The organism is Streptomyces sp. NPDC048254 (assembly GCF_043201895.1).
GTDB lineage: Bacteria > Actinomycetota > Actinomycetes > Streptomycetales > Streptomycetaceae > Streptomyces.
The window spans coordinates 383,325-495,985 of sequence record NZ_JBICZJ010000002.1 but is presented as its reverse complement, the minus strand read 5'-3'; the positions used below and the strand labels follow the sequence as shown (position 1 = coordinate 495,985).

At 70.3% G+C, this 112,661-nt stretch carries 100 protein-coding genes and 3 pseudogenes (2 of these 103 cut by a window edge); 53 read left to right on the top strand and 50 right to left on the bottom strand.

Annotation, left to right across the window (positions count from 1 at the left end):
* From ACGFZQ_RS07575 to ACGFZQ_RS07565, 3 genes are all read left to right on the top strand, one after another.
* Positions 1-428, top strand: partial view of an ABC transporter substrate-binding protein gene (locus ACGFZQ_RS07575; protein ID WP_393839557.1) — the final stretch only. It extends 649 nt beyond the left edge of the window; only the last 428 of its 1,077 coding nucleotides appear in the window; the start codon falls outside the window, past its left edge; the stop codon is at positions 426-428.
* Positions 429-1,421 (top strand): FecCD family ABC transporter permease, encoded by a 993-nt coding sequence (locus tag ACGFZQ_RS07570; protein ID WP_393839556.1) that lies wholly within the window; start codon positions 429-431, stop codon positions 1,419-1,421.
* A 143-nt stretch (positions 1,422-1,564) separates the two neighbouring features.
* Entirely contained in the window at positions 1,565-2,575 is a 1,011-nt protein-coding gene (locus ACGFZQ_RS07565; protein ID WP_393839555.1) for a FecCD family ABC transporter permease, read from the top strand.
* Positions 2,576-2,585: 10 nt separating this feature from the next.
* Here the strand turns inward: ACGFZQ_RS07565 and ACGFZQ_RS07560 are convergent, their stop codons facing one another.
* Positions 2,586-3,629 (bottom strand): NAD(P)-dependent alcohol dehydrogenase, encoded by a 1,044-nt coding sequence (locus ACGFZQ_RS07560; RefSeq protein WP_351741435.1) that lies wholly within the window; start codon positions 3,627-3,629, stop codon positions 2,586-2,588.
* Positions 3,630-3,798: 169 nt separating this feature from the next.
* Between ACGFZQ_RS07560 and ACGFZQ_RS07555 the strand changes: the two genes are divergently transcribed.
* Complete coding sequence (locus ACGFZQ_RS07555) at positions 3,799-4,692, top strand: helix-turn-helix domain-containing protein (RefSeq protein ID WP_393839554.1); 894 nt, start codon at positions 3,799-3,801, stop codon at positions 4,690-4,692.
* Between the two features lie 84 nt (positions 4,693-4,776).
* On the opposite strand, the gene ACGFZQ_RS07550 is transcribed toward ACGFZQ_RS07555, so the two are convergent.
* The 5 genes from ACGFZQ_RS07550 to ACGFZQ_RS07530 form a co-directional block, all read right to left on the bottom strand.
* The gene (locus tag ACGFZQ_RS07550; protein ID WP_393839553.1) at positions 4,777-8,079 is read right to left on the bottom strand and encodes a S8 family serine peptidase; all 3,303 of its coding nucleotides are present in this window, start codon (positions 8,077-8,079) and stop codon (positions 4,777-4,779) included.
* Between the two features lie 258 nt (positions 8,080-8,337).
* Positions 8,338-9,021 (bottom strand): ABC transporter ATP-binding protein, encoded by a 684-nt coding sequence (locus ACGFZQ_RS07545; protein WP_351741430.1) that lies wholly within the window; start codon positions 9,019-9,021, stop codon positions 8,338-8,340.
* A 236-nt stretch (positions 9,022-9,257) separates the two neighbouring features.
* The gene (locus ACGFZQ_RS07540) at positions 9,258-10,760 is read right to left on the bottom strand and encodes an ABC transporter permease (protein WP_393839552.1); all 1,503 of its coding nucleotides are present in this window, start codon (positions 10,758-10,760) and stop codon (positions 9,258-9,260) included.
* 126 nt (positions 10,761-10,886) lie between these two features.
* A complete protein-coding gene (locus tag ACGFZQ_RS07535; protein WP_393839551.1) occupies positions 10,887-12,332 on the bottom strand; it encodes a hypothetical protein in 1,446 nt (481 codons plus the stop codon).
* Complete coding sequence (locus ACGFZQ_RS07530; protein WP_393839550.1) at positions 12,332-16,066, bottom strand: CHAT domain-containing protein; 3,735 nt, start codon at positions 16,064-16,066, stop codon at positions 12,332-12,334. Before ACGFZQ_RS07530 ends, ACGFZQ_RS07535 begins: the two co-directional genes overlap by 1 nt.
* Positions 16,067-16,162: 96 nt before the next feature.
* Here ACGFZQ_RS07530 and ACGFZQ_RS07525 point away from each other — a divergent pair, with 96 nt between their 5' ends.
* Entirely contained in the window at positions 16,163-16,555 is a 393-nt protein-coding gene (locus tag ACGFZQ_RS07525; RefSeq protein ID WP_393839549.1) for a hypothetical protein, read from the top strand.
* Entirely contained in the window at positions 16,552-17,460 is a 909-nt protein-coding gene (locus ACGFZQ_RS07520) for a hypothetical protein (RefSeq protein ID WP_393839548.1), read from the top strand. Before ACGFZQ_RS07525 ends, ACGFZQ_RS07520 begins: the two co-directional genes overlap by 4 nt.
* A gap of 52 nt (positions 17,461-17,512) precedes the next feature.
* Here ACGFZQ_RS07520 and ACGFZQ_RS07515 read toward each other — a convergent pair whose 3' ends face one another.
* Positions 17,513-18,757, bottom strand: coding sequence for an Ig-like domain-containing protein (locus ACGFZQ_RS07515; protein ID WP_393839547.1), 1,245 nt, complete (start codon positions 18,755-18,757; stop codon positions 17,513-17,515).
* Positions 18,758-18,989: 232 nt separating this feature from the next.
* Positions 18,990-19,334, bottom strand: coding sequence for a hypothetical protein (locus tag ACGFZQ_RS07510; RefSeq protein WP_351741417.1), 345 nt, complete (start codon positions 19,332-19,334; stop codon positions 18,990-18,992).
* Between the two features lie 109 nt (positions 19,335-19,443).
* Here ACGFZQ_RS07510 and ACGFZQ_RS07505 point away from each other — a divergent pair, with 109 nt between their 5' ends.
* Both ACGFZQ_RS07505 and ACGFZQ_RS07500 read left to right on the top strand, forming a co-directional pair.
* Entirely contained in the window at positions 19,444-19,761 is a 318-nt protein-coding gene (locus ACGFZQ_RS07505; protein WP_351741414.1) for a hypothetical protein, read from the top strand.
* 41 nt (positions 19,762-19,802) lie between these two features.
* Complete coding sequence (locus ACGFZQ_RS07500; protein ID WP_351741412.1) at positions 19,803-20,585, top strand: hypothetical protein; 783 nt, start codon at positions 19,803-19,805, stop codon at positions 20,583-20,585.
* A gap of 156 nt (positions 20,586-20,741) precedes the next feature.
* On the opposite strand, the gene hutH is transcribed toward ACGFZQ_RS07500, so the two are convergent.
* The 3 genes from hutH to ACGFZQ_RS07485 all read right to left on the bottom strand — a co-directional run bounded on the left by hutH (position 20,742) and on the right by ACGFZQ_RS07485 (position 24,458).
* Positions 20,742-22,310 (bottom strand): histidine ammonia-lyase, encoded by a 1,569-nt coding sequence (gene hutH, locus ACGFZQ_RS07495; RefSeq protein ID WP_393839869.1) that lies wholly within the window; start codon positions 22,308-22,310, stop codon positions 20,742-20,744.
* Between the two features lie 91 nt (positions 22,311-22,401).
* Complete coding sequence (locus ACGFZQ_RS07490; protein ID WP_393839546.1) at positions 22,402-23,544, bottom strand: diguanylate cyclase domain-containing protein; 1,143 nt, start codon at positions 23,542-23,544, stop codon at positions 22,402-22,404.
* A 119-nt stretch (positions 23,545-23,663) separates the two neighbouring features.
* Entirely contained in the window at positions 23,664-24,458 is a 795-nt protein-coding gene (locus ACGFZQ_RS07485; protein WP_393839545.1) for an enoyl-CoA hydratase/isomerase family protein, read from the bottom strand.
* A 215-nt stretch (positions 24,459-24,673) separates the two neighbouring features.
* Between ACGFZQ_RS07485 and ACGFZQ_RS07480 the strand changes: the two genes are divergently transcribed.
* A complete protein-coding gene (locus ACGFZQ_RS07480) occupies positions 24,674-25,372 on the top strand; it encodes a hypothetical protein (protein WP_393839544.1) in 699 nt (232 codons plus the stop codon).
* 37 nt (positions 25,373-25,409) lie between these two features.
* On the opposite strand, the gene ACGFZQ_RS07475 is transcribed toward ACGFZQ_RS07480, so the two are convergent.
* Both ACGFZQ_RS07475 and ACGFZQ_RS07470 read right to left on the bottom strand, forming a co-directional pair.
* Positions 25,410-26,525 carry an adenylate/guanylate cyclase domain-containing protein gene (locus tag ACGFZQ_RS07475; protein ID WP_351693007.1) on the bottom strand — a complete coding sequence of 372 codons (1,116 nt, stop codon included), beginning with the start codon at positions 26,523-26,525 and terminating at the stop codon, positions 25,410-25,412.
* Positions 26,526-26,690: 165 nt separating this feature from the next.
* On the bottom strand, positions 26,691-27,566 hold the full coding sequence (locus ACGFZQ_RS07470; protein ID WP_393839543.1) for a biotin--[acetyl-CoA-carboxylase] ligase: 876 nt from the start codon (positions 27,564-27,566) through the stop codon (positions 26,691-26,693).
* 110 nt (positions 27,567-27,676) lie between these two features.
* On the opposite strand from ACGFZQ_RS07470, the gene ACGFZQ_RS07465 reads away from it, so the two are divergent.
* The 4 genes from ACGFZQ_RS07465 to ACGFZQ_RS07450 all read left to right on the top strand — a co-directional run bounded on the left by ACGFZQ_RS07465 (position 27,677) and on the right by ACGFZQ_RS07450 (position 30,362).
* A complete protein-coding gene (locus ACGFZQ_RS07465; protein WP_393839542.1) occupies positions 27,677-29,281 on the top strand; it encodes an acyl-CoA carboxylase subunit beta in 1,605 nt (534 codons plus the stop codon).
* Between the two features lie 9 nt (positions 29,282-29,290).
* Positions 29,291-29,500 carry an acyl-CoA carboxylase epsilon subunit gene (locus ACGFZQ_RS07460; RefSeq protein WP_393839541.1) on the top strand — a complete coding sequence of 70 codons (210 nt, stop codon included), beginning with the start codon at positions 29,291-29,293 and terminating at the stop codon, positions 29,498-29,500.
* Between the two features lie 110 nt (positions 29,501-29,610).
* Positions 29,611-29,739: a morphogenic membrane protein MmpB gene (gene mmpB / locus ACGFZQ_RS07455; RefSeq protein ID WP_351741395.1), complete on the top strand. Its 129-nt coding sequence runs from the start codon at positions 29,611-29,613 to the stop codon at positions 29,737-29,739.
* A gap of 20 nt (positions 29,740-29,759) precedes the next feature.
* Positions 29,760-30,362: a nucleoside triphosphate pyrophosphatase gene (locus ACGFZQ_RS07450; RefSeq protein ID WP_351741392.1), complete on the top strand. Its 603-nt coding sequence runs from the start codon at positions 29,760-29,762 to the stop codon at positions 30,360-30,362.
* Here ACGFZQ_RS07450 and ACGFZQ_RS07445 read toward each other — a convergent pair.
* Positions 30,334-30,855 carry a hypothetical protein gene (locus ACGFZQ_RS07445; protein WP_393839540.1) on the bottom strand — a complete coding sequence of 174 codons (522 nt, stop codon included), beginning with the start codon at positions 30,853-30,855 and terminating at the stop codon, positions 30,334-30,336. The two genes, ACGFZQ_RS07450 and ACGFZQ_RS07445, sit on opposite strands and share 29 nt — an antisense overlap.
* Positions 30,856-31,230: 375 nt before the next feature.
* On the opposite strand from ACGFZQ_RS07445, the gene ACGFZQ_RS07440 reads away from it, so the two are divergent.
* Positions 31,231-33,003 carry an acetyl/propionyl/methylcrotonyl-CoA carboxylase subunit alpha gene (locus ACGFZQ_RS07440; RefSeq protein ID WP_393839539.1) on the top strand — a complete coding sequence of 591 codons (1,773 nt, stop codon included), beginning with the start codon at positions 31,231-31,233 and terminating at the stop codon, positions 33,001-33,003.
* Positions 33,000-33,623, top strand: a complete 624-nt coding sequence (locus tag ACGFZQ_RS07435; RefSeq protein ID WP_393839868.1) for a TetR/AcrR family transcriptional regulator — start codon at positions 33,000-33,002, stop codon at positions 33,621-33,623. Before ACGFZQ_RS07440 ends, ACGFZQ_RS07435 begins: the two co-directional genes overlap by 4 nt.
* A gap of 100 nt (positions 33,624-33,723) precedes the next feature.
* Here ACGFZQ_RS07435 and ACGFZQ_RS07430 read toward each other — a convergent pair whose 3' ends face one another.
* Together ACGFZQ_RS07430 and ACGFZQ_RS07425 are read right to left on the bottom strand one after the other, a co-directional pair.
* A complete protein-coding gene (locus ACGFZQ_RS07430; RefSeq protein WP_382533308.1) occupies positions 33,724-34,656 on the bottom strand; it encodes a DeoR/GlpR family DNA-binding transcription regulator in 933 nt (310 codons plus the stop codon).
* A 202-nt stretch (positions 34,657-34,858) separates the two neighbouring features.
* Positions 34,859-36,307, bottom strand: coding sequence for an NAD(P)H-quinone dehydrogenase (locus tag ACGFZQ_RS07425; protein ID WP_393839538.1), 1,449 nt, complete (start codon positions 36,305-36,307; stop codon positions 34,859-34,861).
* A 97-nt stretch (positions 36,308-36,404) separates the two neighbouring features.
* Here ACGFZQ_RS07425 and ACGFZQ_RS07420 point away from each other — a divergent pair, with 97 nt between their 5' ends.
* The 4 genes from ACGFZQ_RS07420 (at position 36,405) to ACGFZQ_RS07405 (ending at position 41,552) form a co-directional block, all read left to right on the top strand.
* Positions 36,405-36,845 (top strand): gamma-glutamylcyclotransferase, encoded by a 441-nt coding sequence (locus ACGFZQ_RS07420; RefSeq protein ID WP_351741379.1) that lies wholly within the window; start codon positions 36,405-36,407, stop codon positions 36,843-36,845.
* Between the two features lie 143 nt (positions 36,846-36,988).
* Positions 36,989-37,813, top strand: coding sequence for a purine-nucleoside phosphorylase (locus ACGFZQ_RS07415; protein WP_351741376.1), 825 nt, complete (start codon positions 36,989-36,991; stop codon positions 37,811-37,813).
* A 716-nt stretch (positions 37,814-38,529) separates the two neighbouring features.
* Positions 38,530-40,161, top strand: a complete 1,632-nt coding sequence (locus ACGFZQ_RS07410) for a phospho-sugar mutase (protein ID WP_393839537.1) — start codon at positions 38,530-38,532, stop codon at positions 40,159-40,161.
* A 206-nt stretch (positions 40,162-40,367) separates the two neighbouring features.
* The gene (locus ACGFZQ_RS07405) at positions 40,368-41,552 is read left to right on the top strand and encodes a hypothetical protein (RefSeq protein WP_393839536.1); all 1,185 of its coding nucleotides are present in this window, start codon (positions 40,368-40,370) and stop codon (positions 41,550-41,552) included.
* A gap of 254 nt (positions 41,553-41,806) precedes the next feature.
* Here the strand turns inward: ACGFZQ_RS07405 and ACGFZQ_RS07400 are convergent, their stop codons facing one another.
* Both ACGFZQ_RS07400 and ACGFZQ_RS07395 read right to left on the bottom strand, forming a co-directional pair.
* Positions 41,807-41,953, bottom strand: a complete 147-nt coding sequence (locus tag ACGFZQ_RS07400; RefSeq protein ID WP_393839535.1) for a hypothetical protein — start codon at positions 41,951-41,953, stop codon at positions 41,807-41,809.
* A 634-nt stretch (positions 41,954-42,587) separates the two neighbouring features.
* On the bottom strand, positions 42,588-43,229 hold the full coding sequence (locus tag ACGFZQ_RS07395; protein ID WP_393839534.1) for a PH domain-containing protein: 642 nt from the start codon (positions 43,227-43,229) through the stop codon (positions 42,588-42,590).
* 220 nt (positions 43,230-43,449) lie between these two features.
* Here ACGFZQ_RS07395 and deoC point away from each other — a divergent pair, with 220 nt between their 5' ends.
* Genes deoC through ACGFZQ_RS07380 form a run of 3 tightly spaced genes read left to right on the top strand, consistent with a single transcriptional unit; the run spans position 43,450 to position 46,759 of the window.
* On the top strand, positions 43,450-44,400 hold the full coding sequence (deoC, locus tag ACGFZQ_RS07390) for a deoxyribose-phosphate aldolase (protein WP_393839867.1): 951 nt from the start codon (positions 43,450-43,452) through the stop codon (positions 44,398-44,400).
* A 21-nt stretch (positions 44,401-44,421) separates the two neighbouring features.
* On the top strand, positions 44,422-45,858 hold the full coding sequence (locus ACGFZQ_RS07385; RefSeq protein WP_351741335.1) for an aldehyde dehydrogenase family protein: 1,437 nt from the start codon (positions 44,422-44,424) through the stop codon (positions 45,856-45,858).
* On the top strand, positions 45,851-46,759 hold the full coding sequence (locus ACGFZQ_RS07380; protein WP_393839533.1) for an aldehyde dehydrogenase family protein: 909 nt from the start codon (positions 45,851-45,853) through the stop codon (positions 46,757-46,759). Before ACGFZQ_RS07385 ends, ACGFZQ_RS07380 begins: the two co-directional genes overlap by 8 nt.
* A gap of 74 nt (positions 46,760-46,833) precedes the next feature.
* Here the strand turns inward: ACGFZQ_RS07380 and ACGFZQ_RS07375 are convergent, their stop codons facing one another.
* Positions 46,834-47,241, bottom strand: coding sequence for a hypothetical protein (locus ACGFZQ_RS07375; RefSeq protein ID WP_351741330.1), 408 nt, complete (start codon positions 47,239-47,241; stop codon positions 46,834-46,836).
* 127 nt (positions 47,242-47,368) lie between these two features.
* Here ACGFZQ_RS07375 and ACGFZQ_RS07370 point away from each other — a divergent pair, with 127 nt between their 5' ends.
* Positions 47,369-48,004: a uridine kinase gene (locus ACGFZQ_RS07370; RefSeq protein WP_393839532.1), complete on the top strand. Its 636-nt coding sequence runs from the start codon at positions 47,369-47,371 to the stop codon at positions 48,002-48,004.
* Between the two features lie 231 nt (positions 48,005-48,235).
* Here the strand turns inward: ACGFZQ_RS07370 and ACGFZQ_RS07365 are convergent, their stop codons facing one another.
* Positions 48,236-48,973, bottom strand: coding sequence for a SigE family RNA polymerase sigma factor (locus tag ACGFZQ_RS07365; RefSeq protein ID WP_382533187.1), 738 nt, complete (start codon positions 48,971-48,973; stop codon positions 48,236-48,238).
* A 240-nt stretch (positions 48,974-49,213) separates the two neighbouring features.
* On the opposite strand from ACGFZQ_RS07365, the gene afsQ1 reads away from it, so the two are divergent.
* The 5 genes from afsQ1 (at position 49,214) to ACGFZQ_RS07340 (ending at position 53,019) form a co-directional block, all read left to right on the top strand.
* The gene (gene afsQ1 / locus ACGFZQ_RS07360; protein ID WP_174855921.1) at positions 49,214-49,891 is read left to right on the top strand and encodes a two-component system response regulator AfsQ1; all 678 of its coding nucleotides are present in this window, start codon (positions 49,214-49,216) and stop codon (positions 49,889-49,891) included.
* Positions 49,888-51,453 (top strand): ATP-binding protein, encoded by a 1,566-nt coding sequence (locus ACGFZQ_RS07355; RefSeq protein WP_393839531.1) that lies wholly within the window; start codon positions 49,888-49,890, stop codon positions 51,451-51,453. Before afsQ1 ends, ACGFZQ_RS07355 begins: the two co-directional genes overlap by 4 nt.
* Complete coding sequence (locus tag ACGFZQ_RS07350; protein ID WP_393839530.1) at positions 51,453-52,055, top strand: hypothetical protein; 603 nt, start codon at positions 51,453-51,455, stop codon at positions 52,053-52,055. Before ACGFZQ_RS07355 ends, ACGFZQ_RS07350 begins: the two co-directional genes overlap by 1 nt.
* A gap of 103 nt (positions 52,056-52,158) precedes the next feature.
* Positions 52,159-52,710, top strand: coding sequence for a VanZ family protein (locus ACGFZQ_RS07345; RefSeq protein ID WP_393839529.1), 552 nt, complete (start codon positions 52,159-52,161; stop codon positions 52,708-52,710).
* Between the two features lie 111 nt (positions 52,711-52,821).
* Entirely contained in the window at positions 52,822-53,019 is a 198-nt protein-coding gene (locus tag ACGFZQ_RS07340) for a PspC domain-containing protein (RefSeq protein ID WP_351693125.1), read from the top strand.
* Between the two features lie 82 nt (positions 53,020-53,101).
* On the opposite strand, the gene ACGFZQ_RS07335 is transcribed toward ACGFZQ_RS07340, so the two are convergent.
* Positions 53,102-53,455: an ATP-binding protein gene (locus ACGFZQ_RS07335; RefSeq protein WP_393839528.1), complete on the bottom strand. Its 354-nt coding sequence runs from the start codon at positions 53,453-53,455 to the stop codon at positions 53,102-53,104.
* 155 nt (positions 53,456-53,610) lie between these two features.
* Positions 53,611-54,768, bottom strand: coding sequence for an adenosine deaminase (locus ACGFZQ_RS07330; protein ID WP_393839527.1), 1,158 nt, complete (start codon positions 54,766-54,768; stop codon positions 53,611-53,613).
* Positions 54,769-54,902: 134 nt separating this feature from the next.
* Here ACGFZQ_RS07330 and ACGFZQ_RS07325 point away from each other — a divergent pair, with 134 nt between their 5' ends.
* On the top strand, positions 54,903-55,667 hold the full coding sequence (locus tag ACGFZQ_RS07325) for a prolyl oligopeptidase family serine peptidase (RefSeq protein ID WP_351748724.1): 765 nt from the start codon (positions 54,903-54,905) through the stop codon (positions 55,665-55,667).
* Positions 55,668-55,767: 100 nt separating this feature from the next.
* On the opposite strand, the gene ACGFZQ_RS07320 is transcribed toward ACGFZQ_RS07325, so the two are convergent.
* Positions 55,768-56,721 (bottom strand): LysR family transcriptional regulator, encoded by a 954-nt coding sequence (locus ACGFZQ_RS07320; protein WP_351748723.1) that lies wholly within the window; start codon positions 56,719-56,721, stop codon positions 55,768-55,770.
* A gap of 62 nt (positions 56,722-56,783) precedes the next feature.
* On the opposite strand from ACGFZQ_RS07320, the gene ACGFZQ_RS07315 reads away from it, so the two are divergent.
* From ACGFZQ_RS07315 to ACGFZQ_RS07300, 4 genes are all read left to right on the top strand, one after another.
* Complete coding sequence (locus ACGFZQ_RS07315) at positions 56,784-58,061, top strand: MFS transporter (RefSeq protein WP_393839526.1); 1,278 nt, start codon at positions 56,784-56,786, stop codon at positions 58,059-58,061.
* Positions 58,062-58,143: 82 nt separating this feature from the next.
* On the top strand, positions 58,144-58,701 hold the full coding sequence (locus ACGFZQ_RS07310) for a hypothetical protein (protein WP_393839525.1): 558 nt from the start codon (positions 58,144-58,146) through the stop codon (positions 58,699-58,701).
* A gap of 113 nt (positions 58,702-58,814) precedes the next feature.
* Positions 58,815-59,912, top strand: a complete 1,098-nt coding sequence (dnaN, locus tag ACGFZQ_RS07305) for a DNA polymerase III subunit beta (protein WP_393839524.1) — start codon at positions 58,815-58,817, stop codon at positions 59,910-59,912.
* A 111-nt stretch (positions 59,913-60,023) separates the two neighbouring features.
* Positions 60,024-61,037 (top strand): sigma-70 family RNA polymerase sigma factor, encoded by a 1,014-nt coding sequence (locus tag ACGFZQ_RS07300; RefSeq protein ID WP_351748716.1) that lies wholly within the window; start codon positions 60,024-60,026, stop codon positions 61,035-61,037.
* Here the strand turns inward: ACGFZQ_RS07300 and ACGFZQ_RS07295 are convergent.
* A complete protein-coding gene (locus ACGFZQ_RS07295; RefSeq protein ID WP_393839523.1) occupies positions 60,921-61,265 on the bottom strand; it encodes an STAS domain-containing protein in 345 nt (114 codons plus the stop codon). The genes ACGFZQ_RS07300 and ACGFZQ_RS07295 overlap by 117 nt on opposite strands.
* Before the next feature lie 196 nt (positions 61,266-61,461).
* On the opposite strand from ACGFZQ_RS07295, the gene ACGFZQ_RS07290 reads away from it, so the two are divergent.
* Complete coding sequence (locus ACGFZQ_RS07290) at positions 61,462-62,382, top strand: AEC family transporter (RefSeq protein WP_393839522.1); 921 nt, start codon at positions 61,462-61,464, stop codon at positions 62,380-62,382.
* Positions 62,383-62,389: 7 nt separating this feature from the next.
* On the opposite strand, the gene ACGFZQ_RS07285 is transcribed toward ACGFZQ_RS07290, so the two are convergent.
* The 9 genes from ACGFZQ_RS07285 to ACGFZQ_RS07245 all read right to left on the bottom strand — a co-directional run bounded on the left by ACGFZQ_RS07285 (position 62,390) and on the right by ACGFZQ_RS07245 (position 73,058).
* The gene (locus tag ACGFZQ_RS07285) at positions 62,390-62,974 is read right to left on the bottom strand and encodes a Uma2 family endonuclease (protein WP_393839521.1); all 585 of its coding nucleotides are present in this window, start codon (positions 62,972-62,974) and stop codon (positions 62,390-62,392) included.
* A gap of 95 nt (positions 62,975-63,069) precedes the next feature.
* Positions 63,070-64,353, bottom strand: coding sequence for a thymidine phosphorylase (locus ACGFZQ_RS07280; RefSeq protein WP_393839520.1), 1,284 nt, complete (start codon positions 64,351-64,353; stop codon positions 63,070-63,072).
* 64 nt (positions 64,354-64,417) lie between these two features.
* The gene (locus ACGFZQ_RS07275) at positions 64,418-64,822 is read right to left on the bottom strand and encodes a cytidine deaminase (RefSeq protein ID WP_382533160.1); all 405 of its coding nucleotides are present in this window, start codon (positions 64,820-64,822) and stop codon (positions 64,418-64,420) included.
* A complete protein-coding gene (locus ACGFZQ_RS07270; RefSeq protein WP_393839519.1) occupies positions 64,819-66,081 on the bottom strand; it encodes an ABC transporter permease in 1,263 nt (420 codons plus the stop codon). The genes ACGFZQ_RS07275 and ACGFZQ_RS07270 overlap by 4 nt, the downstream gene beginning before the upstream one ends.
* Positions 66,081-67,202: an ABC transporter permease gene (locus ACGFZQ_RS07265; protein ID WP_351748706.1), complete on the bottom strand. Its 1,122-nt coding sequence runs from the start codon at positions 67,200-67,202 to the stop codon at positions 66,081-66,083. The genes ACGFZQ_RS07270 and ACGFZQ_RS07265 overlap by 1 nt, the downstream gene beginning before the upstream one ends.
* On the bottom strand, positions 67,199-68,914 hold the full coding sequence (locus tag ACGFZQ_RS07260; RefSeq protein WP_351748735.1) for an ABC transporter ATP-binding protein: 1,716 nt from the start codon (positions 68,912-68,914) through the stop codon (positions 67,199-67,201). The genes ACGFZQ_RS07265 and ACGFZQ_RS07260 overlap by 4 nt, the downstream gene beginning before the upstream one ends.
* Positions 68,915-69,182: 268 nt before the next feature.
* Positions 69,183-70,229 carry a BMP family ABC transporter substrate-binding protein gene (locus ACGFZQ_RS07255; RefSeq protein WP_351748705.1) on the bottom strand — a complete coding sequence of 349 codons (1,047 nt, stop codon included), beginning with the start codon at positions 70,227-70,229 and terminating at the stop codon, positions 69,183-69,185.
* A gap of 247 nt (positions 70,230-70,476) precedes the next feature.
* Positions 70,477-71,508 carry a BMP family protein gene (locus ACGFZQ_RS07250; RefSeq protein ID WP_393839518.1) on the bottom strand — a complete coding sequence of 344 codons (1,032 nt, stop codon included), beginning with the start codon at positions 71,506-71,508 and terminating at the stop codon, positions 70,477-70,479.
* A 332-nt stretch (positions 71,509-71,840) separates the two neighbouring features.
* Positions 71,841-73,058: an amidohydrolase gene (locus ACGFZQ_RS07245; RefSeq protein ID WP_351748701.1), complete on the bottom strand. Its 1,218-nt coding sequence runs from the start codon at positions 73,056-73,058 to the stop codon at positions 71,841-71,843.
* A gap of 260 nt (positions 73,059-73,318) precedes the next feature.
* On the opposite strand from ACGFZQ_RS07245, the gene ACGFZQ_RS07240 reads away from it, so the two are divergent.
* The gene (locus ACGFZQ_RS07240) at positions 73,319-73,972 is read left to right on the top strand and encodes a class I SAM-dependent methyltransferase (protein WP_351748699.1); all 654 of its coding nucleotides are present in this window, start codon (positions 73,319-73,321) and stop codon (positions 73,970-73,972) included.
* A gap of 30 nt (positions 73,973-74,002) precedes the next feature.
* Here the strand turns inward: ACGFZQ_RS07240 and ACGFZQ_RS07235 are convergent, their stop codons facing one another.
* From ACGFZQ_RS07235 to ACGFZQ_RS07225, 3 genes are all read right to left on the bottom strand, one after another.
* Positions 74,003-75,100, bottom strand: a complete 1,098-nt coding sequence (locus tag ACGFZQ_RS07235; RefSeq protein ID WP_351748697.1) for a glutamate--cysteine ligase — start codon at positions 75,098-75,100, stop codon at positions 74,003-74,005.
* 496 nt (positions 75,101-75,596) lie between these two features.
* The gene (locus ACGFZQ_RS07230; RefSeq protein WP_393839517.1) at positions 75,597-76,493 is read right to left on the bottom strand and encodes a hypothetical protein; all 897 of its coding nucleotides are present in this window, start codon (positions 76,491-76,493) and stop codon (positions 75,597-75,599) included.
* Complete coding sequence (locus ACGFZQ_RS07225; RefSeq protein ID WP_393839516.1) at positions 76,493-76,900, bottom strand: ATP-binding protein; 408 nt, start codon at positions 76,898-76,900, stop codon at positions 76,493-76,495. The genes ACGFZQ_RS07230 and ACGFZQ_RS07225 overlap by 1 nt, the downstream gene beginning before the upstream one ends.
* A gap of 189 nt (positions 76,901-77,089) precedes the next feature.
* Here ACGFZQ_RS07225 and ACGFZQ_RS07220 point away from each other — a divergent pair, with 189 nt between their 5' ends.
* The 3 genes and pseudogenes from ACGFZQ_RS07220 to ACGFZQ_RS07210 form a co-directional block, all read left to right on the top strand.
* A complete protein-coding gene (locus tag ACGFZQ_RS07220; protein WP_393839515.1) occupies positions 77,090-77,932 on the top strand; it encodes a helix-turn-helix domain-containing protein in 843 nt (280 codons plus the stop codon).
* 8 nt (positions 77,933-77,940) lie between these two features.
* Positions 77,941-78,129, top strand: a complete 189-nt coding sequence (locus tag ACGFZQ_RS07215) for a DUF397 domain-containing protein (RefSeq protein ID WP_393839514.1) — start codon at positions 77,941-77,943, stop codon at positions 78,127-78,129.
* Positions 78,130-78,206: 77 nt separating this feature from the next.
* Positions 78,207-78,896: pseudogene (locus ACGFZQ_RS07210) on the top strand (NAD(P)-dependent alcohol dehydrogenase); the annotation flags it as partial.
* On the opposite strand, the gene ACGFZQ_RS07205 reads toward ACGFZQ_RS07210, so the two are convergent.
* Complete coding sequence (locus tag ACGFZQ_RS07205; protein ID WP_393839513.1) at positions 78,862-80,142, bottom strand: prolyl oligopeptidase family serine peptidase; 1,281 nt, start codon at positions 80,140-80,142, stop codon at positions 78,862-78,864. The pseudogene ACGFZQ_RS07210 and the gene ACGFZQ_RS07205 sit on opposite strands and share 35 nt — an antisense overlap.
* Positions 80,143-80,313: 171 nt before the next feature.
* On the opposite strand from ACGFZQ_RS07205, the gene ACGFZQ_RS07200 reads away from it, so the two are divergent.
* Positions 80,314-81,006, top strand: a complete 693-nt coding sequence (locus tag ACGFZQ_RS07200; RefSeq protein ID WP_393839512.1) for a TetR/AcrR family transcriptional regulator — start codon at positions 80,314-80,316, stop codon at positions 81,004-81,006.
* Positions 81,007-81,041: 35 nt separating this feature from the next.
* Here the strand turns inward: ACGFZQ_RS07200 and ACGFZQ_RS07195 are convergent, their stop codons facing one another.
* Genes ACGFZQ_RS07195 through ACGFZQ_RS07180 form a run of 4 tightly spaced genes read right to left on the bottom strand, consistent with a single transcriptional unit; the run spans position 81,042 to position 85,849 of the window.
* Entirely contained in the window at positions 81,042-82,187 is a 1,146-nt protein-coding gene (locus ACGFZQ_RS07195; RefSeq protein WP_393839511.1) for a hypothetical protein, read from the bottom strand.
* A 60-nt stretch (positions 82,188-82,247) separates the two neighbouring features.
* A complete protein-coding gene (locus ACGFZQ_RS07190; RefSeq protein ID WP_393839510.1) occupies positions 82,248-83,183 on the bottom strand; it encodes an N-acetylneuraminate synthase family protein in 936 nt (311 codons plus the stop codon).
* A gap of 15 nt (positions 83,184-83,198) precedes the next feature.
* Entirely contained in the window at positions 83,199-84,446 is a 1,248-nt protein-coding gene (locus tag ACGFZQ_RS07185) for a cytidylyltransferase domain-containing protein (protein WP_393839509.1), read from the bottom strand.
* 56 nt (positions 84,447-84,502) lie between these two features.
* Positions 84,503-85,849, bottom strand: a complete 1,347-nt coding sequence (locus ACGFZQ_RS07180; RefSeq protein WP_393839508.1) for a DUF6716 putative glycosyltransferase — start codon at positions 85,847-85,849, stop codon at positions 84,503-84,505.
* 198 nt (positions 85,850-86,047) lie between these two features.
* Between ACGFZQ_RS07180 and ACGFZQ_RS07175 the strand changes: the two genes are divergently transcribed.
* On the top strand, positions 86,048-87,025 hold the full coding sequence (locus ACGFZQ_RS07175) for a glycosyltransferase family 2 protein (protein WP_351742250.1): 978 nt from the start codon (positions 86,048-86,050) through the stop codon (positions 87,023-87,025).
* The gene (locus ACGFZQ_RS07170) at positions 87,022-88,356 is read left to right on the top strand and encodes an alpha-2,8-polysialyltransferase family protein (RefSeq protein WP_393839507.1); all 1,335 of its coding nucleotides are present in this window, start codon (positions 87,022-87,024) and stop codon (positions 88,354-88,356) included. Before ACGFZQ_RS07175 ends, ACGFZQ_RS07170 begins: the two co-directional genes overlap by 4 nt.
* A gap of 145 nt (positions 88,357-88,501) precedes the next feature.
* Here the strand turns inward: ACGFZQ_RS07170 and ACGFZQ_RS07165 are convergent, their stop codons facing one another.
* Together ACGFZQ_RS07165 and ACGFZQ_RS07160 are read right to left on the bottom strand one after the other, a co-directional pair.
* A complete protein-coding gene (locus ACGFZQ_RS07165) occupies positions 88,502-90,820 on the bottom strand; it encodes a glycosyltransferase (RefSeq protein WP_393839506.1) in 2,319 nt (772 codons plus the stop codon).
* A complete protein-coding gene (locus ACGFZQ_RS07160; RefSeq protein WP_393839505.1) occupies positions 90,817-92,277 on the bottom strand; it encodes a glycosyltransferase family 29 protein in 1,461 nt (486 codons plus the stop codon). Before ACGFZQ_RS07160 ends, ACGFZQ_RS07165 begins: the two co-directional genes overlap by 4 nt.
* A gap of 260 nt (positions 92,278-92,537) precedes the next feature.
* Between ACGFZQ_RS07160 and ACGFZQ_RS07155 the strand changes: the two genes are divergently transcribed.
* Together ACGFZQ_RS07155 and ACGFZQ_RS07150 are read left to right on the top strand one after the other, a co-directional pair.
* Positions 92,538-93,647 carry an acyltransferase family protein gene (locus tag ACGFZQ_RS07155; RefSeq protein ID WP_393839504.1) on the top strand — a complete coding sequence of 370 codons (1,110 nt, stop codon included), beginning with the start codon at positions 92,538-92,540 and terminating at the stop codon, positions 93,645-93,647.
* Positions 93,648-93,821: 174 nt separating this feature from the next.
* Positions 93,822-94,718 (top strand): class I SAM-dependent methyltransferase, encoded by an 897-nt coding sequence (locus ACGFZQ_RS07150; protein ID WP_393839503.1) that lies wholly within the window; start codon positions 93,822-93,824, stop codon positions 94,716-94,718.
* 111 nt (positions 94,719-94,829) lie between these two features.
* Here the strand turns inward: ACGFZQ_RS07150 and ACGFZQ_RS07145 are convergent, their stop codons facing one another.
* Positions 94,830-95,480, bottom strand: a complete 651-nt coding sequence (locus ACGFZQ_RS07145; RefSeq protein ID WP_393839502.1) for a TetR/AcrR family transcriptional regulator C-terminal domain-containing protein — start codon at positions 95,478-95,480, stop codon at positions 94,830-94,832.
* 71 nt (positions 95,481-95,551) lie between these two features.
* Between ACGFZQ_RS07145 and ACGFZQ_RS07140 the strand changes: the two genes are divergently transcribed.
* Complete coding sequence (locus tag ACGFZQ_RS07140; RefSeq protein ID WP_393839501.1) at positions 95,552-96,943, top strand: FAD-dependent monooxygenase; 1,392 nt, start codon at positions 95,552-95,554, stop codon at positions 96,941-96,943.
* A 17-nt stretch (positions 96,944-96,960) separates the two neighbouring features.
* On the opposite strand, the pseudogene ACGFZQ_RS07135 reads toward ACGFZQ_RS07140, so the two are convergent.
* A pseudogene (locus ACGFZQ_RS07135) lies at positions 96,961-97,197 on the bottom strand (LysE family transporter); the annotation flags it as partial.
* A 28-nt stretch (positions 97,198-97,225) separates the two neighbouring features.
* Between ACGFZQ_RS07135 and ACGFZQ_RS07130 the strand changes: the two are divergent.
* The 3 genes from ACGFZQ_RS07130 to ACGFZQ_RS07120 all read left to right on the top strand — a co-directional run bounded on the left by ACGFZQ_RS07130 (position 97,226) and on the right by ACGFZQ_RS07120 (position 99,913).
* Positions 97,226-98,803, top strand: a complete 1,578-nt coding sequence (locus ACGFZQ_RS07130; protein ID WP_393839500.1) for a recombinase family protein — start codon at positions 97,226-97,228, stop codon at positions 98,801-98,803.
* 334 nt (positions 98,804-99,137) lie between these two features.
* Entirely contained in the window at positions 99,138-99,398 is a 261-nt protein-coding gene (locus ACGFZQ_RS07125; RefSeq protein WP_393839499.1) for a hypothetical protein, read from the top strand.
* 77 nt (positions 99,399-99,475) lie between these two features.
* Positions 99,476-99,913, top strand: a complete 438-nt coding sequence (locus ACGFZQ_RS07120) for a hypothetical protein (RefSeq protein ID WP_393839498.1) — start codon at positions 99,476-99,478, stop codon at positions 99,911-99,913.
* A 368-nt stretch (positions 99,914-100,281) separates the two neighbouring features.
* Here ACGFZQ_RS07120 and ACGFZQ_RS07115 read toward each other — a convergent pair whose 3' ends face one another.
* Positions 100,282-101,031 carry a hypothetical protein gene (locus tag ACGFZQ_RS07115; protein ID WP_393839497.1) on the bottom strand — a complete coding sequence of 250 codons (750 nt, stop codon included), beginning with the start codon at positions 101,029-101,031 and terminating at the stop codon, positions 100,282-100,284.
* A gap of 303 nt (positions 101,032-101,334) precedes the next feature.
* On the opposite strand from ACGFZQ_RS07115, the gene ACGFZQ_RS07110 reads away from it, so the two are divergent.
* The 4 genes from ACGFZQ_RS07110 (at position 101,335) to ACGFZQ_RS07095 (ending at position 104,597) form a co-directional block, all read left to right on the top strand.
* Positions 101,335-101,796, top strand: a complete 462-nt coding sequence (locus tag ACGFZQ_RS07110) for a phage terminase small subunit P27 family (protein ID WP_393839496.1) — start codon at positions 101,335-101,337, stop codon at positions 101,794-101,796.
* A 548-nt stretch (positions 101,797-102,344) separates the two neighbouring features.
* Positions 102,345-103,577 (top strand): phage major capsid protein, encoded by a 1,233-nt coding sequence (locus tag ACGFZQ_RS07105; protein ID WP_393839495.1) that lies wholly within the window; start codon positions 102,345-102,347, stop codon positions 103,575-103,577.
* Positions 103,578-103,711: 134 nt separating this feature from the next.
* Entirely contained in the window at positions 103,712-104,119 is a 408-nt protein-coding gene (locus ACGFZQ_RS07100) for an HNH endonuclease signature motif containing protein (RefSeq protein ID WP_393839494.1), read from the top strand.
* Positions 104,120-104,270: 151 nt separating this feature from the next.
* Positions 104,271-104,597 carry a hypothetical protein gene (locus ACGFZQ_RS07095; protein WP_393839493.1) on the top strand — a complete coding sequence of 109 codons (327 nt, stop codon included), beginning with the start codon at positions 104,271-104,273 and terminating at the stop codon, positions 104,595-104,597.
* 914 nt (positions 104,598-105,511) lie between these two features.
* On the opposite strand, the pseudogene leuE reads toward ACGFZQ_RS07095, so the two are convergent.
* Together leuE and ACGFZQ_RS07085 are read right to left on the bottom strand one after the other, a co-directional pair.
* Positions 105,512-106,139: pseudogene (leuE, locus tag ACGFZQ_RS07090) on the bottom strand (leucine efflux protein LeuE).
* Between the two features lie 71 nt (positions 106,140-106,210).
* Positions 106,211-107,791, bottom strand: coding sequence for a methylmalonyl-CoA mutase (locus ACGFZQ_RS07085; RefSeq protein ID WP_393839492.1), 1,581 nt, complete (start codon positions 107,789-107,791; stop codon positions 106,211-106,213).
* Positions 107,792-107,890: 99 nt separating this feature from the next.
* Here ACGFZQ_RS07085 and ACGFZQ_RS07080 point away from each other — a divergent pair, with 99 nt between their 5' ends.
* On the top strand, positions 107,891-108,799 hold the full coding sequence (locus tag ACGFZQ_RS07080; RefSeq protein ID WP_393839491.1) for a L,D-transpeptidase family protein: 909 nt from the start codon (positions 107,891-107,893) through the stop codon (positions 108,797-108,799).
* Positions 108,800-109,019: 220 nt separating this feature from the next.
* Here ACGFZQ_RS07080 and ACGFZQ_RS07075 read toward each other — a convergent pair whose 3' ends face one another.
* Entirely contained in the window at positions 109,020-110,069 is a 1,050-nt protein-coding gene (locus tag ACGFZQ_RS07075; protein ID WP_393839490.1) for a hypothetical protein, read from the bottom strand.
* Positions 110,069-110,734, bottom strand: a complete 666-nt coding sequence (locus ACGFZQ_RS07070) for an RNA polymerase sigma factor (RefSeq protein ID WP_351693236.1) — start codon at positions 110,732-110,734, stop codon at positions 110,069-110,071. The genes ACGFZQ_RS07075 and ACGFZQ_RS07070 overlap by 1 nt, the downstream gene beginning before the upstream one ends.
* Before the next feature lie 602 nt (positions 110,735-111,336).
* Here ACGFZQ_RS07070 and ACGFZQ_RS07065 point away from each other — a divergent pair.
* Positions 111,337-112,661 carry the 5' portion of a peptidoglycan recognition protein gene (locus ACGFZQ_RS07065; RefSeq protein WP_393839489.1) on the top strand. The gene runs 949 nt beyond the window's last position, so the window shows 1,325 of its 2,274 coding nt (coding positions 1-1,325); its start codon is at positions 111,337-111,339; the stop codon falls past the right edge of the window.

The following is a 112,661-nucleotide window of genomic DNA, read 5'->3' as shown; positions in this document are numbered from 1 at the left end:
TCGTCGGCAACGCGAAGAAGAGCGGCACCGCTCTCGACCCGTCCACCACCGTGTCCATGGTCCGCTTCACGCCCGACCGCACCCGGATGTTCGGCGTCTCCTCCTTCACCGGCTCGATAGCCGTCGACATGGGGCTCTCCCGCCCCAAGTCCCAGCAGTTCAACGCCATTTCGCAGGACATCAGCGCCGAGAAGGTCGATGTCGCCGACGGTGACTGGATCTTCTACTCCGTGCAGGGCGACGCCGCCAGGACCGACGCGGGTGGGGGCACCCCCTCTGGGGGAACGCTGGCCGGGCCGCTGTGGAAGTCCATGAAGGCGGTCAAGGCCGGTCACACCGTGCAGGTCGACGACGACCCCTGGTACCTCAACGCCGGTCCCACGGCCGCGCGTCTGGTCGTACGACAGCTCGCCGAACGCCTCCGGTAAGTGCGCCGCGCCCTCGTCTGGCCGACGGCCGCCCTCGTGGTGGCCGTCGTCGCCGTACTCAGCCTCGCCGTCGGCACCCGTGCGGTACCGCCGGCGACGGTGTTCGACGCCCTGCTGCACGGCGGGAACTCACCCGACGCGCTCGTGGTGCGCTCCCTCCGGCTGCCCCGCACCGAGATCGGCCTCACCGCGGGCGCCGCGCTCGGTCTCGCCGGCGCCGCGCTCCAGGCGGTCACCCGCAACCCGCTCGCCGACCCCGGGATCCTCGGGCTGAGCCAGGGCGCGGCGGCGGGGGTCGTGCTCGCCATCGTCCTCGGCGGCTCCGCGTACGGCTTCGGGGCGTACGTCTGGTACGCCTTCACCGGCGCCGTCCTCGCCGCGTGCCTGGTGTACGGGATCGCCTCGCGCGGGCGGGGCGGGGCGTCGCCGGTGAAGCTGGCGCTGGCCGGTACGGCGCTGTCCGCGATGACCGCGGGGGCCACGACGGTCGTCCTCACCTCCAGCTCCGCCACGCTGGACGAGTTCCGGTTCTGGCAGGTGGGGGCGCTCAGCGGGCGGGACCCGGGGTCGGTCGTACGGATGCTGCCGTTCCTGGCGGTGGGGGCGGGGCTGGTGCTGGCCTGTGCCAGGGGGCTCGACGCGCTGGCGCTGGGCGACGAGACGGCTCGGGCGCTGGGGCATCGGGTGCATGTCGTACGGGGGTGTGCGGCGCTGGGGGCCACGCTGCTGACCGCCTCCGCGGTGGCGGCGGCCGGGCCGATCGCGTTCGTGGGGCTGGTGGTGCCGCATCTGGCACGGCGGGTGGTGCGGTCCGGGGGTTATGCGCGCGTGCTGCCGCTGTCGGGGCTGCTGGGGGCGGGGTTGTTGCTCGCCGCGGACGTCCTGGGCCGGGTGGTCCGTGCTCCGGCGGAGGTGCCGGCCGGGGTGATGACGGCGCTGGTGGGGGTGCCGGTGCTGGTGGGGCTGGTACGGAGGAAAGGGGCCGTGGCGTGAAGTGGGCCCGGGGGCGGGGGGTTTCGCTTACCGGCGCTGGCAGGGTGCCGCCCGCGGCTATGACGGGCCCCGTAAGGGGCGCGGGGCTGTGCCGAATTGCGGCTCCGCCGCGGGGCGCGACGAGCCCCCACCGGCCCGCGGTCATGGTGCTACGGCCGGACCCCCGTTTTTCCCTTCTCTTCCATCGGCGGTCAATGATCGTCGCCCTCGCCCTGCTCCTGGGCCTCCTCCTCGCCATGGCCGCCTCCGCCTCCCTCGGCCGGACCTACATCCCCCCGGCCGACGTCTGGCACACCATCCGCGGTGACCGGACCCCCTACGACCTGGTCGTAGGCGAGCTGCGGGTCCCCCGGATCGTGCTCGGCGCCCTCGTCGGTGTCTGCCTTGGGCTCGCCGGGGCGCTCGTGCAGACCGTCACCCGGAACCCGCTCGCCAGCCCGGACGTCATCGGCGTCGGGCACGGCGCCGCCGCCGCGACCGTGCTCGCGCTGGCCACCGGAGCCGTCGCCGCGCCCGGCGCGATGCCGCTCGTGGCCGTCGGCGGCGGACTGGCCGCCGCCGCTCTCGTGTACGCCCTCGCCTGGCGGCACGGCATGCAGCCCAGCCGCTTCGTGCTCACCGGTGTGGGCATCGGCGTCGCGCTGTCCGCCGTCGTCCAGCTGTATCTCACCGACAGCGAGCTGGACGCGGCCGAGCAGGTCAAGCTGTGGCTGACGGGCAGTCTGAACGGGCGCGGGTGGGACCAGGCCGGCCCACTCGCCGTCGTACTCGTCCTCGCCCTGCCGGGGCTGGTGTGGGCGGCGCGGGCCGCGCGGCCCCTCGGTCTCGACCCCGACACCGCCGCCGCCCTCGGCCTGCCCGTCGACCGGGCCCGCCTCGGCCTCACGCTCCTCGGCGTGGTGCTCGCCGCCACCGCCACCGGGGCCGCCGGGCCGATCGGGTTCGTCGCGCTGACCGCGCCGCAGCTGGCCCGGCGGCTCACCCGCACACCTCAGCTGCCGCTGGTCTGCTCGGCGCTGACGGGCGGCCTGGTGCTGGTGACCGCCGACCTGGTGGCCCGCACCCTGGTACCTCCGCTGGAGATCCCGGTGGGGGCGCTCACCTCCCTGGTCGGCGGTCCCTACCTGCTCTATCTCCTCGGCAGACGGAAGTGACCCGCAGGAGTCAGATCGTCGCCGTGTCGATCACGAAGCGGTAGCGGACGTCGCTGTTGACGACCCGCTCGTATGCCTCGTTGACCTGGTCCGCGTTGATCAGTTCGATCTCGGCGCCCAGGCTGTGCTCGGCGCAGAAGTCCAGCATCTCCTGGGTCTCCTGGATACCGCCGATGCCGGAGCTGCTGAGGGTGCGACGGTTGCCGAAGACGGAGGAGAGCAGGATGTGCACCGGCTCCTCCGGGATGCCGACGTTCACCATCGCGCCGTCGGTGCGCAGCAGCGACAGGTACGCGTCGAAGTCGAGCGGCGCCGACACCGTGTTGAGGATGATGTCGAACGTGCCCTTGAGGTCCTCGAAGGTCTTCGGGTCGCTGGTCGCCCGGTAGTCCGTGGCGCCCAGCTTCAGGCCGTCGTCCTTCTTGCGGAGCGACTGGGACAGGACGGTGACCTCCGCGCCGAGGGCGGCGGCGATCTTGACGCCCATGTGCCCCAGGCCGCCCAGCCCGACCACGGCGACCTTCTTGCCGGGACCCGCGTTCCAGTGCTTCAGGGGCGAGTACGTGGTGATGCCGGCGCACAGCAGCGGGGCGGCGACGTCGAGGGAGAGGCCGTCGGGGATGCGGACGACGTAGTTCTCGTCGACGACGATCTTCTGCGAGTAGCCGCCGTAGGTCGGCTGCCCGTCCTTGCCGACGGCGTTGTACGTCCAGGTGGGACCGCCGCCGGTGCAGTACTGCTGGAGACCGGCCTTGCAGTTGTCGCACTCGCGGCAGGAGTCGACCATGCAGCCGACGCCCACCCGGTCCCCCACCGCGTACTTGGTGACACCCGGGCCGACCTCGGAGACGACGCCCGCGATCTCGTGACCGGGCACCATCGGGAAGATCGCCGTACCCCAGCCCTCGCGGGCCTGGTGGATGTCGGAGTGACAGATACCGGCGAACTCGATGTCGATGAGGACGTCGAATTCGCCGACCGCGCGCCGCTCGATCGTGGTCCGCTCCAGCGGGGCCTTCGCGGCGGGCGCGGCGTAAGCAGCAACAGTGGTCATGAGGGGGGTTCTCCTAGGGGTGTATGCGTGCCCGGTCGCCTTCTCCCGGGTACCCGTCCAGGCTCCTCCACGCTACGTCCGCCACCCAGCCCTCGCCTCTGCGTACGTCTGGCGTGCCTACCACTGGCGGGGTCAGCTTCCCGTGCGTACGACCGGGAATACTGGAGGCATGGAAGAGCAGCCCCCGACCTCCCCCTCCCCGCCCCTGGACCGGCGTGCCGAACTCAGCGAGTTCCTGCGCACCCGGCGGGCCCGGCTGCTCCCCGGCGACGTGGGGCTGCCGGACTTCGGGCGGCACCGCAGGGTGCCGGGGCTGCGGCGCGAGGAGCTGGCCCAGCTGGCCGGGGTGTCGGTGGCGTACTACACGCGCCTCGAACAGGGCAACGGGCGGAACGTGTCGGCGGAGGTGCTGGACGCGATCGCCCGTGCGCTGCGGCTCTCCGACGCCGAGCACGCGCATCTCATGCACCTCGCCAAGGGCAAGCAGCACAAGAAGAAGGCGTCGGCGCGGCCGCAGCAGGTGCGTCCGGCGCTGGGTCAGCTGCTGGAGGCGATGGACGGGGTGCCCGCGTACATCGGGGGGCGCCGCTCGGACATCCTGGCGTGGAACGGGATGGCGGCGGCGGTCTTCGGTGACTGGTCGGAGCTGCCGGTCACGGAGCGCAACTGGGCGCGGCTGGTGTTCCTGCGGCCCGAGTACCGCGACCTCTTCGTCGAGTGGGAGCAGAAGGCGATCGACATCGTCTGCCTGTTGCGCATGGACGCGGGCTGCTTTCCCGACGACACCCGGCTGTCCGCGCTGGTCGGCGAGCTCTCGGTGAAGAGCGAGGAGTTCCGCCGACTGTGGGCGACGCACGACGTCAAGGAGAAGAGCCACGGGGTGAAGCGGCTGCACCACCCTCTGGTGGGCGAGCTGTACCTCAGCTACGAGTCGTTCCGGATGCCGGACGACCCGGACCAGTCCCTGGTCACGTATCACGCGGAGCCGGGCTCGGCGTCGGCGGAGGCGCTGCGGCTGCTGGCCAGCTGGGGCACGGACGCGACCCGGGTCGCCGCCCCCTGATCCGACCCCGGGCATGGGGAACGGCCCGCCGGAAGCCGCGCTTCCGACGGGCCGCTCGCTGTGGATCCACTCAGCGGCTACGGCTCACTTGGCGTAGTACGCGTTGTAGATCGAGACCGTCGACTTGTTGCCCTTCTTGTCGGCGATCTTGGCGTGGAACGAGATGGCCTTGCCCTTGGCCGGGTTCTTGACGGTGATCTTGCCGTGGCTGACCGTCAGCTTCTTCCAGGTCTTGCCGTAGTCGTACGACACGTAGACCGAGAGGGACTTCAGGTTGCGGCCGGCGGCCGAGCCCTCGACGGTGACCGGGAAGGTGACCTTCTTGCCCGCCTCGACGCGGCTGTCCGACCCGGTGTTGGCGCCGAAGTGGACGGTGGAGGCCGGGAGCTTGACCGGGACGCCACCGGTCGGCTTCTTCGAGCGGAAGGTCCAGCTCGCGTCGATCCGCGTGGAGGCGGCGGCGACCTTGACCGAGCGGATGACCGAGGTGGTCAGCTTGTACTCGGCGTCGGCGGACGGCACGGTGAAGGCTTCGCCGCCGAACAGCGGGTCCGTGTTGGAGCCCACCTTGGTGCCGTTGCGGTACAGGGTGGTGTTCACCGACCGGAAGTCGGAGGACCCGGCGTGCTTGGCGCTGTCGGAGAACAGCGGGACGAAGCCGGAGATCTGGTTGGCCTCGCGGTACAGACCGAAGTCGCTGGTCAGATGCGGGCCGAAGACCGCCCTGTTGAAGGTGTTCTGATAGCTCTTGCCCGCCTTGTAGGACTGCGGGTCGCTCGTGTAGAAGGCGTCGGCGATCGGCAGGCCCTGGGCGTCATGGCCGCTGAACTGGGTGAAGTCGAAGCCCCACAGGGCGCCGTCCACGGTGGAGACGTGGACGGTGCGGCTGCTGGGCAGCTTCTGCTCCACGGCACCGCCCATCACCATGTCCTCGCCGACGATGCCCCACGGGCTGACCGAGCCGGTCTTGCCGGGAGCGGAGCCGCCGAGGCTGTTCTTGACCGTGGCGAACTCGCCGGTCTTGAAGTGCCGGACCTTGTCGCCCTGGATCTTCTTGACCTGGGCGCTGGTGGCGACGTCGTACTCCTCGCCCGCGCCCTTGGTGAACTGGCCGCTCCAGGTCTGGGTCAGACCGCTCGCGACCTCGCCGCCCAGCGGGGCCATCCGGATCTTGTCGAAGGTGTCGAAGCCGACCCCGAACCCGATGCCCGCCGGGTCGTACATGTAGTCGATGGTCGCGAAGCCCGGCTTCGCCTGCGCGTCCGGCACGGTGATGTCGGCCGCCTTGGTGGTGCGGGCGTCGACGGTGACCGTGAGGTCATGGGTGACGCTCAGCTTGGGCTGGACCAGCCAGTCGAGACCCCCGTCGAAGGTGGTGAAGTCCTTCGCGATCCAGGCGTCGAGCAGGTACGTGCCCTTCGGCACCCGGATCGTGGTGGTCCCGGAGTCGGCCGGCACCGCGTAGGCGCGGCCGTCGCCGAGGCCCGAGTAGCCCACCAGGGCGGTGTCGTGGACACCGGTCGGATTGCCGTCGCGCCCGATGTGCTTGACGGTGACGCTGTACGACTGCACCTCACGCTGCACCGCGGCCGCCGTACGGACGGTCTGGCCGTCGCCGGTCGCCGTGACGTACGCCGAGTAGGCGCCGTCCAGGGTGCCGCCCAGCTTGGTGTTCACGGTGACGTCGACGGCGGCCGTGCCGCCCGCCGGGACGGTCACCTTGGTCGCGCCCAGCTTGAAGAAGCCGGCCGGGGCCGCCGCGCCCTTGGGGTCGGTGCCGCTCGCCGAGAGGCTGAGGGTGACGTCCTTGGTGCCGAGGTTGCGGTAGGTGAGCTGCTTGGTGACCGGGGTGTCGTCGGTGTGCGGCCACTGCTGCACACCGAAGCTCACCGACACCGGGTCGGCGACCACGGTCTGCTTGATGGCCTTGTCGACGGCGATCCGGCCCGAACCCTGCTCGAACGGCGTGTACTTGCCGCCCTTGGCGGAGCCGGTCAGCGCGGCCTTCAGCTGCTGGTAGCCCCAGTCGGGGTGCTCCTGCTTGAGGATCGCGGCGGCGCCGGCGACATGCGGGGTCGCCATCGACGTACCCGAGATGGTCAGGTAGCCGGGCGGGTTCTCGCCGACCTCCTGGTCGATGAGACTGCCCTTGGCCGCCGCCGCGGTGATGTCGACGCCGGGCGCGGTGACGTCCGGCTTGATGGTGCCCTCGGCGCTGGGGCCGGTGGAGGAGAAGTCGGCGAGCTTGTCGTTGCCGTCGACGGCGCCGACGGTGAGCGCGGCGTCCGCGCTGCCCGGCGAGCCGATGGACTCGGGACCCTCGTTGCCCGCGGCGATCGCGAACAGGATGCCCTTCTCGTTGGAGAGCTTGTTGACCTCGGCTTCGAGCGGGTCGATCTCCGGGGTGTCGTAGCCGCCCAGGCTGAGGTTGACGACATCGGCGCCCTCGGCCGCCGCCCACTCCATGCCGGCCAGGATGCCGGAGTCGTCACCGGAGCCGGTGTCGTCCAGGACCTTGCCGTTGAGGATCTTCGCACCGGGCGCGACACCGGTGTACTTGCCGTGCGACTTGGCGCCGGTGCCCGCCGCGATGGACGCGACGTGCGTGCCGTGGCCGAAGTGGTCCGAGGCGTCGGCGGCCGTGGTGAAGTTCTTGGACTCGACCACCTGGTCCTTGAGGTCCGGGTGGGTCGCGTCGACACCGGTGTCCAGGACGGCGATCTTGACGCCCTTGCCGTTGTAGCCGGCCGCCCACGCCTTGGGGGCGCCGATCTGCGGCACGGACTTGTCGAGGCTGGCCTTGCGGACGCCGTCGAGCCAGACGTGCGCGATGCCGGCGGCGGCCTTGTCCCCGTTGGTGACCGCGTCCCACAGCTCCGGCGTGTCCTTGACCGGGGTCTGCACGGCGTCGGCGTTGAGCGTCTTGAGGCTGTGCCGCAGGGTGCCCGCGTCACGGACGTCGGCCTTGGCGGCGCCGGCGGCACCCTGGTACCCGACGATGACCTTCAGGCCGTTCTTCTGGGCCTTGCGGGTCGCGGCCTTGTTCAACTCGGTGACGTCGAAGAGCCGTTGGTCCAGCTTGCCGGAGGAGACCAGCCGGACGGCGTCACCGGGGACGACGAGGGTGTGCCCGTCGACCTTGCGGATCTGGAAGGGTATGTGCTCGCGTCCCGCGGCCCGCTCCAGGCCGACGACCCGGCCCTTGGCGTCGAGGGCGACCCGGTCACCGGTGATCAGGGTGACGTGGTTCCGGCCGGCGACCGATGAAGCGGCCGCGGCGGCCGCGACGGTGCGCTGCTCCGGCTTCGCCGACGCCGGGCTGGTCATGCCTGCGGCGAGGGCGACGGCTGCCACCGTGGCCACCGTGGCCGCGGCAGCTCTTTTCACTTGTCTGCGCAAGACTCCCCCTGGGAGACGGTGTACCGGGCGAATTCCCCATTCACCCGGCCGGGGGCAGTCCCGTACGCATATACGTCAACCCCCCGGAATACGGAGTATGCCGGGGGGTGATCAGCGGGCTCAATAGATGAGAGACCGGTAAGAGATGTACAGGAGAACTGTTACGCGCCGGGGCAGACACTGTTACCCAACTGCGCGGTTGTGCGCGGGAGTTCGGTGCTAGGTGCCGTCAGCCCGTGACGCACCTCACGCGCCCGCGTTCTCCTTGACGGTGATTTTGCCCTTGCGGATGGTCGCCAGCCGGGGGGCCTTCTTCGCGATCGCGGAGTCGTGGGTGACCATGATGAAGGTCAGCCCGTGCTCCTTCCACATGCGCTCCAGTACGTCCATGATCTCGTCGCGCATGCCCTCGTCGAGGTTGCCGGTGGGCTCGTCGGCGAGCAGCACCTTGGGCTGCTTGACGAGGGCCCGGGCGATGGCGACGCGCTGCTGCTGGCCGCCGGACATCTCGCCGGGCAGGTGCCCGAGGCGTTCGCCGAGACCGACGGAGGTCAGTGCCTCGGCGGCACGCTCCCGGCGGTCCTTGGCCTTGACGCCGAGCGGGACGAGGGCGGTCTCGACGTTCTCCTGGGCGGTGAGCGTCGGGATGAGGTTGAAGGACTGGAAGACGAAGCCGATGTTCTCGCTGCGGACCCGGGTCAGCTTGGTCTCGGAGAGCTTGGCCAGGTCGGTGCCGTCCAGGACGACTTCGCCGGAGGTCGGCCGGTCCAGGCCGCCGAGCATCTGCAGGAGGGTGGACTTGCCGCCGCCGGTGGGGCCCTGGATGACCAGGCGGTCGCCGTCGGAGATGGTGAGATCGATGCCGTCGAGGGCGCGGACGGTGTCCTTGCCGCGGGAGTAGAGCTTGGTGACGTTTCTGAGTTCGTACATGGTGACTCCTGGGAGGGTTCGGGGTGGTGCGGCTTCGTCATTGGCTGCGGGTGGGTGGGGGCTGATCGCGCAGTTCCCCGCGCCCCTTACGGGGCTTACTCAGCCGCGGGCAGTCGTGCCGCTGGGGCGGCACGGGTGGGCGATGGGGGTCCCCCCGCTCGAGCGAAGCCGAGAGTGGGGGAGGCACCCTGCCGGCGCCGGAAAGCGAAACCCCGGCCCACCCCAGCCCACGTCAGCTACTCCACGCGCCGCAGCGCATCCGCAGGCCGCAGCCTCGACGCGCGCCAGCCGCCGAACGCGCCCGCGATCAGGCCGCCGGCCACCGCCAGCCCCACCGCCACCGCGATCGTCGTCACGCTGACCGGTGCCGTCAGGGCGACCTCCAGCGTCTTCGCGGCCTGCCGGCCGCCGCCGAAGCCACCGCCACCGCCGCCACCGCCGAAGCCGCCCCCGCCGCCGGGACCACCGGCGGCGTTGCCGCCACCGCCACCGCTGCCGAGGGAGGCGTCCAGGGTCGGGCTGATCTCGGTGACGACGTACGCGCCCGCCAGACCGATCGCAATACCGAGCGCGCCGCCGACCAGTCCGTTGACCATGGCCTCGCCGATGACCTGCCCGGTGACCCGGCGGGACTTCCAGCCCAGCGCCTTCAGCGTGCCGAACTCGCGGACCCGGCGGGAGACCGCCGAGGAGGTCAGCAGTCCGGCGACCAGGAACGCGGCCACGAGCACCGCGATGGACAGCCACTTGCCGACGTTGGTGGCGAGCGAGGACGCCGTGGACAGGGAGCCGGAGACGGTGTCCGCGAGGTCGGCGGAGGTGGTGACCGTCGTACCCGAGACGTTCTTCTGGATGGTCGACTTGACGGCCGAGATCTGCTTGGAGTCGGTCGCCTTGACGTAGATCGTGGTGACCTTGTTCTTCTCGTCGGCCAGCGTCTGCGCCTGCTTCAGCGGCATGTACAGGTTGGCCGCCGCGTCACCGCTGTCGGCCGTCGCGATGCCGATGATGGTGTACTTGACCTTGTTGATGGTCACGGTCGAACCGACCTTGTACTTCTTCTCCTTGGCGTACGCCGAGTCGGCGACCAGCACCTTGGCGTTCGTCTCGGTCGTCTTGAAGGTACGGCCGCTGGTGATCTTCGACGAGGTCAGCGGGCCGATCCCGGTCTGGGTGACGTCGGTGCCGTAGACCGTGTACGAGTTGACGTCGAAGTTGGCACCGCCGCCCTGGACCTCACCCTGCGGCGCGCCGTTGCCGCCGCCGTTGCCCTGGCCCTGGCCGCCCTGCTGGTTGCCGCCGGAGCCCTGGTTCTGCTGGAACTGACCCCGGGTGAACTGGCCGCTGATCTTGACCACGTTGAGGTTCAGCCCGCCGACCGCGGTAGCGACGCCCTTCTGGCCGCCGACCTTGGTGACGGTGGTGGAGGCGAGGGTGGTGAAGCCCTGCACCATGACGCGGTCACTGCTCTGCGTGCTCGACGAGCCGTTGTTCTGCGCGTCGAAGTTGAAGCGGGGCCGCTGGGAGGCGCTCGTGGTCGCCGACGCGGCCTTGGTGACGGTCATGTCCGTACCCAGGCCGTACAGCGACTGGAGGACCTTGTCCTGCGCCTTCCCCATGCCGTTGGACACGGAGTTGACCACGATGACCAGTGCGATACCCAGCGCGAGGCCGGAGGCGACGACGAGAGCCGCCTTTCTGCGGCGGCGCAGTTCGCGCCTCAGGTAGGTGAAGAACATGACCGCAAGGTAGGGACACACCGTGATGGCTCGATAAGGCCCATATAAGAGATGCATGAGAAGGCTGTCCGCGAGCGAGGAGTCGGCTCGCACTGGGCTGTCACCTGATCGGTTCCGGACGGCTTTTCAACGGCCTTCAACGCCCTGCCGTATGTCGTCCATCCTGCGGAAGTCCTCCGGACGACGGTAGGCCCGAAAGCGCACGCCGAGGTGCATGACCAGCTGGGGGAGCAGTTCGGCCCGCTTGGGATGGTGCCGGGGCACCAGTTCGAGGGCCTGGTCCAGCAGGGCGACGGCCTCGTCGATGTCCTCGGGGCGCCGGCCTGTGCGAAAGCGCGAGTCCAGCATCTGGGCGAGGTTGGCGATCCGGGTGGCCTTCCGGACGTCTCGCACGCCCCGGTCGGGCGAGAGCGCGACGGCCTCACGGGCGAGGACGATCGCCTTGTCGAGATCACGGAACTGCCAGGCGATGCTCAGGTCGTTGAGGGCGGCGGGACGTTCGGGATGGCCGACCGGCGCGGCGTCCACGGCCTCCTGGCCGAATCGGAGAGCCTCCGAGAGGTCGGTGGCACTCCTGGTGCGATAGGTGCGGTGGGTGAGCATGGAGCAGAGGTTGTGCAGCATCCCCGGTTCCGGTTCCGGCGCACGGGCCACCGCTTGACCGCCCGCCGCGACGGCCGCGTCGAGATCCTTCAGGTCGTCGCCGGCCCGATAGCGCATCAGCAACTCGATGGCCAGCCCTTCGAAGAGGGTGGCCATGTGCCGCGATTCGACGCCCTTCGCGGTGCCTACGCCGATGGCTTCGTGGTGGACCGCGATGGCGTCGTCGAGGTCGCCGGCGGCGCCTTTCAGCAAGCCGCGGTGCGCGAGAGCCAGACCCAGGTGGTGCAGGCAGGAGAAGAGGTGATCGTCCGCTTCCTCGGCGGCGCTTCGGGCGCGCGTCCCGAGCTCGACCGCCTCCCCCGCATCGGCCTCCGAGCCCGTGGCCTCGGATCGGGTCCGCAGCGTGGCGCTGAGGAAGTCGAGGTCCCTGGCGTAGGACACGGTTCCCGGTTCGCCCTCCTCGACCGCCCTGCGGCCCGCCACGATGGCCCGGTCGAGGACGTCGAGCCGTCCGGACTCCTCCCAGACCTGGTACGACGCGTGGGCCACTCCGCTGAAGGCGTCCGCACGGCTCGGCCGCGCGTTGCCGGTCGCTCCGTCGCCGTCCGCTTCGTCAGAGCCGTCGGCGGCTTCCTGCGGCCGGGAGCCCGAATCCTCGGGCAGGCGTCCCGAGGTGAACAGTGCCTTCGCCGTCCGAATGGCCTCGTCGGCTTCTTCCTCGGGCAGCAGCCAGGCGCGCATCCGGTGGAACCACGCCACCAGCAGCACGGCCGAATGACGGAACTCGCGGTCCGCCACGGACCTTCCGGTGTCCACGTGCGCGCGCGAGGCGAGTTCGAGGAGCAGCGAGGCGTCCGCCGACGCCGCCGGGTCGAGGAGCAGCCGGGGCTGCGCGTACAGCACGAACGCGTCCAGCCTGTCGTGCATACGGCGCAGAACGTCGTCGCGCTCATCGGTGAGGTCGGTCATCAGGGCCCCAGATGGACGTACGAGCACCAGTTGACGGACGCCATGGGAAACAGGCGCCGCTGCTCGAGGACGGCCCGGTGCAGGGACCGGGCGGCATCCGCGGCGTCCATCTCCCCCGTCGGCCGGGCCAGCGCGGTGTACACGGTGTCGGCGACCGCGGGTGCCATGGGGTCGTCGATGGCCCACAGGGTCCCGATGACATGGCGGTAGCCGGCCAGTTGCATCATCGTGGCGAGGTTCAGGGACTCGTCGCTCAGCCCGCGCACGGTCCGGGCGGTGCTGCACGCGGACAGAAAGGCGAGCTCGGCGTTCCTGGCAGGAGAGGTACGGGACACCGCCGCCATCCGCAGCTCTTCGTCGTACAGCAGCAGCCGCGCCTCGTCGTCCGATGCGCCGCGCACGGATCCGTGGCAGGCGAAGTGCACCCACCCGGCCGTCGGCAGGTGGCCGCGGACGGCCGCCCCGGTGGCGTCCGGTCCGATCAGCGCGTGCGCGGTGGGGAAGGAGCGCAGAAAGACCTGTGCCTCGTCCTCAGCGGTGCGCAACAGGTGCTGTCCGCCACTGACTTGGGTCTCCGGTACGGCGACCAGCAGAGGGCGGCCCGGTGATGCGGCCGGCGCCGATCTGACCTCGATCAGCTGACGCAGGGTCGGTGTGTACGAGGAGATCACCCGGTCCAGCACCGACTGGGCGTCACCGCGCTGCCGGTCATGGAGGCCGGCGGCGTGCAGCGGCAGGGCGGCGAAGGCGCCGGTGGGGCACCACCACACCCGCTCGGCCTCGTCCGCGGACTTCGCCTGCGTGTGCCCCAGTTCGGTGAGGATCGGCGCGCAGACCTGGTGCCACAGCCACTCCAGGGTGGTCATCACCAGGTGACGTCCGCTCGCCAGCTGCGACCGGGCGGGGGCGTCGCCCTCCAGAATGCCCAGACCCAGGGAGAAGCGGCGGGCGTAGGACCGTACGAGATCGTCGGAGACGTCGTCCAGCGGAACGCAGCGCACATCCCGGTCCGCCCGCACGATCAGGGCGTCACATCGGGAGCGGCTCGCGTTGACGATGACGACGGGCCCGTCCGCGGCGGCTTCGCGCAGCGCGGGGTACGACGGCCTGCGCAGGAAGTCGGCCAGTCCCTCCTGCTTCCTGATCTCCTCGATGAGTTCGCTTCTGCGCCGGGCGGCGGCGAGCCGCTCGCCGGTGGAGAGGACGCCCCCGTAACCGTCTTCGTCCGGTACGGGGAGAGCCTCGGCCTGGGCATGGGCGTTCGCGAACCGCTCCGCCAGCTCCGGGGAGACCCGGGCGACGCGGTGGACGGCCGCCTGACCGCCGAGGGCTCGGCCGAGCAGGACGCCGCGACCGTGTTCGAGTACTTCGACGGCACGTTCGTACTCGCGTCTGCCGACGGCCTGGGCCGCGGCGTCCCGGGCCAGCCCGTCGGCCCTGCGCAGGAGAGCCTCCTGCCCCTCCTGGTCGATCCCGGACCAGGAGGCGAGCTCCAACAGGTCCAGGGCGGTGTCATACGCCCGCGGTGCCTGCTCGGAGTAGCCCAGCGCCTCTGCGGACTCCGCCCAGTTGCAGGCGGCGTTGAGGCGCACCCGGATTCCCGCCGTCGGTGTGGTGGCCGCGCTTCGGAACAGGTCGGCGGCCTCGGCGAGGGCGCCGCGGCCGGACGTGTCCCGGTGCAGGTCGCGCAGGTGCGACGCGAGCGTGGTCTCGACGAGGGCCGCTTCCTCCGTCCCCTCGTCGGCGAGCCGGCGCGCTTCCCTGCACAGGCTGACCGACTCGTGCAGCAGACCGATGTCGTCGTCGTGGAGATATCGGCGGTGCAACGCCGAGGACAGCTCGTGGAGATGCCCCGACTGCCACTCCCCCGTGTCGCCTTCGGGGGGCCGGGTGGCGCGCAGCAGGGCTATCGCCCGGTCCAGTTCTCCGGCGTCGCCCATGCCCAGCATGAGCGGACGGCCGTCGGACGCCGGAGGCGGTGGTACCGGACGGTCGCGCAGGGGATAGCCGTCCTCCACCGCCTGAAGCGCCGCCCCGATCGCCGCGGCCTGCAGAGTCCGCATTTCGTCGTCCCGTACGGCCTCGAACCTGCCGCGCAGCAGCCGCGCCAGGATGACGGTCGCCGACCGAACGTCGCTCAGGAGCGCCCACCCTCCCTCGACGACGTCCCGGAGCAGTTCCTCGGCCTCGGACCACGCGTCGTCGTCCACCGGGTCCTGCCAGGTGAGCGCCTGGGCCAGCGCGACCATCCCGGTGGCACGGTCCCGGCCGGGGACACGTGCCATGCGGCGCAGCAGTTCGACGTGCTGCCGCCAGCTGGCCGCGTCGCCGAGTTCGAGATGCCGGCCGACCACGGCGCCCGCGAGGTTCAGCAGACCCGAGGCCCGGTCGGGGTGATCCTCGGGGAGCGCGTCCACGGCCTCCCGGTGAAGGTCGACGGGGTCCTGGCGCCCGGTGCTCGCGCCGGACGGCCGCGCCCCCCGCAGCTGCCGGACGGCCCCCAGGGCGGAGAGGGCATAGGCCCGGTGCTCGTCCCCGACCAGTGCCTCCAGCCCCCCGGCCAGCTGCTCCTCGGCCTCGCGCAGCAGGTCGGGGGCGTTCCTCCGGACATGCGCGAGTGCCAACAGCGCGATGCCGAGATTCACGCGGCACGTCGGGTACTGCTCGTCCCGCTCGTCGCTGATGTCCAGGGCCCGCCGGGAGACCTCGAGGGATTCCTCCAGGAGTGCCACCCGTCCCGTGCGCTCGTACTGCGTCTCCAGCAGGCTGCCCAGGTTGGAGAGTGCCTTCGCCTGGTCCCGGGGAGACAGGCATCCCGAGTCGACGGCCGCACGCGTCATCGACTCGGCCTCATCGAGCAGCGCGTGATCCGCCGAACGCACCATGGCGTGCTGCTCCTGCAGCACGTTCGCGTACGTGATCTGGGTCATGGCGTACTCGGAGGTGCCGACCGGGGTCGTCTCGAGCGACTCGCGGACGGCTGCCGCGGCCCGGGCGAGGAGGTCCGCGTCGCCACGGCGGTGTGCCGCGCGTCGAAGGTAGATGCTCAGGTCGTTGAGCGCGGTGTCGCGCAGCGGATGGCCGACGGACATGGCGTTCAGCGCCTGTTCCGTCAGGTCGACCGCCTGGGAGAGCCAGTTGTCGTCGTTGGTGCGGCAGAAGTAGCTGAACGCGACGAACCCGAGGGCGGCCTGGAGGTCCAGTTGCAGCGGATGCGCCGGCGGGATGAGGGCCAGCGCCTGCGCCACCAGCTGTCCCAGCGTCGTCCCCAGAGGGCTGTCGTCCGGGTGCTGTCGGCCTTCCTCGGCCATGAACGCCTGGGCCATCAGCGTCACGCGCTCCACGCATGTCCATGGCGCGGCCCCCATGACGTCGACCATCTCCGGATGGTCGTCCATCGCCCGGCGGTGCTGCTGCGGCACCAGGTCGGGCCGCTGGCGGTAGAGGAGGCAGTGGTAGTAGACGGCTCTGTAGAAGTCGAGGTGAGTGTCGGCGCCGTCAGGGGGGTCCTTGCGCGCCTCATGGAACTGGGCCAGCGCGGACCATGCGGGCACGAGGTCGGCCGGGTCCGTCCCGGCGTCCTCCTCGGCCCGGGCGAGGGCACAGTGCAACCGTTCCGCGTCCTTGAAGGCCGCGTCCGCCCATAACGCTTCGGCGTCCCCGTCGACGCGCCACGCGGCGAGCCGAGGCTCCAACCGGTGCAGGAGGGCCTGCACCCCGCTTCCGTCCGGCACTGCGTTCCCCCGTTTTCTGCCCGGACCGGCACGTCAGCCGAGCAGTACACCAACCCATCGACCGTAGACCATAGTTGGAAGGGAAGGAAGGTGAGCATGACCGAGCCCTCGCCGCCGAGGCTGGCGGACCTGTGCACCGAACTGCCGCAGCTGAAGCGGACTGCCGCACGCCATGGCCGGCACGCACAACTACGGCAGTTCCTGCAGTCCTTGCACGACATCCTCGACCAGGCGGACCCGGCCGACCGGACGGTGGCCCTCGACGAGGCCGTCACGCGGATCTGGCGGGCCTACGGGCTGCCGGTCGCGCCCCGCTCCTGGCGCCCCGAGACCCAGCTGCCCGGCCGGCAGGCGGCCGCGCCGGTCACGGGCCTGTACGTCTGCCCCCGAGGGCATTGCGGCCGCGCGGAAAAGCGGTCCCCCGGCGGGCCGTTGCCCCTGTGCGCTCTGCACGACAACGAACCACTCACGTTCGAAGGACAACCTTGAAGGGGTTCCTCGACGAGATAGGCAAACAGCTCGCCGGGCGGTGGGTGGCTCTACTCACCGTCCCCGGCCTGCTCTTCCTCGTCACGGCGGCGGTCGCCCGGAGCCTTGGGCACACCATGGACTTCTCGCGTGCCGCGGACCGGCTGCGTCACCTCACCCCGGATCATGGCGAACCCCCGGCCGCCCTCGTCCTCGCGGCTCTTGTCGTGCTGGCCGTAGCCACCTTCGCTGGATTGCTGGTGCACTGGTCGTCCGTCGCGATCGAGGAGTTCTGGCTCACCCCGTGGCAGCTGTGGCCCGCCGGCCCACTGCTGCGCAACCGGCGGCGCCGGTGGGCACGCGCGCACTGGCGTTACCTGGGGGCCGGCCAACAGCGGGAGCAGGCGGAGCTCGCCGGGCTCACGCAGACGGCAGCGGCGCATGCCCGCGGGGCGGTCCGGCAGGCCGCGCGCCGCAACCGGATCGCCCTCACGCGTCCGTGCCACGCCGGCTGGATGGCCGACCGGCTGAACAGCTGCGGTTTGCGGGTCATGGGGCAGTACGGGCTCGACGTGGACATGGTCTGGCCCCGCATGTGGCTGTTGCTGCCCGAACCGGCGCGTACCGAGGTCCGGGCCGCGCGCGACCGGCTCGCCCAGGCGTGCGGGCTGGCCTCGTGGGGTGTGCTCTATGTCGTCGTCGGATGCGTCTGGTGCTACCCGGTGGCGCTGGGCGGACTGACCGCCGGCTTCCTGGCGTGGACGCGGGCCCGCCGTGCGGTGGGGAACCTCGCGGATCTGGTGGAGTCGAGCATGGACGTGTACTCCCCCTTGCTCGCCGAGCACCTCGGCGTCCCGTTGTCCGACGGCCGTGTCACCCCTGCCATCGGCGCGTCGCTGCGCGAGAGGATCCGCAAGGGGGCATAGCGAAGGCGGCCGCCCGAGCGAGCGACCGCCTTCACAGCAGACCGGAATCGGGTCAGACGGCCGAACCGGCCTTCCAGTCGGCCCAGTTCAGGTTCCAGCCGTTGAGGCCGTTGTCGGGGGCCACGGTCTTGTCACCGGTGTTGGAGATGACCACCACGTCACCGACGATGGAGTGGCTGTACATCCAGTAGGCGGGCGTGCTGGTGTCGTTGGCGCCCTTGGTGTCGGACAGGCCGACACAGCCGTGGCTGGTGTTCACGGCACCGAAGATGGACTTGGCGCCCCAGTAGTTGCCGTGCAGGAAGGTGCCGGAACTGGTGAGGCGGATGGCGTGCGGCACGTCCTTGATGTCGTACTCGCCCTTGCCGTCGCTGTCGGTGAAGCCCACGGTCGCGCCGTTCATGCGCGTCTCCTTGAACTTCTCGGACATCACCATGATGCCGTTGTACGTCTTGTTCTCGGGCGAACCCGCCGAGATCGGGATGGTCTTGACGGTCTTCCCGTCCTGGGTGATCTTCATTTCCTTCGTCTTGGCGTCGACGTAGGAGACCTGGTTGCGGCCGATGTGGAAGGTGACCGTCTTCTGCTGGACGCCGTAGACACCGGAGGCGCCCTGCACACCGTCGAGCGCCAGCTTCAGCGTGACGGTGGAGTTCTCCTTCCAGTAGTCCTCGGGACGGCAGTCCATGCGCTGGGTGGAGAACCAGTGGCAGGCGACCTCCTGCCCGCTGCTGGAGGTGACCGTGATGCCCTTCTGGACGGCGGCCTTGTCGGTGATCTGCTTGTCGAAGTTGATCGACACGGGCATGCCGACGCCGACGGTCGAGCCGTCCTCCGGCGTGAAGGTGCCTATGAAGCTGTTGGCCGGGGAGACCGTGGTGAAGGACGCGTTCTCGTGGGCGACCAGGCCGGCGGAGTCCTTGGCCTCGGCGGCGACCTTGTAGGTGGTGGACCGTTCCAGCTGGGCGGAGGGCTTCCAGGTCGTCTTGTCGGCGGACAGGGCGCCGGTGACCGCGGTGCCGTCGGCGGTGGTCATGGTCACGCTGGTGAGCGTGCCCTTGCTGACGGTGACGGCGGCGGAGTTGTTGATGGAGGCGTTGCTGGAGCCGTCCTTGGGCGTGATCACGATGTCGGCCTGGGACGACTTCTTCGCCGCCGCCTGGTCCGACTGGGCCTGCGAGCTCTCACCGCTGCCGGACGCCTTGTCGTCGCTTCCGGAACACGCCGTGAGCACCAGCACACCGCCGAGCAGTGCGGACGCGGCCACCAGGCCCTTGCGCCGCTTACTGTCCGTCATCACACGCTTCTCCATCGTTGCCGAGTCCGCGAACACACCGAGAGCCCCCGTCAAGAACCTTCAACGCTACGGCCGCCGCGTCCCGTTCCACATTCCAGGGAGGTGTGGGGCACACCACGTCCGCCGGGGCGGCCGGTGCGGCAAGGGCGGCAGAGGTCGGTCCGTGCGCTGTCCGAGACGACGAAACCCCGGACGGCGGTTGCCGTCCGGGGTCACTGGTTCCCCGGATCGTTCAGCCGATGCCGTCCTCTTCTTCGTCGCCTTCGCCATCATCCTCGTCGAGATCCCACTCCGGCGAATCCGGATCGTAGGAAACGTGCTCGCTGGACCAGGAGGCCTGCTGGAGTTCGACCCCGGGCACCTCACTGACCAGGTCGAACGGGTCGACCAGATAGGCGAGGGCCTCGGCGGTGTCTTCCGTCACAGCGGTCTCGGCGTGCGCACGCTCCTCGCCGGGCAGCTCGGGATCCTCGGCGATCCGCTGCAGCGCGGCCTTGGTGACCTCGCCGGCGTCCTCGACTTCGAGGACCAGCTCCACCCGAAGCCGTACAAAACGTGATGTCTCTGGAGTGCTCATGCCCGGAGCGTACGACCGAAACCTCCCGTGACTTTCCCGTGACCCGCGATTTTCACTAACATCGCCCCACACGGCCAATTCGCCAGCGTCACAAGGGGATCGATATTCCGTGTCATCCGTTCGCCGCCCGCTGCTGACCGCCACCGCCGCAGGCACGCTCCTGTGTGCGCTGTGGTTCGTCCCGTCCGCCAACGCGTCACAGGACGCCCCGGCGAGAACCGGCACGTCGGAGAGTACGGCGACGCAGGTCACCCAGCAGGCCAAGGCGCTGTCCGAGGCCACCTCCGAGGCCACCGGGGACACCACCCAACTCGCCGACACCGGAAGCCCGGACACCACGCCGTACGTCATCGGCGGCACCCTTTTCCTCGCCGTCGGCGCGGGGTTCGTGGTGTATTCGGTACGCCGGGAACGGCTGGAATTTTAAATAACTTGACCGATCCTTGACCGAGGACTCAGAGTCCTCTCATGAAGAGATCATCGGGCGTGCGGATGTGCACCCTCGCCGCCGGCGGCGCACTGTCCCTCGCCCTCATCACGGGCTGCTCCGACGGGAGTTCCACGGACGCGGCCGCCACCACGGACTCCGCCTCCACCGTCAAGGCGCTGAGCACCGCGCAGTTGAAGCAGCGGATTCTCGCGCAGGGCGAGGTGGACGGCTACAAGGTCAACGCGATCGGCGCGGCCGCGCCGGTCCGGAGCAAGATCAAGTCGAGCGACGAGAAGTGCCGCCCGCTGGCCTACGTCCTCACCGGCCTCGCGCCGGCCGACGCGCCCGCGGAGATCGGCCGCACGGTCCGCGAGGACAAGAAGGACCCGACCGACGACGCGACCTCCCTCGACGACATGGCCGACGGAAAGTTCGAGGACGCGCTCAAGGACTCCCTGAACCTGAACGTCACGTCCCTCGACCTGTCGTCGTACGACGGGAACGGCGCACAGCAGGCGCTGAAGGCCCTCTCGGCGGCGGTCGAGGACTGCGCGACCGGCTTCACGGGCGGCGCGGCCGGCGACGAGCAGAAGGTCACGAAGGTCACCGCGACCAAGCCCTCGGGCACCGGCGACGAGTCGGTGGCCTTCACGGCGGTCACGGAGATGGACGGCGACAAGGGCCCGCTGCACGCGGAGGTCGTACGCCACGGCAACACGCTCGCGACGTACTACACGATGAACATCGGCGCGATGATGTCCGGAAAGACGTACACGGTACCGACCCCGGTGATCAAGGCCCAGTCGGCGAAGCTGAAGTAACCCACAACTCCCCGCGGCCCCTTGAGAAGGGCCGCGGGGAGAAACCCAAGGGGCGCGGGGAACTCCGCATCTTGGGGGCGCGGGGCTGAATCGACATGCGGCTACCGCCGCGTGGGCGCGACCAGCCCCCACGCACCCGCACCCGCACCCGACGAGCTACCGCAGCGCCCCGGTCACCTTCTCGGCGGCCTCTACCAGCGCTCCGGTCCGCACGAACTCCTCCGCCGCCGCAAGGTCGGGCGCGAGGTACCGGTCGGGGCCAACCCCCCGCACCCCCGCGGAGCGCGCCGCCTCGATCACCGCCAGCGAGGCCGGCGCCGCCATCAGGCCCTCCCGCAGCTCGATCGCCCGGGTCGCCGCATACAGCTCGACGGCGATGATCCGCGCCAGATTGCCCACGGCCGTCCGCAACTTGCGCGCCGCCGACCACCCCATGGACACATGGTCCTCCTGCATCGCCGAGGAGGGGATCGAGTCGGCCGACGCCGGCACGGCGAGCCGCTTCAGCTCGCTCACCAGCGCCGCCTGGGTGTACTGGGCGATCATCAGGCCCGAGTCGACGCCCGCGTCGTCCGCCAGGAACGGCGGCAGCCCGTGGCTGCGGTTCTTGTCCAGCAGCCGGTCGGTCCGCCGCTCGGCGATGGACCCGAGGTCGGCCACCGCGATGGCGAGGAAGTCGAGGACGTAGGCGACCGGCGCGCCATGGAAGTTGCCGTTGGACTCGACCCGCCCTCCCCCAGAGCCAAAAGCCTGGGAGGTGCCCCCAGGCAGGACCACGGGGTTGTCGACGGCGGAGGCCAGCTCCCGCTCGGCGACGAGGCGCGCGTGCGCGAGCGTGTCCCGCCCGGCCCCGGCGACCTGCGGAGCACACCGCACCGAGTACGCGTCCTGGACGCGCGGCGCGTCGTCCTGGTGGTGCCCGGTGAGCTCGGAGCCCTGGAGCACGGCGAGCATGTTGGCGGCGCTGTCGCCCTGCCCGGGGTGCGGGCGGATCGCGTGCAGCTCGGGCGCGAGCACCCTGTCCGTGCCGAGGAGCGCCTCCAGGCTCAACGCGGCGGTGACATCGGCGGACTTGTAGAGCATGTCCAGGTCGGCGAGGGCCATGACCAGCATGCCGAGCATGCCGTCGGTGCCGTTGAGGAGCGCGAGCCCCTCCTTCTCGCGGAGTTCGACGGGCGCGATGCCGTGCTCGGCGAGCAGCTCGCCGGCGGGACGGACGACGCCGTCCGGTCCCTCCGCATCCCCCTCGCCCATCAACGTCAGGGCGCAGTGGGAGAGCGGGGCCAGGTCACCGGAGCAGCCGAGGGAGCCGTACTCGTGCACGACCGGGGTGATACCGGCGTTCAGCACGTCGGCCATGGTCTGGGCGACCTCGGGGCGCACACCGGTGTGTCCGGAGCAGACGGTCTTCAGCCGCAGGAACATCAGGGCCCGTACGACCTCGCGCTCCACCCGCGGCCCCATGCCGGCCGCGTGCGAGCGCACGATGTTGCGCTGCAACTGGGCCCGCAGCTCCGGGCTGATGTGCCGGGTCGCGAGGGCGCCGAAGCCGGTGCTGACGCCGTAGACCGGCTCCGGCTTGGCCGCCAGCGCGTCCACGATCTCCCGGGCCGCCGCGAGCGCCGCGACCGCCTCCGCCGACAGTTCGACGCGGGCGCCGCCGCGCGCCACGGCGAGGACGTCGGACGCGGTGACCCCGGACGTCCCCACCACCACAGTGTGCATATCCATATTCAGGAGCGTACGCAGTGAATGCGGCTGCTGTCACTAGTGGGGCGCAGGGTTGCCCCTTACTCGTACGTCACAGCCGTACGGGTCATGACCGCCGGCCCCGGAAGCTGCGCCGCTCGGCCCGCTCCGGCGGGGGCGCGTCGGCCAGTCGTACGACGGGATCGTCCGGCCCCTCCCGTCCGGCCACCACCGGCCGGTCCGCGCGCAGCGCCTTGGCACGGTACTGCGCGGCGTCGGCGAGCCGGAACAGGCGGCGGGCCGAGCGCACCGGCCCTATCGGGTCCGCGGTCGAGGCCAGCCCGCACGCGACCCCCTCCCCCAGCTCCAACTCCCCGGCCCGGCGGCAGAGTTCCTCGGCGGCCTTGACCACGTCGTCGGCCGGCGGCCCGACCGCGAGCAGACAGAACTCGTCCCCGCCGAGCCGCGCGGCCAGGGCGCCCGGGAGCATCGCCCCGCACAGGGAGAGGACCGAGCCGAAACGTTCGAGGAGACGGTCGCCGACGGCATGCCCCTGGCTGTCGTTGACCCGCTTGAGCCCGTTGAGGTCGCAGACGACGAGACTGACCACGGCGCCGTCCGCGCGGTGCAGGTCGATCGCCTCGTCCAGGCGTACGTCGACGGCACGGCGGTTGGCGAGCCCGGTGAGCGCGTCGGTGTACGCCAGCCGGCGGGCCTCCTCGAGCCGCTCGGTCTGGGCGATCCCGGCGGCGACGACGGAGGCCAGGACGGTGGCGAAGTCGGCGTCGCCGCCGCCGAAGACGGGGGCGCGGACGGCGCGGGCGACATACAGCTCGCCCCAGGCCCTGCCGTGCAGCAGGATCGGTGCGACCAGGCAGCAGCCGCGGCCCCTGCGGCGCAGGGCGTCGACCCGCTGGTGCGAGTAGCCGGGGCGGCCGGCCGCGGGACCCTCGGCCGTCTCCACCCAGGCGTTGGGGCCGCCGCCGCCCGCCCAGCGCTCGTGCAGGAACTCGGTGATCTCCGGGAACTGGTGCACCGGGTAGGCCTCGGCCTCCGGGAACTCCTCCTCGTCCGGGGCGCGCTCTCCGACGTTCACGAGGACCCGCAGCCGACCGAGGTCGCGCTCCCAGACGGAGAGCGCGGCGAAGCTGCCGTCCAGGGCACGGCAGGCGCCGGCCGCGGCGGCGTGCCAGCACTCACGTGGGGTGTGAGCCGCGGCCATGCCCTGAGCCAGCGCCACGACGGCGGCGAGCCGGATGTCCTCACCCATTACTCCAGGTTAGGGAGGATTGGGTTCATTCGGGACATGAGTGCGGCGAACAGGTGTTGCGACAATCCGTTTCGTCGCGGACCGCGGCCCGGTGGGGGCCGATCGCGCCCGCCCCCACCTCACTCCCCCGGCCACTCCGGCTTGCGCTTCTCGTTGAACGCCGCGACGCCCTCCGCGCGGTCCCCCGAGAAGGCCACCGTCCGCCATGCCGCGTCCTCGACCTCCAGTCCCGCCCGCAGGTCCAGCCCGTGCCCGAGCCGCAGCGCCCGCTTCGCCGCCCGCAGCCCCACCGGCGAGTTCCCCGCCATCCGCGCCGCCAGCGCCAGCGCCGCGTCCCGGTCCTGTCCCGTCTCCACCAGCTGGTCGACGAGGCCCAGCTCATGCGCCTCCGCCGCCTCCACCCGGCGCGCCGTGAAGATCAGCTCGGCCGCACGGGCCGCCCCGACCCGGCGGGGCAGCAGCTGCGTACCGCCGCCGCCCGGAATCACCCCCACCGACACCTCCGGCAACCCCACCACGGCCGTACCGTCGGCCACGATCACATCGCAGGACAGCGCCAGCTCGAAGCCCCCGCCGAGCGCGTAGCCGTGCACGGCGGCGATCGTCGGCATCGGCAGCTCCAGGACGCCGGTGTACGCCCCGCGCGACAGCGGCCGCGCCCGGACCAGCTCCGCGTCGGTCATGGAGTTGCGCTCCTTGAGGTCGGCGCCGACGCAGAACGCCCGTTCGTGCGAGGAGGTCAGCACCACCACCCGGGCCTCCCGGTCGGCGCTCAGCGCGGCGCACGCGGCCACGATCGAACGCGCCATCTCCGCCGACACCGCGTTCATGGCCTTGGGCCGGTCCAGCACCAGCTCCGCGACCTGGCCGTGCCGCCGTACCAGCACGAACTCCCCGAACCGCTCCTCGCTCACGACACGCCCTCCGGTTAACGTGGGTTAACAGCCTGGACCCGATCATCGCAGTCGAGTCGTGAACGGGAAAGGGCAGCCGTCCGGTTCCCGCACCGACGCCCGGCAACCCGTTCGAGTGACATCCCGCCCAACTCCCACCGCACCGCCCAGGGGAGCGCATAACGTGCGCTCGCCACGGCGCATCGGGGGCGCGAGCGCATCGGGGAGGGATCGTGATGACCGAGACGTCGACGCAGCCGGCGCGAGACACCAACCTCACGGCCGCGGAGCCGGCACAGCCGAAACCGGAGCCGCCGGCCACCCACACCGCGCAGCCGACGGCACGGACCGGCCCGGCGCCCACGGCCCGGCCCCGCACGGACACCACCCCAGCCGGCCCGCTCCGCTTCACCCCCCGGCCCCGAGGCCGGCATCGCCGCCCCCGCCCCCGCAGGGTCCTCCTCGTCGCAGGCGGTATCGCGCTGGCCGCCGGGGCCCTGAGCCTCGTCCGAGTGGGCGTCGATCCGGGCGCCGGCGGCCCCGGCGCCGCCGAGGCCGAACCCCGGCTGGATCCGGGCACCGGGCCGGACCGGTCGACCCCCGCCGCCGCCACGGTCGCCACCGCCACCACCATCCCCCGGGTCAGCCCCTCGTCGGCCTCGGTGACGGGCGGGGTGGACACGACACCGACGACGGCCTCCACCCGCGTACCCCTGCCGGCCACGCCCCCGGCCACCGCACAAGCCGCCCCGGGTACGACCACCATCCCCGAGTCCCCCAACACACCGGCCCCCTCGGCCACCCCACGGCCGACCTCGACACCACCGGGAACCACACCCCCCGCCACACCCCAGCCCTCCGCCCCCGCCCGCCCCGGCCTCTGCGCCCCGCTCATCGGCCTGTGCGTCGACCTGCCGGGAACGCCCGTCGGCTAGCCCTCGCCCCTCCCCCACCCACACGACCACGCGGAGGTCACGGGGCGGCCGGCGGAGCCTCCCGGCGCGTGAGCAGCCACGGCTCCACGACGCCCAGGCCACGCACCGGGCGCTGCCACATCGGCTGGAGGGCGAAGCGGTACGTCGGGGGTTCCTCGCCCTCCTTCTCGGCGGTGGCCGCGGCCTCGGCGGCCTCCGCCTCCGAGGCGGGGGCCTCGCCGGAGCGGATCAGTTCCTCGGCGAACGCCGAGTCGACGAGCACGGCGTCCCGGGGGGCTATGGAGGTCAGCCGGGAGGCCAGGTTCACGGTCGTACCGAAGACATCGCCCATTCGGGTGGTCACCGTGCCGAAGGCCATGCCGACCCGCAGCTCCGGCATCGTCTCGTCGTGCGCCATCGTCTCGACCAGGCGCAGGGCGATGTCGGCGGCCGTGCCGGCGTCGTCGGCGGCGTACAGGACCTCGTCACCGAGGGTCTTGATGAGCCGGCCGCCGCGGGCCGCCACCAGGTCGGCGGCGGTGGTCTCGAACGCCTCGACCAGCTCGCCGAGCTCCTCCTCCTCCATCCGGCGGGTCAGCCGGGTGAACCCGACGAGGTCGGCGAAGCCGACGGCCAGCCGCCGGTCGACCATCTCCTCGTCGTCGGCCGACTGCACGACGCGGCCGGCCGAGGCGGCGAGCTGGCGGCGCCAGACGTAGACGAGGAACTCCTCCAGCTCGGGCAGGAGCAGCTCGACGATCGGGTACGTGACCTCGGTGCGGGTCATGCCCGGCTCGGGGGGCTCGGTCAGGCCCTCCAGGAAGGAATCCATCTGCCATTCGGCCAGACGGGCGGTGGTCTGCCCGGTCGACCGGGCCACCTGCACCGCCATGGCCTCGCTGAGCAGGCCCGCCTCGACGAGACCGGCGAGCCGGCGCAGGGCCAGCACGTCGGCCTCGGTGAGCGCCTTGGCCTGCCCGATGTCCGCGAAGCCCATGGCCCGCCAGAACCTCGACGCCAGTTCCATGGAGACGCCGGCGCTGCGGGCCGCCTGGAACGGGGTGTAGCGGCGCTCGGCACCGAGGATCAGGCCTTCGAGGCGCAGGGCGAGCGGGTCCTCGCCGGAGTCGGCGGCGTCCGCGCCCTCGCCGGAGCCCGTGTCGTCGACGGTCACGCCTGCTGCCCTTCCGATCTGCCGCGGTCGCATACTGACCGGCCTCAACTCTACGGCAGCTGTGCGGTAGCTCACTTCGTGAGGTGGGCCGGCATCAGGGTTCACGGGGTGGTGAAAGAGGCCGGTCGCCACGGCCGGCACCTCCTGGCGGCTGCCGCCCCGCCCTCACGCCGGTCGCAGGTGCACGATGTCGCCCGCACCCACCGGCTCCTGCACCCCCGCCTCCGTGGCGATCACCAGTCGTCCGTCCCCGTCCACGGCCACCGCCTCCCCCACCAGCGACCGGCCTCCCGGCAGCTCGGCCCGGACCGTCCGCCCCAACGTCGCGCACCCCGCCGCATACGCCTCCTGGAGCCCGCTGCGCGCCGGATCGCCCTCCGCCGCGCGCCAGCGCCCGTACCAGTCCTCCAGCGACCGCAGCACCGCCCGCAGCAGCGGATCCCGGTCCGTGGTCACCGCGCCGGCCAGCGCCAGCGACCCCGCCTGCGGCACCGGCAGCTCCTCCGCACGGAGCGTGACGTTGATGCCGACGCCGACCACGACGGCGTCCTCGCCGGCCCGCTCCGCCAGGATGCCGCCGGCCTTGCGCTCCTCGTCACCGACGGTGAGCAGCAGGTCGTTCGGCCACTTGAGTGCCGTGTCGACACCGGCCACCCGGGCCAGCGCCGTCGCCACCGCCACCCCGGTCAGCAGCGGCAGCCAGCCCCAGCGGGCCACCGGCACCTCGGCCGGCTTCAGCAGCACCGAGAAGAACAGGCCCGAGCGGGCCGGTGCCGTCCACTGGCGGTCCAGGCGCCCCCGCCCGGCCGTCTGCTCCTCGGCGACGAGGACGGCGCCCTCGTCCGCGCCCCCCGAAAGGGCCCGCGCCACCAGGTCCGAGTTGGTGGAGCCGGTGCGCTGCACGATCTCGAGGTCGCAGTAGAGGCCGCCATGACCGCCGTCCCGCACCAGGGCCCTGCGCAGGCCCGCCGCCCCGAGCGGTGGACGGTCCAGGTCGGACCAGCGATTGTTGTTCTCGTCTGCTGCATCTCGCGGCGTCATGCAAGCCACCCTAGATGTGGTGTACGCCGCACTGCCGTTTGGTAGGTGCCCCACTACGCTACGGATGAGTAACCGTCCCCCCTTTTGAGCAGGCAGGGAGCCGCATCCCGATGTCCGAGCCGGAAGAGATCGACATTCACACGACCGCGGGGAAGCTCGCGGATCTCCAGCGCCGTGTCCACGAAGCGACACACGCCGGTTCGGAGCGCGCGGTCGAAAAGCAGCACGCCAAGGGCAAGTTGACGGCCCGTGAGCGGATCGAGCTGCTCCTCGACGAGGGCTCCTTCGTCGAACTGGACGAGTTCACCCGCCACCGCTCCACCGACTTCGGCCTGGAGAAGAACCGCCCGTACGGCGACGGCGTCGTCACCGGGTACGGCACGGTGGACGGCCGCCCGATCGCCGTCTTCTCCCAGGACTTCACCGTCTTCGGCGGCGCCCTCGGCGAGGTCTACGGCCAGAAGATCGTCAAGGTGATGGACTTCGCCCTGAAGACCGGCTGCCCGGTCATCGGCATCAACGACTCCGGCGGCGCGCGGATCCAGGAGGGCGTCGCCTCCCTCGGCGCCTACGGCGAGATCTTCCGCCGCAACACGCACGCGAGCGGTGTGATCCCGCAGATCAGCCTGGTCGTCGGGCCCTGCGCCGGCGGCGCCGTGTACTCCCCGGCCATCACCGACTTCACGGTCATGGTCGACCAGACGTCCCACATGTTCATCACCGGCCCGGACGTCATCAAGACGGTCACCGGCGAGGACGTCGGCTTCGAGGAGCTGGGCGGCGCCCGCACCCACAACTCGGTCTCCGGCGTGGCCCATCACATGGCCGGCGACGAGAAGGACGCCGTCGAGTACATCAAGCAGCTGCTGTCGTACCTGCCGTCCAACAACCTCTCCGAGGCCCCGGTCTTCCCGGAGGAGGCCGACCTGGCCGTCACCGACGAGGACCGCGAGCTGGACACCCTGGTCCCGGACAGCGCGAACCAGCCGTACGACATCCACACGGTGCTCGAACACCTCCTGGACGACGGCGAGTTCTTCGAGACGCAGGCCCTGTTCGCGCCGAACATCGTCACCGGCTTCGGCCGGGTCGAGGGCCACCCCGTCGGCATCGTCGCCAACCAGCCGATGCAGTTCGCCGGCTGTCTGGACATCAAGGCGAGCGAGAAGGCGGCCCGCTTCGTCCGCACCTGCGACGCCTTCAACGTCCCGGTGCTCACCTTCGTCGACGTCCCGGGCTTCCTCCCCGGCGTCGACCAGGAGCACGACGGCATCATCCGCCGCGGCGCCAAGCTGATCTACGCCTACGCCGAGGCGACGGTCCCCCTGATCACCGTCATCACCCGCAAGGCCTTCGGCGGCGCCTACGACGTCATGGGCTCCAAGCACCTGGGTGCCGACCTCAACCTCGCCTGGCCGACCGCCCAGATCGCCGTCATGGGCGCCCAGGGTGCCGTCAACATCCTGCACCGCCGCACGATCGCCGAGGCGGAGGCCGGCGGCGGGGACGCCGAAAGCACTGAGGCCGTGCGCGCCCGCCTGATCCAGGAGTACGAGGACCACCTCCTCAACCCCTACACCGCCGCCGAACGCGGCTACATCGACGCGGTGATCATGCCCTCGGACACCCGCCGCCACGTCGTACGGGGCCTGCGCCAGCTCCGCACCAAGCGCGAGTCCCTGCCGCCGAAGAAGCACGGCAACATCCCCCTCTAAGGAGCCGCTGTGACTATCAAGGTCATACGGGGCAACCCGACCCCGGAGGAACTGGCCGCCGCACTGGCGGTGATGAGGGCGAGGGCGGCGGCCATGGCAGCCGCCCCGTCCGGCGCCCCGACGGCACGGGCCGCCTGGTCCGACCCGTCCCGCATCGCCCAGCAGCGGCTCCCCCAGCCGAGCCCGAGCGCATGGACCCGCACCTACTGGCCGAGCTAGCGGCAAAAGAGCAGGGGCGCGGGGAACCGCGCACCTAAGAGAAACGCACGGCTCCAATTTGAGTACGGCTACTCAGGCGCCCCAACCCGGCCAAGCCGCACGCTGGTGCCATGCTCTGGTCGGACCCTGACGACGAGCCGCCGAAGGACCTGCAAGACGTGCAGAACGCCCTCCGGCGGCTCGGCATCCTCCTGGCCCTGGTCATGCTGCTGCTGATGATCGTGCTGGGCGTGAGATAGGCAGCCACTAGGCTGGATCCATGCGCAGACTCGTCCTCGCCTCCCAGTCCCCCGCCCGGCTGAACCTCCTGCGCCAGGCGGGTCTCGCCCCCGAGGTGATCGTCAGCGGCGTCGACGAGGACGCCGTCACCGCCCCCACCCCGGCCGAACTGGCCCTCGCCCTCGCGGAGGCCAAGGCTTCCGTCGTCGCCGCCCGCCCCGACGTGCGGGGCGCGATCGTGATCGGCTGCGACTCGGTGCTGGACCTCGACGGCCAGGCGCTCGGCAAGCCGGCGGACGCCGAGGAGGCGACCGCCCGCTGGAAGTCGATGCGCGGCCGGGCCGGCACCCTGCAGACCGGGCACTGCGTCTGGGACACGGCGAACAACCGGCACGTGTCGGCGACCGCGTCCACCGTCGTCCGGTTCGGCGAGCCCACCGACGCGGAGGTCGCCGCGTACGTCGCCTCCCGCGAACCCCTCTACGTGGCGGGCGCGTTCACCCTGGACGGCCGCAGCGCGCCGTTCATCGACGGCATCGAGGGCGACCACGGCAACGTGATCGGCATCAGCCTGCCCCTGGTCCGCCGGCTGCTCGCGGAGCTGGGCATCGGCATCACGGAGTTGTGGGCGCCGGCGGAGTGACCGGCCCGGCGGCCGGCCTGTCCTTCCGCGGTTCCGGTTCCGGGTCACCGCCCGCCGAACCCGGACCGGAATCGTCGGCGTCCGCGCCGGCACCGACGCCCTCCGTACGGTCGTACGTCATCAACAGCAGTACGACGAGGGCGAGGACCACCACCATGGACAGGAACGCGGTCCAGCCGATCAGGCCCCACGCCACGGCGCCCAGCAGGCCGTGTACGACCGCGACGCTGATCAGCAGGATGCGGCCGAGGCCGGCGGGCGCCCGGTTGCGTATCGCCACCAGCAGGGCCACCAGGGCGCACAGCGCGAAGTAGAGGCCGAAGACCACGGCGCCGATCTTCGCGGTGATCGACATGTTGTCGGGGTCGAGCCCGGCCAGGGACATGTCCTGACGGTCGACGACCACTCCCATGAACCAGTTGAGCGCGGCGACGCCGAGTGCCTCCGCGAGGAGTATGACCGCCACGACCCAAGCCACCGGTCTGCGCACCACCGGCCCCCACCCACTTTCGGTCACGGCCCCGGAAGAGCCGCTGTTACTTGAAGTACGTTCAAGACATCGCGAACGCTACTAACGGGTAAACCCGGGGACAAGGGGCCGGGCATCGGCAAAGATTCGTTGGGCCATTCGTAGGGACTCCACAAAGAAACGTTGTGGGGCGCGGCACGCTCTCACAGAGACCTTGAGCACATCGCGGGGCTAGGGTTTTCCGAAGGAGTCCTGCGTACCTTGGTGCGACAAGGGCTTTCGCGGGTCGGGCGAGCCTCGCATCACGCTCCGTGTGGGCAAGCTCACCATTGGGGACGGGTCGAAGTGCCGTGTCGGCCTTCCCTAAACTCGGCTTGTTTCAAGGAGGGAGCCTCAATCGTGCGCAAGGTGCTCATCGCCAACCGTGGCGAAATCGCTGTCCGCGTGGCCCGGGCCTGCCGGGACGCAGGGATCGCGAGCGTGGCCGTCTACGCGGATCCGGACCGGGACGCTCTGCATGTCCGCGCCGCGGATGAGGCGTTCGCCCTGGGCGGTGACACCCCGGCCACCAGCTACCTGGACATCGACAAGGTCCTGAACGCGGCACGCGAGGCGGGGGCCGACGCCGTCCATCCGGGCTACGGCTTTCTCTCCGAGAACGCGGAGTTCGCCCAGGCCGTTCTGGACGCGGGCCTGACCTGGATCGGTCCGCCGCCGCAGGCCATCCGCGACCTCGGAGACAAGGTGGCCGCCCGGCACATCGCCCAGCGGGCCGGCGCCCCGCTGGTCGCCGGTACCCCGGACCCGGTCTCGGGCGCCGACGAGGTGGTGGCGTTCGCCGAGGAACACGGCCTGCCGATCGCCATCAAGGCCGCCTTCGGCGGTGGCGGGCGCGGCCTGAAGGTCGCCCGCACCCTCGAAGAGGTCCCGGAGCTGTACGACTCCGCCGTCCGTGAGGCGGTGGCCGCCTTCGGCCGCGGGGAGTGCTTCGTGGAGCGCTACCTGGACCGGCCACGGCACGTGGAGACCCAGTGCCTGGCCGACAAGCACGGCAACGTGGTCGTCGTGTCGACCCGTGACTGCTCGCTGCAGCGCCGCCACCAGAAGCTCGTCGAGGAGGCCCCGGCCCCCTTCCTGTCCGACGCGCAGGTCGCCGAGCTGTACCGCGCCTCCAAGGCCATCCTCAAGGAGGCCGCCTACGAGGGCGCCGGCACCTGTGAGTTCCTGGTCGGCCAGGACGGCACGATCTCCTTCCTGGAGGTCAACACCCGCCTCCAGGTCGAGCACCCGGTGACCGAGGAGGTCGCCGGCATCGACCTGGTCCGCGAGATGTTCCGGATCGCCGACGGCGAGGAACTCGGCTACGGCGACCCGGAGCTGCGCGGTCATTCGTTCGAGTTCCGGATCAACGGCGAGGACCCGGGCCGCGGGTTCCTGCCCGCCCCGGGCACGGTCACCACCTTCGACGCGCCCTCCGGCCCCGGTGTCCGCCTGGACGCGGGCGTGGAGGCCGGCTCGGTCATCGGCCCGGCGTGGGACTCCCTGCTGGCCAAGCTGATCGTGACCGGCCGGACCCGCGAGGAGGCCCTGCAGCGGGCCGCCCGCGCCCTGGACGAGTTCCAGGTCGAGGGGATGGCCACGGCCATCCCCTTCCACCGTGTCGTCGTCCGCGACCCGGCGTTCGCGCCCGAGCTCACCGGCTCCGAGGACCCGTTCACGGTCCACACCCGCTGGATCGAGACCGAGTTCGTCAACGAGATCAAGCCCTTCGCCGCCCCGGCCGACGCCGAGGCGGAGGAGGACGCCGGCCGTGAGACGGTCGTCGTCGAGGTCGGCGGCAAGCGTCTGGAGGTCTCCCTCCCGGCGTCCCTGGGCATGACCCTGGCCCGCACCGGCCTCGCCGCCGGCGCCAAGCCGAAGCGCCGGGCCGCCAAGAAGTCCGGCCCGGTCGCCTCCGGTGACACCCTCGCCTCGCCGATGCAGGGCACGATCGTCAAGATCGCGGTCGAGGAGGGCCAGGAGGTCAAGGAGGGCGACCTGATCGTCGTCCTGGAGGCCATGAAGATGGAGCAGCCGCTCAACGCCCACAAGGCCGGCACCATCAAGGGCCTCGCCGCCGAGGTCGGCGCGTCCCTCACCTCCGGCGCCGTGATCTGCGAGATCAAGGACTGACGAGACCCCGAACCGCATCGCCCGGCGAACGGCACCCGCCCGTTCGCCGGGCACCCGACTTTCTGGAACGGCCCATGCGCGCCGACGCCCGCCGCAACCACGACCGGCTGCTCGCCGAGGCCCGCGCCGTGTTCGCCGAGCACGGCACCGACGCCTCGCTGGAGGACGTGGCCCGGCGGGCGGGCGTGGGCATCGGCACCCTGTACCGGCACTTCCCGAACCGGCACGCCCTGATGAGCGCGGTCTTCGAGGACGCGGTGAACGAACTCCTCGCCAGGGCCCGTGAGTTGCTGACGGCTCCCGAGCCGTGCAGGGCCCTGCTGACGTGGCTCCAAGAGGTGGTCACCAGCACGGCGACGTACCGGGGCCTGTCCCGGGCCCTGATGTCGGCGTCATCGACCGACCCGGCCTCGGCCCTGGCCCGTTGCGGCACTCCGATGCGGGAGGCCGGCGCGGCCCTGCTCACCCGCGCTCAGGAAGCGGGGACGGTACGGGCCGACGTACAGATCACTGACCTGCTGCAACTCACCCACGCCATCGCCCTGGCAGTGGAGGAGTCACCAGGGGACCCGGATCTGGCGGACAGACTGCTGGAACTGACGTTGCGCGGACTCACCTAGGGGCGCGGGCCGGTATCGACATGCGGCTGCCGCCGCGAGGGCGCGGGCAACCGCACCCGGCCCGCGCCCGCCCATGCACCCCTACGGCGACCAGGCAGCCTCACCGCCGCCGCATGTCGGCGACCCGCCCCCGTTCGGTCCCCGTCGGCTGCTCCCCGTTCAGCATCGAAGCCGACCGTAAGCCCGACCCAGGCACCTGACTCCGCCGGGGCCCCGGAAGGGACACGTCCCGACGCTGCTGATGCTGTTGCTGCCGCGCCGGGACCTGATCACCCCCCGGGTTTCCCGACGCTCCGGCCACAGCGATCTGCACCCCCTGGTCGGCGAGGGCCTGGAGCTCCGTGGCGGCACGGTCGTCATGAGCCGGCGGCTCGTCCGTGACCAGCCGGGTGATGACGTCCGTCGGCACGGTCTGGAACATGGTGTCCGTACCGAGCTTGGTGTGGTCGGCGAGGACGACCACCTCCGCGGCGGCCTGCACCAGCGCCCGGTCGACGGACGCCGACAGCATGTTGGACGTGGACAGCCCCCGCTCGGCCGTCAGGCCACTGCCCGACAGGAAGGCCTTCGACACCCGCAGCCCCTGCAGGGACTGCTCCGCGCCGGAGCCGACCAGGGCGTAGTTGGAGCCGCGCAGGGTGCCGCCGGTCATCACGACCTCGACCCGGTTGGCATGGGCCAACGCCTGCGCCACCAGCAGCGAGTTGGTGACGACGGTGAGTCCGGGCACCCGCGCCAGCCGGCGGGCGAGTTCCTGGGTGGTGGTACCCGCTCCGACCACGATGGCCTCGCCCTCTTCGACGAGACCCGCGGCGAGATCGGCGATGGCCGTCTTCTCGGCGGTCGCGAGATGTGACTTCTGCGGAAAGCCGGACTCCCGCGTGAGCCCGCCCGGCAGTACCGCACCGCCATGCCGGCGGTCGAGGAGTCCTTCTGCCTCCAGTGCGCGCACGTCCCGCCGTACGGTCACTTCTGAGGTCTGGACGACGCGGGCGAGCTCACGGAGCGATACGGCCCCGTTCGCGCGCACCATTTCGAGGATCAATTGGCGACGTTCTGCAGCGAACACGAAACTGACAGTAACCCCAACGACCGTCTGGTTTCAGCAGTTTGCGCCGAATAGCAGAAGTTGTTCGCACAGCAGGGTCGGAAGTGGTATAGGAGCTTCCCCACCCGACTATGCCGCACGCATGCTCGACAACTCCCCGTGACCAGCGGGGAGTCGGTTCCGGCCGTCAGAGTTCGCTGCCGGTCTTCCGCGTGTGCAGCTGCCTCGCGACCTCCGCGATCGACCCCGAAAGAGACGGGTACACGGTGAACGCGTTCGCGATCTGTTCGACCGTCAGATTGTTGTCGACGGCGATCGAGATCGGATGGATCAGCTCCGAAGCCCGCGGCGAAACCACCACACCGCCCACCACGATCCCGGTCCCCGGCCGGCAGAACAGCTTCACGAAGCCGTCCCGGATGCCCTGCATCTTCGCGCGCGGGTTGCGCAGCAGCGGCAGCTTCACGACCCGGGCGTCGATCTTCCCCGCGTCCACGTCCGCCTGCGTGTACCCCACCGTCGCGATCTCCGGATCGGTGAACACGTTCGACGACACGGTCTTCAGGTTCAGCGGAGCCACCGCGTCACCCAGGAAGTGGTACATCGCGATCCGCCCCTGCATGGCGGCCACCGACGCCAGCGCGAACACACCCGTCACGTCACCGGCCGCGTACACACCGGGCGCGGTCGTCCGCGACACCTTGTCGGTCCAGATGTGCCCGGAGTCGCGCAGCTTGACGCCCGCGCCCTCCAGCCCGAGACCGGCACTGTTCGGAATCGCACCGACGGCCATCAGACAGTGCGAACCGCTGATGACCCGGCCGTCCGCGAGCGTCACCTCGACCCGGTCCCCGACCCGCTTGGCGGCGGCGGCCCGCGACCGCGCCATGACGTTCATGCCACGGCGCCGGAAGACGTCCTCCAGGACGGCGGCCGCGTCCGGGTCCTCGCCCGGCAGCACCCGGTCCCGCGACGACACCAGCGTGACCCTCGACCCCAGCGCCTGGTAGGCGCCGGCGAACTCGGCACCGGTCACACCCGACCCGACCACGATGAGCTCCTCGGGCAGCTCGTCGAGGTCGTAGACCTGGGTCCAGTTCAGGATGCGCTCGCCGTCGGGCTGGGCGTCGGGCAGCTCCCGGGGATGACCACCGGTCGCGATCAGCACCGCATCCGCCGCCAGGGTCTCCTCGCTCCCGTCGGCAGCCGCGACCACGACCTTCCGCGACCCGTCCAGGGCCTGCATGCCCTCCAGCCGCCCCCGCCCCCGCATGACGCGGGCACCGGCACGCGTCACCGAGGCGGTGATGTCGTGCGACTGAGCGAGCGCAAGCCGCTTCACACGCCGGTTGACCTTGCCCAGATCGACCCCGACCACCCGGGCCGCCTGCTCCAGCGGCGGGGTGTCGTCGGCGACGATGATCCCCAGCTCCTCGTACGAGGAGTCGAAGTTGGTCATCACCTCGGCCGTAGCGATAAGGGTCTTCGACGGCACGCAGTCGGTCAGCACCGACGCTCCGCCCAGACCGTCGCAGTCGACGACGGTCACCTCCGCGCCGAGCTGCGCTGCCACCAGCGCCGCTTCATAGCCGCCGGGTCCGCCACCGATGATCACGATCCGAGTCACGTACTCCATTGTCCCGCACTCCTCAAGGTGCTACTGCCCGGGGGGCGCCACCCGGCGCTCCCCGGGGCTGGAGAGGTACCTGGGACGGCTGCCGTACCCTCTCCCCATGTCGTCGCTCTACGCCGCGTACGCCGGCAATCTCGACGCACGGCTGATGTCCCGCCGCGCCCCGCACTCCCCCCTCCGCGCCACCGGCTGGCTGAACGGATGGCGGCTGACCTTCGGCGGCGAGCAGCTGGGCTGGGAGGGCGCGCTGGCGACGATCGTCGAGGACCCCTTCTCCCAGGTCTTCGTCGGCCTCTACGACCTCGCCGCGATGGACGAGGAGTCCATGGACCGCTGGGAGGGCGTCGGCATGGGCATCTACCGCCGGGCACGCGTGCGCGTGCACACGCTGGAGGGCGAGGAGACCGCCTGGCTCTACGTCCTCAACGGCTACGAGGGCGGCCTCCCCTCGGCCCGCTACCTCGGCGAGATCGCCGACGCGGCGGAGTCGGCGGGCGCCCCGCACGACTACGTCATGGAGCTCCGCAAGCGCCCCTGCTGAGCCCGCAAAACGCACAGACCACACACAGCCGGCCCAAAAGTTGCCTGCGCCACACGGCTCGTTGGAAACGACAAGACAACGATCGCCATCCCGTGAGCTCAGTCATCTACGCGCGTAGGCCCAGACCAGCTACTCTCATCCGCGTGAACGCATCTCTTCTTCCGGACGACATCCAGGGCGACCCCCATGCCGCTGCCGGGGCGGCCGCCGCGCGCCTGCGCGAGCTCACGGGCGCCGAGACCCACGACGTCGCCCTCGTGATGGGCTCCGGCTGGGCTCCGGCCGTCGACGCCCTGGGCGCTCCCGACGCCGAGTTCCAGGTCACCGAGCTGCCCGGCTTCCCGCCGCCGGCCGTCGAGGGGCACGGGGGCAAGATCCGCTCGTACTCCTTCGGTGACAAGCGCGCGCTGGTCTTCCTGGGCCGCACGCACTACTACGAGGGCCGCGGTGTCGCCGCCGTCGCGCACGGCGTCCGCACCGCCGTCGCCGCCGGCTGCAAGACCATCGTCCTCACCAACGGCTGCGGCGGCCTGCGCGAGGGCATGCGCCCCGGGCAGCCGGTCCTCATCAGCGACCACATCAACCTCACGGCGACGTCCCCGATCGTCGGCGCGAACTTCGTGGACCTGACGGACCTCTACTCCCCCCGCCTGCGCGCCCTGTGCAAGGAGATCGACGCCACCCTCGAAGAGGGCGTCTACGCGCAGTTCCCCGGCCCGCACTACGAGACGCCGGCCGAGATCCGGATGGCCCGCGTCATCGGTGCGGACCTGGTGGGCATGTCGACGGTCCTCGAGGCGATCGCTGCGCGCGAGGCGGGCGCCGAGGTCCTGGGCATCTCCCTGGTGACCAACCTCGCGGCGGGCATGACCGGCGAGCCCCTCAACCACGAGGAGGTCCTCCAGGCGGGCCGCGACTCGGCGGCGCGGATGGGCGAGCTGCTCGCGCAGGTACTGGGCCGGATCTGAGAAACGCGGCAGAGGGTGCCACGAAGGGTCGTAGAGCGACTGCGGGACCGCCGGCGGCTGGTCGCGCAGTTCCCCGCGCCCCTGAGTGGGCACACGCACCCGGCGCCACAACAGACCGCCGACCCGACACGACGACGATCCGCACCCCACGCCGATCGCAGCGCCCCCACGACCAACAACGCATCACCACCCACAACGGACCGTCGGCAAGATGAGCGGCCCACAACGGGCCGTTGGCCGCACGGGCAGCGCACGACGGACCGTCGGCCATACGGCCGACCCACAACGGACCGTCGGCCACACGGGCAGCCCACAACGGATCGTTGGTCGCACGGCCGAGCCACGACGGACCGTTGGTCGCATGAGCGGTCCACAACGGACCGTCGGCCACACGGGCAGCCCACAACGCATCGTTGGTCGCACGGCCGAGCCACGACGGACCGTTGGTCGGATGAGCGGTCCACCATGGTCCTCGGCCGTTGGTCGTCGGCCGTCGGTCGTTGGTCGCACGCGGCGGGAAGGGGACGGGGTGGGGAGTTTCCGCCCGCAGCGGCCGGCGCCCGTCGTCCGGTACAGGACGAGAGACAGCACCGCCGGTCCGAGGACGGAGACTCCCCGCCCCGGCCCCGACCCACCACCACCCGTAGGCGCTACGCGCACCCCCACCGAAGCAGCACCGGCGCCGCAGGCACACCACGAGAGGTTGGACGACGACCGTGCAAGACGATCTCATCGCCCGGGCCAGGACCTGGCTCGCCGAGGACCCGGACCCGGACACCCGCGACGAGCTGGCCAAGCTGATCGACGCCGGTGACATCACCGAACTGTCGGCCCGCTTCAGCGGCACCCTCCAGTTCGGCACCGCCGGCCTGCGCGGCGAACTCGGCGCCGGCCCCATGCGCATGAACCGCACCGTCGTCATCCGCGCCGCCGCCGGCCTCGCCGCCTACCTCAAGCGGCACGGCCACACCACCGGAGTCGTCGTCATCGGCTACGACGCCCGCCACAAGTCCGCCGACTTCGCCCGCGACACCGCCGCGGTCATGACCGGTGCGGGCCTCCAGGCCGTCGTACTCCCCCGCCCCCTCCCCACCCCCGTCCTGGCGTTCGCCATACGGCACCTCGGCGCGATCGCCGGCGTCGAGGTCACCGCCAGCCACAACCCGCCCCGCGACAACGGCTACAAGGTGTACCTCGGCGACGGCTCCCAGATCGTCCCGCCCGCCGACGCGGAGATCGCCGCCGAGATCGACGCGATCGCGAGCCTCCACGACATCCCCCGCCCCGACACCGGCTGGGAGACCCTCGACGACGCCGTCCTGGAGGCCTACCTGGCCCGTACGGACGCCGTCCTGGCCCCCGATTCCCCCCGCACCGCCCGGACCGTGTACACGGCCATGCACGGCGTCGGCAAGGACACCCTCCTCGCCGCCTTCGCCCGCGCCGGCTTCCCCACCCCCACCCTCGTCACCGAACAGGCCGACCCGGACCCGGACTTCCCGACCGTCGCCTTCCCCAACCCGGAAGAGCCCGGCGCGATGGACCTCTCCTTCGCGAAGGCCCGCGAGACGGACCCCGACCTGATCATCGCCAACGACCCGGACGCCGACCGCTGCGCCGCGGCCGTCAAGGACAACGGCACCTGGCGCATGCTGCGCGGCGACGAGGTCGGCGCCCTCCTCGCCGCCCACCTGGTCCGGCGCGGCGCCACCGGCGTGTTCGCCGAGTCGATCGTCTCCTCCTCCCTCCTCGGCCGGATCGCCGAGAAGGCCGGACTGCCGTACGAGGAGACCCTCACCGGCTTCAAGTGGATCGCCCGCGTCGACGGCCTGCGCTACGGCTACGAGGAGGCCCTCGGCTACTGCGTCGACCCCGACGGCGTCCGCGACAAGGACGGCATCACCGCCGCGCTCCTGATCACCGAGCTGGCCTCGGTCCTCAAGGAGGAGGGCCGCAGCCTCCTCGACCTGCTCGACGACCTCGCCGTCGAGCACGGCCTGCACGCCACCGACCAGCTCTCGGTCCGCGTCGAGGACCTCTCCGTCATCGCGGACGCCATGCGGACGCTCCGCGAGCAGCCCCCGACCGCGCTCGCCGGCCTCCCCGTCACCAAGGCGGAGGACCTGAACCGGGGCACGGACCGGCTCCCGCCCACCGACGGCCTGCGCTACACCCTCACGGGCGCCCGGGTCGTCGTCCGCCCCAGCGGCACCGAACCCAAGCTGAAGTGCTACCTGGAAGTGGTCGTCCCGGTGGCCACGCACGCCGACCTCCCGGCGGCCCGCGTCAAGGCGACCGAGACCCTGGACGCGATCAAGCGGGACCTGTCGACAGCAGCAGGCATCTGAACCGGGGGGCGCCCCCGGGCGCCCCCCGGCCCACCGAGTCGAGCGGACTGGACCCCTTCGTTGGCCCATGTACGGGCCCGTAGCACCCCATCGGGTGATTTCCCGGCGGTAGTTGACCCGGGTTCCACGCCGTGCCCCGGCGGCCGGGAAACGGTGGTCGGGTAACGCCCGCCACCGCCGCCGTACCGGAGTCTGGAGCCGCCGCCGTGTCCTCGACCGCCCCCGACACCGCCCCCAGCGGACACATCCCGGGCTCCCGACGGCCCCACCTCCCCACCGTGGCCGTCCCCCGCCACGCGCTGCGCCGGGCGGCACCCGCCCTCGCCGCGTATCTCGCCGTACGGCTCACCGGGCTGGTGTTCCTCGCCGTGTGGGCGCACCGGCGGCACCACGGGGTGTGGCCGATGCTGGCGACGCAGTGGGACTCCCGGTGGTATCTCGGGATCGCCGACCACGGGTACACGCACACACTCGGCATCGCCTACGACCACAACAACCTGGCGTTCTTCCCGCTGTACCCGCTGCTGGTCAAGGCCGTGGCCGTGCTGACCCCGGGCACCCGGGCCAGTACCGGGCTCGGGCTCGCCTTGCTGGCGTCGCTGGTCGCGGCCTGGGGCGTGTTCGCGGTGGGCGACCGGCTGGGCGGGCGGCGGGTCGGGGTGCTGCTCACCGTGTTGTGGGCGGCGTACCCGGTGGGTCTGGTGCAGTGGATGGGCTACACCGAGTCGCTGTTCACGGCGTTCGCCGCGTGGACGCTGTACGCGGTGCTCGCCGAGCGCTGGCTGTGGGCGGCGACGGGCTCGGTGCTGGCGGGGCTGACGAGGCCGACCGGGATCGCGGTGGCGGCCGCGGTGACGGTCACCGCGCTGCTCTCCCTGCGCACCCGCTTCTCGGCCCGCGCCCTGACCGCGGCCCTGGCGGCCCCCCTCGGCTGGTGCGCGTACGTCGGCTGGGTGGGCCTCAGACTGGGCCGCTGGGACGGCTACTTCGCCGTACAGCGGATGTGGCACAACGAGCTGGACGGCGGGGCGGAGACCCTGCGCTGGCTGCGGCACCTGTTCGGGCAGGTCCCGCGGCCGGAGCTGTTCCTGGTGGTGGTGAGCCTGACGATGCTCGCGTCGGTCGTGCTGTTCGGGCTCGCGGTGGCGGACCGGCAGCCGGTGCCGCTGCTGGTGTTCGGCGCGGTCCTGCTGGTGATCGTGGTGGTCAGCGGGGGCGTCTACTTCCCGCGGGCCCGCTTCCTGCTGCCCGGCTTCCCGCTGCTGCTGCCCGTCGCCGGGTATCTCGCCCGCGCGTCACGGCGGTTGCGGGTGCTCGCGCTGACGGCCGCGGTGGCGGGGTCGGCGTACTGCGGTGCGTACATGCTGCTGGTGTGGCCGAGCGCACCGTGATTCATGGGGAGTTGGGCCTTGCTTTGCTTCTCGGACGCCTACGGCCGAGGGGGCGAGCTGCACGCTGTGACTGCGGCAGGGATGCGCTCCCGGCCCCCCTTGGAGGCATCCGCCCCCAGGCGTTCCGCCGCCCCGGCTCTCTGGCGGAGCGCCGGTTGCCGCGTACGAGCCCGGCACGGGGTCCGGTCCCTTGAGTCGGCCGGACCCGGTGCCGGGTCCCCTCGACGCGCGGCAGGCGGCGGAGCCGCCGCGGCCTATCCGAAGCGGCCGTTCACGTAGTCCGTGGTGCGGGGGTCCTGGGGGTTGTCGAACGTGTCGTCGGTGGGGCCGTGTTCGACGATCACGATGGTGACCTCGTCGGTCAGCTCGTGGATGGTCTCTGAACCACGGGGCCGGGCCACCCGCGACGGGGGCCCGGCACCGCACGCTCGGGACAGCACTGCCGTCGGCACGCGCGCTGCGGCGCAGGCGACCTCGGTCCCACGAGGGGGAGCCAGCAGCGCCACAGGCCGGCCCAGAAGCCCGACCCGAGAACCCCCGCAAACCCCCGACAACCCGGCCACACGCGACGCCCGCCGCAGCCAACCCAGCCCCCGCCCCAGCCCGAGGCCCCCGGCCGGAACCCCCGCAGACCCCCGACGACCCGGCCGCACGCGACGCCCGCCGCAGCCAACCCAGCCCCGGCCCGATCCGAGGACCCCCGCCGGAACCACCGCAGACCCCCGACGCCCCGGCCGTACACGGTGCAGGCCGCAGCCAACCCAGCCCCGACCCCAGCCCGAGGCCCCCGGCCGGAACCCCCGCAAACCCCCGACAACCCGGCCACACGCGACGCCCGCCGCAGCCGACCCAGCCCCGGCCCGATCCGAGGACCCCCGCCGGAACCACCGCAGACCCCCGACGACCCGGCCGCACGCGATGCGGACCACATCCGACCCAGCTCCGGCCCCGACCCGAGAGCCCCCGGCCGGAACCCCCGCAAACCCCCGACAACCCGGCCGCACGCGATGCGGGCCGGTGCCGGCTCGGTTCCGGTCAGCCCACCGCCAGCAGGATCGCCAGCAGCACCGCTCCCGCCACGGCCGGCGCCACCACCTCGTACGCCCAGCGGACCGTGATCTCGCCCTGTGCGGACTCGGCCTTGCCCCGCTGCTCCAGCAGCTGCCGCAGCTCGTCCATGATCTTGTCGGTCTCCGCGCGCAACGGCCCGGACGCGCCGTCCGACTCCCGCAGACCCCCGAACACGCGCCCGGCGGACGCGGTCCGTCCGCCCCGCGCGTCCGACTCCGCCTTCGTCTGCCTGCGCGCCGCCTTCTTGCGGCTCCGCAGGGAGACGGGGATCGCCCACAGCTGGTACTTCGCGCCCGACTCGACGATCACCTCGTTCGAGTAGCCGGAGCGCAGGGCGGCGATCTCCCCCCACGGCAGCGTGATCACCCGGAACGGGTTGCGTACCCGCAGCCGGTCCTCGCCCGCGAACACCGCCGGGCGCAGGGTGAAGGCCACCACCAGCGGCACGAGCAGGATCAGCGCGGCCAGGGCGAGCCAGGGGGTGCGGCCGTGGCCCCGGAGCAGCGCGTCGACGCCCAGCCAGCCGACGATGGCGAGCAGGAGTACGCCGCCGATCAGCGCCTGGGGCGAGCGGTAGATGCGGTCCTTGACGAGGGGCGTGGTCATGCCGCCGATTGTGCCTCAGGTGTGCGCCGGGGCGCCGGTGGGGGCGACGCCGTCGTGCACGGGTGCGGGCCGTCCGCGGCTGGTCGCGCCCACGCGGCGGTAGCCGCAGGTCGATACAGCCCCGCGCCCCTTCCAGGTAGGTCAGCCACCCGGCCTCAAGAAGAACCGTTCCCTCGGGGTGTACAGCCGCTACGCGCGTAGATATGCTCGGGTGGTGACCATGCCCACCACCGCACCCCACGCACTTGCTGACGTCACCGCGTCCGACAGCACGCTGCGCCGCTTCCTCCACGGGCTGCCCGGCGTCGACGCGGTCGGCCTGGAGGCGCGTGCCGCCTCCCTCGGCACCCGTTCCATCAAGACCACCGCGAAGGCGTACGCCATCGACCTCGCCATCTCGATGGTCGACCTGACGACGCTGGAAGGCGCGGACACCCCGGGCAAGGTCCGGGCGCTCGGCGCCAAGGCGGTCCACCCGGACCCGACGGACCGTACGACCCCCGCCACGGCCGCCGTCTGTGTCTATCCCGACATGGTGACCGCCGCCAAGGAGGCCGTCGCCGGCTCCGGTGTCAAGGTCGCCTCGGTCGCCACCGCCTTCCCGGCGGGCCGCGCGGCGCTGCCGGTCAAGCTCGCCGACGTGCGGGACGCGGTGGCCGCGGGTGCCGACGAGATCGACATGGTCATCGACCGCGGCGCGTTCCTCGCGGGGAACTACCGCAAGGTGTTCGACGAGATCGTCGCCGTGAAGGAGGCCTCGGGCGCCGCCCGGCTCAAGGTCATCTTCGAGACCGGCGAGCTGTCGACGTACGACAACATCCGCCGGGCCTCCTGGCTGGGCATGCTCGCCGGCGCCGACTTCATCAAGACCTCCACCGGCAAGGTGGCGGTGAACGCGACCCCGGCGAACACCCTGCTCATGCTGGAGGCCGTGCGCGACTTCCGCGCGCAGACCGGCGTCCAGGTCGGCGTCAAGCCCGCCGGCGGCATCCGGACCAGCAAGGACGCGATCAAGTTCCTCGTCCTGGTGAACGAGACCGCGGGCACGGACTGGCTGGACAACCACTGGTTCCGCTTCGGCGCCTCCTCGCTCCTGAACGACCTGCTGATGCAGCGTCAGAAGCTGGCCACCGGCCGCTACTCCGGCCCCGACTACGTGACGGTGGACTGATCGACCATGGCCAAGGAAAAGATGACCACCGCATTCGAGTACGCACCGGCGCCCGAGTCCCGCTCCGTCGTCGACATCGCGCCCGCCTACGGCCTCTTCATCGACGGCGAGTTCACCGACGCGGCCGACGGCCAGGTCTTCAAGACCGTCAGCCCCAGCACCGAGGAGGTCCTCTCCGAGGTCGCCCGAGCGGGTGCCGAGGACGTCGACCGGGCCGTCGCGGCCGCCCGCAAGGCCTTCGTGAAGTGGTCCGCGCTGCCGGGCTCCGAGCGCGCCAAGTACCTCTTCCGCATCGCCCGCATCATCCAGGAACGCAGCCGTGAGCTGGCCGTCCTGGAGACGCTGGACAACGGCAAGCCCATCAAGGAGACCCGCGACGCCGACCTCCCCCTGGTCGCCGCGCACTTCTTCTACTACGCGGGCTGGGCCGACAAGCTCGACCACGCCGGCTTCGGCGCGGACCCGCGGCCGCTCGGTGTGGCCGGCCAGGTCATCCCCTGGAACTTCCCGCTCCTGATGCTGGCGTGGAAGATCGCCCCGGCGCTGGCCACCGGCAACACGGTCGTCCTCAAGCCGGCGGAGACCACGCCCCTTTCGGCTCTCTTCTTCGCGGACATCTGCCGTCAGGCGGGCCTGCCCAGGGGCGTCGTCAACATCCTCCCCGGCTACGGCGACGCGGGCGCCGCGCTCGTCGCCCACCCGGACGTGAACAAGGTCGCCTTCACCGGCTCCACCGCCGTCGGCAAGGAGATCGCGCGCACGGTCGCCGGCAGCCGCAAGAAGCTCACCCTCGAACTGGGCGGCAAGGGCGCGAACATCGTCTTCGACGACGCCCCGATCGACCAGGCCGTCGAGGGCATCGTCACCGGCATCTTCTTCAACCAGGGCCAGGTCTGCTGCGCGGGCTCCCGGCTCCTCGTCCAGGAGTCGATCCACGACGAGCTGCTGGACTCCCTGAAGCGCCGCCTGTCCACACTTCGCCTCGGCGACCCGCTGGACAAGAACACCGACATCGGCGCGATCAACTCCGCGGAGCAGCTCGCGCGCATCACCTCCCTCGTCGAGCAGGGCGAGGCGGAGGGCGCCGAGCGCTGGTCCCCGGCCTGCGAGATCCCGTCCGCCGGCTACTGGTTCGCCCCGACGCTCTTCACGAACGTCACCCAGGCGCACACCGTCGCCCGCGACGAGATCTTCGGCCCGGTCCTGTCGGTCCTGACCTTCCGCACGCCCGACGAGGCCGTGGCGAAGGCCAACAACACGCCCTACGGCCTGTCCGCCGGCATCTGGACCGAGAAGGGCTCGCGGATCCTCGCCGTCGCGAACAAGCTGCGCGCGGGCGTGATCTGGTCCAACACGTTCAACAAGTTCGACCCCACCTCGCCGTTCGGCGGATACAAGGAGTCGGGCTTCGGCCGCGAGGGCGGCCGCCACGGTCTGGAGGCGTACCTCGATGTCTGAGAAGCCCAAGAACACTGAGCAGCAGCGTCTGAGCGTCTTCAAGACCTACAAGCTGTACGTCGGGGGCAAGTTCCCCCGCAGCGAGAGCGGCCGGGTGTACGAGGTGACCGACTCGAAGGGCAACTGGCTGGCCAACGCACCGCAGTCCTCCCGCAAGGACGCCCGGGACGCGGTCGTGGCCGCGCGCAAGGCGTTCGGCGGCTGGTCCGGGGCCACGGCCTACAACCGCGGTCAGGTCCTCTACCGCGTCGCGGAGATGCTGGAGGGCCGGCGGGACCAGTTCACGCGCGAGGTCGCGGACGCGGAGGGTCTCGGCAGGTCCAAGGCCGCCGCGGTGGTGGACGCGGCCATCGACCGCTGGGTCTGGTACGCGGGCTGGACCGACAAGATCGCCCAGGTGATCGGGGGCGGCAACCCGGTCGCGGGCCCGTTCTTCAACCTCTCCTCCCCCGAGCCGACCGGCGTGGTGGCGGTCCTGGCCCCGCAGGAGTCGTCGTTCCTGGGCCTGGTGTCCGTGGTCGCGCCCGTGATCGCGACCGGCAACACGGCGGTCGTCGTCGCCAGTGAGAAGTCCCCGCTCCCGGCCCTCTCCCTGGCCGAGGTGCTCGCCACCTCCGACGTCCCCGGTGGAGTCGTCAACGTCCTCTCCGGCCGTACGGCGGAGATCGCGGTGCCGCTCGCCGCCCACCAGGACGTCAACGCGATCGACCTCGCGGGCGCCGACGAGGCGCTGGCGAAGGAGCTGGAGATCGCGGCGGCCGACAACCTCAAGCGCGTGCTTCGTCCACAGCCTGTGGACTATGTCGAGACCCCGGGAACCGAGCGCCTGACGGCGTTCCTGGAGACGAAGACGGTCTGGCACCCGACGGGAGCGCTGGGCGCGTCCGGGTCTTCCTACTGATCCGTGTCCGTGTGGGGGGAACTGCGGGCCGGCCGTGGCCGGTCGCGCAGTTCCCCACGCCCGTCACGGGGCGCTCAACTCCCCGCGTTGTCCAGCGTCTGCCCCAGCACCGGGATCGCCCCGACCGACGGGGCCTGCGCCACCGGCCCCGTCAGCATCTTCGACGTCAGCGGCTGGAAGTCCGCCACCTGCGTCCCCACCCCGTTGTCCAGGGGGTCGACACCCGTGCCCGCCAGCGGGTTGGGCTTGAGCCCGGCCACCGGCCCCGTGACGTACGGCAGTACAGCCCCCAGCGCCCGCAGGCCCGCCTTCGGGTCGACGTGCCCGAGCGAGGTGGGCCGGGTCCGCACCAAGGGGTCCATGACGTGCTGGGTGTCCGCGGCGGCCGTCGCGGCGCCCGCGCCGAGCGCGACCCCTGCCGTGGCGAGTGCGACCAGGGCGCGTTGGGCGGTCGGAGTCGGGGAGGACGCGGTTCGGGCCATTGCTGATGCCACCTTCGGATGCGCAGGGTAATCAGGTCGACACTCAGGGTAGTTGAGGTGTGACTCACGCTCCAAAGCCGACCCGCGGGGTCGGCAGGAGGCCCCCCATGCGTCAAACTGGTGTTCCGTGAGCCTTCATCTCCCGTCCCCCGCCCGTGTCGTGCTGCTGTGCGGCCCCTCCGGCTCGGGCAAGTCACTCGTCGCCGCCCGTTCCGGGCTGCCCGTGCTGCGCCTCGACGACTTCTACAAGGAGGGCGACGACCCGACCCTGCCGCTGGTGGCGGGGAGTTCGGACATCGACTGGGACCACCCGGAGTCCTGGGACGCGGAGGTCGCGGTCGAGGCCATCGCCCGGCTCTGCGCCACGGGGTCGACGCCGGTGCCGGTGTACGACATCGCGCTGAGCGCCCGTACCGGCGAGGAGACGGTGCACATCGGCCGTACCCCGCTGTTCATCGCGGAGGGCATCTTCGCCGCCGAGATCGTGGAGCGCTGCCGGGAGCTGGGGCTGCTGGCCGACGCGCTCTGTCTGAACCGGGGCCCGATGCGGACCTTCCGGCGGCGCTTCCTGCGCGATCTCAAGGAGGGCCGCAAGTCGGTGCCGTTCCTGCTGCGCCGCGGCTGGCGGCTGATGCGCGCGGAGCGGGCGATCGTGGCCCGCCAGGTGTCGCTGGGCGCGCACCCGTGCGACCGGGACGAGGCGCTGGGCCGGCTGGCGACGGCCGCGGTGGGCCGGGGAACCCGGGACCGGACGCCGGCCTGACCGCCGTACGCGCGGACGTGACAAAAGAAGCGGGACTGGATGGACCCCCCGGCCCTCCAGTCCCGCTCCCCCGTCGCTCCGCCGAACACCCCCGTGTCCCCCGTGGCGGAGCTCCCCCGTGCTTTCCCCCGCGAGTCCCCCGGACTCGCTTCCCCCCGTGGGCCCTGACTCGCGTCCCCCGTGAGTCCCCCCAGGCCCTCCCCGTCGGGATCCCCCCGGATCCCCTTACCTTCAGGCGACAAGCTCCCCGAAGGCGCTCTCCTCGTCACGGCCGAAGCTGAGGACCTCGTCCTCACGCAGCCGGCGGAGCGACCGCCAGATGCTGGACTTCACCGTGCCGACACTGATGTCGAGGATCTCCGCGATCTCCGGGTCCGTGCGGCCCTCGTAGTAGCGCAGGACCAGCATGGTGCGCTGGAGTTCGGGGAGCCGGGCCAGCGCCTGCCACAGGACCGCGCGCAGCTCGGTGCCGCTCATCGCGTCCGTGTCGCCGGGCGTCTCCGGCAGTTCCTCGGTCGGGTACTCGTTGAGCTTGCGGCGCCGCCAGGCGCTGATGTGCAGGTTGGTCATCGTCCGCCGCAGGTAACCGCCCACGGCCGCCTTGTCGCTGATCCGGTCCCACGCCTTGTACGTCGAGAACAGCGCGCTCTGCAGCAGGTCCTCGGCCTCGAAGCGGTCACCGGTCAGGTGGTAGGCGGTCGCGTACAGGGAGGCGCGGCGCTCCTGGACGTAGGCGGTGAACTCCGCCTCGGTCAGCGAGCGACGCTCCCCCGTGTCCTCCCCGTATGCGGATCCCCCGTGTGCTTCCCCCGTGAAGCTGTCAACCACCGTCATGTAGCCGGTGTGCTGACGTCCGGTGCCGCGAGCGCACCCCCGCCCGCTCACGGCACCGGACTTCTCGGAACCCCGGTTCACGTCGTGCAGACGCGTGATCACTGCGCTGGTGCTGTGGCTGATCAGCGTGTTCATCTCGCGCCCCCCGTCGTGGACTTCCGGTAGTTCGGCTTGCTCAGGCGGTTTCCCTGCCCGTGCCGAGAACTCTGCCGGGCCACCTTCACGGCCGTATCCGCCGACTGTCACAGACCTGTCACAGGGGTTCGGCACAGAGAGTCCACACAAGATGCACAGATGGTGGCGCTACAGAGGTTTCCCGGCAGCTACCAGCCGCACAGGTCGTACGACAGGCCCCGCATGGGCCAGAATGAGCCCGTGCCTTCCCTGTTGCTGATCGAGGACGACGACGCCATCCGTACGGCCCTGGAGCTCTCACTGACGCGCCAGGGACACCGGGTGGCCACCGCTGCGACCGGTGAGGACGGTCTGAAGCTGTTGCGCGAGCAGCGGCCCGATCTGATCGTCCTCGACGTCATGCTGCCCGGCATCGACGGGTTCGAGGTGTGCCGGCGGATCCGGCGCACGGACCAGTTGCCGATCATTCTGCTGACCGCGCGCAGCGACGACATCGACGTGGTGGTCGGACTGGAGTCCGGCGCCGACGACTACGTCGTCAAACCCGTCCAGGGCCGGGTGCTCGACGCCCGGATCCGGGCCGTGCTGCGCCGCGGGGAGCGGGAGTCCAGCGACTCGGCGACCTACGGCAACGTCGTCATCGACCGGTCCGCGATGACCGTGACGAAGAACGGCGAGGATCTCCAGCTGACGCCGACCGAGCTGCGGCTGCTGCTCGAACTGAGCCGGCGGCCCGGGCAGGCGCTGTCCCGGCAGCAGTTGCTGCGGCTGGTCTGGGAGCACGACTACCTCGGTGACTCGCGGCTCGTGGACGCCTGTGTGCAGCGGCTGCGCGCCAAGGTGGAGGACGTGCCCTCCTCCCCGACCCTGATCCGTACCGTCCGTGGTGTCGGCTACCGCCTGGACGCTCCTCAGTGACGGACCGGCAAGGGGGTTTCCGCGGCTGGGCCGCGGATCGCAAGGGAGCCGTGTCCCGGCTGCGCTTCACCAGCCTGCGGCTGCGGCTCGTCGTGGTCTTCGGGCTCGTCGCGCTGACCGCGGCCGTGTCCGCGTCCGGCATCGCGTACTGGCTGAACCGCGAGGCCGTGCTCACCCGTACCCAGGACGCGGTGCTGCGCGACTTCCAGCAGGAGATGCAGAACCGGGCCGGCGTGCTGCCCATCCATCCCAGCCAGGACGAACTCCAGCGCACGGCCGGGCAGATGGCCAACAGCAGCCAGCGCTTCAGCGTGTTACTGGTCGGCCAGGACCCGGACGGCAAGACGGTGTACGGCAGTTCGGACGGGCTGAGCGCGTTCGCGCTCGACGACGTGCCCCGGTCGCTGCGCACGGCCGTCGACAAGCAGCAGAAGCCGGCCGACTCCAACAAGTCGGCGTACCACCTGTACTGGCAGCGGGTCGTCGACCACGGCACGCCGTACCTGGTCGCCGGGACCCGGCTGATCGGCGGCGGGCCGACCGGCTACATGATGAAGTCACTGGAGCCGGAGGCGAAGGACCTCAACTCGCTGGCGTGGTCGCTGGGGATCGCCACCGGGCTCGCGCTCATCGGCTCGGCGCTGCTCGCGCAGGCCGCCGCCACCACCGTGCTGAAGCCCGTGCACCGGCTGGGCGTCGCCGCGCGGCGGCTCGGCGAGGGCAAGCTGGACACCCGGCTGCGGGTGTCGGGGACGGACGAACTCGCCGATCTCTCCAGGACGTTCAACGACGCGGCCGAGGCGCTGGAGAAACGGGTCGACGACATGGCCGCGCGGGACGACGCCTCGCGCCGCTTCGTCGCCGACATGAGCCATGAACTCCGGACGCCGCTGACCGCGATCACCGCCGTGACCGAGATCCTGGAGGAGGAACTGGAGGCGGAGTCGGGGTCGATGGACCCGATGATCGAGCCCGCCGTCCGGCTGGTCGTCAGCGAGACGCGCCGCCTCAACGACCTCGTCGAGAACCTGATGGAGGTCACCCGCTTCGACGCCGGTACGGCCCGGCTGGTCCTCGACGACGTCGACATCGCCGACCAGATCACCGCCTGCATCGACGCCCGTGCCTGGCTGGACGCGGTGGACCTGGATGCCGAGCGCGGCATCCACGCCCGCCTCGACCCGCGCCGCCTCGACGTCATCCTCGCCAACCTGATCGGCAACGCCCTCAAGCACGGCGGTTCGCCGGTACGGGTGTCGGTGCGCATCGACCAGGAAGAAGGCGAGGATCTGGTGATCGCCGTACGCGACCACGGTCCGGGTATCCCCGAGGACGTCCTGCCGCACGTCTTCGACCGGTTCTACAAGGCGAGCGCCTCCCGGCCGCGCTCCGAGGGCAGCGGCCTGGGCCTGTCCATCGCCACGGAGAACGCCCGTATCCACGGCGGCACCATCACGGCCGCCAACTCCCCCGAGGGCGGCGCGGTGTTCACCCTGCGGCTGCCCCGGGACGCCTCGACGCTGACCGAGGAGAGCCAGGACGCCGGGGAGAAGGACGCCTGATGCACGTACGAAGACTCCTGGCCGTCGCCGGACTGGCGCTCGCGCTCTCCGGGTGCGGGATCCGGGCCACCGAGGTGCCCACCGACTTCGGCGGGGCGCCCTCGCGGGTGCCGTGCTCGATGACCCAGCCGGACCTGTCGGCGCAGTCCGCGCGCGGGGTGCCGGTGCAGGTGTTCCTGCTGTGCGGCTCCTCGCTGGTGACCGTGGACCGGGAGGTGCGGGTCCCGGAGGGTACGGCGGACGCGCAGCGGCGGGTGATCGTCGCCCAGGGGCTCCTCGACGAGCTCGCGGAGACACCCACGGCCGCCGAGAAGGCGGCGGGCTACACGACGTACGTGCGCGGCGGGATGTCGGTCGTCGGGCCCCGGCCCGGGGACCCCGAGGACACGCTGCGGCTGAGCACCTCGCCGGCGCAGCTGACGGCGTACGCGCTGGGCCAGATCGTGTGCACGCTCTCCGACTCGGCGGCGGCCGAGGGCGACGGGTCGGTGATCCTGGGCGGGCCGGGGCGGCAGCCGCTGCTGCGGTACGAGTGCACGGACGCGGTCCGGAACTCGCCGAGCGGGAACCGGCCGCCGGCCACCGAGGTTTCTTCCGGGTGAGGGGCGTCTCGGCGCCCGACGGCGCGCTCCACGTACCGTGTGTGGAAAGCCTCACCCCCTCGCATCCGGAACCGTTCGTGTGCGCGGGCGCGTCTACGGGGGCGTGCAGCGTCAAGGCTCCATCGGCGGCAGCGCCGCGATCCGCGTCCGTGTGACAGGGGGTGTCCTCCTTGTCGCACATCTCGCGTTCGTCGCCTGGCTGATGCTGCGGCCGCTGGACGTGCCGTGGGTGATGCCCGCCAACCTGCACCCGTTCGCCGGTATCCGCGCCGACCTGGCGCTGGGCCCGCGCGAGGCGGCCCACCGGATCGGTGAGGGCCTCGCACTGCTCGCCCCGCTGGGCGTGCTGCTCCCGATGGTGCACGGCCGGCTCCGCGTCTCCCCGCTCGCCTCCCTGATCCGTACCGCCGCCGCGGGCGCCCTGATCTCGCTCGGCATAGCGCTGTTGCAGACCGGGGTGCCGGGACGGGTGGTGGACGTCGACTCGGTCGTCCTCAACACGGTCGGCGTGATCGTCGCGCATCTGGCGGTGGTCCCGGCGGCCCGCGCCCGGCTCCGCGGGCGGCGTGCGCGGCGGCGGCCCGCGGCCCTCCCCCAGGAGGACACGGCTCAGGGTCGTACCCCGACGATTCCCAGGGTCGGGATCGCCCCGTAGAGCGACGCTTCGACCCGGTTCGTCTCCGTACCGTGGAGGGCAGATGAGGGGCCGCACGGGCCGCCTCGAACCGGACGCTCACAGCGCCGGACACTCATGAAGGAGACGCGGATGTCCAGGCTCGCCCGCCCCACCCATGGCCGCATGATCGGCGGAGTGTGCGCCGCGCTGGCCCGGCGCTTCGGCACCTCCGCGACCACGATGCGGGTGATCTTCCTGCTGTCCTGCCTGCTGCCGGGGCCGCAGTTCCTGCTCTACATCGCGCTGTGGATCCTCCTCCCCTCGGAGGAGAAGGCCACCGCCTGGTAACACCCGGGCAGGACAACGCCGTTGGGGCGCGCCGGAGGAATCCGGTGCGCCCCAACGGCGTTGCCGACCGGCCGGGGAGAGGTCAGCCGAGCGGAATCCCGTTCACCGGCAGGCCGTGGGTGGGCATGCCCTGGACCGGCAGTCCACCGAGGAGGCCGGCGACGGGCTTGGTCGGGCCGCCGGCGAGCAGCTGCTCGGCGGCCGGCTGGGCGGTGGCAAGACCGGCGGCGAGGGCGGTCCGCCCCTGCGCCAGGGCCTCACCGGCCCCCGGCAGGGCCTTGGAGACGTTCTCGGCCGGCAGCGTCTTGGTGACGGTGTCCAGGGCCTGCGAGGAGTCCGGGACGGCCGGGGCCGCACTGGCCGCACCCGCGCCGACAGCGGCGAAGGCGGCACCGAGAGCGGCGACACCGAGGGTCTTGGCAGCAGACTGCTTCATCGTTGATTGCGTCCTTGGAATACGGTGACGGGGATCTTTAAAAACGTGCTGAGCGGTCCACGACCGTAAACATGCCGAACCACCCACCGCAAACACCGAAATGCGGACGGCCGGCCGGATCCCGTCCGCTTTCCGTACCCCGTCAGGTCACCCGATCAGCCCTGTGGATCGACAGAACCGCTGGTGGAGGCGGTCTGCTGGAACAGCCATTCGGATTTCAGCTCCGCATAACCCGGCTTGACGACGTCATTGATCATGGCGAGTCGTTCATCGAAAGGAATGAACGCTGATTTCATCGCATTGACGGAGAACCACTGCAGATCATCGAGCGTGTAACCGAATGCCTCGACGAGGTGCTCGAATTCCCGGCTCATGCCGGTCCCGGACATCAGCCGGTTGTCGGTGTTCACGGTGGCCCGGAAGTGCAGCCGGCGCAGCAGCCCGATCGGGTGCTCGGCATAGGAGTCGGCGGCCCCGGTCTGGAGGTTGGAGCTCGGACACAGCTCCAGCGGGATCCGCTTGTCACGGACATAGGAGGCGAGGCGGCCGAGTTTGACCGTGCCGTCCTCGTGGACCTGGATGTCGTCGATGATCCGCACGCCGTGCCCGAGCCGGTCGGCGCCGCACCACTGGAGGGCCTGCCAGATGGACGGCAGCCCGAAGGCCTCGCCGGCGTGGATGGTGAAGTGGTTGTTCTCGCGCTTGAGGTACTCGAAGGCGTCGAGGTGCCGGGTGGGCGGGTAGCCGGCCTCGGCGCCGGCGATGTCGAAGCCGACGACGCCCAGGTCCCGGTAGCGGTTGGCCAGCTCGGCGATCTCCAGGGAGCGGGCCGCGTGCCGCATGGCGGTGAGCAGGGCGCCGACCCGGATCCGCCGGCCAGCCTCCCTGGCGAGCGTCTCGCCCTGCCGGAAGCCCTCGTTGACGGCCTCGACGACCTCTTCGAGGGACAGCCCCCTCTCGAGGTGCTGCTCGGGCGCATACCGCACCTCGGCGTATACGACGCCGTCCTCGGCGAGGTCCTCCGCGCACTCGCGCGCGACCCGCACCAGGGCGTCCCGGGTCTGCATGACTCCGACGGTGTGCGAGAAGGTCTCCAGGTACCGCTCCAGCGAACCGGAGTCGGCGGCCTCCCGGAACCAGACACCGAGCTTGTCCGGATCGGACTCGGGAAGCCCGGCGTACCCGGTCTCCCGGGCGAGGTCGGCGACGGTACCGGGGCGCAGACCGCCGTCCAGATGGTCGTGCAGCAGAACCTTCGGTGCCCGGCGGATCTGCTCCGGCGTCGGGGTGTTCGCGATGCTCTGGCTCGTCATTTCCGCACTGTAACTCCTACGCGCGTAGATCGCTCGGTACTCGGCGAATTCCGTTTCCCGTCGATGCCCGTCGATACGCAACGGTGACCGCACGGACGGGTCGCGTACACCGCTTCTTCTGACACTGTTCTGTCATGGCACAGCAATCGACGCCGGTCCGAACGGCCAGGCTGGGCAGGGCAGTCGGCCAGGAGCCGACGACGGTGAGCGGAGCGGTCCTGCTGCTCCCGGGCGGTGAGGAGGTCTCCGCCCGCAAGCCGTCCCTCGTTTGGGCGACGCCCTTCGTCCGCGCACTCGGACGCCGGCTCGCCCGGGACGGCCGGGACGAGGGACTGGCCGCGCACATCGTCCACTACCGCTACCGCGGCTGGAACGGCGGTGAGGCGCATCTCGCGGGGGACGCGAACTGGGCGGCCGACGAGGTGGTACGGCGGTACGGCGATGTCCCGGTGTGCCTGCTGGGTCTGGGCATGGGAGGCCGGGCCGCGCTGCGCGCGGGCGGCCACGAGGCCGTCAACTCCGTCGTCTCCATCGCCCCCTGGCTGCCGGAGGCGGACGAGACCGCGTCCGAGGAACCGGTACGGCAGCTGGTGGGGCGCCGGGTGCTGATCGTGCATGGCACGAACGACGAACGGACCGATCCGGAGCAGTCGTTCCGGCTGGCGGCGCGGGCGAAGAAGGCGAACCGGGAGGTGTGCCGGTTCGAGGTGCACTCGGACGGGCACGGGCTGCATCAGCACCGGGACGAAGTGCTGGCGCTGGCTTCGGACTTCGTGCTGGGGGCGTTGTTCGGGTACGCGGTTTCGCGGCCGGTGGAGGATGCGCTGGCTGCGCCGCCGCCGATCGGGTTGCGGATGCCGCTTGCGGCGGGGTTCGGGCGGTCGCTCCGTAGGGGGTGATGTTCAGTTTCGGCGTACGGGTGCGTGGTGGCTGGTCGCGCCCACGCGGCGGAGCCGCATATGGACAGAGCCCCGCGCCCCTGAAGGGGCGCGCTGTGCCCTAGGCGGGGAGCAAGTTGCCCCTTCTCGATAGCAGGAAACGCTTGAAGGCCGCCACCGGGGGCGTGTCCGGATGGCCCTGGAGCCACGCCACGCCGATTTCCCTCGCCGCCCTCGGGGCCGTGACCGTCAGTTCCACGACTCCCGGGCGGGGAAACGCGGGTGGGGGGAGCAACGCGACCCCCAGCCCGGCCGCCACCAAGCCCCTCAAGGTCTCCGCCTCCTCCCCCTCGAAGGCGATCCGCGGGCGGAAGCCGGCCTCCTTGCACAGGTCGTCGGTGATGCGGCGCAGACCGTAGCCCGGTTCCAGGGTCACGAACGTCTCGTCGGCCGCTTCGGCGAGGCGGATGCGCTTGCGGGCGGCCAGTGGGTGGTCGGCGGGAACCACCAGGCGCAGCTTCTGTTCGTCCAGGCGACGGGCGACCAGGTCGGGAGCGTCCGGGACCGGCGAGGTGAGGCACAGGTCCAGCTCGCCCGCCCGGAGCTTCTCGATCATCGCCTCGCCGTAGTTCTGGACGAGGCTGAAGCGGACCCGGGGGTGGTCGGCGCGGAAGGCCTGGAGGAGGCCGGGGACGGTCTCCGCGCCCATCGTGTGCAGGAACCCGAAGGCGACCTTGCCGGTGGTGGGGTCGGCGTCGGCGCGTACCTCGTCGGCGGCGCGCCGGACCTCGGCGAGGGCGCGTTCGACCGAGGTGAGGAAGGTGCGGCCGGCGGGGGTGAGGGAGACCGTGCGGCCGTGCCGGGTGAAGAGGCCGACGCCGAGGTCCTGCTCCAGGCGGGCCATCGCGCGGGAGAGGGTGGACTGCGGCACGTTGAGCTCCTGCGCGGCCCCGGTGACATGCTCCGTGCGGGCCACGCCGGCGAAGTACGCGAGGCGTGGAGCCAGCAACATCGTCATGTCTCCTGTGTCACTGTCCGGTGACAGGCGCTTCGCTGACCTCTGCTGATGCTCCATGGGAACGATTATGGCGATTCCATGCATTGGACGGATCAAAAAGGGGTCCGTACGTTCGAGGTATGTCTCCCGCCAGTACCGGGGCGTCCACCGCCATGGACGCCGCAGCGACCGTCCCCGTCTCCGACACCTCCGACTCCCGTATGGCCCCGGGCGGCCCCGGCTACCGCCGGATGAGCTTCGCCCTCTTCCTCGCCGGTGTCGCGACCTTCGCCCTCCTCTACTCCACGCAGGCGCTGCTGCCGCTGATCTCGGACGGCTTCGGGGTGAGCGCGAGCGACGCGAGCTGGACGGTGGCGGCGGCGACCGGCGGTCTGGCGCTGTTCGTCATCCCGATGAGCGCCCTGTCCGAGCGTTTCGGGCGTCGTACGGTCATGACCGCGTCGCTGGCGGTGGCGGTGACCGTGGGTCTGCTGGTCCCCTTCGCGCCGTCGCTGGGCGTGCTGGTGGTGCTGCGCGGCATCCAGGGCGCCGCGCTGGCCGGGCTGCCGGCCTCGGCGCAGGCCTACCTGGCGGAGGAGGTCCGCCCGAGGGCGCTGGTCACGGCGATAGGCCTGTTCGTCGCGGGCAACAGCGTCGGCGGGATGAGCGGCCGGGTCATCACCGGCTGGGTCGCGCAGGAGTGGGGCTGGCGGGTCGCGGTGGGCGTCATCGGCGTGATCGCGGTCGGCTGCGCGGTGGCCTTCCGGCTGCTCCTCCCGGCCCCGCGGCACTTCAGGGCGGGCTCGCTGCACCCGCGTCGGCTGCTCGGCACGGTCCGCGACCATCTGGCCAACCCGCTGCTGCGCCGCCTGTACGCGATCGGCGCGCTGTTCATGACCGTCTTCGGCGGCGTGTACACGGTGATCGGCTACCGCCTGACCGAGGCACCGTTCTCGCTCCCCCAGGGCATCGTCGGCTCGATCTTCCTCGTCTACCTGGTCGGTACGGTGTCGGCGTCCACGGCGGGCCGTCTGGTCGGCCGGCTCGGCCGCCGGGGCGCCCTCTACCTGGGCGGCGGCACGACGGCCGCGGGCCTGCTGCTCTCCCTGTCCGACTCGCTCCCGCTGGTCCTGCTGGGCCTCGTCCTGATCACCGCGGGCTTCTTCGCGGGCCACGCGGTGGCCTCCTCGGCGGTCAGCAAGACGGCCACCCACGGCCGGGCCCAGGCCTCCGCCATCTACCAGTCCGCGTACTACATCGGCTCCAGCGCGGGCAGCACGGTGGGCGCGCTGGCCTTCCACGCGAGCGGCTGGTCGGGAACGGTGGGGGTGGCCCTGCTGGCGATCGCGGGCGTGGTGGCCATCACGGTGCTGGGCTCGGTGGCGGCCCGACGGCAGGTCGTGGCCACCGCCCACTGAACCGGCCCCACAGCGCGGAGGCTCTTCGGTCCGTGCGCGGGGAAGCAGGGCGAGTGCGAAGGAAGATCACCACTCTGCATGAGTGCTCTCATACGATGAGTTGACCTCTCCGGAGCGTGAGCTGTGGGACGCGTTCCCCGAGGGACGCCGCGTGGATCTGCGCACGGGTGTGCCCGAGGACGACCAGGTCGCCGAGGGTGGGCGGTGGGGCCCCGGGCGGACGGTGCGGGCCACCGTGATCGTGGCGCTCCTCCTGGGCGCGAATACCGCGCGACCGGGCGCCGTAGCGTGTCTGAGGCTCGCCGGAGCGAGGATAAGCGGGCGCCTCGATCTGGCCGGCGCGCAGATCGGTCAGTCCCTCTGGATCGAGGACTGCTGGCTCTTCGCCCTGGCCATGCTGGGCACGCTCGCGTTCGGCACCCACTCCCCCAGACCGGTCCAGCGAGGCGACGGCACCCCGTTCCAGCCCCTCGTCTACACACTCGACCTCCTGATCCCCTTCGGTGGTCTGGGCCAGCGCACGGCCTGGTACTTTCCGAACGGCGGCCTCCAGTGGCTGGCCTACCTCCTGATCGCCCTCGGCTGGGTACTGACGACCGCCCTCATCACGGGTGTCACCCGCACCCTGCAGAAGAACTAGCGGCCGGCAGCCGGGCGCCCCACCACCGTCCGCCCTGCTCGGAACCCGTTGTCAGTGGCCGCCGATAGCGTCCGCCGGACATGACTGACCGGCATGCGCAGGGGGTTGGACCTATGGAGTTCCGGATCGAACGCGGGAGTCTCACCGAGGCCGTGGCCCGGGCCGCCCGCACGTTGCCGGCCCGGACACCGGTGCCGGTGCTGGGCGGGCTGCTGCTGTCGGCGGACATGGGCCGGCTGACGATCTCCGGCTCCGACTTCGAGACGCACGCGCGCGTGGAGGCCGACGCCGAGACGGCCGCCGGCGGACAGGTGCTGGTCCTGGGGCGCAGGCTGCTGGACATCTGCCGGGTGCTGCCGGACGGCCCGGTGAGCTGTGCGCTGGAGGGCACGCGGTTCACCATGCAGGCGGGCGGCACCGGTTTCGGCCTGTCGACGCTGCCGCGCGAGGAGTACCCGGCGGCTCCGGCACCCCCGCCGCCGTACGGCGAGGTCGACGCGGCCGCCTTCGCCGCCGCCGTCGGGCAGGTCGCGGTGGCGGCGGGCCGGGACGAGACGCTGCCGGTGCTCACCGGTGTCCAACTCCGGCTGGACGGCGATGAGATGACCCTGTCCGCGTCCGACCGCTACCGCTATGCCGTACGACGGCTGGAGTGGCGGCCGGCCGCCGACGGCGAGCCGGTGGAGGTGCTGGTCCCGGCCCGGCGGCTGCTGGACGCGGCCCGGCCGACCGGCCGGAGCGGCACCCTGCGCATCGGGCTCGACGCCTCGCTGGTGAGCTTCGAGGGCGGGCGGACGGAGACGGTCCTGCGGCGGCTCGAAGGGCGGCTGCCCGGGTACCGGACCCTGTTCGACATGGCGGGGGCCGCCGTCGCCGAGGTGGGGCGCGCGGAGCTGGCGGAGGCAGTGCGGCGGGTGGCGGTGGTGGCGGAGGCGAACAGCCCGGTGCGGCTGGACTTCACCGCCGGCGACGGGTCGGCGCGGGTACGTGCCGGATACGGCGACGACATGGCCGTACAGCGGCTGCCGGCCCGGCTGAGCGGTGCCGAGGAGGCGGGCGTGGCCTTCAACCCCGCGTATCTGCTGGACGCCCTGAACTCCTTCGAGGGGGCCGAGCTGCGGCTGGAGCTGCTGGGCGCGGGGCAGCGGGCGCTGCTGTCCTGCGGCAGGGCCCACCAGCATCTGCTCATGTCCGTGAGGCAACTGGTCTGACCTGGGCTTTTCCGCACTCCGGGGGTCATTGTCAGTGGGCTGCGGTAGCTTCCAAGTGCTGGAGCGCAACGGCGCGCGAACAGGAACGGCCACAGGGGTGGGTGGACGGAAATGAGCAACAGCACGGCGACGGCGGAGCTCGACGTCGCACTGGAGAAGCACCGGACCGAGCTGACCGGGTACTGCTACCGGATGCTCGGCTCGTCGTTCGAGGCCGAGGACGCCGTGCAGGACACCCTGGTGCGGGCCTGGCGGAGCTACGACAAGTTCGAGGGCCGCTCCAGTCTGCGGTCGTGGCTGTACCGGATCGCGACCAACGTCTGCCTGGACATGCTGTCCGCGGGCAACAAGCGGGCCCGTCCGATGGACCTCTCCGAGTCGACCCCGCTGGCCCGGGCGGCGCTGTCGCCCCGGCCCGACAACACCTGGCTGGAGCCGGTGCCGGACGCACGGGTGCTGCCGACCGTGGACGACCCGGCGGAGGCGGCCGTGGCCAAGGAGTCCGTCCGCCTCGCCTTCATGGCCGCGCTGCAACAGCTGCCGCCCAAGCAGCGGGCGGTGCTGATCCTGCGCGAGGTGCTGGCCTGGAAGGCCAACGAGGTGGCCGAACTGCTCGGCACCACCGTCGCCTCGGTCAACAGCGCCCTGCAGCGGGCCCGGGCCACACTGGCCGAGCAGCAGCAGTCGGGCGCCGCCGCCGACGTCTCCGACCCGCTCGACGAGGAACAGCAGAAGCTCCTGGAGCGCTATGTCGCGGCCTTCGAGGGCTACGACATGACGGCGCTGACGGCGCTCCTCCACGAGGACGCCATCATGACGATGCCGCCGTTCGACCTGTGGCTGGTCGGCCACGAGGACATCGCCGGCTTCATGACCACCATCGGCTCCGCCTGCGAGGGCTCGCGGCTGTTCCCGGTCCAGGTCAACGGCCTGCCCGGGTTCGCCCAGTACAAGCCCGACCCGGACACCGGCGGCTGGAGCCCCTGGTCGATCCAGGTCCTGGAGATCTCAGACGGCCGGCTGACCGGGTTCCACTTCTTCCTCGACACCAAGCGCTGGTTCCCGCTCTTCGACCTCCCCCTCCACCTGGAGGCGAAGCCCGACGAAGCGGAGGAGGGAGCGTAGGGCGGGGTCGGGGTCCCGCAGCCGTATCCGCCCCCCGGCCCGGCGGGCGGTCAGCTCCAGCCGGGCCAGCAGATCGACGGCCGCCAGTCCTGGCGGCCCGATCCCGGCGACATCGCAGACGACGATCCCGGCCGCGCCGGCCGCCAGCAGCGACCGCACCTCGGTACACAGCCCGGCCACCGCGTCCTTGGCGACGGGGCCGGGCAGTACGAGCACGACGGGGGGCATGGCATCCACGAACCGGTAGACCGCCGTCGGCTCGACAACTCATCGGTAGGGTGCCGGGCTCCCCCGCGGTCGTCGCGCAGATCACAAGGATCGCAACGTTGACCTGCACCTGACCGACCCCGAGGGTTAGCTGTATGTCCCACCGATCAGCGAAGCCCTGCCCACCCGACGGCCTCCTCCCCCGCGAGGGGGTCCCGTGCAGGGGGTGCTGAGCGGCTTCGCGGTCATCGCGATCGTCATCGGAGTGGGATACGTCCTCGGCCGCGGCGGCCACCTCGGGATCAACGGCCGCGAGGTCCTGACCAAACTGGCCTTCCACGTCGCCTCCCCCGCCCTGCTCTTCACCACGCTCGCGAGGGCCGACCTGGCGGTGATCTTCTCCAGCCGCCTCCTGGTGACGGCCCTGAGCACGGCGGCGGCCGCGGGCGCGTTCGTGGCGGTGGGCGCCGGGCGCCACTGGGGCGTGGGCCGTACGACGATCGGCGCGCTGTGCTCCAGCTACGTCAACTCGGGCAACCTGGGCATCCCGATCGCGGTGTACGTGCTGGGCGACGCGTCCCTGGTGGCGCCGGTCCTGCTCTTCCAGGTGGTCGTCCTCACCCCGGTCGCCCTCACGGTGCTGGACCTGTCGGGCATGGGCGAGAAGGGCCCCTGGTGGCGCCGGCTCCTCGCCCCGCTCCGCAACCCGATAGCCGTCGGCTCCCTCACCGGGGTCCTGGTCTCGGCGCTCGGCCTACGCCTCCCCGGCCCGGTGATGGACCCCCTGACCCTGATCGGCAACATGTCGGTCCCGGCGGTGCTGCTCGCCTTCGGCATCTCCCTGCACGGCAGCACCCCGCCCGGCCGGGGCCGCGACCGGCACCCGGTGTTCCTGTCCGTCGCCCTGAAGTCGGTGGGCCAGCCCCTGGTCGCCTGGTCCCTGGCGTCGGCCGTCTTCGACCTGCACGGAGCACCCCTGCTCGACGTGACGGTGACCTCGGCGCTCCCGGCCGCGCAGAACCTGTACACCTACGCCAGCACCTACCGCGTGGGCGAGGAGCTGGCCCGCGACTCGATCCTGCTGTCCACGGTGCTGGCGGTACCGGTACTGGTCGTGGTGGCGGCGATGCTGGGGTGACGGCAGGTCAGTCGACGGGGAACTCGGCGGTGTCGATCGTGAGGTCGAACGGCTCCGGCAGCTTGACGGAATCGCCGAACTTGACGGCGCTGAGGACCCGGTAGACGTCTCCCTTGGGTTCGCCGTAGAGCGTCGCGGTGGGGCCGCCCGGCGCCCAGCGGTCGATGAGCAGGTACAACGGGATGCCCGCGGTGGCGTAGGCGGCGGGCTTGCTGACGCGGTCGTGGCGGGCGTTGGACTTGGAGGTGACCTCGACGACGAGTTCGGCGGCAGCCGCCGGAATGTGGGATTCCCCCTCCACACACTCCTGCACAGGTGCCACCACCAGGTCAGGAATCAGCATGCCGAGGCGCGACGGCACAGCAATGGCCAACGTCTGGTAAACCCCCCAATCCTCGGGGATCACGCTGTAGAGGCGACGGTGGACGCGTTCGGCAATCATGTTGTGGCGGGAGGCGGGAGCAGGTGACACGGTGATGATCCCCTCGATGATCTCCACCTTGCTGCCCTCGGGCCATTCCATCTCCTCCCAGTACCGGACGAGTTCGTCCCAGTTCTGGTCGGGGTCCTGGCCCACGGTGAGTGCGCTCATGGCGGTCTCCTTCGGTTGCGTCACCGATCCCAGCATGCCGAACGGGACCGGTGCAGGTCCACCGGTCCCGTTCACCCGTATGAGGAAACGCCTGGTCAGGCGATACGTTCCAGCACCACCGGCGCGGCGGTGAACTCCGTGCCCGCCGCCGCGATGTCGTACGAGCCCTCCACTGACTGGAGCGCGTACTCGAAGCGCTCCGGGGTGTCGGTGTGCAGGGTCAGCAGGGGCTGGCCCGCGGTGACCGTGTCGCCGGGCTTGGCGTGCAGCTCGACGCCCGCGCCCGCCTGCACCGGGTCCTCCTTGCGGGCACGGCCCGCGCCCAGGCGCCAGGCGGCGACGCCGATGCCGTAGGCGTCCAGGCGGGTGAGGACACCGGAGGCCGGCGCCTTGATCACGTGCTGCTCCTTGGCCACCGGGAGCGCCGCGTCCGGGTCGCCGCCCTGGGCCGCGATCATCCGGCGCCAGACGTCCATCGCCGAGCCGTCGGCCAGCGCCTTCGCCGGGTCGGCGTCCCTCAGGCCGGCCGCGTCGAGCATCTCGCGGGCCAGGGCGAGGGTCAGTTCGACGACGTCGGAAGGACCGCCGCCGGCCAGGACCTCGACCGACTCGCGGACCTCCAGGGCGTTGCCCGCGGTGAGGCCGAGGGGGGTGGACATGTCGGTGAGGAGCGCGACCGTCTTCACGCCGTGGTCGGTGCCGAGGCCGACCATGGTCGAGGCCAGTTCGCGGGCGTCGGCGAGCGTCTTCATGAAGGCGCCGGTGCCGACCTTCACGTCCAGGACCAGGGAGCCGGTGCCCTCGGCGATCTTCTTGGACATGATCGAGGAGGCGATCAGCGGGATCGCCTCGACCGTGCCGGTCACGTCCCGGAGCGCGTACAGCTTCTTGTCGGCGGGGGCCAGGCCGTCGCCGGCCGCGCAGATCACCGCGCCGGTGGTGTCCAGCACGTTCAGCATCTCCTCGTTGGAGAGCAGGGCGCGCCAGCCGGGGATCGACTCCAGCTTGTCCAGGGTGCCGCCGGTGTGGCCGAGGCCCCGGCCGGAGAGCTGGGGGACGGCGGCACCGCAGGCCGCGACCAGGGGGGCCAGCGGGAGGGTGATCTTGTCGCCGACACCGCCCGTGGAGTGCTTGTCGGCGGTCGGGCGGGACAGGGACGAGAACTCCATGCGCTCGCCGGAGGCGATCATCGCCGCCGTCCAGCGGGCGATCTCGCGGCGGTTCATGCCGTTGAGGAGGATGGCCATCGCGAGCGACGACATCTGCTCGTCGGCGACCTGGCCGCGGGTGTACGCGTCGATGACCCAGTCGATCTGCTCGTCGCTGAGCTCACCGCGGTCCCGCTTGGTGCGGATGACGGAGATGGCGTCCATGGCCATGACGTTCCCTTCGAAGCATTGCGAAGCGTACGGCCCCTCCCGGCGAGGAGGGGCCGTACGGGAGTTACTTGGTGAGATGGGCCGGGCCGAAGGCCTGGGGCAGCATCTCGGAGAGGGGCAGGACGCCCTCCGGAGTGTCCAGGAGGAGGTCCGGGCCGCCGAACTCGTAGAGCAGCTGGCGGCAGCGGCCGCACGGGACGAGCAGGCCGCCCGTGCCGTCCACGCAGGTGAAGTGGGTCAGCCGGCCGCCGCCCGTGCGCTGGAGCTGGGAGACAAGACCGCACTCGGCGCACAGGCCCAGGCCGTACGACGCGTTCTCCACGTTGCAGCCGGTGACCGTGCGGCCGTCGTCCACCAGGGCCGCGACCCCGACCGGGAAGCCGGAGTAGGGGGCGTACGCGTGGGACATCGCCTCGCGGGCCTCGGCCCGCAGGGTCTCCCAGTCGAAGCCGGCGGCCGCGGTGGTCACTTGCCCTGCCCCTTCCGGTACGGCAGGCCGTCCGCCTTCGGCATCCGCAGGGACTGCGCGGACAGCGAGAGCACCAGCAGGGTGACGAGGTACGGGGTCGCGGTCACGAGCTGACGCGGGACCTCGTTGGTGGAGGCGTACCAGATGAACATCAGGACCGAGATGACGATCGTGATGACGGCCGGGACGTACTTCTTGCGCCAGGCCAGGTAGACCGCGCCGAAGACCAGCAGGATCGCGAGCAGCAGGATCAGCGCGTGCACGTTGACGGTGCCGCCGCGCAGGTTGAGGCTGTCGGTGTAGCCGAACAGGCCCGCGCCGAGCGCCAGTCCGCCCGGCATCCAGTTGCCGAAGATCATCGCGGCGAGACCGATGTAACCGCGGCCGGCCGTCTGGCCGTCCAGGTAGACGTTCGAGGCCACGATCGAGAGGAACGCGCCGCCGAGGCCGGCGAAGCCACCGCTGATGATCACCGCGATGTACTTGTACTTGTAGACGTTGACGCCGAGGGACTCGGCCGCGACCGGGTTCTCACCACAGGAGCGCAGGCGCAGGCCGAAGGCGGTGCGCCACAGGACCCACCAGGTGATCGGTACGAGGGCCACCGCGATCACCGTCAGCGGCGAGAGGTCGGTGAGCAGACCGCCGACCAGGCCGCCGAGGTCGGAGATCAGGAACCAGTGCTTCTCGTTGAGCGTGTTCAGCCAGTCGGACAGGCCTGGCACGCTGAAGGTGCCGAGCGAGTCGATCGGCGGGGACTGCTTGGAGGAGCCGCCGGCGGCGTCCTCGAAGGTGAACTTCGAGAGGTAGCGGGTGGCGCCCAGGGCGAGGATGTTCAGGGCCACACCGGAGACGATGTGGTTGACGTTGAAGGTGACGGTCGCGACAGCGTGCAGCAGGGCGCCGAGCGCGCCGCCGATGATGCCGAAGATCACGCCGACCCAGGGGCCCCACTGGTAGCCGGCCCAGGCGCCGAACCAGGTGCCGAGGATCATCATGCCTTCGAGGCCGATGTTGACGACGCCCGCGCGCTCGGCCCACAGACCGCCCAGACCGGCGAGGCCGATCGGCACGGCGAGGCGCAGCGCGGTGGACATCTGGCCGGTGGAGGTGATGCCGTCGGCGCCGGTGATCAGGCGGACGGCCGAGGTCAGGATCAGTACGCCGGCGATGACCAGCAGGAGTACCGGGAGCGACATTCGGCGGCCGCCCTTGCCGGGCTGCTTCGCCTGCGGCTTGGCGATGGTCGCGGTGGACATCAGGCCGCCACCTCCTTCTTGGTGTTCTGGGCGGCGGCCGCGGCGAGCTCCGCGCCGACCTGGCGCTGCTGGCGGCGCAGGCCCCACTGGCGTACGGCTTCGTAGGAGATGACCACGGAGAAGACGATCAGGCCCTGCATGATCGTGGCGATCTCCTTCTCGTACGCCACCGGGGTCGCGTAGTCGAGGGCGGGCGAGGCCTTGTCGAGGAAGGCCCAGAGCAGGGCGGCGAAGGCGATGCCGCCGGGGTTGTTGCGGCCGAGCAGGGCGATGCCGATGGCGGTGAAGCCGAGGCCGGCCGGGAAGCTCAGGCTGTAGGTGTGGGTGTCGCCGAGCAGCAGCGGCAGGCCCGCGAGACCGGAGACCGCGCCGGAGATCAGCATGGAGATGAGGACCATGCGCTTGGCGTCGACGCCGGAGGCGGCCGCGGCGGACTCGGAGGCGCCGGTGGCGCGCAGGTCGAAGCCGAAGCGGGTGCGGTTGAGGACCACCCAGTAGGCGATGCCGAGGGCGATGGCGACGAACACCATGCCGTAGATCTCGCCGACGTCCGAGCCCAGGTTGATGCCCGGGAACCAGCCGGACTTCTTCATGTCGCCGGTCGTCATGTTGTTGCCGACCTGGACACCCCAGATGTTGGCGAGGGTGACATAGCCGATGACGCTGGTGGCGATGGCGTTCAGCATGATCGTGGAGACGACCTCGCTGACCCCTCGGGTGACCTTGAGGACGCCCGCGATGCCGGCCCAGAAGGCGCCGGTGAACATGGCGACCAGGAGCAGCATCGGGATCTGCAGGAAGGCGGGCAGGCCGATGTTGGCGCCGACCACGGCCGTCATCACGGCGGCGAGGCGGTACTGGCCGTCGACGCCGATGTTGAACAGGTTCATCCGGAAGCCGAGGGCGACCGCGATGGCCGCGATGTAGTACATCGCCGCCTGGTTGATGATCAGCACCTGGATGTCCGAGTACGGCAGCTGCTGGAGCATCAGGGAGTACGGCTCGAACGGGTTGCGGTTCGAGGCGAGCAGCACGATCGACGTCAGTGCGATCGCGAGGACGAGCGCGATGACCGGGCCGGCCAGCGCGAGGAGCACCCGCTCCTTGTCGAACTTCTTCATCGGGCCTCGTCCTCCGGACCAGCGGCGCCATCGTGTGCTTCTGGGGCGGTGTCTACGTGTTCCAGGTGGCCGGACGCGGCACCCGTCATGGCGGAGCCCAGCTCCTCCGGGGTGATGGTGGCCGGGTCGGCGTCCGCGACCAGCTTTCCGTCGAAGATCACGCGGAGCGTGTCCGACAGGCCGATCAGCTCGTCGAGGTCGGCGGAGATCAGCAGCACGGCCAGGCCCTCCCGGCGGGCTTCCCGGATGCGGTCCCAGATCTGCGCCTGGGCGCCGACGTCCACACCGCGGGTGGGGTGGGCGGCGATCAGGAACTTCGGGCTGTGGCTCATCTCGCGGCCGACGATCAGCTTCTGCTGGTTGCCGCCGGAGAGGGAGGCGGCGGTGACGTCGATCCCGGGGGTGCGGACGTCGTACTCCTCGACGATCCGGCGGGTGTCGGCCTGGGCGCCCTTGATGTCCAGCCAGAAGCCCTTCGCGTTGGGCTTCTCGGTGACATGGCCGAGGATGCGGTTCTCCCAGAGCGGCGACTCCAGGAGCAGGCCCTGGCGGTGCCGGTCCTCGGGGATGTAGCCGATACCGGACTCACGGCGCTTGCGGGTCGCCCAGGGGGTGACGTCCTCGCCGAGGAACTCGACGATGCCGGAGTCGGCGTTGCGGGTGCCGATCAGGGCGTCGATCAGCTCGGTCTGGCCGTTGCCCTCGACGCCGGCGATGCCCATGACCTCGCCGGCGTGGATGGTGAAGGTGACGTCGTCGAGGACGCGCTTGGCCGCGCCGGGGGTGGTGGCCTCGGTGAGGACGTCGGCGCCGGCCGTGGCACCGGCCGAGCCGGGGGTCGCGGTCTCGGGCTGCGCGCCGAGCTCGCCGAGGGAGGCGCCGCCGCTGGCGTAGACGGTGAGGTTGCGGACGGTGATGACCGGCTTGTCGGTGACCGTGGACTCGGCGGTCTCCGGGGTGGGCAGCTCGCTGCCGACCATCAGCTCGGCGAGCTGGCGCGGGGTGGTCTCGGAGGGGATCGCGGTCCCGACGGTCGTACCGCGGCGGATGACGGTGATGTCGTCGGCCACCGACAGCACCTCGCCGAGCTTGTGCGAGATGAAGATGACCGACAGGCCCTCGGACTTCAGCTCCCGCAGGTTGTCGAAGAGTGCGTCGACCTCCTGCGGGACGAGGACGGCGGTGGGCTCGTCGAGGATCAGGGTCTTGGCGCCGCGGTAGAGGACCTTGAGGATCTCCACGCGCTGCCGGTCGGCGACACCGAGGTCCTCGACCAGGGCGTCGGGGCGGATGCCGAGGCCGTACCGGTCGGAGATCTCGCGGATCTTCTTCCGGGCGTTGCCGCCGATGCCGTACAGCTTCTCGCTGCCGAGCACGACGTTCTCGAGGACGGTCAGGTTGTCGGCCAGCATGAAGTGCTGGTGGACCATGCCGATGCCGCGCGCGATGGCGTCGGCCGGGGACGCGAAGGTGACCTGCTCGCCGCCGATCGCGATGGTGCCCTCGTCCGGCTTCTGCATGCCGTAGAGGATCTTCATCAGGGTCGACTTGCCGGCGCCGTTCTCACCGACGAGGGCATGGACGGTGCCCTTGCGGACCGACAGGTGGATGTCGTGGTTGGCTACGACACCCGGGAATCGCTTGGTGATCCCCGCCAGCTCGACCGCGGCTGTCGTCTCTGCGGTGAGCGGAGGGCTGCTGGACGCGTCGATGGCGCACTCTCCTCGGGAACGGGGCCATCTACGCGCGTAGCGCCCCTGCTTTAAATAGTGCCCGGACCTGACCGAGCTTTTTTGACTCTCGATCCGTTCCGAGCATTCTGCCGCGCGAACGGGGTGGGTCCCCGCCGTAGCCCGTCGGGATCCGGGTCTACGGCAGGGGCGCGGGAGGAAAATCCTGCCCGCACCCCGTTCCGTGGCCGTAACGCTGCCATTACGGCGCGCCTTTGACCATGTCTACGACAAGATCATGACCCCTGGGTCAGGAGGTCTTGACCGTGATCGAACCGTTCTTGATGCCGTCCTCGGCCTTCTTGATCGCGGCCTGCATGGCGGCGTTGTTCTTGAAGGTCGGGTTGGAGTCGGACAGGCTCACGCCGCCGGTGGCCAGGCTGGCGCGGATCTCGCCGGTCTCCGGCTTGCCGTCGTGGACGGACTTGGCCAGGTTGTAGACCGCGCCCGCGACGTCCTTCATGGCCGAGGTGAGGATGGAGTCCTTGTACTGGGCCAGCGCGTCCTGCTTGTACTGGTCCGAGTCGACGCCGATCGCCCACACCTTGTGCGCGGCGGCGGACTTGATGACGCCCTGGCCGGAGAGGCCGGCGGCGGCGTAGACGACGTCCGCACCGGCGTCGATCTGGCCGTCGGCCGCGTTCTCGCCCTTGTCGGGGCTGGAGAAGCCGCCCTCGGCGGCGGTCTCGGTCAGGTACTGCGACTTGACCTTGACGCCCTTCTTGGTGTCCGCGACGCCCTGCTCGAAGCCGGCCTCGAACTTGTGGATCAGCGGCACGTCCACACCGCCGACGAAGCCCACGGTGTTGGTCTTGGTGGCCTTGGCGGCGGCGACACCGGCCAGGTAGGACGCCTGCTCCTCGTGGAAGACGAGGTCGGCGACGTTGTCGGCCTTGATGGTGTTGTCGTCGATGATGCCGAAGGTGACCTTCGGGAACTTCGCCGCGACCTCCTTGACGGCCGGCGCGTAGGAGTAGCCGACGCCGATCACCGGGTTGTAGCCGGCCTTGGCCAGGGTCTCCAGGCGCTGCGCCTTGTCCGCGTCCGACTCGCCGTCCTGCGGCTCGACGGCGGTGGACTTGTAGCCGTACTGCTGGTCGGCCTTGTCCATGCCGGCGGTCGCGGCGTCGTTGAAGGACTGGTCGCCCTTGCCGCCGACGTCGTAGGCGAGAGCCAGACCGAGGTCCTTGCCCTTGCTCGCGGAGGACGAGGTGGAGGAGCTGCCACAGGCGGAGACTGTGACGGCGAGAGCTGCGGTTGCAACGCCTGCAACCGCGATACGGGACACCCGGCGCATGGAACTTGACTCCTTTGTGCAAGCGCCCAAACCAGGCGCTGGTTCCGCGGCAGCGTAACGCGCGTAGACGAACCGGAAAACCCCCAATGTCCGGTCCGTTATCTAGCTGTGGCCACAGTCACCGTCCAAGGCTACGCACAGCAGTGCGCCCCTTGCAGGAGGCAAGGGGCGCAGGGACTGCAACGGCGGCGCTCAGCCGGCCGCACGCGCGTACGACCGGCTCACCCGGCCGCGCATATATGCCGGATCACTTGGTGTTGACGGTGACCTTGCCGTCGATGATGTCCTGCTTGGCCTTGTCGACGGCCGCGACGACCTTGGTGAGGGCCTTGTACTTCGGGTTGGTGTCCGCGAAGCCGACCCCGCCGGTCTTCAGGGTGCCGTTGACGACACCGCTCTCCGGCTTGCCCTCGTAGACGGACTTCACCAGGTCGTACACCGCGCCGCCGACGTTCTTCAGCGCGGAGCCGAGGATGTAGTCCTTGTACTTGGCGAGCGCGTCCTGCGCGTACTGGTCGGAGTCGACGCCGATCGCCCACACCTTGGCGGTGGCGGCGGCTTCGATCACGCCCTGACCGGAGAGACCGGCCGCGTGGTAGATGACGTCGGCACCGGAGTCGATCTGCCCCTGGGCCGCGGTCTTGCCCTTGTCCGGGCTGGAGAAGCCGCCCTCGGCCGCGGTCTGGGTCAGGTACTGCGACTCGATCTTGATCTTCGGGTTGACCGACTTGGCGCCCTGGTCGAACCCGGCCTCGAAGGTGTGGATCAGCGGGATGTCCACGCCGCCGATGAAGCCGATGTGGTCCTTCTTGGTGGCCGAGGCGGCGGCGACACCCGCGAGGTACGACGACTGCTCGGCCGCGAAGACCATGTCGACGACGTTCTTCTCGTTGATCGTCGAGTCGTCGATCATGCCGAAGGTGATGTTCGGGTACTTGGCGGCGACCTCCTTGACGGCGGGCGCGTAGGAGTAGCCGACCCCGATGATCGGGTTGTAGCCGGCCTTGGCGAGCGTGTTGAGGCGCTGCACCTTGTCGGCGTCGGACTCGCCGTCCTGCGGCTCGATGTCCGAGCCGCCGATGCCGAAGTCCTTCTCGGCCTTCTGGAAGCCGGCGTAGGCGGCGTCGTTGAAGGACTGGTCGCCCTTGCCGCCGATGTCGTAGGCAAGGCCTATGCCCTTGCCGTTGTACTTGCCGGACGAGTTCGTGGCCGTGTCACCACTGTCCTGGCTGGACTTACCGCATCCGGCGGCGGCGAGGGCGATGACGGCGACGGTCACCGCGGCTTGGGAGGCCCTCGTTCTGCGAGAGATTCCCCTAGAGACAAAACGCACAGCAAGCACCCCTTCGTCCCCACGGCACCGTCACCGGCCCGCTTCCCCAATCGGCCACCTGCGGTGGCGATTTCGGCGCACAGTAACGCGCGTAGACGGGGAGGGGAACGGGGTTTCTCATTGCCGTTATCGAACCGTGCCGCCCCCGGGTTACAAGGAGAGGTCGCGGGTTACGCCGGGGTGACACAAGGGGACGAAGAGGCGCCGATCGGGCGCCTTCGTCCCCTGGGGCCAGGTGACCGTTTCTCCAGCCTTTCGATACGACTGCCGCCGTCCCGCTAGCGGGTCGCGTCGATGAGGGCGGCGGCCGTGAACAGCTCCACCCCGACCGTGATGGCCCGCTCGTCGGCGTCGAAGTCACCCTGGTGCAGGTCACGCACGGTCCGCTCGCCCGGCGTCCGCACCCCGAGCCGCGCCAGCGCGCCCGGCACGTGCTCCAGGTACCAGGAGAAGTCCTCGCCGCCGAGGCTCTGCTCGGTGGTCTCGATGGAGTCGGTGCCGCGCCGGGCGGTCATCGCGTCCCGCAGCAGTTCGGTGACCACCGGGTCGTTGACGACCGGCGGCACCCCGCGTACGTAGTTGATCTCGGACTTGGCCCGGTGCAGGGTCGCGACCTCGTCGATCGCCGCGTGCACCACGTCGGGAGCCTGCCGCCAGGCGGCCAGGTCCAGGCACCGCACGGTCCCGGAGAGCTCGGCGTGCTGCGGGATGACGTTGGGCGCGTGCCCGGACTCGATCCGCCCCCAGGTCACGGCGAGCCCGCTGCGGCTGTCCACGCGCCGCGCGATGAGCGCAGGCACGTCGACGGCGACCCGGGCGGCGGCGGTGACCATGTCGGTGGTCAGATGCGGCCGGGCGGTGTGCCCGCCGGGCCCGTCCAGCGCCACCTCGATGCGGTCGCAGGCGCTGGTGATGGCGCCGTTCCTGAGCCCGATCCGCCCCGCGTCCACCCTGGGGTCGCAGTGCACGGCGATGATCTGCCCCACCCCGTCCAGCGCCCCGGACCCGATGGCGTCGGCGGCGCCGCCGGGCAGCACCTCCTCGGCGGGCTGGAAGAGCAGCCGTACGGGCCGCGGCAGCAGCCCCCGCTCGTGCAGCTCCGCGAGGACCAGCCCGGCACCCAGCACCACGGCCGTGTGCACGTCGTGCCCGCACGCGTGCGCCCGGTCCGGCACGGTGGACCGGTAGGCGCACTCGGTCTTCATGTCCGGGATCGGCAGGGCGTCGATGTCGGCGCGCAGGGCGAGCACGGGCAGCCCGCCGGCCTCGGGCCCGATGTCACAGATGAGCCCGGTTCCCATGGAGAGCACCCGCGGCCTCAGACCGGCCTTCTCCAGCCGTTCCTTGATCGCGGCCGTGGTGCGGAACTCCTGGTTGCCTAGCTCGGGGTGCATGTGCAGGTCGCGCCGGAAGGCTACGAGTTCGGCGTGCAGCTCCTCGCTGAGCACGCCGGGGAGCACATCCCCTGGGAGGTCGGCCTCGGACTCTAGGGACATCAATTGGTTCACCCTCTGAAGGGTAGGACGCCCGGGGGGTCAACTGCCCCGAGATCAACAAAAGTTCAGCCCGTTAGGGGAAGAAAATCTGACCGCGATGGCATGACCTCGGACGTGGCTGGGTAAAACCTATGTTTCCTCTTCCACGGATACCACGCTGCACGGCAATCACGCCGTTTCTGTCCACGTACCGAAACGGAACCTGGCCGGAACGGCGACTTCGCCACGCGCGGCACGCCCGCCCGGTAGCGTGCGCGACCGTGACGGATCCGGAGACGACCGACTTCATAGAAACCACCCGTACGTCCTACGACGCGATCGCGAAGGACTACTCCGCCGCCTACCCCGGCCTCCCCGACCGGCCGGTGGACCTGTCCCTGATCGCCGCCTTCGCCCAGCTGGTGAAGGCGAACGGCACCGCCCCCGTGGCCGACCTGGGCAGCGGCCCCGGTCACATCACCGCGCACCTGAACGAGCTGGGGGTCCCGGCCTTCGGCATCGACCTCTCCCCCGCCATGGTCACCCTGGCCCGCGAGGCCCACCCCGCGCTGCGCTTCCACCGGGGTTCGATGACGTCCCTGGACCTGCCCGACGCGACCCTGGGCGGCATCCTCGCCCTCTACTCGATCATCCACATCCCCGACGACCGCCTTCCGGCGACCTTCGCCGGCTTCCACCGCGCCCTGGTCCCCGGCGGCCACGTCCTGCTGGCCTTCCAGAAGGGCGAACAGGCCGGCCTCCACGTCACCGAACGCTTCGGCCACGAGATCGACCTCCACTACTACTGGCGCCCCGCGTACGCGGTGGGCGACATGCTCGCCAAGGCGGGCCTGGAGGTGGCGGCCACCCTGATCCGCGAGCCGCTGGACGAGGAGAAGTGGCCGCGGGCGTTCGTACTGGCCCGCAAGCCCTGACCGTACGGAGGGGCGCGGCGGCCGGGGGCATCAGAGCTGAGCTACCTGGGTACGGCGCGCACACTCGGTGACGACGTCCCGCAGGCTGCCGGTGTCCGCCAGCAGCCGCCGCTGTTCGTCGGCGCCGTTGCCGTCCCGCAGCAGCCGCTGGACGGCCTCTTCCACCATCGCCAGGTCGCCGCTGTCCGCGAGGGCGTCCCGGGTGTGCGCCAGCAGGGCGTCCAGGACCGCCTTCGCCGGCCGGGGCCGCAGGGTGACGGGATCGAGCAGTTCCCCGCCCAGTCCCGAGCGGGCGGCGCGCCAGCCGGCCATCCGCGCCAGCGCCACGCCGTGGTCGACGGGCTCCTGTCCGGCCCGCCACTCCCGCCCCGCGGTCTCCACCAGGGCACGGGCCAGCGCGGCCACGAGCACGGCGGTCCCGGCGCGCAGGCACACGTCGGCGACCCGGATCTCCACGGTCGGAAAGCGCCGGGCGAGCCGGGCGTCGAAGTAGACCATCCCCTCGTCCAGGATGACGCCGGTGGCCACCATGTCCGTGACCAGGCGGTGGTACCGCGCCGCGGACCGGAACAGTTCCGCCGGTCCGGCGGACGGCCAGCGTGCCCACACCCGGCTGCGGTAACTGGCGTACCCGGAGTCCCGGCCCTGCCAGAAAGGGGAATTGGCGCTGACGGCGACGAGCACGGGCAGCCAGGCCCGCACCCGGTCCAGAACGCCCACCCCCTCCTCGTCCGACTCCACGGCAACATGCACATGGCACCCGCAGACCAGTTGCTCACGGGTCGAGATCCCGTACTGCTCGGCCATCCACTGGTAGCGCCGGTTCACACTGACGGAGGGGCTGACCGGCAGCGGCGAGCTGGCGAGCGCGGCAACGGCGCACCCGAGCTCCCCGGCGAGCCGCGCGGCCTCTTTACGGCACCGCACGATCTCCTCTCCCAGGTCCGTCATGTCCGACTGCGGCTGGGTGGCGAACTCCAGCATCTGCCCGTAGAGCTCCTTCTCGAACACGTCCTGCCCCGGATCCGCCAACGCGGCCCGGGCCAGCACCGCGGCCGCCGACGCCTTGGGCTCCCCCGACTCCGGGTCGACGAGCAGAAGCTCCTCCTCCACTCCGACGGTACGCACGCGATCCCGCCCTCCATCCGCGCCACCACTGAACGCGGCAGCCTCCGCACCCCCCGACTTCCCCCACCGGCCGGGGGGACACCTCCCGGACCCGCCCGACACGGGTCGCCCCAGCCGCCAGGCGCCAGGCGCCAGGCGCCAGGCGCCAGGCGCCGGCAACTAAGGGGGGATCCGTGCCACCCATTCCCACACCGCCCACCCTGCCCCCGGGCCTCTCCCCGTACCCGGCTGGCACACATCCACCAAACCCACCCCAGCCACCCGGCGTGCCCCGAGCCGGGACCGCACCCGCCGGCCGACGGCGAGCCCCCAACCCACGGCCTCCGAAAACCCCGGCCGGGTCCCCGCATCTCCGGGCCGCCCGCTCGCTTCTCCCCCGTGCTGGAGCGAGCCGTGTCAAGGGTGACCCGAAGGGTCATCGCCGAAGGCGACGCGCAGCGCCCTTGACTCGTCTCGCGGAAGCACGACACTGCCGGGAAGCGGGCGGCCCCGACGCTCACTCCTCGGCGAACAGCTCCGCGGCGTCCGTGACGTGCATGGCGCGCTGGGCCCAGGTCTCAAGCCGGTCCAGGTCGGTGCAGGCGTGCACTTGCTCGCGCACGGCGCCGGTCACCGCGAGCCCACGCCACTCCAGGAGCCGCAGAACCATCTCAGCCCGTTCCTGCACACGCCCTTCTTCCCGGCCTTCTTCCCGGCCTTCCTCGCGCACCTGCTCCGCCAGCGGGTGTCGCCAGAAGTACTGGATCGCCGTCATCAGGTCCCTCCACATCTGCTTCGCCTGAGGATCAACCAGGCACGAGTCGACGAACTGCACGAAGACCGCGGCGCTGTCGCGGTCGATGGTTTTCAGGGCGGCTGCCAGCGACTCCAGTATGGCCGGGGCCTGCCGGCCCCGCCCGTGTGTCATCGCCGAGAGCACCGCAAGGGGGACATCGTCCTCGGCCTCCCGCACATCCGCGATCACCGGCACGTTGTCCGGCCCCAGCACCAGCGGACGCACCGTCAGCGACTCCCACCCCCGCAGCCCCAGCTGAATCGGCTGCGCCGCCCACCGCGCCGTCGCACTGCTCTGCGTGATCACGATCAGCACCGGCTCACACCGGTACTTCTCGTAGAGATACGACAGGTAGTACGGCCAACTCCCCCGCTTCCGCTGGTCCACCTCCCCCTGCGACTCGACCACGAGGAGATACGTCCCCTCGTCCGTCTCCGCCCGCAACAACGTGTCCACCCGACGCTCGACCGGCTCAATCTCCGTCAGATCCACGTTCATCGCCGCGATCTCCCGCGTCTCGGGAAACCGCACCCCCAGCACCCGCTGTAACGCATGCGTCAGCAACCCCGGATCCTTCTGGAAGATCCGGTGCAACGCCTCATGCGTCGACCCCACCATCACGCCACCCCCAACTCGCACCACACGTATTTGCCCCGGTCCCCGAACCGTGCGGACGGCTGCCAGCCCCAGCAGTCGGCGCACGCCACCACCAGCCCCAGCCCCCGCCCCGCCTCTTCGAGGCCCGTCACCGCCTCCAACGACCCCGGCGGCTCCGGAGGCACGGGATCCGCATCCCACGCCCCGATCCACACGACGCCCTCCGGGGAACGCCGGACCCTCAGCGCGGCGGGCCCCTTCGTGTGCCGTACGGCATTGGACACCAGCTCCGCCGCCAGCAGCTCCGCCGTGTCGGCGAGACCGATCAGGCCGTGCATCGTCAGGATCAGGCGGAGGGTGCGGCGGCAGATCGTGACCGCTCTGAGGTCGTTGGGGATGGAGAGCGTGTACTCCCAGGTTTCGGGCATGCGTCATCAACTCCGGTCAGGTGAAGGGGATTTAACGCACGGTGGCATCGCCGCATGACGGTGCGGTGCGCTTCCGTAGCGTGTGCGTTGCGTCACCGACGGTAGGTGTAAGTGTTTATACATCGCAAGCCGGTCCCGTAAAGTGACACCGAACGAGCCACGTGCTCAGGCGCTTTGGGAGGGCAGTCGATGGCACTGAGGAGCGAGCCGACAGCGCGTCAGTTGCGCTTAGCGGTCGAGCTGCGCAGGCTCCGTGATGCGGCCGGCCTCACGGCACGGGAGGCAGCAGCCCTACTCGGGGTCACCGCTCCGGCCATCAGCCAGATCGAGTCGGGAATCTCGGGCGTGAGCGAGAAGCGGCTGCGCCGTCTCACCTCGAACTATGCCTGCACGGACCATGGGTTGGTCGACGCCCTCGCGGCCATGGCGAGCGACCGGACCAAAGGCTGGTGGGAGGAGTACCGGGAGCTGCTGCCGACGCCGTTTCTCGATCTCGCCGAGCTCGAGCACCACGCGACCTTCCTGCAGGAGGTCCAGTTCCTGTTCATTCCCGGACCTCTTCAGACGGAGGACTACGCTCGCGCCGTCTTCTCCGACCGGGTTCCGGAACTCCCAGCCGAGGAAGTCGAGTTGCGCGTTCGCCATCGGATGCGACGCGCGGCAACCGCCGGCGAGACCCCCTACGAGGCAGTCGTCCACGAGGCGGCGCTGCGCATCATGGTCGGCGACCGCAACACCTCACGGACCCAGCTCACCCACGTCCTGGAGGCGTCGGAGGCGGGACATGTCACCGTCCGCGTCATCCCCTTCCACCTGGAGGGGTTCACCAGAGCCGCGAGCGCCATGACGTACGCGGGAGGCGCGGTACCGAAGCTGGACACCGTCGTACGCGACGGCCCGCAGGGAGCGGCCTTCATCGACTCCGAGGCACAGCTGGGCGTCTTTCGAACGCTCTTTCATAAGGTGGAGGCCGCATCGCTCGACCCCGGGCGCTCACGCGACTTCATCCACAAACTGTCGAAAGAGCTATGAGGAACCCGATGGACACCTGGCGGAAGTCGTCCCATTCCGGCCCCGGCGACGGCGACTCCTGCGTGGAGATAGCGAACTCCCCCACCCACATATCCGTCCGCGACTCCAAGGTCCCGGCCAGGGCCGTCCTGAGCTTTCCGGCCGAAGCCTTCGCCGCCTTCCTCCGGAGTCTGAGAACGGCGCGACTCCCCCAGTAGGCCGGCGCCGACCACGAGGTCCGTTTTGCGCCAGTGTTCCGCGGTGGGCGGCGCGATGCTCGTCGCCATGAACAGACCTGCTGGTACCCAAGCCCGCCGGCCTCACCTTCGAGGAGGCCGCGGCGGTGCCGATGGCGGCGGTGACCGCGCTGCGCGGCATCCGGACCGTCGGCCGGGTCGAGGCCGGGCGGCGGGTGCTGGTGAACGGGGCCGGGGGTGGCGTCGGCACCTTCGCCGTGCAGATCGCGGCGGCCCTGGACGCGGAGGTGACCGGGGTGTGCGGCACCCGCAATGTCGACCTGGTGCGTTCCCTCGGCGCCGCGCACGTCGTCGACCACACCCGCGAGGACTTCACCGACCGGGGCGAGCGCTACGACGTCATCCTCGACAACGTCGGCAACCGCCCGCCGGGCCGGCTGCGCCGGGCGCTCGCCCCGCACGGGATCCTGGTGGCCAACGGCGGCGGTTCGCCCGGCCGGCTCTTCGGCGCGGTCGGCTCGATGCTGCGGATCGTCGCGGTCGACGCCGTCGTACGGCAGCGGCTCCGGCCGATCCTCCCCGCGGTCCCGGACGGGCCGGTCCACCAGGACCTGCTCGCCGTGACCGCGCTCGTGGCGGCCGGCCGGCTGACCCCGGTGGTCGACCGGACGTATCCGCTGGCCGACACCGCCGCGGGCGTGCGCCATGTGGAAGGGGGGCACGCCCGCGGCAAGACCGTGATCACGGTGAGCGCTACGACCGGGAGTGGCTCGCCAGGAAGTCCTTGATGTAGCCCATCGTCTCCTTGGTCGACCAGGGCTTCGCGTCCGCCGCCGCGGACGAGCCGCCCGAAGTCGAGGCGCCCGAGGCCGAGGCGCCCGGGGCGGCGCTGGAGATCGCCGCGCCGAAGCTCACGTCGCCGTGGCCCGCGCCCGTGAGCACCACGCGTTCGGCGTCGACGCCCTTGCCCTTCAGCGCGGTGAAGAGGTTCAGCGTCTGGCTGGGCGAGACCAGCGGGTCGGCGGTGCCGTGCATCAGCAGGAACGGCGGCGTGGCGGAGGAGATGTGGGTGGCGGGGTCGGCGGCGGCCACCTGGGCGGTGTACTGCTTCACCGACCTGTCGGTGCCGGGACCGTAGACCCACTGCGCGGAGGCGTTGCCCGCCGCGTAGTTGCTGTCCTTGGCGGCCCGGTCGTAGTCCGCGGCCAGCTGCGACAGGTCGGCCGGGCCGAACTCGTCCACCACGCCCTGGACTTCGCTGCTCTGGCCGAGGTCGCCGCCGGTGTCGTACGTCTTGTCGCCGTTGGTGACACCGGTCATGGCCGCGAGGTAGCCGCCCGCCGACTGGCCCCACACGAAGACGTGGTCCGTGTCGATGCCGTAGGTGCCGGCGTGCGCGCGCAGATAGCGGATCGCGGACTTCACGTCGGCGAGGGCGTCCTTGTAGGTGGCACCGTCGGCCACGGTGCGGTACTGGATGCTGGCCACCGCATAACCCTGGTCGGCGATGTAGGTGCGCTGGGCGAGGTTGCCGGTGCGGTCGGCCAACTGCCAGCCGCCGCCCGTCACATACACCACCAGCGGCTTCTTCCCCGAGGTCCTGGGCACCTGGATGTCGAGCTTCAGGTCGGTCGTGGTGCCCTTGGTGGTCGGCGACGAGTAGGTGATGTCGTCGGTCGTCGTGAGCGCCGACGTGTCGCAGGTGATCGCCGCGCCCTCGGGGTCGATGACGGTGCTGGTGCTGTTGTCGGTCTTCTTGATCGTCTTGGCCTGGCCGAGGCTCTGCGCGCCCGTTCCCGCGCCCCCGGACGGCATGCCGCTGCCCCGGCCCTGCGGTATCCCCGCCGTGTCCGCCGGGCAGGCGGAGGCGGCAGGGGAGGCGGATCCGGACGCCGAGGACGCCGAGGACGCCGTGTCCGTCGAGTCGTCGGATCCACAGGCGGTCAGGCCGATCGCGGCCAGGAGCGCGGCCGTGGCCAGGGCGGCGCCCGTCCGGCGGCGGGGCGGTGTTCCGGGTGTGACAGGTCGAGGCATCGCAGAGTCTCCCGAGGGCAGCACGTGACGACGTTAAGCGGAGATGGCATCTCCGGATTCACTGGGCCGCCACCGTAACACGAACCGGAGATCCCATCTCCGGTTCGTGTCTGCCGAGGTGAGTACGATGTGGGCCGACGATCACACGCCTTTCGGAAGCGAGACCCCTGTATGGCGCCGCCCCGCGCATCGGGTGAGCCGGGCGGATCCGGCGCGCCCCGGCTGCGACGCGACGCCGAGCTCAACCGGCTCCGGCTCATCGCCGCCGCCCGCGAGGTGTTCCGTGAGCGCGGGCTGAGCGCGACCCTGGACGACGTCGCGCGTCACGCCGGGGTCGGGGTGGGTACGGCGTATCGGCGCTTCCCCAACAAGGAGGCGCTGATCGACGCGGTCTTCGACGACATGCTCGGCCGCGTCGAGGAGGCCACGAGGGAGGGTGCCGAGGACCCCGACGCCTGGCGGGGACTGGCGACCAGCCTGGAGCGGGTGGCGGAACTGCACGCCCTCGACCGCGGCCTGCGCGAGGTGCTGCTCGGCACCGACCGGACGGCGCCGCGGGGGTCGGAGTTCGGGGAGCGGATCAAGGGCCACGTCGATCGCGTGGTCGAGCGGGCCAGGGAGCAGGGCGTGCTGCGCGCCGACGCCGAGCCCTGGGACCTGGTGATGATCCAGCAGATGCTGGGGGCGGTCACCGACCGCAGCGGTGAACCGGAGCTGTGGCGGCGCTATCTGCGGCTGCTGCTGGACGGCCTGCGCGCGCGCCCCGAGCACACGGAACCGCTGCCCGGCGGCGGCTTCGGCGAGCGCATGACCCCGCCGGACGCGGGCTTCGGCCCGCGCAAGGACCCGCCGCCGGCCGACTGACCACCGCCGGCCGGCCGACCCGGCCGACCGGCCGGCTACGCCAGGCTGGTGACCGCCGTCAGCCGGTGCACGTCCTTCGCCGTGCCCGTGACGCCCGACAGGAAGCCCTGCGCGCGAGGTGAGGCGCTGTCGGTCAGCCACGCCGGGTCGATGTCGCAGACCGCGACGCGAACGCCCGTGCCGGCCAGGGCAAGGGGAAGCGTGTGGACGACGGTCGAGGGGAAGCTCAGGATCGTACGGCCGATCGGGCCGCGGCGGGCGATCAGTTCCAGCGGGAGGTCCGGGCGGACTATCTCCAGTCCCGTCTCCCCCGCGAGGCGGTGCAGCTTCTCCGTGCTCTCCCTGCGGTGCGCGAAGTAGCGCGTCGCGCCGTGTGCCTTCGCCAGGCTCTGGACGGCCTCCAGATAGCGGTCGCCGTCCACCACCCCGGTCTCCACCAGGGACGTGCCGACCATGTCGGCGCCCTTGGTGATGCGCGGCGGGCCGAAGCGCGCTCTGGTCCAGCCGAAGTCGTTCGCGGTGACCGTCACGCCCGCCGGGGTCTCCGTCACCGGCATGGAGGAGAAGACCTCCACCCGGCGGCGGTCGCTGGGCGTGAGGCGGCGCCGGGCCGAGGAGGAGACGGGGGCGAAGAGCAGGTCCCGGGCGCCCGGGCGGCCGCCCTTGCGGTGCCAGCGGACCAGGCGTTCGCCGCGCGCCAGCTGGGCCACGAACTCCATCGTCGCCGTGCCGTCGTCGACGACGACCAGGTCACGGGCGCGGGTGATCGTCAGCAGGAGCTGTACGTAACGGGAGAAAGGATCCCCCATCACGATCCGGTCGGCCCGGCGGAGGGAAGCCGCCAGGCCGCCGATCGTGTGGAAGGGGGCGGTGGTGCCGCCCCGGGCTTCCTCCCAGCGGACCCGGTAGCCCTCGTCACGGGCCAGGTCCGCCATGCGGCGCAGCTGGCCCCGGGTCATGGGGTCCGTCGGGGACAGGACGACGATCGTGAGTTCCGCGCCGGGTGCCGCCGCCGATATGGCGACCGATGCGCGGCGGGCCTGCGGGGGCACCGTCGGCACCGGCTCCACCGCCCCGCGCAGGGCGTGGACATGCGCCCACTCCAGCACGTTCAGCAGTTGCACCGGGCTCTCGACGAACGCGAGTGTGGGGGGGCCGGGGTTCCCGGCGCGGGGGCTCATCGACGTACGACCGTCCCGTCGTCGTAACACAACAGACGTAACTTCAGGATTTCAGCGGTGTCAGACCTGGACCGGCTCGCCGGCCGCCGCGGCGATCTCCGCCTCGGCGACGACACCGGTGACGCGGCGCAGCTTCTTCATCGGGCCGAGCTCGGAGTCGTAGACCTTCTTGACGCCGTCACCGAGGGAGGCCGAGATGGTGCGGATGTCGCGGACCAGGCGGGTGAGGCCCTGCGGCTCGACGGAGGCGGCCTGGTCGGAGCCCCACATGGCACGGTCCAGGGTGATGTGGCGCTCGACGAAGGTGGCGCCGAGGGCGACCGCGGCGAGCGTGGTCTGCAGGCCCGTCTCGTGGCCGGAGTAGCCGATCGGGACGTTCGGGTACTCCTTCTCCAGCGTGTTGATCACGCGGAGGTTGAGCTCCTCGGCCTTCGCCGGGTAGGTGGAGGTGGCGTGGCAGAGCAGGATGTTGTCGCTGCCCAGGACCTCGACCGCGTGGCGGATCTGCTTCGGGGTGGACATGCCGGTGGACAGGATGACCGAGCGGCCGGTGGCGCGCAGCGCCTTCAGCAGCTCGTCGTCCGTCAGGGACGCGGAGGCGACCTTGTGGGCCGGGACGTCGAACTTCTCCAGGAAGGCGACTGCCTCGGTGTCCCACGGGGAGGCGAACCAGGCGATGTTCCTGCTCTTGCAGTACTCGTCGATCTGGCGGTACTCGTCCTCACCGAACTCCACGCGGTGGCGGTAGTCGATGTAGGTCATGCGACCCCAGGGGGTGTCACGCTCGATGTCCCACTGGTCGCGCGGGGTGCAGATCTCCGGGGTGCGCTTCTGGAACTTGACGGCGTCACAGCCGGCCTCGGCGGCGACGTCGATCAGCTTGAAGGCGTTCTCCAGCTCACCGTTGTGGTTGATGCCGATCTCGCCGCAGATGTAGACGGGCTTGCCGGGGCCGACCTCACGGGAACCGAACGTGCGCAGACGGGAGTTGCTCATGACTGTGGGGTGTCCTTACTTCGGGAGGGAATCGAGAGAGGGGCCGAGGATCCAGCTGGCGATCTCTCGGATCGCGCCGTCGCCACCCGGGACGGTGGTGACCGCGCGTGCGGCGCCGCGTACGACGTCGTGGGCGCTCGCGACCGCCACGGGCCAGCCCACGAGGGCGAAGCACGGGAGGTCATTGACGTCGTTTCCGACGTAGAGCACGCGCTCGGGAGCGATGCCCTGCTCCTCGCACCACTGCTTGAGTGCGAGGTCCTTGCGGTCGATGCCGTGCAGGACCGGGATCTGTAGCTTCCGGGCCCGGGCGGCGACCACCGGGTTCTGCTCCGTGGAGAGGATCAGCATCCTGAGCCCGCTCTTTCGCAGGGCGGCGATGCCGAGTCCGTCGCCGCGGTGCACGGAGACGAACTCCTTTCCATCGGCGTCGATCAGCACCCGGTCGTCGGTCTGGGTGCCGTCGAAGTCCAGTACGACCGCGTCGATGTCGTCGGCGGTCGGCAGCGAACCGGGACGGTCCGCGTCGAAGAGGGTGGCCAGCGCGCGGGCGCGGGCCAGGTCGTGCGGGTCGTCGATCTCCAGGACGCGGGCCGGGTCGGTGCGCACGAGCTCGGTGTGGCCGAAGAAACGGTGCCGGTGCTCGCGGAAGCCGTCGGCGCGCATCGCGTAGGCGGCGCCGGTCTCCAGGAAGTCCTGGGGGCGGTCCTGGCGGCGGGGGCGGAAGGACTTGTCGTGGTTGACGCCGAAGCCGCCGCTCGCCGAGGCCGCGTCGGTACCGACCGGCACCGGGGCGTCCACCTCGTCGCGCCAGACGAAGCCGTGGAAGGCCGCCACGGTCAGGGCCGTGTCGGCGCCGTTCTCGACGATCGCGCCGGCCACCCCGTCGATGTCCTCGCGGATGATGAACGGGCTGGTGCACTGCACGAGCAGCACCACGTCCACCGGGGCGCCGTGCAGCGCCTCGTGGGCGTCCATGGCGTGCAGGACGGCGGCCTCGGAGGTGGCGGTGTCACCGGCGATGGCGGCGGGGCGCAGCACCACCTCGGCGCCGGCCGACCGGGCGGCCGCGGCGATCGCCTGGTCGTCGGTCGAGACGACGACGTCGGTCACCAGGCGGGAGGCGCGGCACTCGCGGACGGCGCGGGCGACCAGCGGGACGCCGCCGACCGGGAGGAGGTTCTTCGCGGGCACGCCCTTGGAGCCGCCGCGCGCGGGGATCACGGCGAGTACCCGGGGTACGACCGTTTCGGGGTGGGACATCGGCTCTGTTCCTTCGGATGCGTGGAGCTGGGCTCCTTGGCGCGGGATCCGGTCGCTCACAGCTCTCCCATTCGTCGGATCACGGGGGCCACCCGCTGGACGCCGTGGCGGTAGGCGCCGCGAGCGGCCCGGCGCACGATCTGGCGGACGGGGCCCGGTGCCTTGTCGGCGGCGGGCGCGCCGGGCAGCGGCACACCGTCGGGGCCGAGGTGGTGGCGGGCCAGGATGCCGGGCAGGTAACCGGGCGCGGTCTCGGGTGTGTAGTACGGGTTCAGGGGCGGCAGACCGCCGGGCCGGCCGAGCAGCTTGGCGATCCGCTGGCGGCCCGCGTCGAACGCGGTCGCGTAGGAGCCGTCGGCGGCGACGCCCTGCCGCGAGACCCACTCGGCGTCGGGCACCGGGCGGTGTCCGGCGTCGAGCTGGTCCCAGGAGGCGAGGCAGCCGGAGCCGACGAAGTGGTGGTTGCCGAGCGTCTCGCGGACCCCGAGGTCGGTGAGGACCACGGTGGGGATCCGCCGGTGCAGGGCTTCCAGAGCGGCCGTCGAGCTGACGGTGACCATGAGGTCCGTGCGGTCGAGCACCTCGCCCATGTGCCCGTACACGAGGCGGAAGTTGGCGGGCACGTCCTTGCCCTGGACCAGCTTCTGGTACGGCAGTTCCTCGATGTGGGTGGTGTGCTCGCCGGGCTTGGAGCGCAGCTTGAGCAGCACCTCCCGCTCGGGATGCTGACGGGCGTGCCGGATGAGGCGGTTGAGCAGGTACGTACGGTCCTTGCGGCTCTCGGGGACCGAGGGCTGGGCCGCGAACACCACGGTGTAGGGCTCGTGTTCGCCCTCGTAGGGCTCCCCGCCGAGGAACGGCAGCGCGACCTCGGTGACCGAGGAGGAGTCGGCGCCGACCCCGTCGTACACGGCCCGGAAACGGTCCGCGTCCTGGCGGGAGTTGGCGAGGACCAGATCCGCGCCGTGCCGCAGCAGCAGGCCGTCGGCGAGCTTCTCGTAGACGACGCCGACATAGCCGGTGACGACGACGGGCCGCTTCTCGCGGCCGGCGAAGGCGCTGCGCAGCCCGTGCAGCATCGCCTGCACCCCGCCGCCGACGAGGGAGAGGACGAGGATGTCGTACGACTCCGTGCCCTCGGGGCCCTCGGGGCCCGCTTCCATGGCACGCAGGAACTCGACGGCCGTCACTTCGCGGAGCGAGTCCGCGTGGACGCCGACTTCCTGGAGCTGGCGGGCGGTGGGGGTGGCACGGCCGCGCAGGAGGTAACCGTCGAGCCGAACGTCCGAGTTGTCGCTTTCGTTGGGGATCAGGCGCTTCGCGGTGAGCGCCCCCCACTTCCACCGAGTATCGGAATCCGCCAGGACGGCCACCCGCAGGGACTTCGTTGCACTTGCTGGCACAGCCAAGACGCTAGGAAGCGATGGAGAGGATCTCCCGAACCCGAATCCAACAAAGGGTTAACAACACATCGCCGAATGGCGAATCAGCCCAGGATAAGCCTTGAAAAAGCCCTGATTCATAGCTTCGACACATGGCGTTCACCTGGTGTCAAGACAGCAGTCAGGACGGATGACGGGCGCCCCTCTAACGTCCACCACGTGGTCAAGCTCTCCGTCATCGTGCCGTTCTACAACGTGCAGCAATACGCGCCCGACACCCTGAGGAGCCTGCGCGCGAACGCGCGTGAGGACTTCGAATTCATTCTCGTCGACGACTGCTCGACCGACGGGACACCAGAGATTCTCGCGCGCGCCGAGCGCGAGCTGCCCGGCGCGGTCCATGTCAGACACGAACAGAACGGAGGACTGGCCACCGCGCGCAACACCGGCATCGACAAAGCGCGCGGTGAGTACGTGACCTTCCTGGACGGCGACGACTGGCTCGCGCCGGGCTACTACCCGCAGCTGGTGGACGCCGTCGAGGCCCTGGGCTGCGACTTCGTCCGCACCGATCATGTGCAGTGCACCGCCCGGGCCCGCACCGTGCACCGGGTGCCGGTCGGCCGCCGGAACGTGGTGCTCAGCCCGCGGGACGCGATCCTGCCGACCGACCGGACGACCTCCGTCGACTACGCGTACGCGTGGGCGGGTGTCTACCACCGCCGTCTGGTGGACAAGGGGCTGGTGCATTTCACGGACGGGCTGCGGACGGCCGAGGACCGGCCGTGGATCTGGAAGCTGCACCGGGAGGCCGAGTCCTTCGCGGCGGTGAACCTGCTCGGCGTCTTCTATCGGCGTGGCGTAGCCTCGTCACTCACGCAGATCGGAGATGTCCGTCAGCTCGACTTCATTCGCGCGTTCGACCAGGTGATCGAGGAAACCGCACAGGACGCGGAAGCGAAGGAACTCCTGCCGAAGGCCGTCCGCACCTACTGCGCCATCATTTCCCATCACCTGGGATCCATCGAAAGGTTCGAGCCCGCGGTGGCGAAGAAGCTGAAATCCATGAGTGCCGCCGCACTGCGGCGCATGCCGCAGGACGTGCTCGACGAGGCCCTGGACTCCATGGACCTCCAGCGCGCCACCAAGCTGCGCCGGCTGCGCCGCCGTCCCGCTCCCGCGGGGGCCGCCGCGTGACCACCCAGATCTTCCAGGCGTCCACCCTCTACGGCACGGCCACCCTCGCCGCCGCCCTGGACTCCGGCGTCTTCCGCCCGGCCGACCGGCGCATCCTGCTGGTCTGCAACAACGCGGCCACCCCGGAGACCACCCCGGGCCTGGACGTGGCGCCCGGCTTCGAGCGGCTGCGGGACCGCTTCGACGAGGTGATCTCGTACAACGAGACGATCTTCCCGTTCCACCCCGGCGGCTGGGCCCCGCGCCCCGAGGACCTCCCCCTGTGGGAACGCTTCCTGCGCCACGAGTGGCGGCTCGGCGACGACGACGTGGAGCTCGCCGTCGAGTCCATCCAGGTCAACCCCTCGCTCAGCCTCACCCAGATGTTCACCGGCGCCCCGGTCACGGTCTACGCCGACGGCCTGATGAGCTACGGCCCGACCCGCAACAAGATCGACCCGCTGATCGGCACCCGGGTGGACCGGGTCCTCCACCTCGACCTGGTGCCGGGCCTGAAGCCGATGCTGCTCACCGAGTTCGGTGTCCCCGGCGAGGTCGTGCCGACCCCGGCCTTCACCAAGGTGCTGGCCGAACTGGCGCCCAGCGGCGACGAGTTGCCGGCGATCGAGGAACCGGCCCTGCTGCTCGGCCAGTACCTGTCCGCGCTCGGCATCCTCTCCGCCGAGCAGGAGGAGAACCTGCACGTCCGGATGTTGCAGGGCGCCGTCGAACTCGGCCACACCAAGGTCGTGTTCAAGCCGCACCCCTCCGCCCCGGCCCGCTTCGTGCGGACCCTGGAGCAGGAGGCCGAGAAGCTCAAGGTCGACCTCACCGTCCTGGACACCACGGTCCTCGCCGAGGTGCTGTACCAGAGGATGCGCCCCGCGCTGGTCGTCGGCTGCTTCTCCACCGCGCTGCTCACCGCGTCCGCGCTGTACGGCCTGCCGACCGCCCGGATCGGCACCGACACGCTCCTGGACAAGCTCACCCCGTACGAGAACAGCAACCGCGTCCCGGTCACCGTCGTCGACGCGCTGCTGCCCCCGCTCACCGACCGCAAGGCCGTCGAGGAGCAGCGCGCGCTGCTGACCGTCGGTGAACTCACCGAGCTGCTCCGCGCGGTGGGCTTCGCGATGCAGCCGAAGATCCACCCGCAGCTGCGCCAGGAGACCGAGCGCTATCTCACCAAGCACCTCAACGACACGACCGTCCGCTACTTCAAGCGCAAGCGCCTGACCTCGCTCGCGCTGCCCGGCGGAGTACCGGCCCAGCTGGGCTTCCTGCCGCGCAACGCGACGGTGCGCCGGATGGCCCGCAAGGCGCGCAACCTGCGCCGGGTCGTGCGCCGGTAGCTCCGCTGGAAGCGCCGTGTCCTGTCGGCTGCGGCGCCGTGGGGGCTGGTCGCGCCCACGCGGCGGTAGCCGCACATCCAATACAGCCCCGCGCCCCTTCGGGGCGCTAAGGGGCGGGTCCGGGTCCGGGCCCGCCCCTTCGGTGTCACCTGCCCAGGATCTTCTTGATCGTGGCGCGGTTCTCCTCGGTGACCTTCCACAGCTGCTGCTGCCGGTCGTGCACGTCGGCGACCGTACGGCTGTGGTTGTCGAGGATGTCGATCGCGCGCTCGGTGAGGATCTCGCCGAGGTCGCGCTCGTGGACCGAGACGCCCCACTCGGGCCGCTCGATGTCGCCCAGGAAGTACGCCATCTTCGGGTGCGAGATGAGGGAGATGATGGGCGTGCCGACACCGAACGGGATCATGCCGGCGTGCCCGCGCATGCCGATGACCAGGCGGGTCTTGGCGTACGTCTCACGGATCTCGTCGTTGGAGAAGTCGTACATCGGGATCACCGGCAGCGAGATGCCGTGCTCGCGGCGCAGGTCGAAGGCGATCTTCTCGTCGTCCAGCGAGTGGGCGACGCACTTGACCTCGGTGTGCTCGCCGATCTTGCGGACGGCCTTGGCCATCTCGGCGAGGAAGTGCGCGTAGTCGTGGCCGAAGCGCAGCCCCGCGCGGTCGTACGCCGCGTTGAGCATGACCGTGTCCTCGCGGTACAGCGGGTCGCTCCAGCCGGCCACCAGCTGGCGCATGACCGTGGTCGGGCAGGGCTGGAAGACGACCTTGTCCTGGAGCTCCGGCGGGAGCATGCCGCGGACCTTGGCGATGGAGCCGTGGTTGCGCAGGCCGAAGAAGGACGACTTCTCGACCAGCAGCCGCAGGCTCTCGTTGAACCGGGTGGCCCGGTAGGACTGGCCGTCGAAGGCGTTGAAGCCGACCGCGTAGACCATGATCGGGACGTCGATGGCGCGCAGGTGCTCGTCCGGGACGTTCCACTGCCAGGCGCTGTTGCCGTTGGGCATGGTGTCCGGGATGAACAGGCCGCCGCCGCCGATGACCAGACCCCGGCGGGCGTTGACCCGCTCCAGGGCGGCCTGGTCGAAGTAGCGGTGGGCGTGCACCGAGTGCCAGCGCCTGGAGGAGGTGTCCGGGCCGAAGCCGAGCCGGACGGTCTCCGGGAGCAGCTTGTCGCCCGCGTTGCCCTGCCGGTCCATGTAGAACGCCACGTGCGCCAGCTGGTCCTCGGCGCTGCCCTGCTCCTGGGAGGGGACGGCGGCCGCGCGCTGCGCCCACAGGCGGCTGGAGCGGTGCGTGGGGTCCACGGTGAGGCCGGCGGTGGCGTACCGGAGGGCCTCGGTGTTGTCGCCGTGCACCCAGGCCATCTGGGCGAGCCGGGAGAAGGCGGTCGCGGCCCGGTTGGGGGCGGCGCTGGCGAGCAGCAGCTGGGTCTTGGCCTCGTCGTAGCGGGAGACGCTCATGAGGGCGTGGCCGAGCACCTCGTGCGGCCAGGCCTCGTCCAGCGGGATGCGGACGCTGCTGAGGACGTCGACGGCGTCCTGGTAGTCGCCGGACGCGATGTGCGCGGCGGCCACCTTGCGGGCGATCTCGACGTCACCGGTGCGCTTGACGTGCGGGGCGCCGAAGTGGACGACCAGGTCGTGGTGGAGACCGCCGGAGGAGGCGAAGTAGGCCGCGTGGAACTCGGCGTCGCTCATCTCGAACTCGCGCCAGCGGTCCTCGGCCTGCGCGTAGCCGGACTCGCCGCCCTGCCAGGGCTTGTGCCGCCCGGTGAAGTGCAGGATCTTCGTCTCCTCGGGGACCGGGAGGTCGCCGGAGAGCCGCCGCTTGACGAAGTTGTACTTGGCGTCGAGGCGGACGAAGTCGCCGTCCAGGACGGCGTTCAGGATGCCCTGGTCGTGCTTGTCCAGCTCGTACTCGCCGCTGCGGCCGGTCTTGTCGATCTTCGCGCAGAACTCGTCGGACAGGTACTCCTTCTGGATCACCAGAAGGCCGGAGTTCAGCTTGTGCTGGCCGTAGAAGAACTGCGGCACGGCCGCGAGGCCCTCGCGCAGCTCCAGGAGCTCGCCGAGACCACCGAGGACGACCATGTCGGTGTCCAGGGTGATGATCGTGTCGTAGTCGCGCAGCCGGAAGATGTCGAGGATGAAGTACGCCTTGCGGACCAGGTAGTTGTCCTGGTCGCCCTTGACGTACGAGTCGTAGTGCGTGTCGTTGACCCGCTGGAGCACGATGCGCGGGTGCAGGGCGCGGATCTTCGCGATGGAGGCCGGGCGCAGGTCGTCGTAGAGCACGACGAAGTCCTCGCAGACGCCCGGGTTGGACAGGGCGAGGCTGCGCAGCAGGACCAGGAAGCCGGGCAGGTAGTTCTCGTCCACGTAGGACGCGAACGCGATGCGGCGCTTCTTGGTGAGAGCGCTGGCGTTGGTGTTCGGTATCGCCGGGGTGAAGGTGGTCGTCATCGCAGGGAGATCCTCATGTCCGTCACGCTCTGGGCCCGCTGCATGACCCAATCCTTCTCGCTGGTGTATTCGTGCACGGAGGTGATGGCCAGCTTCATGGCCTCCTGCACGCGGTAGGCGCCGCTCTCGTAGAAGTCGAAGCCGATCAGGTCGAGGGTGGGGCTGACGTCCAGGAAGTCCAGCAGCCAGAGCATGTTGAACCCGGAGGTCGGGATGCCCGACCAGGCGTCGGCGCCGATCTGCCCGATGTTCCGCATCGGCCAGCGCAGCGACTCGTCGGCGAGGTACTTCTGGGCACCGGGCACCAGCTTGTTGCGCAGCGAGTGCTTCCAGTCACCGGAGACGCCGCCGAAGATCAGCCGGGTGGTCACCGGCTTCTCCCAGTTGAAGGCGTGCTTGTGGATGCTGACGTGGATGTCGGTGCGCTCACCGGTGTGCTTCGGGTCGATCTTGTACGAGTTGAAGCGCACGACCAGGTCGTAGTCGTCGATCTCCTTGCCCATGCCGCTGGCGCCCACCCGGCCCGAGTTGGCGATCAGGCAGATCGACTTGCCGGCGATCTGGTTGCGGAACTCCCCGAGGGTGATCCACTGCACGCCGTCGAAGGTCGGGTTGCCGACCGGGCCGCGCATCCGGATCCGGCGCTGCTCGGCGTAGAGCGCGACGGCCTCGCCGAGACCGCCGTCACCGCCCTCGGCGAGGCGCAGGTCGAGGTACTGGCTGAGCAGCTCCTGCCGGTCGTTCACCGGCGCCTCGTCCGCGGCCAGGGCGAGCAGGGCGCCCACCAGGCGGGGCTCGGCGGCCTTCCAGTCACCGACGGCGTGCAGGGCGAGGCCCTCGGCCCAGGTGGCGGTGGCGGCCTCGCGGACGTGGTCCGCGGCGGCGGGGACCTGGCGCTTGAGGAGGTCCAGGAGCTCGCGTTCGCGCTCACCGGCGCGGCGCATGCCGGATATCCGGTTGGCGACGCCGAAACCGTCGTCCTTGGTGAGTTCGAGGTAGCGCTCGTAGGCCTCGACGGCCTCGCGCTCCTCGCCGAGGCCCTCCAGGATGCGGGCCCGCAGCCGCCAGCCGGCGCGGGAGTTCTTGCGCTGCGCCAGCACGGTGTCGCTGATGACGAGGGCGAGGTTCAGCTCGTCGTTGTAACCGCACTCCAGGGCCTTGTTGGCCACCGCGAGCAGAGCGTCGAGAAGGTCGTTGTTGATCCCGCCGGAAGGGGTCGCGGCGCCCTTGACGGCCCGCTTGAGCAGGGCGGTCGCGCCGCCGGCCGGGGCCGGTGCGGGGGTGGTGGTGCCTTCGGTGGCGACCACCACCAGCAGCTTGCGCAGCTGCTCGGCCAGCTCCGCGCGACGGCGGTCGAGGCTGCCGACCACTTTGCCGCTGTGCACAGCGCAGGCGTGCAGGCAGTCGTCCAGCTCCCCTCCGCGCGCAGGTGCCCGCCTGTTCTGGACCCTCGTCATAGCTCTCCTGATTTTGCCAAGCAAAGCTTGTGCAACCGCTGTGTGTGGTGGGGTGACCCGCATCGGGGGATGGATGGAGAAACTAGAAAGCCAAAACGACTATATGGTTAACGAATCCCTACGGGTAAGAGAATGGTTAGCAGGTTCACCGCACACTTTCTATGATTCCCCCAGGTGACGGTATTGGACGTCCACGTCCCGGGGACTCTGTGAACAGATCGGATGATTAACGGCCCGGTGCCGGGTAGGCGTCTCGGACCATGTCTCTCGCAACCCCCACAACGGCGCTCCCGCCTGCGAAGATTGCCGTCGCCCCGGCCCCACCCGGACGACCGCGCACCCGACTTCCGGCCCTCGACGGACTGCGGCTCGTGGCCGCCCTGATGGTCTGCCTCTACCACTACACAGGCCGCGGCGGAGTCGTCTCCGCGTCCTGGCACCAGAACCCCGCCCACGTCTTCCCGACCCTCTCCCGGGCGGCCGTCTACGGCTGCCTCGGCGTCGAGTTCTTCTTCGTCATCAGCGGCTTCGTGATCTGCATGAGCAGCTGGGGCCGCTCCCTCGGCGACTTCTTCCGCTCCCGCGTCGCCCGCCTCTACCCCGCCTACTGGGTCGCCCTGGTGCTGATCACCGGCGCGTCCCTGGTCCTGCCGGCCGTCGTGCCCGCCGTCCGGCTCGACGAGTTCCTGGTCAACCTGACGATGCTGCAACAGCCGATGGGCGCACCCCGCGTCCTCGGCGTCTGCTGGACGCTCTGGGTGGAGGTGCGCTTCTACGCCCTGTTCGCGCTGCTCGTGGTCCTGCCGGGCGTCACCTATAGCAGGGTGGTGCTGTTCTGCTCGGTGTGGACCCTGGCCGCCGTGCTGAGCACCTCGGCCGGCGGCCCCTGGACCGAGCTGGTCGTCATGCCCGAATACGCCCCGTACTTCATCGGCGGCCTGGCCCTCTACCTCGTCCACCGCTTCGGCAACCAGGCGCTGCCCTGGGGCATCGTGGCGCTCTCCTGGATCCTCGGACTGCGCATGGCCACCGAGGGGCTGTGGCACGCCGGCTCGCCCCGGAACCCGTACGTGGTGCTGCTCGTCGTCACGCTGGCCTACGCCGCCGTGGCGGCGGTGGCGGCGGGCTGGACGCGGTGGGCGGCCTGGCCCTGGCTGACCACGGCCGGGGCGCTGACGTACCCGTTCTACCTGGTGCACGAGCACCTGGGCTGGTTCGTGATCAGGGTGCTGCACCGGGGCTGGGGGCTGCCGCCGTGGCCCACGCTGGCGGTGACGGTGCTCGCGATGCTCGGGCTCGCCCAGCTGATCCACCGCTTTGCGGAGACACCGTTCGGTCCGAGATTGAAAAGAGCCCTGAAGAACTCCTGATTCGATCCGAATTCATCTTTCGTTCACTTAGGAATGTCTTGGCCCGCCGTTCACCTCTCCGTCGATTTCGGAGCCGAACGGCGGGCAGGCGCCGGAGAGCCCTGACATCGCACAGCCACCACGCAGGGTTTCCACAGGCTTGCCGATCGCGTACCGAGGGAGTGCCTCCTCCACATGGCCACCACCCAGGAAACGACCCGACCGCCCCGCCGTCTCGACGACGTGCCCGGCTGGTTCCCCGTGCTCGACCAGGTCCTCTTCGACTGGTTCCTCGGCCTCCAGGAGGACTCCGGAATGCGGGGCGACCTCCTTGAGGTCGGGGTCTACATGGGCAAGAGCGCGATCTTCACCGGCCGGCACCTGCGGCCCGCCGAGTCGTTCACGGTGTGCGACCTCTTCGAGGGCGACGCACCCGACCACGCGAACCGGGCCGAGTCGACGAAGTCGTACGGCAGGCTGACCCGGCGCCTCTTCGAGGAGAACTACCTCGCCTTCCACGACGAGCTGCCGCGCGTGCTCCAGGGGCCCAGCTCCGTGGTGCCCGCCGAAGTCGCGTCCGGCACCTGCCGGTTCGTGCACGTCGACGCGTCGCATCTCTACGAGCATGTGCACGGCGACATAGGAGCCGCCCGCGATCTGCTGGTGCCGGACGGGATCGTGGTCCTCGACGACTTCCGCTCCGAGCACACGCCCGGTGTCTCCATAGCGGCGTGGGAGGCGGTCCTCAACCGCGGGCTGAGCCCGGTCTGCATCAGCACGCAGAAGCTGTACGGGACGTGGGGCGACCCCGGGCCGGTGCAGGAGGAACTGATCGAGATGGTGCGGGGGCGCAGCGACTGCCATCTGAGCATGCAGGAGGCCGCGGGGCACCGGATCATACGGCTGAAGTCGAAGGGGATGCCGGGGCCGGAGTTCCCGCCGTCCCGGTACGCGGAGGTGCCGGAGGCCCCCGAGCCGGTTCCTGCGGCCGCGGCGCCGCCGGTGCCGCGTCGGCGGAGCCGAGTGCGGAGGGTCGCGGTGGATCTGCTGCCGCCCGTGCTCACGCGGGCCCTTCGGAGGAGGATGCGGTAGCGCCCGAAGGGGCGCGGGGAACTGAGCGACCAGCCACACCCCACCCGCACCCGCACCCGCACCCGCCTGCCAACCTCCCGCGGCACCCCGCGACGCGGCGGCGCCTCGCCCTCAGGCGATCTTGTAGCGGGCGCCGATTCCGGCGATGACCAGCTCCAGCCCCTCCTCGAACCGGCGGTCGTAGTCGGTGAAGAGTTCCAGGCCTGCCGCCGCCGACAAGGGGAAGTCGGCCAGGATGCGGGCTCGTTCGGCCACGTCGTAGCCCTCCCGGCGTTGGCCCGGGAGGGGTTCGACGCCCTGTTCCTCGGTGACGAAGCCGATGGTGTAGGCGTTCGCCGTCATGCCCGCCTGGGCCGCCTGGGCGAGGGTGAAACCGGCCTCCGTCATGACGTGCAGGTACGCCTCCTGCTCAGGGGCGTGGTCGATGCCCGTGAAGCGTGAGCCGCTGTAGACCTTGGCGCCGTCGCGGTAGCCGAGCAGGGCCGCGCGCAGCCCGCCGCTCACCGTGCGCAGCACGTCCTGCCAGGTGCCGGAGGGGTCGAACGGCGTGCCCGCGACCATCCGGCGGTACATCTCCGTCGCCATCTCGTCGAGCAGCGCCTGTTTGTCCTTGAAGTGCCAGTACAGGGCCGGCGCCTTGACGTCCAGCTCCTTGGCGATGGCCCGCAGCGTCAGTCCGTCCAGGCCGGCCTCGTTCAGCAGGCGCAGGGCCGTGTCGGCGACCCGGCGGCGGTCGAGGGGCCTGCGTCGTTCCGTACTCACGCTTGACAGCTTAACAGCGTTAAGGGCAGCCTTGTCACCGACGGCACTTAACAACGTTAAGGAGATATGTGATGGATGTTCTGATCGTGGGCGCGGGTCCCACCGGACTCACCCTCGGTATCGACCTCGCCCGGCGCGGAGTGGACGCGCTGGTCGTGGAGGCGGGCGAGAAGCTGTTCCCCGGCTCGCGCGGCAAGGGGATCCAGCCCCGCACCCAGGAGGTCTTCGACGACCTCGGGGTACGCGACGCGATTCGCGCGGCCGGCGGTCCCTATCCGCCCCAGCTGTTCTGGAAGAACGGCGAGCGGCTGGCGTCGCAGCCGATGTTCGACGAGGTGACGGCGGACGAGGGCGCGCCGTACACCGATCCGCTGATGGTCGCGCAGTGGCGGACGCAGGAGGTGCTGTACGCGCGGCTGCTGGAGCTGGGCGGCCGGGTCGGGTTCGGGCAGGCGCTGACGGGCCTGGAGCAGGACGCGGAGGGGGTGACCGCCCACTTCGCCGACGGTACGACCGCCCGGGCCCGGTATGTGGTGGCGGCGGACGGGGGCCGCTCGGCCGTACGGCGGGCGGTGGGCGTCGGGATGACCGGCGAGTCGGTCGACCCGAACCCCTTCCTGGTGGCCGACCTGCGGGTGCGGGGCCTCGACCGCGACCACTGGCACGTCTTCGTCGGCGACGACGGCAACGGCGTGGCGCTGTGCCCGCTGGCCGGCACCGACGACTTCCAGCTGGCCGCGAAGCTGCCCGAGGGCACGGCGGCCGACCTGTCGCTGGCGGGCGTACGGCGGCTGGTGTCGGCGTACAGCCACCTGGACGCGGCGGACGTCACCGAGCTGCGCTGGGCCTCCGACTTCCGCCCCCGCGCCGCCCTGGCCGACCGCTTCCAGGTGGGGCGGGTCTTCCTGGCCGGAGACGCGGCCCACGTCCACTCCCCGGCCGGCGGCCAGGGTCTGAACACCAGCGTCCAGGACGCCTACAACCTGGGCTGGAAGCTGGCCGCCGTGCTCGCCGGCGACGCCCCGGACACGCTCCTCGACACCTACGAGGAGGAGCGCCGCGCGAACGCCGCCGCCATGCTGAACCTCTCGACGGACGTCCACCGCGGCGAGGTACGGCGCGGCGAGGCGACGGTCCAGCTCGGGATCGGCTACCGGGAGTCCTCGCTGACGGAGGAGACCCGGGCGGACCCGGGGCCGGTGCGGGCGGGCGACCGCGCACCGGACGGACGGAACGCGGACGGGGTGCGGATGTTCGACGCCTTCCGGGGACCCCACTGGACCCTGCTGGCCCCGGACCCGGTCCACACCGTCCCGGAGTCGGTACGCCGGGTGCGGGCCCCGGAGTCGTACGGCTCCGGTGTGTTCCTCGTCCGGCCGGACGGCTATGTGGCGTGGGCCGGCGACACGGCCCGGGGCCTGGCGAAGTACGCCGGGCGTACCGGGGCCTGGAGCGCGCGGTAAGGGGTGCGGGCGCTACCTCAGGCGCTGGCCAGCGTCAGCTTCACCGCGAAGCCCAGGAACAGCGCACCCGCCGCCGAGGTGGCCGTCGCAGCCAGCCGCTTGCGGCGGCGGAAGGCGGCGGCCAGCTTGGTGCCGCTGAATATCAGGGCGGTCAGGTACAGGAAGCTCGCCAGCTGGGCGAAGGCGCCGAGGACGACGAAGGACAGCGCCGGGTAGGCGTATCCCGGGTCCACGAACTGCACGAAGAACGTGTCAGAATCAAACCGCGTTACTCTCGCGCTCATGACCGCTACCAAGACCGCTCCCGAGTGGACCGCTGAGGAACTGGCAGAGCTGGCCGACCTACAGGCCCGGAACGATGCGTTGGCGGAGGACGCGCCCCGTGGCCTCCTGTCGGTACGCCTGTCGATCCTCACGGAAGACACAACCTCACCGGCACGGCAGGAACTTGACCTCCGCCGCCATGCCATCCGAGAGGGCGTGCGGGTTGTTGGGGTTGCTAGGGACCTCGGAGTGTCCGCAACCAAGAAAGCACCTTGGGAGCGGAAGGAACTCGGAGACTGGCTCAACAACCGTATACCCGAGTTTGACTTGATCCTGTTCTGGAAGCTGGACCGGTTCATCAGGCGCATTTCCGATCTGCACGAGGTCATTAAGTGGTGTGAGAAGTTCGGCAAGAATCTCATTTCTCTCAATGACACCCTGGACTTGTCGTCCCCCATGGCACAAGCAATGGTGACTTTCATTGCAGCCGTGGCGGAGATTGAGGCCGCCAACACCAAGACTCGTGTTTCATCTCACTGGGAATACACCAAGCAACAGGATCAATGGCGTATCGGTAAGCCATCGTTTGGCTACAAGACTTCCAGGGTGGGCGGCAAGCTCCGCCTAGTACAGGACCTTGACCAGGCGCGGGCAGTGCGCTACATGTTTCAGGCTGCAATGCGGGGGGTTCCGGCAAACCGCATTGCGAAGGTTCTGGACCGGGCCAAGGTTCCGACCTACAGCGATCGGACGTGGAACAATCAGCAAGTTCTCAGGATTCTTAGGAACCCTGCTGTTAGAGGGATTCGTACCGAGGGAGGGACGAAGGCGACTACCTACAAATCAACGCCGGTACTGGATAAGCAGGGCCAGGAGATCAGGGTTACGGATGAGCCGATCCTGACTGGCGAAGAATTTGAGAGCGTGCAAGCGGCACTCGCCACTCGCTCGAAGAACAAACGTCATCATGAGAAGAACCGTCGTCCGACCCGGTTCCTCGGCGTCATGAAACACGATTGCGGCAGGAACGTAAACGAAACGAATAACTACAAGACGCTCTCTACCGGCGAAGTGAAGGAGTACCGCTACTTGCGGTGCCCCGACTGCCGGAAGCCCGGATTCGTGACACCGGATCCCGAGCATGTGTATTCTTCTTTGGCGCAGGCCGTCTTTGAGGCCCTGGGGGATTACGAGGTGATCCGCCGCGAGTACGCCAGAGGCGACGAAAACAGGCGTGAGCGCAAGCGACTGGAAGAGTCCATTGCCTACTACATGTCTGGACTGGAGCCCGGCGGAAGGTTCGATAAGGCCGGGTTCATTCGAGAAAAGGCGGAGAGCACGCTAGACGCTCTCATGAACGACTTGACGAAGATCGACCCGGACTCCACAAAAGATAGGTGGATCTACGAAAGTACCGGCATGACGTACCGGCAGCATTGGGAGGCTGGTGGCGTAGAGGCCATGGAAAGGGACCTACTGAGTGCCGGAATAACTTTCGAACTTAGAAAAGAGGACAATGGGGAGCTAGTGGGGAAGTTGATCATTCCGCACGATGTCAGGAAGCGACTGATCAGAATGGACAACAACTGGAGTTAGTTTCCCGGCGCACTCCACGAAACCAAAATGCCCCCTCCGGAAGGAGGGGGCATTTCTCATGTCAACTCTCGGAAGGGTAGACCACATCAGCAACGACTCGCCGGTTACCGTCCTGATCCTGGATCACGGTTACAACACGCATACTCCCCCTGTTGTTGTGGTCATCGGCGCCGAGGCCGTGCGCTGGGTGCTAGTAGCGAAGAAACCTTGCAGTGCTACCCCCTGGCGAAGTCAAAGGTGCAGCGGTAGGGGTGACAGTTTCAAGGCTGGACCGCTCGGACCGTTTAAACGCTCTTCCTTGATTCTGTCACCCCTTTCGGGTTAAAACCGTCGCATGACCTTGGACGCGATGACCCGGGCCGAAGCGGAGAAGCTTCCCAGCTTCGAGGTGTCCCCCGTGCACCAGCTCGGCTCTTACTACCTTTGGACCGGCTTCACGGATGAGGATCACGCGTTCTTCGTTCGTCCGACTGTTCAGAATGAACTCGGCTGCCTCGCGGACGTGTACGGCATACGCGACGGCGTCACGCGCTTCATAGCTCGGGAGATGTTCATACGGGAAGGCGAGAAGCTACGCCTACTCGAAGAGGCGTGACAGATGAATATCCGACCCGATCAAGGCCCCGACATTCCGGGGCCTTTTCTATGCCTGCATCGAAAGGGGAACTGTCAGTGGCCTTTCTCGACCTGCACGCGGACGCTATCGACGTACGCAGGGTGAAACTACGGAAGCGCGGGTTCGCGCTCGCGGCCGAAACGGTAGCCCCGGCCGGCCAAGCCGCTCTGTGGTACGGAGACGTGATTCAGTGCGTGCCGCGCAGCGGGCAAGCTGTGGCCAGGCAGATAGCGCGACTATGCGGAGACGACTCCGAAGTGACCGTTCCGTGGCGCTCGCTTGCTGATGCTGTCGGCACCCGTGACCGAGCGGGGAACCTTCGCCGTTACACCGAGCGCGGAGCGAAGACCCTCATCGATGCCGGGTGGCTCGAAGTCGAGACGGTCGGGAGTAAGCGCGGTGCGAAGACGACGTTCCGCCTACTGTCTGGTGAGCGGTCCGCGGAACGGCTGGCCTGGGTTGATGACGAGGATTGGTTCGCCGAGGCGGCCTGAACGGCCTCCGGGAACTTATGGCCTTAGTAAGGACCCCTTCGGGTCCGTTAGCTACTCCGCTCGCTTCGCAGCTACCGCCTGGCCGATCGAGGGAGGCCAGGACAGCAGCAGCAACGCAACACCCTGGCGATCGAGCCAGGGCGGTTCAACTCAGTATCTGTAGCTAGCTCGCTCCGGCTCACAATGGCCCGAGCGTTCTCTTTCACCCTTGGTCGAGGACGATAGGGCCGTGGTCGAACAGAGTGAACCGTGCGCCGAGGCTGACAATGATGCCCTGATCAGTCGCCTCCTCCCTTCGCGCCTCAACCCGGCAACGGGATAGGCGATGCCCCCGAGCTCTTCGATGGCACGGGGGCGGCCGTTCTCTGTTAGAGCTTTTGACATTCCTTCACATTATTCTGATTGGCCACAACGCAGTGCTTGAGCCGGTCATATTTCTCCTCAGCTGAATGCGCAGCGAGGAGGGTGAAAATAGCAATCACCCCGAGAACCATCCCGGCAGCCGAGGCCCATAGGACGCGCCTAAGCGATCTGATCCGAGATCGATGCATCACCTCCAATAGATTCTTCATCGCCTCACCCACGCTCGGCATCTTTTTGGGTTCAATGCCAATCAATGGGGACTGGAACTTAAACTTACCGGCTTGCCCTCGACCATCAACAAGTACAGCAATTTCAACTACTTGACCTGGAGCCAAAAGGCAGGGTGCAATTTCGATTCGCTGTTGATCCGCGATGCTTACTGTCGGCATCACCGACGTATCGGGTTTGGTTTCCCGCTCCAAGATATCGATAATCTTTGCATCCAGCTCGATCGTGATCGACTGGCCGTCATGGAATGACTCTCTGGTAACTGGCTCGTCCATTCCATTACGGATACTCACATCAACAAGCCGAGGTTTTTCGAGGACAGTACTTTCATGGGTAACCCTCAGTGAAGCGGACGGCTTCAGGAGGGGTGTAGTTCTCACCCACCGGAACTCAATCTCCTTTTTCTTTGACCTTGCGAACTTACCTGGGAGATAGGCGCCGAGGACGGCGCCAACAAGCGTTCCCAGAAGGCCGATTGCAACACTCCAAAAGGTACCCGACTCTAGAATTCCTTCAGCGATGATCATTCTCGTCCCCAAGACTCACACTGCGGCCAGGGCGACAGCCTAGGGCTTCGGGGGTCCTCGCGTCGCCCCTTCGCACCCTTCCGACTGCCGGGAGGCGTTCGTCGTGCTGTAGCGCGTATACACAGCCTCCTAGGCTCAGGTGAGCCCGCGGGGGAAGTTGAAACTTTTTCGCTCGCCGCTCCGGCACCCGCAGCCTTCCTTGTTTCGGAGTGCGCGTCGTGAACGCTGGAAAAGGCACACGGCTACGGATCGCGTCGGATAGGCGCGGACAGTAACGAATCACAACGGATTGGAGATCACACCATGCCGAGGGGCAACATTCCTACTACTCCCGCCCTGCGTATCCTGCGGGGGCAAGCGAGCAAGCGTGAGGCCGAGGCCGGCACCAGGCCGAGGGAGGACGCTCCGCCGCCCCCTGACGGCCTTCCGGCCGAGGCCCGGGCCGAGTGGTCCCGTGTCGTCCCTGAGCTGAACGCGCGGGGCGTCTTCGATCCCGCCCTAGACCGAGCCTTCATGGTCGTCTATTGCACGGCGTGGGCCGTTTACACGGCCGCCGTGGTCGAGCTGGCTACCAACGGCCTTATGGCCGAAGGGTATCGGGGCCAGGTGAAGAAGAGTCCGGCTCATCAGATAGCGCGGGATGCTGCCGCGCTGATGCTGACGTTTGGCGCTCGCTTTGGCCTGAACCCTTTGGACAGGCAGCGGCTTTCTGTGCCGCGGCCTGACAGCAACAGTGATGACACCTTCGGGGGTCTGCTCAGCTAATGGCCAGGGACGCGTACCTCCCTAGGTGATAGGTGTCACATCTCGGGTTTCGTGTTGAGTTTCGGGGCGAATAACAGGTCTACCTCTAGTGAAAGCTTCGGTTTCCTTCGGGCAATCGAGGGCGGGTAAGGCACTGGGCGGGTGCGGCAGCGAACGGCCCGGATTCCACGTTTCCAATGCGCGTGGAGTCTGGGCCGTTTCGCATATCCCCTGCCGGGCGTACAGCCCCGGTTACCGATTCGGAGGAACAAGAGATGAGTAGGACAGTCGAGCTGAAGTGCTGGGCGTGCGAAGAGCCTTTCACTGTCGAGGTAGGCCCCGGGAGGCCGCCTCGGTATTGCGGCCCTTCCTGTAAGAGCCTGGCGCGCAAGGTCGCGCGCAGAGTGCGCTACGTGGAACAGGCCGAGCTTCGACGCATGTCTCGTATGCCGCCGTTCCAGGAACGGTAACTAGACCGCCCTTAAGTCCAGGCGCCCCACCCATATCCGGGTGTTGGGCGCCTCTTTCATGGCCGAACCCGGCCCCCTTACCGAAGAGGAAACCAGAATATGAAGCCTGAGCTTCGCAAGATTTTTGATGCCGCAGAGGCAGAAGAGCGCGGCCTGACTGCCCGCGAAGTGGCGGCAGTCATCAACTCTGTTCCGGCTGAAGAGCGTATGGCTCGTACCGAGATTCTGGCCGCGGTGAACGGCCCGAACGGGGCCAATTCCCCGGAGACTCGAAACTCCATTGCGGAGACGCTGAAGTACATGGAGCTGCGGGCCGTTGACGCCCGCGAGGATCGGGCGCGGCTTGACCGTGAGGCGGAGGTTCGCGCCCTGGTCGAGAACGTTGGCGGCATCGTGACGCCGGGCGGCGCTCCTGGCCTGCCTGGCGAGTCCGAAGAGTGGCGCTCTATCCTGCCGTCCGCCAGCGAATACCGCGCCCTGGTGGCCGAGGGAACCCCCGGTGCTGGTGGATATGCCGTTCCGACCAGCGTTGCCGATCGTGCCGTCGAGTTCCTCCGTGCGCAGTCCGTTTTCATGCGCGTTCCGGGGATTAACATTCACCGCTTCGAAGGTGGATCGTTCGTCCTGCCGAGCCTTACGGGAGCCACGACTCCGACCGTGGTTGCTGAGGGGGCGGCAATCCCTGAAGCTACCCCGACCTTTACGGGACTCACCTTCAACCCCGTGAAGTACGCAGACCTCTACCGCGCGAGCAACGAGATTCTCGAAGACGCCGCATTCTCGCTGCGTGACCTGATCGCCGGGGTGATGCTGCGAAACATCGCGACCCAGGTTGATAAGGATGCTTTCCAGGGGACGGGCACGGCTTCCCTCTCCGGCCTCACGAAGGCTGGCATGGGCACTGCCGTAAACCTGACTACGGGAAACACGGTCGTTAAGTGGGACCACATCATCGACGCGTTCTCGGATATTGAGGCAGCCGGTGCGACTCCGGCTGTCATCTGGGCTTCGCCTGACATGGGTAAGGCTCTCCGCAAGGAGCGCGAGAATGGCGCGAATGGCGGTTACCTCGCTGGCCAGGTTGCCGACCCGATGGCGGAAAAGGGTCTCGGCCTTCCTGTCTACGTATCGGCGAATCTCCCCAGTAAGACGGTGATCGTCGCGGCTCCGGACAGAATCCACGTTGGCCTGCGCTCGGATGTTCGCCTTGCCGTTTCTGAGGATTACGGCTTCGACAAGGACGTCACCGCTTTCCGCGCGACTTACCGCGTTGCTGGTCTTGCGGTCGATGCTCCGGCGGCCCTCCAGGTGATCAAGGCTTCCGCTTCGTAGCCCCCCTAGCTGACGGCCCGGGCTTCTTCGCCCGGGCCGTCTTTCATTTGCCTTCTTCAGTGCTGCGGGAAGTGACCGAAACTCTTCCGCTTTAAACCCAAGCTCAAACCCTGCCATTTCTCGAAGGAAACCCGATGAAACCCATCCTCGACATAACCGATAAGGCCGCCGTTCTTGCTTATCTGCGTTCCCGTTCCCTGATCTGGCCCGAGGCCGAGGGCGGGTGTTTCGAGTGGATGCAGTACCGCACCCCGGACGGCTACGGCCGTTTCACGGCGAGTGGAAAGCAACGCTATGTGCACCGGGAAGGATTCATCGCCTCCGGTGGCTACATACCGAATGGCTGGACGATTGATCACGTTGTCTGCGGCAACGAAGCGTGTTGGAACGCCGACCATCTCGAAGTGGTCACCAACGAGGAAAACGTTCGGCGCGCCCGAAACAAGCGTTGGGCTCGCTTCCTGAAAGAGCACCAGTCCGCATTGAACGTTGTTCGGAAGCTGGGCGGTTCCGTGATCGAGCCCGCGGCGGCGAACCAGTGAACGTGAACGCGCTCCTTTCCTGGCTTTCCCGGAAACGTTTCGAGGAAGAGAAGAAACATTGCCGTAGGGCCTGACTTAAGGCCGAGGGATTGAAGGCGCGGGCCGCCCGCCTGGCGGCCGAGAAGAACAACACTCCGATAGCGGTGAAGCTGTGACCGACGAAGAATTTCGACGTTTCCTGATCGAGGACATGTGTCATCTCGACGAGGAAACGGGTTGTTGGGTTTGGGACGGGAGTTTGGGGCGCAGCGGCTACCCGACTTGGTTTGCGGGTCGGCGCGGGGCGATCAATGTGCGCCGATGGTTGTGGAAGCCTTTCGAAACTGATCGGCCGGCACCGATAGCGGCGGCCGAGGGCGGCCTACTGGAGGCTTACCCGGTTTACTTCAACACCCGTGAATGCGGGGATTGGAAGCGTTGCGTGAACCGCGATCACATGCGTGTTCAACGCTGGGGCCGAAAGCACGTCGCAGACTAGCCAGAACCAAGAGGCCCCGAGCAACGGGACCCCTGTGGGTTTACTGGCCTTGTTCGGTTTCTGTCCGCCAGGGCGCGCACTCTCCGGTGCGCTGCTCCCAACGGCAATCCTGACAGTTCCCTGCGTGTCCGCCTTTGCGGCGCGGGTCTTTCCGGAACATCGATACGGGCAATGTCCGCTTGCAGCGCGGGCATACGCGCGTCTCGACTTCCTCGGGCACTGTCAGTCTCTCCAAAAGCGAAAGGGGCCGATCGGTTGCAGTACCCGACCGACCCCCCGCGCCCCCACGGGGGCGTCTGGGAACGCTCTTTCGCCTACTCCTCCGGGTAGGGCCAGAGAAGGCACAGAACGGCGCACAGCGTCTCAGGAGTGAGCGTGTGCATCTCAGTCCATCCCGCCTCGTCGGCGGCTTTCCTGAACGTTCCAGGGGCGTAGCCCAATCCTTGTTCCGCCTCGGCGAAAGTCAGGGTCGGGCCGGTGTTCTGTTCGGGGGCATCCGCCGGTACTCGCGCAGTCATGCCACCCTCCCTTCGCATCGGTCGGGTACTACGGGCCAGGGTAGCGAGCGGCACACTGTCTCGGGAGGCCGCCGCAGAGGCCGCCAGAGACCGTCAGGGGGTATCGCAACGCCCCCGCCAGCCAGGGCCGTTGGGGGCGCGCAGGGCCGGGACCTAGAGGGTTGGCAAAGTCCCTGAGTCTCTCAGGACGTGTCAGGGCTTCACGGTGAGTGGCCGCCGCTTCCGCCTGCTGGGCGTGCTGACCAAAGCAGAGAACGGGGTGACCTTGGGGGGCTCCTGGGACTCCTTCGGGGGCCTCTTAGGCAGGCCGAGGGCTCCCAGTGCCTCATGCTGCTCCTGGAGGCTCATGCGGGCAAACAGGGCCGCAGCATCGTCAAGGTGGGACACGCCAACCCCCTACACGCTTGCCAGAGACAGCTTGACGGCGAACCCCAGGAAGAGCGCCCCGGCCGCCGAGGTGGCCCCTGCGCTGAGCGTCCTCCGACGACGGAACGCAGCAGCTAGACGAGACCCGCCGAAGATGAGCGCAGACAGGTACAACACGCTTGCTACCTGCGCGAGTACGCCTAGAGTCACGAAGCCCACGAGCGGGTTGGAAAGCGACGAAGAACAGGATCGCCTTCGGGTTGAAGAGGCTGATCACCAGGGCGCGGCGATACGGCCGTTCCTGCGGGCCGGCGGCGCCCGGGGCCGTGTCCTCGGTCACCGTCCGCTCCCGGCGCGCGAGCCACATCGACCGGGCCGCCCGCAGCATGCCGACCGCCAGCCAGGTCAGATAGCCGGCGCCCGCGTACTTCACGATCCCGAAGAGCACGGCGTTGGCCTGGAGCAGGGAGGCCACCCCGGCCGCGGACAGCGTCATCAGCACGGTGTCGCCGCACCACACCCCCGCGGCGGCCGTGTACCCGGCCCGTACGCCCTGCCGGGCGGCGACCGAGAGCACGTACAGCGAGTTGGGGCCGGGCAGCAGGACGATCAGGACGAGGCCTGCCAGATAGGTGGGGAGATCGATGACACCGAACATGCGAAGAAGTCTCGCACGCGGGTCTGACACCCCCCTTCCCACGGCCCTTCTCCTCAGCCCTTCCCCACGGGTCAGAAGGCGTCCGCCGGGACGTAGGTGCCCCACACCTCCCGCAGTGCGTCGCACACCTCCCCTACCGTCGCCCGGGCCCGCAGGGCCGCCTTCATCGGGGGGAGGACGTTGTCGTCGCCCTGGGCGGCCTCCTTGAGGGCGGCCAAAGCCGAGTCGACGGCCGGCCGGTCCCGTTCGGCGCGCAGCCGCGCCAGCCGCTCCGCCTGCCGGGCCTCGATGGCGGGGTCGACGCGGAGCGGCTCGTACGGCTCCTCCTCGTCGAGCCGGAAGCGGTTGACGCCGACCACCACCCGCTCCCCCGCCTCCGTCTCCCGCGCGATGCGGTAGGCGTTGCGTTCGATCTCGCCCTTCTGGAAACCGGCCTCGATCGCCGCCACCGCCCCGCCCAGTTCCTCGACCGCCCGCATCAGGCCGACGGCCGCGCCCTCCACGTCGTCGGTCATCCGCTCCACCGCGTAGGAACCGGCGAAGGGGTCCACCGTCGCCGTGACGTCGGTCTCGTGGGCCAGGACCTGCTGGGTGCGCAGGGCGAGCCGGGCGCTCTTGTCGGTCGGCAGGGCGATCGCCTCGTCGAAGGAGTTGGTGTGCAGCGACTGGGTGCCGCCGAGGACCGCGGCCAGGGCCTGGACGGCGACCCGGACCAGGTTCACCTCCGGCTGCTGGGCCGTCAGCTGGACGCCCGCCGTCTGGGTGTGGAAGCGGAGCATCAGCGACCTGGGGTTGCGTGCCCCGAACTCCTCCCGCATCACCCGCGCCCAGATCCGGCGCGCCGCACGGAACTTGGCCACCTCCTCCAGGAGCGTCGTACGGGCCACGAAGAAGAAGGACAGGCGGGGTGCGAAGTCGTCGACGTCCAGGCCGGCCGCGACCGCGGTCCGCACGTACTCGATGCCGTCGGTGAGCGTGAAGGCGATCTCCTGCGCGGGGGAGGCTCCGGCTTCGGCCATGTGGTAGCCGGAGATCGAGATCGTGTTCCATCTCGGGATCTCGGCCCGGCAGTACCGGAAGGTGTCCGCGATCAGCCGCAGGGACGGTCCGGGCGGGTAGATGTACGTGCCCCGCGCGATGTACTCCTTGAGGATGTCGTTCTGGATCGTGCCGGTCAGCCGGTCGGCGCGCACCCCCTGCTCCTCGGCCACCAGCTGGTAGAGCAGCAGCAGCACGGCGGCCGGGGCGTTGATCGTCATCGACGTCGACACCTCGTCCAGCGGGATCCCGCCGAACAGCACCCGCATGTCGTCGATCGAGTCGATCGCCACGCCCACCCTGCCGACCTCGCCGTGGGCCAGGAGGGCGTCGGAGTCGTGGCCCATCTGGGTGGGCAGGTCGAAGGCGACGGACAGGCCCGTGGTGCCGTGGGCGATCAGCCGCCGGTAGCGGGCGTTGGACTCGGCCGCCGTGCCGAAGCCGGCGTACTGGCGCATGGTCCAGGGGCGGCCGGTGTACATCGTCGGGTAGACGCCCCTGGTGAAGGGGTACGACCCCGGGTCGCCGAGTTTCTCGGCCGGGTCCCAGCCCGCGAGCGCCGACGGGCCGTAGACCGGCTCGACGGGCAGTCCGGACTCCGACTCACGGACCATGGTGGCCGACCTCCGTGGTGCGCAGGTACGCCGGTGCGACGCTCACTTCCCACCATGCCCCGTTGTTCGGCGGCGGTCACGCGGGGAAGCATCCTCGGCATGAAGGTCTCGGGGTACTCAGGGATCGTGGGGCGGCCCGCCGGCGCGCTCGCCTCGGCCGCCGTACTCGCGGCACTCACCGCACTCTGCGGCTGCACGGTGCAGCCACCGGACGGCACGGACGGCACGGACGGCAAGGGGAACTCGCCCATCCATATCGAGCTCCCGCACAGCAGGACACCCGGCGGAGCAGGCGGCCCGGCGCCCGGCAAGGCGTCGGGCCGGTCGCCCGGTGCGGCTCCCGCCTCGACGCCATCCGCCGTCGAGACCGTCCCGCCGCACATCGTCTTCACCCGCGGCGACACCGGTACCGGCGTGCGTGAACTCCAGGCCCGGCTGCGCCAGGTCGCCTGGCTGTCCGACGGGCCGACGGGGACGTACGACGACCTGACCGCCCAGGCCGTCAGCGGCTTCCAGGGCAAGCGCGGGCTGCCGCAGACGGGCGAGACCGACGCCGTGACCTGGCAGCGGCTGTGGCGGATGACGCACGCGCCGGGGAAGTGGGAGCTGTATCTGATGGGCGGTCAGCCGGCCGCCGCGCCTGATCCGCGGTGCCTGACCGGGCGGGTGCTGTGCATCAGCAAGACCAGCCGGACGCTGCGCTGGATGGTCGACGGGCGCACGGTGTCGACGATGTCGGTGCGGTTCGGGGCCCAGTACACCCCGACCCGTGAGGGCGTGTTCCACATCTACTGGAAGTCACTCCACCATGTGTCGACGCTCTACCACTCGCCGATGCCGTACGCGATGTTCTTCAGCGGCGGCCAGGCGGTGCACTACTCCTACGACTTCGCGGCCCGGGGTTACGCGGGCGGCTCGCACGGCTGCGTCAATGTCCGGGACGAGGCGGCGATCTCGGCTCTCTTCGCCCAGGTGCGCGACGGCGACAAGGTCGTCGTCTACTGGTGAGGGTGCCGGAAGGTGTGTGGGGCGCGGGCGGGACCGGGGGAACGTGTCCCGCCCGCGCCGATTGCACGAGCCACGGGTACGGGGGGAACCCCGGCTCTGTGCGACGGCCGATGACCAGTCGGCTCACTCTGTACTGCGCCGGCGCCGCCGAAAACGTCACACCCTGCCGGGAAAAAGTTCAGCGCCTTTCAAAACCGCAGGTCACACCGGTGCGTAAAGGTCAAAGTGCGCTGTACGTGGGGTCGGGCGAGGGGTCGGCCCGGTTCGGCAGCAGGGGTGCGAACGCCGTCGGGGAGGGCGCGGCCACACCGTTCTGACGGTGGTGGTGGCCCCGGCCGCCGCCTTCGCCTCCGCTTCGGCCGGGCTGACCGTCGTCGTCACCGCCCTGGCCGCTGCCACTGCCGCTGCCGCTGCCGCCCGGGCCGTTGTTCTGGCCGCCCTGGCCGTTGCCGTCGCCCTTGCCGTCGTCGGAGACGCCGTTCTGGCCGGCCGCGCCGGTGCCGACGAGGGTCTTGCAGAACTTGTTCACCCGTCCCGCGCCGCCCGCCAGGCCCTCCAGGGCACGTCTGCGGTCGGTGCTCAGGGACTTGCCGTCCTGGATGTCACGGCAGAACGCCAGCGCACGGCTCCATCCCTTCCCGGAGGTGCCGCGCGTACCGGTGCCCCGGTCCTTCGGCTTGCCGGACGGGTCGGGCGAGGGCGGTACGGGGCCGCGGGAGGTGGCACCGGTGGAGGGCGCGCCGGTCTCGCCGCCGAGCAGGGACTCGGTCGAGGGCGAGCCCTGCGGGCGTACGGGGGTGCCGGCGGCCGAGACGGAGGCTCCCGGCGCGGGGCGGTGGCCGTCGAACGGCGTCGGCAGCACCCCGGTGCCCGCGGCCACCGCGACCCCGCCGAGCATGCCGGCGGTCAGGGCGGCGGCCAGGGCGAACCGCGCGGGGCGGGCCCAGGCCGGGACACGGGACAGCCGGGGACCGGCGCCGATGCGGATGAGGCCCGCGTCGGAGCCCCGCCCGAACCGGCCCGGCTGCCGCGCCACGGAGGTCCACTCGTCCCCGGCGGATTCGCGCGCTTTGCGGAAGGCAGCCAGCGCGGCTTCCTCACCGGGGAGTTCGGCGGTGGCCGGTACGGCCCCCACGGAGAGCGCGCCGAGCGCCCTGGCGAGGCGTTCTGCCTGGTCACGGGCGGAGTCGTCGACGGCTTCCAGCGACTCACCGCGCAGCAGACGTTCCGCCGTCTCCCGGTTCAGCCACGTGTCCTGCTCGTCGGCCATCACATGTCCTTCTGCGTCCGCGAACGCGTATGCGTCACAGTGGCGGACGTCACCGCACGATCCTTCGGTTCTCGCTGGGGCGGAAGCGCGTCGAGGACGGCTCCCGCCTGCTCCGGGTCGGCACCGAGGAGTTCCGCGAGTTTCTTCAGGCCCCGGTGGGCGGCCGTGCGGACGGCGCCGGCGCGTTTGCCGAGCGTCTCGGCGGCGGTCTTGGCGTCGAGGCCCATGACGACTCTGAGGACGACCGCCTCGGCCTGGTCCTGGGGCAGCCGGGCGATGAGGGAGAGGGTCGAGTCGGTGGTGAGCGCCTCGATGGCCTCGCCTGCGGTGTCCGAATCGGCGGCCCGGCCGGTCAGTTCCGTCTCGTCGCCGCCGATCGCGGGGCGGCGGCCGCGCATCCGTATGTGGTCGAGGGCGCGGTTGCGGGCGATCCGGGCGGCCCAGCCGCGGAACCGGTCCGCGTCGCCCTCGAACCGGTCGAGGTCGCGGGCTATCTGCAGCCAGGCCTCGGAGGCGACGTCCTCGGCGTCCGGATCGCCGACAAGTGTGCGGACGTATCCGAGCAGGCGGGGCTGCACCGCGCGGTAGACGATGCGGAAGGCGGTTTCGTCCCCGTCCTGTGCCGCACGTACCGCGGCGGTCAACTCCGCGTCGTCCCCCAGCACCCGTCGTTCCCCAGTAAGTGGTCGGTCGCGGCTACGACGCAGCCGCCGATCGTTGCAGTGATCAAGTATTCGCGCTCGACGCGAAAGGCACGTTACGACCTGAAACCGCTCGCCGTCCACGTCCGTACAAAGTGCAACTAACTCGTGACGCCCTGGGGTGTGACAGAAAACGCACTCATGGCGCTGAACTGAGTACGGGCCGCCGCGCGGTCCGTGCCGCGCGACGGCCGGGGCCTCTCCTGTGGGGGGTGGCGGCCCCGGCCGTTGCTTCGGTACTGCCGTGTCGGCCAACACCGAAGCACACAAGGCCAGTTACCCGCCGCGGTTCCCGATGCGGGGAGTCGGTTCCGTTGGCGCCCTCGGCCTTGCCGGAGCCGAACCCGCGCCGGGTGACCCGCCCGGTCGCGTGACGTCCTCACGGTCACCGGCGCCCGTCGTCACAGAAATGTCGCAGCCGGCCGGTTGCCGTCGACGAGTGACGTTTGGGCAGCGCCGAACGCTGTGACTAAGCGCCACCTGTGTGACAGGTGGGACAGCCATGGTCTTTCTCCAGGGGGGAACAAGTGAGCCCACGCGGGACGCGTGCGTACAGAGCGTTGAGCATGAAGCGACGGGCGTGGCTGACGCTCGGCGCGGTGGTCCTGGGCGGCGGGGGTGTGGTGACGTACGCCGCCGCCAGCCCGTCCGGCGGCCACGGCGCCGAGGGACGGGCCAAGCGGCCGGTGAAGGTCTTCGACCTGGCGCTGAAGGGCAGCTCGAGCGGCGAGCGGGAGCTGCCGCGTACGAACACCGAGCAGTTCTCGATGCTCGGCGTCTCCTGGACCGGGGCGACGAAGCGGCTGCACGGCACGGCCCAGGTACGCACCCGGAGCGTCGGCACCGGGGAGTGGACCGCCTGGCAGGACCTGGAGGCGGCCGACCCGCTGGAGGACCCGGAGGCCGGGTCCGACGCGCGCGGCGCGTCCGAGCCGCTGTGGGTCGGCCCCTCCGACGGTGTCCAGGTCCAGGTCGTCCACCAGGACGGCTCCACCAGCTCCGGTCTGCCCAAGGGGCTCCAGGTGAACCTGGTCGACCCCGGGGTGGCGACCGCCGCGGAGACGAAGGCCGAACCGGCCGCGTACGTGGCGGAGGGCACCCCGAGCGACAGCGCGTCGCCCGCCGACACCGACAGCGCCTCGCCCGCCGACTCCGTCTCGCCCAGCGAGTCCGCGACGGCCTCCGACCCGGCTTCCCCGAGCGACAGCGCGTCGGTGTCACCGAGCGACTCGGCCTCCGCGTCCGCATCTCCCTCGGCGTCGGCTTCGCAGAGCGCGTCCGCGAGCCCGTCAGCCACCACCACGCCCAGCGCGCCGCCGTCCACCGTCCCGGAGCCGCCGATCGTCTCGCGCGCCGGCTGGGGCGCCGACGAGTCGCTGAGCCCCGACCCGTCGGAGTACAACGCCGACGTGAAGGCCGTCTTCGTCCACCACACGGACGGGACGAACGACTACTCCTGCTCCGACTCCGCGGCGATCGTGCGGGCCATCTACGCGTACCACACGCAGACCAGCGGCTGGAACGACATCGGCTACAACTTCCTGGTCGACAAGTGCGGCACGATCTTCGAGGGCCGCAAGGGCGGTGTCGACCGGCCGGTGCTCGGCGCGCACACCTACGGCTGGAACCGGGAGTCGGCCGGTATCGCGGTACTCGGTGACTACACCTCCACCGGCGCCACCGACGCGGCCCTCGCGTCGGTCGCCCGGATCGCGGCCTGGAAGCTCGGCCAGTACGGCGCCGACCCCGCCGGCACCGTCAAGCTCACGGCGGGCGCGACCCAGACGAACTTCTTCGGCACCAGCTTCACCGCGGGTACCGCGTACACCTTCAACCGGATCTCCGGTCACCGCGACGGCTACAACACCCAGTGCCCCGGCAACTCCCTCTA

Excerpts from the sequence above, each read along its gene's own strand:
- ACGFZQ_RS07300 (WP_351748716.1), top strand. The coding sequence starts at position 60,024 with ATGAGCAACAGCACGGCGACGGCGGAGCTCGACGTCGCACTGGAGAAG.
- ACGFZQ_RS07280 (WP_393839520.1), bottom strand. The coding sequence starts at position 64,353 with ATGGCCATGGACGCCATCTCCGTCATCCGCACCAAGCGGGACCGCGGT.
- ACGFZQ_RS07085 (WP_393839492.1), bottom strand. The coding sequence starts at position 107,791 with ATGGTCCGTGAGTCGGAGTCCGGACTGCCCGTCGAGCCGGTCTACGGC.
- hutH (WP_393839869.1), bottom strand. The coding sequence starts at position 22,310 with ATGCACACTGTGGTGGTGGGGACGTCCGGGGTCACCGCGTCCGACGTC.
- ACGFZQ_RS07140 (WP_393839501.1), top strand. The coding sequence starts at position 95,552 with ATGGATGTTCTGATCGTGGGCGCGGGTCCCACCGGACTCACCCTCGGT.
- ACGFZQ_RS07075 (WP_393839490.1), bottom strand. The coding sequence starts at position 110,069 with ATGGCCGACGAGCAGGACACGTGGCTGAACCGGGAGACGGCGGAACGT.
- ACGFZQ_RS07155 (WP_393839504.1), top strand. The coding sequence starts at position 92,538 with ATGTCTCTCGCAACCCCCACAACGGCGCTCCCGCCTGCGAAGATTGCC.
- ACGFZQ_RS07195 (WP_393839511.1), bottom strand. The coding sequence starts at position 82,187 with ATGAGCCCCCGCGCCGGGAACCCCGGCCCCCCCACACTCGCGTTCGTC.
- ACGFZQ_RS07340 (WP_351693125.1), top strand. The coding sequence starts at position 52,822 with ATGTCCAGGCTCGCCCGCCCCACCCATGGCCGCATGATCGGCGGAGTG.
- ACGFZQ_RS07295 (WP_393839523.1), bottom strand. The coding sequence starts at position 61,265 with ATGCCCCCCGTCGTGCTCGTACTGCCCGGCCCCGTCGCCAAGGACGCG.
- ACGFZQ_RS07335 (WP_393839528.1), bottom strand. The coding sequence starts at position 53,455 with ATGAAGCAGTCTGCTGCCAAGACCCTCGGTGTCGCCGCTCTCGGTGCC.
- ACGFZQ_RS07160 (WP_393839505.1), bottom strand. The coding sequence starts at position 92,277 with ATGACGAGGGTCCAGAACAGGCGGGCACCTGCGCGCGGAGGGGAGCTG.
- ACGFZQ_RS07115 (WP_393839497.1), bottom strand. The coding sequence starts at position 101,031 with ATGATCATCGCTGAAGGAATTCTAGAGTCGGGTACCTTTTGGAGTGTT.
- ACGFZQ_RS07230 (WP_393839517.1), bottom strand. The coding sequence starts at position 76,493 with ATGGTGGGGTCGACGCATGAGGCGTTGCACCGGATCTTCCAGAAGGAT.
- ACGFZQ_RS07515 (WP_393839547.1), bottom strand. The coding sequence starts at position 18,757 with ATGACGGACAGTAAGCGGCGCAAGGGCCTGGTGGCCGCGTCCGCACTG.
- ACGFZQ_RS07285 (WP_393839521.1), bottom strand. The coding sequence starts at position 62,974 with ATGAGCGCACTCACCGTGGGCCAGGACCCCGACCAGAACTGGGACGAA.
- ACGFZQ_RS07535 (WP_393839551.1), bottom strand. The coding sequence starts at position 12,332 with ATGACCGACCTCACCGATGAGCGCGACGACGTTCTGCGCCGTATGCAC.
- ACGFZQ_RS07525 (WP_393839549.1), top strand. The coding sequence starts at position 16,163 with ATGACCGAGCCCTCGCCGCCGAGGCTGGCGGACCTGTGCACCGAACTG.
- ACGFZQ_RS07470 (WP_393839543.1), bottom strand. The coding sequence starts at position 27,566 with ATGACGCCGCGAGATGCAGCAGACGAGAACAACAATCGCTGGTCCGAC.
- ACGFZQ_RS07350 (WP_393839530.1), top strand. The coding sequence starts at position 51,453 with ATGCACGTACGAAGACTCCTGGCCGTCGCCGGACTGGCGCTCGCGCTC.
- ACGFZQ_RS07560 (WP_351741435.1), bottom strand. The coding sequence starts at position 3,629 with ATGACCACTGTTGCTGCTTACGCCGCGCCCGCCGCGAAGGCCCCGCTG.
- ACGFZQ_RS07130 (WP_393839500.1), top strand. The coding sequence starts at position 97,226 with ATGACCGCTACCAAGACCGCTCCCGAGTGGACCGCTGAGGAACTGGCA.
- ACGFZQ_RS07100 (WP_393839494.1), top strand. The coding sequence starts at position 103,712 with ATGAAACCCATCCTCGACATAACCGATAAGGCCGCCGTTCTTGCTTAT.
- ACGFZQ_RS07220 (WP_393839515.1), top strand. The coding sequence starts at position 77,090 with ATGGCACTGAGGAGCGAGCCGACAGCGCGTCAGTTGCGCTTAGCGGTC.
- ACGFZQ_RS07105 (WP_393839495.1), top strand. The coding sequence starts at position 102,345 with ATGAAGCCTGAGCTTCGCAAGATTTTTGATGCCGCAGAGGCAGAAGAG.
- ACGFZQ_RS07450 (WP_351741392.1), top strand. The coding sequence starts at position 29,760 with ATGCGCAGACTCGTCCTCGCCTCCCAGTCCCCCGCCCGGCTGAACCTC.
- ACGFZQ_RS07565 (WP_393839555.1), top strand. The coding sequence starts at position 1,565 with ATGGTGCTACGGCCGGACCCCCGTTTTTCCCTTCTCTTCCATCGGCGG.
- ACGFZQ_RS07555 (WP_393839554.1), top strand. The coding sequence starts at position 3,799 with ATGGAAGAGCAGCCCCCGACCTCCCCCTCCCCGCCCCTGGACCGGCGT.
- ACGFZQ_RS07255 (WP_351748705.1), bottom strand. The coding sequence starts at position 70,229 with ATGCGCCGGGTGTCCCGTATCGCGGTTGCAGGCGTTGCAACCGCAGCT.
- ACGFZQ_RS07510 (WP_351741417.1), bottom strand. The coding sequence starts at position 19,334 with ATGAGCACTCCAGAGACATCACGTTTTGTACGGCTTCGGGTGGAGCTG.
- ACGFZQ_RS07500 (WP_351741412.1), top strand. The coding sequence starts at position 19,803 with ATGAAGAGATCATCGGGCGTGCGGATGTGCACCCTCGCCGCCGGCGGC.
- mmpB (WP_351741395.1), top strand. The coding sequence starts at position 29,611 with ATGCTCTGGTCGGACCCTGACGACGAGCCGCCGAAGGACCTGCAAGAC.
- ACGFZQ_RS07425 (WP_393839538.1), bottom strand. The coding sequence starts at position 36,307 with ATGGAGTACGTGACTCGGATCGTGATCATCGGTGGCGGACCCGGCGGC.
- ACGFZQ_RS07315 (WP_393839526.1), top strand. The coding sequence starts at position 56,784 with ATGTCTCCCGCCAGTACCGGGGCGTCCACCGCCATGGACGCCGCAGCG.
- ACGFZQ_RS07430 (WP_382533308.1), bottom strand. The coding sequence starts at position 34,656 with ATGGTGCGCGCGAACGGGGCCGTATCGCTCCGTGAGCTCGCCCGCGTC.
- ACGFZQ_RS07205 (WP_393839513.1), bottom strand. The coding sequence starts at position 80,142 with ATGCCTCGACCTGTCACACCCGGAACACCGCCCCGCCGCCGGACGGGC.
- ACGFZQ_RS07375 (WP_351741330.1), bottom strand. The coding sequence starts at position 47,241 with ATGGCCCGAACCGCGTCCTCCCCGACTCCGACCGCCCAACGCGCCCTG.
- ACGFZQ_RS07320 (WP_351748723.1), bottom strand. The coding sequence starts at position 56,721 with ATGGAGCATCAGCAGAGGTCAGCGAAGCGCCTGTCACCGGACAGTGAC.
- ACGFZQ_RS07200 (WP_393839512.1), top strand. The coding sequence starts at position 80,314 with ATGGCGCCGCCCCGCGCATCGGGTGAGCCGGGCGGATCCGGCGCGCCC.
- ACGFZQ_RS07165 (WP_393839506.1), bottom strand. The coding sequence starts at position 90,820 with ATGACGACCACCTTCACCCCGGCGATACCGAACACCAACGCCAGCGCT.
- ACGFZQ_RS07365 (WP_382533187.1), bottom strand. The coding sequence starts at position 48,973 with ATGAACACGCTGATCAGCCACAGCACCAGCGCAGTGATCACGCGTCTG.
- ACGFZQ_RS07465 (WP_393839542.1), top strand. The coding sequence starts at position 27,677 with ATGTCCGAGCCGGAAGAGATCGACATTCACACGACCGCGGGGAAGCTC.
- ACGFZQ_RS07330 (WP_393839527.1), bottom strand. The coding sequence starts at position 54,768 with ATGACGAGCCAGAGCATCGCGAACACCCCGACGCCGGAGCAGATCCGC.
- dnaN (WP_393839524.1), top strand. The coding sequence starts at position 58,815 with ATGGAGTTCCGGATCGAACGCGGGAGTCTCACCGAGGCCGTGGCCCGG.
- ACGFZQ_RS07545 (WP_351741430.1), bottom strand. The coding sequence starts at position 9,021 with ATGTACGAACTCAGAAACGTCACCAAGCTCTACTCCCGCGGCAAGGAC.
- ACGFZQ_RS07215 (WP_393839514.1), top strand. The coding sequence starts at position 77,941 with ATGGACACCTGGCGGAAGTCGTCCCATTCCGGCCCCGGCGACGGCGAC.
- ACGFZQ_RS07540 (WP_393839552.1), bottom strand. The coding sequence starts at position 10,760 with ATGTTCTTCACCTACCTGAGGCGCGAACTGCGCCGCCGCAGAAAGGCG.
- ACGFZQ_RS07380 (WP_393839533.1), top strand. The coding sequence starts at position 45,851 with ATGTCTGAGAAGCCCAAGAACACTGAGCAGCAGCGTCTGAGCGTCTTC.
- ACGFZQ_RS07270 (WP_393839519.1), bottom strand. The coding sequence starts at position 66,081 with ATGTCCACCGCGACCATCGCCAAGCCGCAGGCGAAGCAGCCCGGCAAG.
- ACGFZQ_RS07490 (WP_393839546.1), bottom strand. The coding sequence starts at position 23,544 with ATGGGTGAGGACATCCGGCTCGCCGCCGTCGTGGCGCTGGCTCAGGGC.
- ACGFZQ_RS07265 (WP_351748706.1), bottom strand. The coding sequence starts at position 67,202 with ATGAAGAAGTTCGACAAGGAGCGGGTGCTCCTCGCGCTGGCCGGCCCG.
- ACGFZQ_RS07395 (WP_393839534.1), bottom strand. The coding sequence starts at position 43,229 with ATGACCACGCCCCTCGTCAAGGACCGCATCTACCGCTCGCCCCAGGCG.
- ACGFZQ_RS07325 (WP_351748724.1), top strand. The coding sequence starts at position 54,903 with ATGGCACAGCAATCGACGCCGGTCCGAACGGCCAGGCTGGGCAGGGCA.
- ACGFZQ_RS07190 (WP_393839510.1), bottom strand. The coding sequence starts at position 83,183 with ATGAGCAACTCCCGTCTGCGCACGTTCGGTTCCCGTGAGGTCGGCCCC.
- ACGFZQ_RS07420 (WP_351741379.1), top strand. The coding sequence starts at position 36,405 with ATGTCGTCGCTCTACGCCGCGTACGCCGGCAATCTCGACGCACGGCTG.
- ACGFZQ_RS07225 (WP_393839516.1), bottom strand. The coding sequence starts at position 76,900 with ATGCCCGAAACCTGGGAGTACACGCTCTCCATCCCCAACGACCTCAGA.
- ACGFZQ_RS07385 (WP_351741335.1), top strand. The coding sequence starts at position 44,422 with ATGACCACCGCATTCGAGTACGCACCGGCGCCCGAGTCCCGCTCCGTC.
- ACGFZQ_RS07245 (WP_351748701.1), bottom strand. The coding sequence starts at position 73,058 with ATGTCCCTAGAGTCCGAGGCCGACCTCCCAGGGGATGTGCTCCCCGGC.
- ACGFZQ_RS07125 (WP_393839499.1), top strand. The coding sequence starts at position 99,138 with ATGACCTTGGACGCGATGACCCGGGCCGAAGCGGAGAAGCTTCCCAGC.
- ACGFZQ_RS07080 (WP_393839491.1), top strand. The coding sequence starts at position 107,891 with ATGAAGGTCTCGGGGTACTCAGGGATCGTGGGGCGGCCCGCCGGCGCG.
- ACGFZQ_RS07185 (WP_393839509.1), bottom strand. The coding sequence starts at position 84,446 with ATGTCCCACCCCGAAACGGTCGTACCCCGGGTACTCGCCGTGATCCCC.
- deoC (WP_393839867.1), top strand. The coding sequence starts at position 43,450 with ATGCCCACCACCGCACCCCACGCACTTGCTGACGTCACCGCGTCCGAC.
- ACGFZQ_RS07110 (WP_393839496.1), top strand. The coding sequence starts at position 101,335 with ATGCCGAGGGGCAACATTCCTACTACTCCCGCCCTGCGTATCCTGCGG.
- ACGFZQ_RS07150 (WP_393839503.1), top strand. The coding sequence starts at position 93,822 with ATGGCCACCACCCAGGAAACGACCCGACCGCCCCGCCGTCTCGACGAC.
- ACGFZQ_RS07480 (WP_393839544.1), top strand. The coding sequence starts at position 24,674 with ATGACCGAGACGTCGACGCAGCCGGCGCGAGACACCAACCTCACGGCC.